Raw genomic sequence first — 113281 nt, 5'->3', positions numbered from 1 at the left:
GCCCCGGCGCCGTGACCCGGGCCCCGCACCGCCTCGCCGGCGGGTCCCGATAGGGTCGACGACCGTGGCGAACAAGAACATTCCCGACCCCGGCTTCTCCGACGACGACGGCTCCGCCGACCCCCGGCTGAGCGCGGCGCTCGCCGCCTGGGCCGAGGACCGCACCGCCGTGGGCCCGGTGCTGGCGGCCCTCAAGGGCGCCCGGCTCCTCGTCCCCGTCGTGGCCGTGCTGGGCGAGGTCGAGGAGGACGAGAACGGGCTGCGCCGCGAGAAGACCAGCGACATGGCGGTCCCCACCCTCAAGGCGGGCCCGCGCACCGCGCTGCCCGCCTTCACCTCCACCGACTCCCTCGCCCGCTGGGATCCCGAGGCCCGCCCGGTCGCCGTCCCGCTGCACCAGGCGCTCCAGGCGGCCGCGCACGAGAAGGCCGACACCGTCGTCCTCGACCTGGCCGGGCCGGTGGCCTTCGAACTGACCGGGCCCGCCCTGCTGGCGCTCGCCGAGGGCCGCACCTCCGCCGATCCGCTCGCCGACCCCGCGGTCGTCGCGGCGGTCCGGGCCGCCGTGGCCGCCGAACCGGAGGTCCTCAGCGCCCACCTCGGACCCGGCGAGGCCGACGGCACCCTCGCCCTCGTCCTCGACCCCGCGGTCGTCCCCGCCGAGACGGCACGAGCCGTGGCCCGTCGCCTCGCGGCCGACGAAACGCTGAGGGCCCGCCTGGTGGGCGGCCTCGACCTGGCAGTGCTGCCGGCCGGGACGACGCCCCCGGGCGAGCCCCTGTACGTGAAGAGCGACGACGCGAAGCGCGACGGCGCGAACAGCTGACGTGTCTCGGAGAGCCGAACAGCGGAGAGCCGAACCGCGGAGAGTCGATCCGCGGGGAACGACTCAGCCGTAGACCGGGCCCGTGTACTTCTCGCCCGGGCCCTGGCCCGGCTCGTCCGGGACGACCGACGCCTCGCGGAACGCCAGCTGGAGCGACTTCAGGCCGTCGCGCAGCGGGGCCGCGTGGAAGGAGCTGATCTCGGTCGCGGACGCGTCGAGCAGCCCGGCGAGGGCCGTGACCAGCTTGCGGGCCTCGTCCAGGTCCTTGTACGCGTCGCCCTCCTCGGTGAGCCCGAGCTTCACGGCCGCGGCGCTCATCAGGTTGACGGCGACCGTGACGATCACCTCGACGGCGGGGACCTCGGCGATGTCGCGGGTCATCTCGTCGAAGTCGGGGGCGGCGGGCGTCCCGGCGGAGCCGGAGGGGGAGGTGTCACTCATGCAGGACACGATAGGCGCAGGCCGCGCCGGGTCCGGTGGCGAGGCTCGATTGGCCGTTCGCGGCGGGGGCTGGTAATCTCGGTGAACGACCGGTCGGACACGCGTGCCCCTCAGCAGGCGGGCCCGGCCCACAAGTGGAGACTCCGAGCTCCCACCCGACCGCCCCTTGGGACGGCGGGTCACCCCGGTCAGGCGGCCCCCATCGTTCCGTACGGACGATGGAGTCGCCCGGTAGCGCGCCCCGCGATCCTTGCGGCGGTGCTCCGGTAGTGCTTGGAGCCCCGCAATGTGATTGTCGGGGCATTTTTTGTGCTTCGACGTGGTTATAAAACTATCGAACACAGACGTTACGCGGCCGTCCGCCAGACTGCCGTGTGGTGCTACCGAGGAGGATCCATCAGCACCGAGCCCCGCATCAACGACCGGATTCGCGTTCCCGAAGTGCGACTTGTCGGTCCCAGTGGCGAGCAGGTCGGCATCGTGCCGCTGGCCAAGGCCCTGGAGCTTGCGCAGGAGTACGACCTCGACCTGGTCGAGGTGGCGGCGAGCGCACGCCCGCCGGTCTGCAAGCTCATGGACTACGGGAAGTTCAAGTACGAGTCGGCCATGAAGGCCCGTGAGGCGCGCAAGAACCAGGCGCACACGGTCATCAAGGAAATGAAGCTCCGGCCGAAGATCGACCCGCACGACTACGACACCAAAAAGGGTCACGTCGTCCGGTTCCTCAAGGCGGGCGACAAGGTCAAGATCACGATCATGTTCCGTGGTCGCGAGCAGTCCCGGCCGGAGCTCGGCTTCCGACTTCTGCAGCGTCTCGCGTCGGACGTGGAGGACCTCGGCTTCATCGAGTCGAACCCGAAGCAGGACGGCCGGAACATGATCATGGTTCTCGGTCCGCACAAGAAGAAGACCGAGGCCATGGCCGAGGCCCGGCAGGCGCAGGAGGCCCGCAAGGCCGAGGCGAAGGCCAACCCCGGCCGCTCGCAGAACGCCGCGGACGCCGACGCCGTGAACGCCGACGGCGACGTCGAGGCCGCGGCGGCTGACGCCGAGGCCCCTGCCGAGGCTTCCGCCGAGGCGTGATCCGAGGGACGCGAGTCCCGCGGACATAACCGATACCAGCGACGTTCCACCGTGCCCGGTTTCACGACCGGGCACCGGAACGCCACCGACGAGGAGAGAACGGCGCTATGCCGAAGAACAAGTCGCACAGCGGTGCCAGCAAGCGCTTCAAGATCACCGGCTCCGGCAAGGTGCTCCGCGAGCGCGCCGGCAAGCGCCACCTGCTCGAGCACAAGTCGTCCCGCGTGACGCGCCGCCTCACCGGCAACGCCGAGATGGCCCCGGGCGACGCCGCGAAGATCAAGAAGCTTCTCGGCAAGTGACGTCGGGCGCGAACTTCGCGCCCGACCTCTGAGACCGGGACCCAATCGTTTCCGGGCCGTGTGAGTCCCACCACGGCCCCGCTACAAGGAGTTAACAAGTGGCACGCGTCAAGCGGGCAGTCAACGCCCACAAGAAGCGCCGGGCGATCCTCGAGGCGGCCTCCGGCTACCGCGGTCAGCGTTCGCGCCTGTACCGCAAGGCCAAGGAGCAGGTCACCCACTCGCTGGTCTACAACTACAACGACCGCAAGAAGCGCAAGGGCGACTTCCGTCAGCTGTGGATCCAGCGCATCAACGCTGCGGCCCGCCAGAACGGCATGACGTACAACCGCCTCATCCAGGGTCTGAAGGCCGCGAACATCGAGGTCGACCGCAAGATCCTCGCCGAGCTGGCCGTGAACGACGCCACCGCGTTCGCCGCGCTGGTCGAGGTCGCGCAGAAGGCCCTCCCCGCGGACGTGAACGCGCCCAAGGCCGCGTGACGCCCCGCCGGCTCTAGGCCGACGTGAGCGAAGGACCCGCAGGTTTCGGCCTGCGGGTCCTTTTGCTGCCGAGGCCCGCCGCCTCCGCCTCCCCGGGGTCGCGCAGCCGCCCCCGACGCCCAGCCGGCCGCCCTGACACCGAAGGTGAACCACATGCCCTCCGCCACCCCCGAGCTGATCTCCCCCCGCTCCCCCCGCGTCCTGGCCGCGCGGCGGCTGGCCCGGCGGAACTTCCGGGGCAAGGAGCGGCTGTTCCTCGCCGAGGGGCCGCAGGCCGTCCGGGAGGCCGCGGCGCACCGCGCCGGCGGACAGGCCACCCTCGTCGAGCTGTTCGCCACCGTGGAGGCCGCCGAACGCTACGCCGACGTCCTCGCCGGCGCCCGCTCCGCCGGCGCCCGGATCCACCTCGCCGCCGAGCAGGTCATCGAGGACGTCTCCACCACCGTCACGCCCCAGGGACTCGTCGGGATCTGCCGGTTCATCGACGTGCCCTTCGAGCGCGTCCTCGCCGCCCGGCCCCGGCTCGTCGCCGTCCTCGCCCACGTCCGCGACCCCGGCAACGCCGGCACCGTCCTGCGGTGCGCCGACGCCGCCGGCGCCGACGCCGTGGTGCTGACCGACGCCTCCGTCGACCTCTACAACCCCAAGGCCGTCCGCGCCTCCGTCGGCTCCCACTTCCATCTGCCCGTCGCCGTCGGCGTCCCCGTCGAACAGGCCGTCGCCGGGCTCCGCGACGCCGGCGTGCGCGTCCTCGCCGCGGACGGCGCGGGGGACGACGACCTCGACGCCGAACTCGACGCCGGCGCCATGGGCGGCCCCACCGCCTGGGTCTTCGGCAACGAGGCCTGGGGACTTCCCGAGGAGACCCGCGCGCTCGCCGACGCCGTCGTGCGCGTCCCGATCCACGGAAAGGCCGAGAGCCTGAACCTCGCGACCGCCGCCGCCGTATGTCTCTACGCGTCGGCCCGTGCACAGCGCGCCTCCGGAGGGTGCCGCTCCGTGACCGACAGCTAGTAGGGTGACGAGTTCGCGGGCCTCTTCCGGGAGGACGGGAGGTGGGGTACGGGGATGAGTGTCGGCACGACCAGGGCACCGGGAGCGGCCGGGCCGGCCGGTGACCTCGCGGGGCTCGGCATCGACCCCGACGACCTGCCCGACGGGCTCGTCGTCGCCGACGAGAACGGCCGCGTGATCTGCTTCAACGCCGCCGCCCGGCGCATCACCGCCGTCGCCGCCGAGGACGCCCTCGGACAGCGCCTCGACAAGGCCCTGCCGCTGGAGGACCTGGAAGGCCGCCGCTGGTGGCAGCTGACCGACCCCTACGGCGGCCTCGCCATCCGCGTCGGCCAGCCCGAACGCAACCTCCTCCTGCCCGGCGGCCGCGAAGTCCTCGTCTCCGCCCGCTACGTCCGCGACGAGCCCACCGGCCCCGTCCGCCGGGTCGTCGTCTCGGTCCGCGACACCGAGGCCCGCCGCCGCACCGAACGCAGCCACGCCGAGCTGATCGCCACCGTCGCCCACGAACTGCGCTCCCCGCTCACCTCCGTCAAGGGCTTCACCGCCACTCTGCTCGCCAAGTGGTCGCGGTTCACCGACGACCAGAAACGGCTCATGCTGGAGACCGTCGACGCCGACGCGGACCGCGTCACCCGCCTCATCGCCGAACTGCTCGACATCTCGCGCATCGACTCCGGACGGCTGGAGGTGCGCCGTCAGCCTGTGGACATGGGCGCGGCCGTGGGACGGCACATCCAGGCCTACGTCGCCGCCGGACAGCCCGCCGACCGGTTCCTGCTGCGCATCGAGCAGCCGCTGCCCGCCCTGTGGGCCGACCCCGACAAGGTGGACCAGGTCCTCAGCAACCTCCTCGAAAACGCGGTGCGCCACGGCGAGGGAACCGTCACCATTGACGTCACGCCCGCCGCGTCCCCCCGGGAAGGGGAGGACACCGGCACATCGGTCACCGTGAGCGACGAGGGCGCAGGCATCCCGGAGGAGTCCATGAACCGCGTCTTCACCCGCTTCTGGCGGGGCAGCAAGCGCGGCGGCACCGGCCTCGGGCTGTACATCGTCAAGGGCATCGTCGAAGCCCACGGCGGCGCCATCACGGTCGGCCGCGCCCCCGGAGGCGGCGCGGAGTTCCGATTTACCCTGCCCGTGGCGACCCCGGCCTACCTCACCTGAGAGCCGGCCGGGCAGCCGCGGGCGCAGCGGTACACCCTCACCCCGTTAGACTCGGCCTTTGGCACCCTTGTGTCCCATGGACGGCCCTCTGACCTCTGCGTGAGTCGATGACGGGGACCTTCAGCCAGACAATCGGAAGCACGGGAAGAGATGTCGGCACCGAATAAGTCGTACGACCCGGTAGAGGTCGAGGCCTTGAAACCGAAAGAGATCGAGCGCATGCGGGACGAGGCGCTCGCCGCCTTCGCCGCCGCGGACTCGCTCGACGCGCTCCAGGAGGCCAAGGTCGCCCACACCGGCGGCACCTCCCCGCTCGCCCTCGCCAACCGCGAGATCGGCGCCCTGCCCCCGCACGCCAAGGCCGCCGCCGGCAAACTCGTCGGCCAGGCCCGCGGCGCCGTGAACAAGGGCCTCGCCGCCCGCCAGGAGGAGCTGGAGGCCGAGCGCGACGCACGGGTGCTGGTCGAGGAGGCGGTGGACGTCACGCTGCCCCACGACCGGATCCCGGCCGGCGCCCGCCACCCGCTCACCACGCTCTCCGAGCGCATCGAGGACGTCTTCGTGGCCATGGGCTACGAGGTCGCCGAGGGCCCGCAGGTCGAGGCCGAGTGGTTCAACTTCGACGCCCTCAACATCGGCCCGGACCACCCGGCCCGCGGCGAGGCCGACACGTTCTTCGTGCAGGGCCCGCAGGGCGGCACCGAGTCCGGCGTCGTGCTGCGCACCCACACCTCGCCGGTCCAGATCCGCTCGCTGCTCGACCGCGAGCTGCCGGTGTACGTGATCTGCCCCGGTCGCGTGTACCGCACCGACGAGCTGGACGCCACGCACACCCCGGTCTTCCACCAGGTCGAGCTGCTCGCCGTGGACGAGGGCCTGACCATGGCCGACCTCAAGGGCACGATGGACCACATGGTCCAGTCGCTGTTCGGCGAGGGCATGAAGACCCGGCTGCGGCCGAACTTCTTCCCGTTCACCGAGCCGTCCGCCGAGATGGACATGGTGTGCTACGTCTGCCGCGGCGAGTCCGTCGGCAACCCCGACCGCCCCTGCCGCACCTGCTCCAGCGAGGGCTGGATCGAGCTGGGCGGCTGCGGCATGGTCAACCCCAAGGTGCTGGCCGCCTGCGGCGTCGACCCCGAGAAGTACAGCGGGTTCGCCTTCGGGTTCGGCATCGAGCGGATGCTGATGTTCCGCCACAACGTCGAAGACATGCGAGACATGGTCGAGGGTGACGTCCGGTTCACCCGGCCGTTCGGGATGGAGATCTGATGCGGGTCCCGCTTTCCTGGCTGCGGGAGTACGTCGACCTGCCGGCCACCGAGACCGGCCGCGACGTGCAGGCCAAGCTGGTGTCGGCCGGCCTCGAGGTCGAGACCGTCGAGCACCTCGGAGCCGACCTCAAGGGTCCGCTCGTCGTCGGTCAGGTACTGACCATCGAGGAGCTCGAGGGCTTCAAGAAGCCGATCCGCTTCTGCACCGTCGACGTCGGCACGGCCAACGGCACCGGTGAGCCCCAGGAGATCGTCTGCGGCGCCCGCAACTTCGCCGTCGGCGACAAGGTCGTCGTGGTCCTCCCGGGCGCGGTCCTGCCCGGCGGCTTCGCCATCGCCGCGCGCAAGACGTACGGCAAGACCTCCCACGGCATGATCTGCTCCAGCGACGAGCTGGGCATGGGCGACGACGGCACCAAGGGCATCATCGTGCTGCCGCCGGAGACCGAGGTCGGCAAGGACGCCATCGAGCTCCTCGAACTGGTCGACGAGGTCCTGGACATCGCCGTCACCGCCAACCGCGGCGACTGCCTGTCCATCCGCGGCGTCGCCCGCGAGACCGCCATCGCCTACGGTCTGGCGCTGCGCGACCCGGCACTGCTCGACGTTCCCGCGCCGAACGCCTTCGGCTACCCGGTGCAGATCTCCGAGCCGATGGGCTGCGACCGCTTCACCGCCCGCACCGTCACCGGCCTGAGCCCCGAGGCGCGCTCCCCGATCTGGCTGAAGCGCCGGCTTCAGAAGGTCGGCATGCGTCCCATCTCGCTCGCCGTCGACGTCACCAACTACGTGATGACGGAGCTGGGCCAGCCGCTGCACGCCTACGACCGCAACCTGGTCCAGGGCGCCATCGGGGTGCGCCGGGCCGCCGAGGGCGAGCAGATCGTCACCCTCGACGGCGTCACCCGCAAGCTGCACGCCGAGGACCTCGTCATCACCGACGACCGCGGTCCCATCGGCCTCGCCGGCGTCATGGGCGGCGCCAACACCGAGATCGCCGACCACGACGACCTCGAGAGCCCGACGACCGACGTGGTCATCGAGGCCGCGCACTTCAACGCGGTGTCGATCGCGCGCACGGCCCGTCGCCACAAGCTGTCCTCCGAGGCGTCCCGGCGCTTCGAGCGCGGCGTCGACCCGCAGGCCGCCGCAGCGGCGGCGCAGCGCACGGTGGACCTGCTGGTGCTCCTCGCGGGCGGCACCGCCGACGCCGGCGTCACGGAGATCGTCGCCCCCTCCGCGCCGCACACGATCAGCGTCCCGGCCGACCACCCGGACAAGGTCGCCGGCGTGGTCTACGGCCGCGAGACGGTGGTGCGCCGCCTCCAGGAGATCGGCTGCGACGTGTACGGGCAGGACGAGCTGATCGTCACCGTGCCGTCCTGGCGGCCCGACCTCACCGAGGTCAACGACCTGGCGGAGGAGGTCATCCGGCTGGAGGGCTACGAGAACCTGCCCTCCACGCTGCCCAAGCCGCCCTCGGGCCGCGGGCTCACCCACCGCCAGCGGCTGCACCGCCGCGTCGGGCGCGCGCTGGCCGGGGCGGGCTACGTCGAGGCGCCGAACTACCCGTTCGTCAGCGAGCAGGTCTTCGACCAGCTGGGCCTGGACGCCGACGACCCGGCCCGCCGCGTCGTGAAGCTCACCAACCCGCTCAACGACGAGGAGCCCGCGTTGCGCACGTCGCTGCTGCCGGGCCTGCTGGGCGCGCTGCGGCGCAACGACGGCCGCGGCTCGCACGACCTGGCGCTCTTCGAGACCGGCCTGGTCTTCCTCCCGCGCGAGGAGCAGGGCGTCGCCGGGCACCTGCCCGTCGACCGCCGTCCCACCGACGAGGAGCTGGCGTCGCTGAACGCCGTGCTGCCCGAGCAGCCGCGCCATGTCGCCGTCGTCCTCGCGGGCGCCCGCGAGCAGGCCGGCTGGTGGGGCAAGGGCCGTCCCGCGACCTGGGCCGACGCGATCGAGGCCGGGCGCACGGTCGCCCGCGAGGCCGGCGTCGAACCGGTCGTCCGCAACGGCCGCTACGGTCCGTGGCACCCCGGGCGCTGTGCCGAGTTCGTCGTGACCGCCGACGGCGCCGAGCGGGTCGTCGGCCACGCGGGCGAGCTGCACCCCCGCGTGCTGAAGGCCCTCGGTCTGCCCGCGCGCACCTGCGCCATGGAGCTGGACCTGGACGTCCTGGAGCAGGTCGGCGACGACACGCCCCAGGCGCCGAGCATCTCCACGTTCCCCGTGGCCACGCAGGACGTCGCCCTCGTCGTCGACCGGCTCGTGCCGCACGCCGACGTCGAGGCCGCGCTGCGCGAGGGGGCGGGCGAACTGCTGGAGGACATCCGGCTGTTCGACGTCTACGAGAACGCGGAGCAGCTCGGCGAGGCGAAGAAGTCGCTGGCGTACGCGCTGCGCTTTCGCGCGGGGGACCGGACGCTGACCGTCGACGAGGCGTCGGCCGCACGTGATGCGGCGGTCGCCCTGGCGGGGGAGCGGACCGGAGCGGCCCTGCGGGGCTGAGCCCGGGTTTCTGCGCAGTTCCCCGCGCCCCTGAGGGGGTGCGGGGCTGCGCCCCTGCACCCCGGTGGGTGTTGTGTTGTGGCTGCCGGCCGGTGGGGGCTGGTCGCGCAGTTCCCCGCGCCCCTGAGAGGGCTGCTGGGGCTGCGCCCCTGCGCCCTCCCCACCCGGCCTTCGGTCGTGTTCTGTGTGCCGGCCGGTGGGGGTTGTTCGCGCAGTTCCCCGCGCCCCTGAGGGGGTGCGGTTCTGCGGTCGGCTTGGGGTTTGTTGTCGGAGGGGTCAGGTGCGACCCCCTAGGGGCGCGGGGAACTGCGCGACCGGCCACAGCGGACCCCGCACATGTCCACGCACCCGACACCTCAGGGCACAGGTTCACGTACCCGGGACCTGACTCTTCGCCGGATGCGCGGAGCGCGCAGCGCGCCGCCGGGCCGTCGCTTTTCGAGGGGGAGCCGACGGCCCGGCGAACCTCTTGCGAGGCGCTCCAGTCAACCGGGCGCGGGTGCGTCGTGGCAGCGTGCACGGCCCGTGGACGTGGGCTTTGCATTCACACCCCGTGTGAAGTCGGACCCACTAGTCTGACGGCACGAGGCACGGCACCGGGGGGCACCCATGCAGCCCAACACTCTGCTCGACGCGATCCTCGACGAGGCGGGCGTCTCGCACGCGGGCCTCGCCGCCCACGTCAACCAGGCCGGACGGGCCCGCGGCCTCGCCCTGCGGTACGAGCACACGGCGGTGGCCCGCTGGCTGAAGGGCCAGCGCCCGCGCGGCCAGGTGCCCGACCTCATCTGCGAGGTGCTCGCGGTGCGGCTGCACCGGCCGGTCACCCTCGACGACATCGGCCTCGGCGTGCCGGGCGAGCCGTCCACCCCGCACGGCGCCTCGCTCTCCGGCTTCGTCGAGCGGGCCACCGCCCTGTGGCGCTCGGACGAGCAGCAGCGCCCGCACCTCCTGGGCGCGCCCGCCGTCACCGGCACGCCGGCCGTGATGCCGGTGTGGGAGTGGGAGAACCCGCCGGAGGACGTGGACGTCTCGCGCGGCGGCCGGCACCGGGTGACCTCGGCGGACATCGAGATGCTGCGCGCCGCGCGCGCCCACTACGAGCAGATGTACCGCAAGGCGGGCGGCATCGCGACCCGCAGCCGTGTCGTCGGTTTCCTGAACGCCGAGACCGCGCCCCTGCTGCGGGGCAGCTACACGGACGAGACGGGACGTCAACTGCACCGCGCGACCGGCGGGTTGGTGGCGGTCGCGGGGATCTGCGCCTACGACTCCGACGCGCACGGCCTCGCCCAGCGCTACTTCCACCAGGCGCTCAGGCTGGCGAAGGCCAGCGGTGACCGAGGGCTGGGCGCGTACGTCATCGCCCTGCTGGTGAACCAGTCGCTGTTCATGCGGGAGTACCGGCAGGCCGTGGCGTTCGCGGAGGCGGCGCTGCGGGCGGCGGGCAAGCACATCACGCCCGCTCTCGCCTCGGACCTGTACGCGATGCAGGCGAAGGCGTACGCGCACCTCGGAGACGGCACGAGCGCCCTGTCGTGCATCCGGCGGGCCGAGACCGCCGCCGACCGTATCCGGCGTGGGCACGAGCCCGACGAGACCGGCTATGTCCAGCCCGGTCTGGTCAACGTCCAGGTGGCGGAGGCGCTGCTCAGCCTCGGCGATCTCACCGCGGCCGCCGAGCACGCGACGGCCGCCGTGGGCACCCCGGCGCACGACCGCGGCCGGGTGCACCGGCTGGCCATGCTCAGCACGATCGAGCTGCGCCAGGGCAACGCGGACAAGGCGGTGGTGACCGCGGTGCGGATGGCCGAGCAGGCGCGCGGGATGGAGTCCCAGCGGCTGCGCGACCGGCTCCGGGCGGTGCGCGAGCACCTCGTGCGCAGCGACTGCGCGGGCACGGCCGAGGCGGCCGAACTCATCGACGGGGCGCTGCGCGTCCCGCTGTAGGCGGGGCGTCGCGGGACGCCCGCATCTCCCGGCGGCCGAAGAGGCGCAGGCCCGGCGTCCGCGCCGACGCCGCACGGTTCCTGCTGCGATATTGCCACTTACTCGACGGAAGGTGGCAGAACCGTGCAGTGGACAAAACAGAACGAACAAACTGTGTATGAAAACCGCTGGTTCAGCGTCAACCTGGCAGATGTGGAGCTGCCCGACGGCCGGCACCTGGACCACTTCCTCATACGGCTGCGGCCCGTCGCCGTGGCGACCGTCGTCAACGACGCCAACGAGGTCCTCCTGCTGTGGCGGCACCGCTTCATCACCGACAGCTGGGGCTGGGAGCTGGCCGCGGGCGTGGTGGAGGACGGCGAGGACGTCGCCCGGGCGGCCGCCCGGGAACTGGAGGAGGAGACCGGCTGGCGGCCGGGGCCCCTGCGTCACCTGATGAGCGTGGAGCCGTCCAACGGGCTCACCGACGCCGTCCACCACATCTACTGGTCGGACGAGGCGCGGTACACGGGGCACCCCGTGGACGACTTCGAGTCGGACCGCAGGGAATGGGTCTCCCTCAAGCTCGTCCCCGATCTGGTCGCCCGGGGGGAGGTCCCGGCCGCCAACATGGCGGCCGCGTTGATGCTGCTGCGTCACATGAGGCTCGGCTGAACCCGCCGGGCAGGAGGCGCGGACGGCGCACCGGCCCTCGTGGACGCTAGCGTCCGAACGCCTGCCAGACCGTCACGGCCAGCGCGCCGACGGCGGTGAGCGCGGCCACGGCCGGCAGCGGCCAGCGTGCGTGCTCCAACGCCCCGACGCGGGTGCTCAGTTCGTCGAGCTCCTTGGCGGTCTCCTCGGTGCGGTGCGTCAGCAGGGCCAGACCGCCCTCGACGCGGGCGTACGCCACGTCGAGGCGGCGCCGTAACTCCGCGAGTTCTCCATGGACGACGGGATGCCCGGAATCGGTGGTCACGTGTCCGCTCCTTTCCGTGGTCGTCTCACATCCCTTGCATGCGCATGATGAGTCAACCCGCCCGGCGGGCACCGGGGGAGAGTGTGCGTGCGGCATATGCGGACCCGGTGCGCACACGGCGTGTGAAGGGAACGGGCCCGGCGCTCCGCGGAGCGCCGGGCCCGTGACCGGCCGGCGAGGTGACCTGCGTGACGCCGGTCAGTACGTGTAGAAGCCCGAGCCGGTCTTGCGGCCCAGCCGGCCGGCGTCGACCATGCGCTGGAGCAGCGGGGGAGCGGCGTAGAGCGGTTCCTTGTACTCCTCGTACATCGAGAACGCGACCGAGGCGACCGTGTCCAGACCGATCAGGTCGGACAGCTTCAGCGGGCCCATCGGGTGGGCGCAGCCCATCTCCATGCCGTTGTCGATGTCCTCGCGGCTGGCGATGCCCGTCTCGAACATCCGGATCGCGGACAGGAGATAGGGGATCAGCAGCGCGTTGACCACGAAGCCGGAGCGGTCCTGGGCGCGGATCGCGTGCTTGCCGAGCACCTTCTCGGCGAACAGCTGCGCCCGGCCGAGCGTGCCCTCCGAGGTGGTCAGCGCCGGGATCAGCTCGACGAGCTGCTGCACGGGCGCCGGGTTGAAGAAGTGGATGCCGACGACCTGGTCGGGCCGCGAGGTGGCGACCGCCAGCTTCACCAGCGGGATGGAGGAGGTGTTGGAGGCGAGGATCGCGTCCGGGCGGGTCACCACCTGGTCGAGGACCTGGAAGATCTCGGTCTTGACCTGCTCGTTCTCGACGACGGCCTCGACGACCAGATCACGGTCGGCGAACTCCCCGAGGTCGGTGGTGAAGCTCAGGCGCGCCAGCGCGGCGTCCCGCTCCTCCTCGGAGATCTTGCCGCGCTCGGCGGCCTTGGCCAGGGAGTTGAGCAGCCGGGTCCGGCCGATCTCCAGGGCCTCGCCGTTGGTCTCGGCGACCTTGACGTCGAGGCCGGCGCGCGCGCAGACCTCGGCGATGCCCGCCCCCATCTGGCCGCAGCCCACCACTCCGACCCGCTCGATGTCGGTCACATCGCACCTTTCGCCGCGCTGACTCTGTTGGCTGTGGCAGGTCTGCCGGGTCCCGGACGGCCTGCTCCGATCGTGCACGTTACTAGCAAGTATCGATGATCGATCGTCGGGGTGGGGGCATGCTGGGCCCCGGAAACGATCCGTGACCGAACGGATCCGCAGAGTATGTGGGGAGGTGTGCGATGGGGCGACTGACCCGGCGGGCGTTCGCGCTGGCAGCGCTGTCGGCGTTCACCACGACGGGCGCGGCGGCCGCTCCCGGGCGGGAGCGGCGGGCGACGGGCGAGATGCGGGGCATGTGGCTGGCGACCGTCTCCAACCGGGACTGGCCGTCGCGGACCGGACTGACCGCCGCCGCCCAGCGCGCCGAGCTGATCGCCCTGCTGGACGTGGCGGTGCGCAGACGGCTGAACACGGTCATCCTCCAGGTGCGGCCCACGGCCGACGCGTTGTGGCCGTCGCCGTTCGAGCCGTGGTCCGAGGTGCTCACCGGCGTCCAGGGCAGGGCGCCGGGCTGGGACCCGCTCGGCACGGCCGTCTCGGAGGCCCACGCCCGCGGCCTCCAGCTGCACGCCTGGTTCAACCCCTACCGGATCGCGACGCACGACGACCCCTCCCGGCTGGTCGCCGCGCACCCCGCGCGCCGGCACCCGGACTGGGTGGTGCGGTTCGGCGGCCGGCTCTACTACAACCCCGGCCTGCCGGAGGTCCGCGCCTTCGTGCAGGACGCGATTCTCGACGCGGTCGCCAAGTACCCCGTGGACGCCGTGCACTTCGACGACTACTTCTATCCGTACCCGGTCGCCGGGCAGACCTTCGACGACCAGGACGCCTACGACGCCCACGGCGGGGCCTTCGCGACCCGGGCCGCCTGGCGGCGCGACAACGTCGACCGGCTGGTGCTGGAGACGGCCGCCCGCATCCGGGCCACCCGGCCCGGCACCCAGTTCGGGATCAGCCCGTTCGGCGTGTGGCGCAACGCCGCCACCGACCCGCGCGGCTCCGACACCCGGGCCCTTCAGTCGTACGACGACATCCACGCCGACACGCGCAAGTGGGTCAAGGAGGGCTGGATCGACTACGTCGTCCCCCAGCTGTACTGGAACATCGGGCTGCCGGTCGCCGACTACGCCGAGCTGGTGCCCTGGTGGGCGGAGGTGGCCAGGGGCAGCCGCACCCGGCTGTACATCGGCGAGGCCCTGTACCGGGCGGGCGACCCGGCCCAGCCGGCCGCCTGGCAGGACCCGGCCGAACTGTCGGCCCACCTCGACCTGGCCGCCGCCCACCCCGAGGTGCGCGGGCATGTGTTCTTCGCCGCCGGGGACGTGAGGAAGGACCGGATCGGAGCGATGGCCCGGGTGGTCGCCGATCACTACGGGCAGCCGGCCGTGCCCCCGGGCTGAGCGGAGCGAGCCGGAGGAGAGCCCAGGAGAGGCCTTACGGGCGGGGCGCTAGGGGCGCCGTTCCCCGGCGGTGCGGTGGCGGATCTCGGTGTCGGGGCCGGGCGAGCACACGCCCACGTGCCCGTCCTCGAAGCGGACGCGGAACGGCGGGTCGCCGCCCTGGCCCAGCACCTCGACGATCTCGCCGACCTTGTCGTGTTGCCCGACCACCCTGCCGTGCTGGACAAGCTGGTCACCCGTGGTTGCGCGCATCTGGGCCTCCTCACAAGAGCCGGGCGGGGATCCGTGCCGTCGGGTCGGCGCCTCGCGTCCCGCACGGGCCGTCGCCGGCGGGGCGGCTCGTGGTCAGCCGCGCGCCCGCTGGGTGACGGCGATGCAGACGACGACGGCCGCGGCCGTCAGCGGCGCGGCGGGCGTGAGGTGTTCGCCCAGCAGCAGCACCGACCACACCAGTGTGAGCAGCGGCTGGGCCAACTGCAACTGGCTGGCCCGGGGGACTCCGATGGCCGCCATGCCCCGGTACCAGACGACCAGGCCGAGGAACTGCGAGCCGGCGGCGACCCACAGCAGCCCGGCCACGCTGTGCGCGGTGAGGCGGACGGGCTCCACGGCGAGGGCGAGCGCGGCGGCGGGCAGGGTGAGGGGCAGGCAGAGCACCAGCGCCCAGCCGATCACCTGCCAGCCCGGCATGACCCGGGCCAGCCGGCCGCCCTCGGTGTAGCCGGCCGCGCACACCAGCAGCGCCCCGAACAGGTAGAGGTCGGCGGTGGTCAGGGCCCCGCCGCTCTGCTGCACGGTGAACACGGCCACCGCGGCGGCGCCGGCCAGGGCCGCCGCCCAGAAGGCCCGCGACGGGCGGGCGCCCGTGCGCAGGGCGGACAGCAGCGCGGTCGTCAGCGGCAGCAGACCCACCACGACGGCCGCGTGCGCGGTCGTGGACGTCCGCAGCGCGAGTGTGGTCAGCAGCGGGAACCCGACGACGACCCCGCCGGCGACGACGGCGAGCCCCGCCCAGTGCCGCCGAGGGGGCGGCGCGATCCTCAGGGAGAGCAGGCACACCCCGGCGATCAGCGCGGCCAGGACGCTGCGCACCGCCACGAGCGCCCAGGGACCGAACCCCTCCAGGCCCCAGGCGGTGGCCGGGAACGTCAGCGAGAAGGCGACGACGCCGAGGGCGGCCTGGAGGGTGCCGGGGCCGCTCCGCGCTCCGGCGGGGTCCGGGACGCCGACCGCTATCGGCGGTGCTGCGATAGCGCTACTCTGTGTCTTCATGCAAGAGCGTAGCAGTGTGGGTGAACTGGTGGAACGCCTGCGTGCGGAGTTCGACCGCTACTCGCCGGGTGGGAAGCTCCCGTCCAGCCGGGCACTCGTCGAGAGATACCGGGTGAGCCCGGTGACCGTCTCGCGGGCGCTGGCGCACCTCGCCGCCGAGGGGCTCGTGGTCACCCGCCCCGGCGCGGGCGCCTTCCGGGCCCGTCCGCCGCACACCGCCGCTCCCGTCGGCGACACCTCCTGGCAGGAGGTGTCGCTGAGCGCGGACGGGGCGGGCGATCTCGTCCCGCGCTCGGTGGACGCCTCGGGCGTCACCGTCTCGCTGTCCGCCCCGCCGCCCGGAGTGATCGAGTTCAACGGCGGCTACCTCCACCCCTCGCTTCAGCCGGAGCGGGCCATGGCCGCGGCCCTGGCCCGTGCGGGCCGCCGGCCCGGCGCCTGGGGGCGGCCGCCGATGGAGGGGCTGCCGGAGCTGCGCGAATGGTTCGCGCGCACCGTCGGCGGCCCGGTCACCGCGGCCGAGGTCCTGGTCAGCGGCGGCGGCCAGGCCTCGCTGACCACCGCGCTGCGCGCCCTGGCCCCGCCCGGCGCGCCGGTGCTGGTGGAGTCCCCGACCTACCCCGGCATGCTGGCGATCGCCCGCTCCTCGGGGCTGCGGCCGGTCCCGGTCCCGGTCGACCCGGACGGCGTCAGGCCGGACCTGCTCGCCGACGCGTTCCGGGCGAGCGGCGCCCGCGTCTTCGTCTGCCAGCCGCTGTTCCAGAACCCCACCGGTGCCGTCCTCGCCGCCGGCCGGCGGGCCGAGGTGCTGCGCATCGCCCGGGAGGCGGGCGCGTTCGTCGTGGAGGACGACTTCGTGCGCCGTCTCGCGCACGAGGACGCCGGCCCGCTGCCGCGCCCGCTCGCCGCCGAGGACCCCGACGGCGTCGTCGTCCACGTGGGCTCGCTGACCAAGGCGACCTCGCCGAGCTTCCGGGTCAGCGCCCTGGTGGCCCGCGGCCCGGTGCTGGAGCGGCTGCGCGCCATCCAGGTCGTCGACAGCTTCTTCGTGCCCCGCCCGTTGCAGGAGGCGGCCCTCGAACTCATCGGCTCGCCGGCCTGGCCGCGCCACCTGCGCTCCGTCGCGACCGAGCTGAGGGCCCGGCGGGACGCGATGGCCGCGGCGCTGCGGCTGCGGCTGCCCCGCCTCGCCCTGCCGCACATCCCGTCCGGCGGCTACCACCTGTGGCTGCGGCTGCCCGACGGCACGGACGAGGCGGCCTTCACCGCCGCCGCGCTGCGCGCCGGGGTCGCCCTCACCCCGGGCCGGCCCTACTTCAGCGCCGAACCCCCGGCCGCCCACGTCCGGCTGAGCTTCGCCGCCGTCGCGGGGACGCAGGAGATCGCGGAGGGCGTACGGCGGCTGGAGGCCGCGTGCCGGGAGGCGCTGCCCGCAAACCGTTCGACATGACGTCCCGCGCGCTGTGAGGATCGCGCCATGAGCGACGCACCCGGCCTCCCCGACGGCTACGAGATGTCCACCGATCCCGACCGCATCGACGTCGCACGCGTGCACCACTGGCTCTCGTCCGACGCGTACTGGGCGATCGGACGGACCCTGGACAAGCAGGAGAGGGCGACGGCGGGCTCGCTCAACTTCGGGGTGTACGACACGACGTCCGGCGAGCAGGTCGCCTACGCCCGCGTGGTGACCGACCTGGCCACCTTCGCCTGGCTGTGCGACGTGTACGTCGACCCGGCGGCGCGCGGCAAGGGGCTCGGCACGGCGCTGGCCGAGGCCGTGCGCGACCACCTCACGCCGTACGGGCTGCGCCGCATCCTGCTCGCCACGCACGACGCGCACGGCGTGTACGAGAAGGCCGGTTTCCGGCCGCTCGTGGCGCCCGACCGGTGGATGGCGCTCGTTTTCGAGTGACTTGCCCTGTCGTGTCCAGACCTTCGGCCAAGGTTTGGCCCACTCGTGACAACTAGCGGATAACGCCTCTTGACCTGCGTACTTCCGCGGCTCACCATCGCCGCATGTCACTTCGGGTCACGTTCGTCGCCGCCGCTCGCAGCTCCTCGCTGCTCGCGGAGCGCTTCGAGGACGACCGCCCGCTGGACCAGCCGGGCTGGGACGAGGTGCAGCGGGCGGTGCCCGACCTCCTGCCGCTGGCCGCCGCCGGCCTGCGGTACTGCTCGCCCACCCCGCGCAGCCGCGCGACCGGCGACGCCCTCGGGTACGCGCCCCTGGTGCAGCTCGCGCTGCGCGACTGCGACATGGGCCGCTGGCGCGGTCTCACGCTCGGCGAGGCGATGGCCCGGGAACCGCAGGCGGTGGACGCCTGGCTGGCCGACCCGCTGGCGACCCCGCACGGCGGGGAGTCCCTGCTGGACTTCGTCACGCGGGTGGGCGACTGGCTCGACACCCGGCCCGTCGGCGACGGCGACAAGATCGTCGCGGTGGCCGAGCCCAGCGTGATCCGCGCCGCCGTGGTCTACGTGCTCAAGGCGCCGCCCGCGACGTACTGGAACATCGACGTACGCCCCCTGTCGGCGACCACCGTGACCGGCCGGGGCGGGCGCTGGAACCTGCGCTTCGAAGGGGCGCCGGTTCAGCCGACGCGCGTGTGATCGGTGGTCAGCAGCAGGTCCTTGGCCGGACCGCCCACCCGCCACACCGTCCGCCAGCGGTCCGCGTCCGCGACGGTGTACTCGACCCGGTAGAGGTCGGCAGCGCAGGGGTGCTCGGCCGTGTGCCGTCCGGTCGTCAGATCGAGGTCGTGGAAGGGACGGCCGTCGGCGAACCGGACGTCCGCCGCGCCGGGTACCGGCCCCGGCAGGAAGCGCAGGGTGCGCTCGGCTGGCCGGGCGGCGCCCCGCCAGGTGAACGTGCCGCTCTCCCGTTGCAGCAGCCCGCCGCCGTCGAGCGGCGCGAAGACGGTCGTGCCCGTGAACGCGCCCGTGTCCCCGCTGGCGAGGTCCCGCACGGACCGCTCCGTCCGCCAGCTCCCGGCCAGATGGGCCAGCACGTCGGTCACTGGCCAGAACTCGCCCATCACCGTTCACTCCCGAAACTTCCGCTGCCGCGCGACCCATTGACGCTCTCCGGCCCCCTCCCTATCTTGCCGTTCGAAGTGCTGATCAGTGTCCGGTATATCGAACATTCGTGCACACAGAGCCTCGGAGCATCCATGTCACGCAGCACCGTCCGACTGGGACTCGGTCTCGGGGCGAGCGCCCTCCTGCTGGCCGCGGGAGTGGTCCCGGCCCCCGCGCAGGCCGCCGACGCCACCGACTACACCCTCACCGTCGACCCCGCCGCCAAGGGCGCGAAGATCGGCGACACGATGTACGGCGTCTTCTTCGAGGACATCAACCGGGCCGCCGACGGCGGTCTGTACGCCGAACTCGTGCAGAACAGGTCCTTCGAGTACGCCCCCGTCGACAACGGGTCGTACACCCCGCTGACCTCCTGGACGGTCGGCGGCTCCGCCCGGGTCCTCGACGACGCCGGGCGCCTGAACGACCGCAACCGCGCCTACCTGTCCCTGGACGCCGGATCGTCCGTCACCAACTCCGGCTACAACACCGGCATCCGGGTCGAGCAGGGCAAGAAGTACGACTTCTCGGTCTGGGCCCGCGCCGGGCACGGCAGCACCCTCACCGTGAGCCTCCAGGACGCCGGCGGCACGCTCGCCCCCGTCCGCCGGGTGGCCGTGCGCGCCGGCGGCTGGGTCCGGTACCGGACGTCCTTCACCGCGGCCCGCACCAGCAGCGACGGCCGGCTGACGGTCGGCTCCTCGGCCGCGGCCGCCCTCGACATGGTCTCCCTGTTCCCCCGCGACACCTACAGGCACGAGCCCAACGGCCTGCGCAAGGACCTCGCCGAGAAGGTCGCCGCCCTGCACCCGGGCTTCGTGCGCTTCCCGGGCGGCTGCCTCGTGAACACCGGTTCCATGCAGGACTACAGCGAGGCGTCCGGCTGGCAGCGCGCCCGGTCCTACCAGTGGAAGGACACCGTCGGCCCCGTCGAGGAGCGCGCGGTCAACTCCAACTTCTGGGGCTACAACCAGAGTTACGGACTCGGCTACTACGAGTACTTCCGCTTCGCCGAGGACGTCGGCGCGATGCCGCTGCCCGTGGTCCCCGCCCTGGTCACCGGCTGCGGCCAGAACAGGGCGGTGGCCGACGAGGCGCTGCTGAAGCGGCACGTCCAGGACACCCTCGACCTCATCGAGTTCGCCAACGGCCCGGTCACCTCCACCTGGGGCCGCAAGCGCGCGCGGATGGGCCACCCCAGGCCCTTCCATCTGACCCACATCGAGGTCGGCAACGAGGAGAACCTCCCGGCCGAGTTCTTCGCCCGCTTCAAGGAGTTCCGCGCCGCCATCGCGGCCAGGTACCCGGACGTCACCGTCGTCTCCAACTCCGGCCCGGACGACTCCGGACCGACCTTCGACACGGCCTGGCAGCTCAACCGGGACGGCAAGGTCGACATGGTCGACGAGCACTACTACAACAGCCCGCAGTGGTTCCTTCAGAACAACGACCGCTACGACTCCTACGACCGCGGCGGCCCCAAGGTCTTCCTCGGCGAGTACGCCTCTCAGGGCAACGCCTTCAAGAACGGCCTGGCCGAAGCCGCGTTCATGACCGGCCTGGAACGCAACGCCGACGTCGTCCAGCTCGCCTCCTACGCTCCGCTGTTCGCCAACGAGGACTACGTCCAATGGCGTCCGGACCTGGTGTGGTTCAACAACCACGCCTCCTGGAACTCGGCCAACTACGAGGTGCAGAAGCTCTTCATGACCAACGTGGGCGACCGCGTGGTCCCGTCCACGGCCAGCGGCACGCCGTCCCTCCAGGGCCCGGTCACGGGCGCCGTCGGCCTCTCCACCTGGGCGACCGCCGCCGCCTACGACGACGTGCGGGTGACCGGCGCGGACGGCGCCACGCTGCTGAGCGACGACTTCTCCGGCGACGCCTCGCGCTGGACGCACACCGGAGGCGGCAGCTGGTCGCTCCAGGACGGGCAGTACGCGCAGACCGACACCGCCGCCGAGAACACCATGGTCTCGGCCGGCGACCCCGACTGGCACGACTACGACCTCCAGGTGAAGGCCACCAAGAAGTCCGGCAAGGAAGGCTTCCTCGTCGCGTTCGGCGTCAAGGACACCGGCAACTACTACTGGTGGAACCTGGGCGGCTGGAACAACACCCAGTCCGCCGTCGAGCAGGCCGTGGACGGCGGCAAGTCGACGCTGATCTCCAGGGCCGGCTCCGTGGAGACCGGCCGCGCCTACGACGTCCACGTCAAGGTGCGGGGCCGCCAGGTCACCCTGTACCTCGACGGCCAGGAGTGGGGCGCCTTCACCGACGACAAGCCCGCCGAGCCGTTCCGCCAGGTCGTCACCGAGGACAGGAAGACCGGCGACCTGATCGTCAAGGTCGTCAACGCCCAGTCCGCCGACGCGCGCACGGCGATCGACCTGGGCCGGGCGAAGGTCGCGTCCAGGGCCCGGGTGACCACGCTCGCGGCGGCGCCGGACGCGGTCAACTCGGAGACGGCGACCGCGGTCGCCCCGGTGACCTCCACGTTCACCGGTGTCGCCCGGAAGTTCACGTACACCTTCCCGGCGAACTCGGTCACCTTCCTGCGGATCGGGCGGCGCTAGCCGGACCCGGCGGACGGGCGTGGACGGCCGCCGTCCACGCCCGTCAGGCGCCCTTGCGCCGGAACCAGCCCCTCTTGGCCGGCGGGGGCGGCGCCTGGGGCGACGGCGGCGCGTCCCGCGGGGCCGCGGCCCCGCCGAACGGGGGCAGCGACCTGAACCCGTCGTCGAACGTCACCGTCGGCGCGATCCGCCGCAGGGCCGCACGGACGAGGGTGAGCGGGTGGTCGGGGAAGCGCCCGTCCCACCGCTCGTCGTCGCCCGCGTGGGACGGCAGCCCGCCGATCTGCCCCGTCACGTACGGGTGCGGCCGGAAGTAGGCGGCCGGGCCCACCTCGGCCATCACCATCGCCTCCCGCATCCCGGTCGTGGCGCCCTCGGCCGCCTGGACCTTCACCACCGCGCTGCACGCCTCCCGGGGAACGGTGAGGCTGCCGATGAAGCCCTGCCCGGGCCGGCCGCCCAGAGGCGCCTTCACGAGTTGGCGGACGGCCGGCAGGCCGTCCACCGTGCCGGGGGCGGCCTCGATCAGGCCGCCGCCGGCCTCCGCCGTGAACCGCGCCAGCCCCTCCCGCAGCCGGGCGAACTCGTGCAGGGGAGCCGGCAGATCCGGCACCAGGGGGAAGAAGTGGACCGACAGCAGCACTCCCGCGGCGTCGGACCACACCCCCGGCTCGTGCTCGGTGAACCCGCTGAGGTCCAGGCCGGTCAGCGGTGTCTCGGCGATCACGGTGACGGACTCTCCTCATCGTCGTCCCAGCAGGCGAAGTGTGCGTACTCCACCGGGTCGTCCTCCTCGTCGAAGGAGCACAGCCCCGGCGTGGCGAACCTGCCGCGCTGCCAGGCCAGCAGCGTGTCGACCAGCCCCCGCTCCAGCGGCGGGCCCTGGTCCGCGTGCCGCGGCCAGAAGATCAGCGGCCAGGCGTCCGGATCGTCGCCCTCGGTGAGCCAGCCCAGGTAGTCGCCGTCGATGGAGTCGGCGAACGGCAGGAAGCCGCCCGGTGCGGGGAAGACCGCCAGCGGATACCACTCGGCGTGGCCCTCCCGCAGCGACTCGTACGCCTCCAGGACCTCCTCGACGAACGCGGTGAAGCGCGGCGCGTGCGTGCGCAGCGGGTCCCGGAAGCGCAGCCAGCCGCTCCAGCATCCGGCTCCGTACAGCTCCATGACCCGCCGGTACTCGCCCGGCAGCCCGACGCCGAGCTGCTCGGCGAGCCGTTCCCAGCCGCCGTCGCCGAGCCGCGGCCGGGTGGGCGGCGGGGTCAGCAGGCGCAGGGCGTCGAGTCCCGTGCCGCTCTCCAGCGCGATCGTGCGCTCGGCGGGGGAGAGCCGGGGCTCTATAGGGGCGGGCGGGGTCCAGGGGCGGGCCGTGCCCAGGAAGGCGGTGCGGGCGACCGTGCCCGGCAGCGGGCCGATCAGGGGGCCGGGCGGGGAGGGCGCTTCCCAGCCTTCGCGGACGGTGTGCCGCAGATACCCGGTGAGCGTGAGGTCGTAGCGGTGCCAGGGAAGCAGGCCGTTGCCGGGGACGCCGTCGGTGTGCCGCACGACGACCGTCCACGCGTCGGGGTCGTCGGACGCCGAGGTGTCCCAGAAGAGGTCGTCGCCGGCCCGGCTGGTGCCCCAGGCGAGCAGCCCGCCGGGCTCCGGATGGACCGCGGGCCGCTCGTCCCGGGGCAGCGCGCGCCGTGCGATGCGGGCCTCGCGGTGGGTCGCGCGCAGCCAGTCGCCGTAGTCGAAGCGCGTGTCGGCGCACGGCACGTGGATCCACAGGAAGTCCCCGAAGTCGACCGGCCCGTACCGTTCGGCGAGCAGCCGGTAGTCCTCCGGCAGCCGGGTGCCGAGCCACTCCTGCACGGCCGCCCAGTCGACGGCCACCGGCGCCGGCGGGCGCACGGGGTGCGGTGCGACGAAACCCGGGAGGCCTGCGGGGCCGCAGGGGCTTGACGGGTCGGGGTGGGCCGGGGGGTGCAGGGCCACGGGCGTCCTCCGGCCTTCCGGGATCAAGATCGACAGGGGGCGATTCTGCCACCCGGGGCGTGGGCTGCGCATGGATTGCATAAACGTGCAGCGAAACGTATAGTCATGCCATCCAGGAGGAGGAGTCATGGTGGTACGTGCGGCGGTGGCCGGAGCGAGCGGGTACGCGGGCGGAGAGCTGCTGCGCCTGCTCCTCGCGCACCCCGAGATCGAGATCGGCGCCCTGACCGGCCGTTCCAACGCCGGTCAGACGCTCGGCGGGCTCCAGCCGCACCTGCTGCCGCTGGCCGACCGCGTGCTCCAGGAGACCGCCCCCGAGGTGCTCGCCGGACACGACGTCGTCTTCCTCGCGCTCCCGCACGGCCAGTCCGCCGCCGTGGCCGAACAGCTCGGCCCGGACGTCCTCGTCGTCGACATGGGCGCCGACTTCCGGCTGAGGGACGCGGCCGACTGGGAGCGGTTCTACGGCAGCGCGCACGCCGGGACGTGGCCGTACGGCCTCCCCGAACTGCCGGGCGGCCGCGCCGCGCTGGAGGGGTCCAAGCGCATCGCGGTCCCCGGCTGCTACCCCACGGCCGTCTCGCTGGCCCTGTTCCCCGCGTACGCCGCCGCCCTGGTCGAGAACGAGGCCGTGATCGTGGCCGCCTCGGGCACCTCCGGCGCGGGCAAGGCCGCCCGGACGCACCTGCTTGGCTCCGAGGTCATGGGCTCCATGTCGCCCTACGGCGTGGGCGGCGTCCACCGGCACACCCCCGAGATGATCCAGAACCTCAGCGCGGCGGCGGGCGAGCCGGTGACGGTGTCCTTCACACCGACCCTCGCGCCCATGTCCCGCGGCATCCTCGCCACGTGCAGCGCCAAGGCCCGGCCCGGCGTCGGCGCGGAAGCCGTCCGCGCCGCCTACGCCAAGGCCTACGCCGACGAACCGTTCGTCCACCTCCTCCCCGAGGGGCAGTGGCCCGCCACGGCGTCCGTCTACGGTTCCAACGCCGTCCAGGTGCAGGTCGTCCACGACGAGGCCGCGGGCCGCGTCATCGCCGTCAGCGCCATCGACAATCTGACCAAGGGCACCGCGGGCGGCGCCCTTCAGAGCATGAACATCGCCCTGGGACTCGACGAGAGCACCGGGCTTTCCACGACCGGAGTCGCCCCGTGAGCGGCGCACCCGCGGCCACCGGGCCGCGGACGACGACGATCGCCGCCGCGCCGCGCCGCGCGGCCGCAGAAGCGAACGAGGAGATGCAGTGAGCGTCACGGCAGCCAAGGGATTCACGGCGGCGGGCATCGCCGCCGGGATCAAGGAGAACGGCAACCCGGACCTGGCCCTCGTGGTCAACACCGGGCCGCGCCGAGCGGCCGCCGGCGTCTTCACCTCCAACCGCGTCAAGGCCGCGCCCGTCCTGTGGTCCGAGCAGGTCCTCAAGGGCGGCCAGGTGAGCGCGGTGGTCCTCAACTCAGGCGGCGCCAACGCCTGTACGGGCCCGAAGGGCTTCCAGGACACCCACGCGACCGCCGAGCAGGCCGCCGAGGTGCTCGGGCACAACGCGGCCGAGGTCGCCGTGGCCTCGACCGGCCTCATCGGCGTCCTGCTGCCCATGGACAAGCTGCTGCCGGGCGTCCGGGCCGCCGCCGCACAGCTGTCCGAGCACGGCGGCGAGAAGGCCGCCATCGCCATCAAGACCACCGACACCGTCCACAAGACGTCCGTGGCCCAGGGCGACGGCTGGACCGTCGGCGGCATGGCCAAGGGCGCGGGCATGCTCGCCCCCGGCCTCGCCACCATGCTGGTCGTCCTCACCACCGACGCCGACGTCGACGGCGACACCCTGGACAAGGCGCTGCGCGACGCCACCCGGGTCACCTTCGACCGGGTCGACTCCGACGGCTGCATGTCCACCAACGACACCGTGCTGCTGCTCGCCTCGGGCGCCGCCGAGGTCACCCCCGGATACGAGGAGTTCGCCGCCGCCGTGCGCGCCGTCTGCGACGACCTCGGCCAGCAGCTCATCCGCGACGCCGAGGGCGCCAGCAAGGACATCAGGGTCGAGGTGGTGGGGGCGGCCAGCGAGGACGACGCCGTCGAGGTGGGCCGCTCCATCGCCCGCAACAACCTCCTCAAGTGCGCCATCCACGGCGAGGACCCCAACTGGGGCCGCGTGCTCTCCGCGATCGGCACGACGAAGGCCGCCTTCGAGCCCGACCGGCTGAACGTCGCCATCAACGGCGTCTGGGTGTGCAAGAACGGCGGCGTCGGCGAGGACCGCGACAAGGTCGACATGCGCTACCGCGAGGTGCACATCGTCGCCGACCTCGCCGCCGGGTCCGAGACGGCCACGATCTGGACCAACGACCTGACCGCCGACTACGTCCACGAGAACAGCGTCTACTCCTCATGAGCAACGTGACCCGCAAACACACCGCGCTTCCCAAGGCGCAGATCCTCATCGAGGCGCTGCCCTGGCTGGTCCGCCACAACGGCAGGACCGTCGTCATCAAATTCGGCGGCAACGCCATGATCGACGACGACCTCAAGGCCGCCTTCGCGCAGGACGTCGTCTTCCTGCACCACGCCGGCCTCAAGCCGGTCGTCGTGCACGGCGGCGGCCCGCAGATCAGCGCCGCCCTCGACAAGCACGGCATCGTCAGCGAGTTCAAGGCCGGCCTGCGCGTCACCACCGAGGACGCCATGGACGTCGTACGGATGGTGCTCGCCGGGCACGTGCAGCGCGAGCTGGTCGGCCTGCTCAACGAGCACGGTCCGCTCGCCGTCGGACTGACCGGCGAGGACGCCCACACCATCACCGCCACCAGGCACCGGCCCGAGATCGACGGCGAGCCGGTCGACATCGGACGGGTCGGCGAGATCACCGCGATCGACACCGGAGCCATCGAGGCCCTGCTCGCCGACGGCCGCATTCCGGTCGTCTCCTCGATCGCCCGCTCACAGGACGACGGACATGTCTACAACGTCAATGCTGATACGGCGGCTGCGGCACTCGCTGCTGCTCTGGGCGCCGAGACCCTCATGGTCCTCACGGACGTCGAGGGACTCTACGAGGACTGGCCGAACAGCGACGAGGTGATCAGCCGCCTCACGGCCGCGCAGCTGGAGAAGCTGCTGCCGGACCTCAGCTCCGGCATGGTCCCGAAGATGGAGGGCTGTCTGCACGCCGTCCGCAACGGCGTGAATACCGCCCGGGTCATCGACGGACGGGTCCAGCACTCGATCCTGCTGGAGATCTTCACCGACGAAGGAATCGGCACGATGGTCGTGCCCGACGGACAGGGGGAGCCGTGAGCGACGCTAACCAGGAGCTGACCGCGCGCTGGCAGGACGCGTTCATGCACAACTACGGCACCCCGCTGCTGCCCCTGGTGCGCGGCGCGGGCAGCCGGGTCTGGGACGCCGACGGCAAGGAGTACCTCGACTTCGTCGGCGGCATCGCCGTCAACGCGCTCGGCCACGCCCACCCGGCCGTCGTGGACGCGGTGAGCCGGCAGATCGCGTCCCTCGGCCACATCTCCAACTTCTTCATGGCCGAGCCGACGGTCGCCCTCGCCGAACGGCTGCTCCAGCACTTCGGACGGGACGGCAGGGTCTTCTTCTGCAACTCCGGCGCCGAGGCCAACGAGGCCGCCTTCAAGATCGGCCGGCTGACCGGGCGCACGCACGTCGTCGCCACCGAGGGCGCCTTCCACGGCCGGACCATGGGAGCCCTCGCGCTCACCGGACAGCAGGGCAAGCGCGAGCCGTTCCTGCCGCTGCCGGGCGACGTCACCCACGTGCCGTTCGGTGACGCGCAGGCCCTTGCCGCCGCCGTCACCGAGGAGACCGCTCTCGTCGTCCTGGAGCCCGTCCAGGGCGAGCTGGGCGTCGTCGTCCCGCCCCCGGGCTACCTCAAGGCGGCCCGCGCCATCACCGCCGCGACCGGCGCGCTGCTCGTCCTGGACGAGGTGCAGACCGGTATCGGCCGGACCGGCAACTGGTTCGAGTACCAGGCCCACGAGGGCGTCCTGCCGGACGTCGTGACCCTGGCGAAGGGCCTCGGCGGCGGACTCCCGCTGGGCGCGACCGTCGCCTTCGGCCGGGCGGCGGAACTTCTCCAGCCCGGCCAGCACGGCACGACGTTCGGCGGCAACCCTGTCGCCTGCGCCGCCGGGCTCGCCGTGCTCGACACCATCGAGAACGAGGGGCTGCTGGAGAACGTCAAGCGGCAGAGCGAGTCGCTGCGGGACGGGATCACGGGTACCGGCCACCCGTTGATCGATTATGTCCGGGGCGCGGGTCTCCTCCTGGGTATCGTGCTCACCGAGCCCCTCGCGCCCCAGGTGCGGCAGGCGGCTCAGGAGGCCGGGTTCCTGGTGAACGCGCCCGCCCCCGACGTCGTCCGGCTGATGCCGCCGCTGAACCTGCGCGACGACGAGGCGGAGGCGTTCCTGCGGGCACTTCCCGGCATCCTCGACGCAGCGAACGGGGACGGATCCGGGGAATGAGACGACGATGAGCCAGGCGCAGGACCATGACCAGGCCGGGGCGGGTGGCACCGCCGCCGTGCCGCAGACCCGCACCGCGCGTCACCGCCGGATCGTGGACATCCTCAACCGGCAGCCGGTGCGCTCGCAGAGCCAGCTGGCGAAGCTGCTGGCCGACGACGGGCTGAGCGTCACGCAGGCGACGCTGTCGCGGGATCTGGACGAGCTGAACGCCGTCAAGATCCGCAACAACGACGGCGACCTCATCTACGCCGTGCCCAGCGAGGGGGGTTTCCGGACGCCGCGGGCGCCGCTCGGGGAGTCGGCGAAGGAGGAGCGCATGCGGCGGCTGTCGCAGGAGCTGCTCATCTCCGCGGAGGCGTCCGCCAACCTCGTGGTCCTGCGGACCCCTCCGGGGGCCGCCCAGTTCCTCGCCTCGGCCATCGACCAGGCGGAGCTGCACGACATCCTCGGCACCATCGCGGGCGACGACACGCTGCTGCTCATCAGCCGGGAGCCGGCGGGCGGGCAGGCGCTGGCGGACCATCTGCTGCGGTTGGCGCAGAACGGTCACTGAGGGTGCCGTTGCGGCGCTGTGGCGGTGGGTGACGCCGGTCTTGGTGTCGGGTGCGGGTGGGTGGGGTTTTGCGCAGTTCCCCGCGCCCCTGAGGGGGTGGTGCCGGGTGTCGTTCGCCGGTGTGGGTGGGTGGGGGCTGGTCGCGCAGTTCCCCGCGCCCCCGGGTGGGTGACGCCGGTCTTGGTGTCGGGTGCGGGTGGGTGGGGGCTGGGGGGCGTGGCTTCCCGCGCCTTCCCTTTTTTGGTGCCTGGTGGGCCGCCGGGGGAGGGGGCCGGCGGCGTTTCCGTGGGGGTCAGCCCAGGCGGCGGGCCAGGCCTCCTGTGCAGCGGACCTCGTCGCCCGCCGTGATCAGCAGCGCCTCGACGTCCGGGAGCGACTCCAGCCACGCCAGCGCCTCCCGCGACCCCATCGCGAACGCCGCCGTCGCCCAGCAGTCCGCCCAGGTCAGCCGGGGCGCCACCACGGTCACGGCCACCAGGTCCGTCACCGCGGAGCGGCCCGTGCGGGGGTCGACGATATGGGCGCCGCGTTCCGTCGTGCCCGAGGTGGCGACCGCCAGTTCGTCCGCGCCCGCCGCCGACACCACGGCCGCCAGGCCGCCCGGCCGCAAGGGGTCGGACACCCCGACCCGCCACGGCCGCTCCGGGCCGGGGACGCCCAGCAGCTGCACGTCCCCGCCGCCGTTGACGCTGACCCCGCTCGCGCCGGCCGCCGAGATCAGCCGGGCCGCGCGCTCGGCGGCCCAGCCCTTGACGACGCCGGTCGGGTCCAGCCGGCCCTGGTAGCGCATGCTGAACCAGCCCTCGCTGACCCGCTCCGCCTCCTCGCCCAGCGCCAGCACCTCGGCGACCTCGGGATCGCACTCCCCGACGGTCAGTTCACCGCGCGCCAGCCGGGACACCTGGCTGTGCTCGCGGTAGGTGCTGAACACCTCGTTCACCCGGTGCAGGGAGGCGATCGCCTCCTCCAGCGCCGTCCGCACCGGCTCGGGCTCGCCGCCGCGGACGTCGAAGGAGAAGACGGTCCCCATGACCTCTTCGGCATGCCGCACCACGGCGGGGGCGGGCGCGGGCTCCGTCACGGTGTCAGCCACCGGCCTGGTCCAGCGCCGACTGCAGCGACTTCTTGTAGCCCTCGCTGGTGTAGGTGGCGCCGGAGACGGAGTCGATGTCGGCGCTGCCCTTGGCGACGGCCTCCTGGTTGAGCTTGGGGACGGAGAGTTCCGTCTTCTGGTCGCTGGTGCCGCCCTTGGGGGCCTGGACCGCCTCGGCCTTGGTGATCTTGCCGCCGGCCACCGTGATCCGGACCTGGACCGGTCCGTACTGCGTCTGCTGGACGGCGCCCGTGACGGTCTTGGCCTGTGCGGACCCGGAGGAGGCTCCCGCGCTCCCGGAGCCCGACGCGGAGCCCGACCCCGAGCCGCCCTTCGCCTTCGCCTGGTCCAGCGCCGACTGCAGCGACTTCTTGTAGCCCTCGCTGGTGTAGGTGGCGCCGGAGACGGAGTCGATGTCGGCGCTGCCCTTGGCGACGGCCTCCTGGTTGAGCTTGGGGACGGAGAGTTCCGTCTTCTGGTCGCTGGTGCCGCCCTTGGGGGCCTGGACCGCCTCGGCCTTGGTGATCTTGCCGCCGGCCACCGTGATCCGGACCTGCACGGTTCCGTACTGCGTCTGGACCGCCGCGCCGGTGAAGGCGCCCGAGGCCTGCGCGCTGCCCGGCCCCTGGGAGGCCCCGGACCCCGGCCGGGCGCTCGCGTTCGCCTTGTCGATCGCCGACTGCAGCGACTTCTTGTAGCCCTCGCTGGTGTAGGTCGCCCCCGAGACGGTGTCGATGTCGGGGCTCTGCTCGGCGACGACGGCGGCGTTCAGTCGGGGCACCGCGAGCGCGGTCTTCTGGTCGCTGGTGCCGCCCTTGGGGGCCTGGACCGCCTCCGCCTTGGTGATCTTGTTGGCGACCACGGTGATCCGGACCTGCACGGCCCCGTACTGCGTCTGGACGGCGTCGCCGGTCATCGTGCCGGTCACGGGCGCGCCGGCTCCGCCCTGCGCCGCCTCCTGCGCCGCCGCCGCGCCCGCCCCCGAGCCCGCGGCCTGCGCGGAAGCGGGGTCGGACGACGGCTTCAGCGACAGCAGCAGCACGATCCCTGACACGGTGGCGGCGGTGGCCAGCACGACCCGCCGAAGAGGGTGGCTCTTCCTCATCGCTTACTGAGCTCCTGGTTCCGGTTGGTGGCGAGGTTCCCGTGCGTACGGGTCGCTCACATCTCGAACGACTCGTGGTGGATGCGGCGGGCGGGAACCCCGGCGCCGCGCAGTGCCTCGAACACACCCTGGGCGAACCCGTTCGGCCCGCACATGAAGACGTCGTGGTTCTCGATGTCGGGGATCTTGCGCTGGAGGGACTCCGCCGAGATGTCGGGGCGCTCCCCGTCGGGGCTGTTGACCGCGTACATCAGCCGCGCCCCGCGCTCGTCGGCGATCTTCGCCAGCTCGTCCCACAGGGCCAGGTCCTGGGTGCTGTTGGCCCGGTAGAGGAGGGTGATGTCACCGGCTCCGCCCGGCAGTGTCTCGAACAGCGCCCGCATCGGCGTGATCCCGACCCCGCCGGCCACCAGCAGCACCTTGCCGCGGCTGCGCCGGGACGCCGTCATCGCGCCGTACGGGCCCTCGGCCCACACCTTGGTGCCGGGCGTCAGCTCGCGCAGCGCCGCGCTGTGGTCGCCGATCGCCTTGACGGTGATCCGCAGCAGCTCCGGGCGGGGCGCCGCCGACAGCGAGTACGGGTGGGAGCTGAGGCGCATCCCCGGCGCCATGAACCGCCAGCGGAAGAACTGTCCGGCCTCCGCGCCCATCCGGTGCAGCTTGCGGCCGCCGATGAGCACGGACACGATGCCCGGCGTCTCCTCGATGACGGCCTCGACGTACATGCGGTGACGCAGGTTCAGCCGGAGCGGGGTGACGACGCGGTACCAGACCACGAGCGCGGTGACCGATCCGTACAGCGCGTACCAGGCGGTCTTCGCCGTCGGCTCGACGGCGAAGTCGTTGCCGGTGGTGATCTGGTGCCAGAAGGTCAGGAACACGGCCCCGTACGTCAGCAGGTGGATGTGGTACCAGGTGTCGTACGGCATCCGCCGGCGCACCGGCGCGATCGAGACCAGCCCGATCAGCAGGAAGAGCCCGGTGCCGATGGCCGCCTTGCCCATGTCGGGCAGCTGCTCGACGGAGTCGACCGTCTGCTGGACGATGTCCCCCAGCGTCTTGCCGGCCTGTAGTGCGTAGCCCCACATGATGAGGAAGACGTGCGCGAAGACCAGGCAGAGCGTGTAGCGGCCGCTCATCGCGTGCCAGCGGGCGACGCGGTCCGAGCCCACCCGCCGCTCCAGCGCGGGCACCCGCGCCATCTGGAGCACGACGAGCGCCATCAGGTACCCGGCGAGCAGCCCGGTGATCCGTCCCGCGTTGAGGATCTTGCTGTTGTCGTCCGCGATGTTCGGCGTGTTGCTCCACCACAGCCACAGCACGCCCGCCGCGCCCGCCCACACGGCGAGCAGCAGCGGAACGGCCGGTGAGCGGCGCGGACGGATGCGGCGCATCGTCTGGCGGCGGGCGGCACGGCCGCCGGCGATCGTCGTGGTCACTGTTCCTCCGTGGGTACTGACCCTTGGCCCTCAGATACGGGCCGCGGGCGCGGAGCGTTCAGCGGCGCGCCGAGACGTCGGGAGCGTTCCGGGAGCGGGGCGACCGCCGGTAACCCGTGCTCGGGCGCTGTGTGCGGGCCCGCACCGCGCCGGGAGCGCGGCGGCTCAGTACCGGGTGATCGCCGTCGGCCCCGCGGACGTGCCGATCGCGATGTGCGGACGCCCGTCCGGCCGCGCCCAGGCGAGGATCCGGCGCAGCGCGTCCGCGGGAGCCGACACACAACCCGCCGTCGCTCCCCGCCCGTCGACGTGCAGGAAGATCCCCGCCCCGCGACCGCGCACGGGCCTGTCGTAGTTGAACCCGATGACGAACGCGTGGGCGTACTGCGTCCGGTAGGTCACCAGATGCTCGGACTCGGCGGCACGGCAGTCCGCGGGCCGCGGTCGGACCCACCGGTTGTAGGAGCTGGACGCGTTGTCCTGACACCACCAGGAGTCCTGCCGCACGGGACGGTACGGGTACGTCGTCCCGCGCGGCGCGGACCGCAGCCCGAAGGCGAACGGGAGGCCGTACAGGCCCGTCGGCGTGGTGTTCGTGCCCTGGCGGCGGGCAGCCCCCTCGACCAGCCCGTTCGCGCCGAACCGGGCCGGGGCGGATCCGGCGCGCACCCAGCGGCCGCCCCGCAGGTCCCACCAGGCGAGCGTGCCCGAGGCCCCGTCCGCCTTCGGGGCCACGGCGGTGATCAGCTGGGTGCCCCCGCCGGTGGCCGCCATCCGCGCGGGCAGCGGCGCGCCGGCGCCGGGAGGCGGGGCGGCCGGGCCGGAGTGCGCGGCGGCGGCGCCGGGCGGGAGCAGCGACGGCCACAGGAGGACGGCGGCGATGACGGCGATGACGGCGGGGGAGCGCATGATCAGAAGCTAGGCGCGGGCTCCGGCGTCGGCAGGCGGGGTGGGCCGACCGTGGACCCCGGCGTCCGGGCGGGGGGAGGTCAGATCGGGCTCAGGGGCAGCGGCAGGCCGGGCAGGCCGTCCAGGCTCGTGGCGATGTGGTCCTTCTTCGCGAAGTAGGCGCTGAGCGAGTCGTCGTCCTCCCGCGCGAACCGCCTGCCGTGCAGCTCGCGGTCCTCGTCGTACGTCATGAACGGCACCGCGTATCCGCAGCTGTCCCGGACGAGTTCGGCGTGCACGACGATGATCGCGCGCAGCCCGTGCCGGGTCGGATCGATGTCGGGGAAGCGGGCGAGCAGCTCCCGGAAGCGGGGGTCGTCGCGGAAGACCGGCTCCCCCCGCCCGTGCACCCGCACGATGTTCGGCGGGCCCTGGAAGGCGCACCACATCAGCGTGATCCGGCCGTTCTCGCGCAGGTGCGCGACGGTCTCCGAGGTGGATCCGGCGAAGTCGAGGTAGGCCACGGTGTGCTCGTCGAGCACCGCGAACGAACCCTTGAGTCCCTTGGGGGAGAGGTTGACCGTGCCCTCGCCCGCCAGCGGCGCGGTCGCGGTGAAGAAGAGGGGCTGCTCCTCGATGAACGTCCGGAGCCTGCCGTCTATGCGCTCGTAAGTCTTTCCCATGTCTAATGATTATCCGGGAAAGCCCTTCGGGTGTCTAAGGAGATACGGGATCCGTCCTTCTGGCTCCGCGCGGCCCGGAGTGTGCGACGGGGAGGGTGCGACCGGGAGGGTGCGGACGGGCAGGCGGCCGCCCCGGCCCGGGTCCCTCCGGGCGGGGCGGCCACCGGGCCTGTCACGTCACTTGTTCAGCGTGCAGGCGGCGAGGACGTTCAGCCCCTGCGGCTTGGTCCCCTTGCGGCCGATCGAGATGGCGATGCGGTCGATGGTGGACTCGCGCTTGCCCTTCAGCGGGCCGAGGATCGCGTTCTGCACGAAGTTGGGGCCGCCCTGGCCGACCGTGTTCTTCAGCCGGGTGTTGGCCTCGTTGATCTGCGTCTGGAGCAGGGCGAGGTTGCGGTCGACCTCGGCCTTGGCGGTGGCGGGCACGGCCGGCAGCTGCGAGGCGACGTCCGGGCACGTGATCGTGCCGACCGCACCGGCGTTGCCCGCGTTCCCGGCGTTGTTGTTGCCCTTGTTGCCCTGGTTCCCGGCATTGCCGTTGTTGCCGTTGTTCCCCGCGTTGCCGTTGTTCCCGGCGTTGCCGTTGTTGCCCGTCGCGGGAGCGGCCGCGCCGCCGCCGTCGAGGGCGCACGGAGCCAGCGCGTCGAGGCCGGCCGGCTTGGCGGCGGTGCGGCCGATCGCCGTGGCGATGCGGTTGACGGTCGAGACGCGCTTGTCCTTCAGCGGGCCGAGGATCGCGTTCTGCACGAAGTTGGGGCCGCCCTGGCCCACGGTGTTCTGCAAGCGCGTGTTGGCCTCGCTGATCTGCGTCTGAAGGAGGGCGAGGTTGCGGTCGACCTCGGCCTTCGCGGAGGCGGGGACGGCCGGCAGCTTCGAGGCCACGTCCGGGCACGTGATGGTGCCGGGACCGGCGGCGAGCGTCTGGGCGTTGGTCGCGCCGCCGCCCTCGGACTCCCCGGCCAGGGCGGTGTTCACCACGACCGCACCGGTCAGAGCCACGGCGACGGCGCCGCCGATGATCGCCACGCGACGCTTGTTGTACTTGGGAAGAGCCCTGGACATGCGGTTGCCTCACTTGGGTCAGGAGTGGGTGTGTTCAACGCGGCGCCGGCGTTCAGGGGTGAGTACGGGTAAGCGGTTGCCATTGTTCAAGGCGTCTTCGAAAAGTCTTCGGGAGAGGGTGGGAGTCTCTGGGGGGCGGGGTCGGATTGACGAATCATGCATAGGTCTGCATACTCATGCATAACGTTGAGGTGCAGCGGTGAGGAGCAGCGCAAGTGAGCAGCAACAGCGGTGACGTAAGGCTCTGGGGCGGCCGTTTCGCCGACGGTCCGGCCGAGGCCCTGGCCAAGCTGTCCGCGTCCGTCCACTTCGACTGGCGGCTCGCGCCCTACGACATCGCCGGGTCCCGCGCCCACGCGCGGGTCCTGCACAAGGCGGGTCTGCTCACCGACGACGAGCTGACCCGGATGCTCGACGGACTCGACCGGCTGGAGTCGGACGTCGCCGACGGCTCCTTCGTGGGCACGATCGCCGACGAGGACGTCCACACCGCCCTGGAGCGGGGCCTTCTGGAGCGCCTCGGCCCCGACCTCGGCGGCAAGCTGCGTGCGGGCCGTTCCCGCAACGACCAGGTCGCCACCCTGTTCCGGATGTACCTGCGCGACCACGCACGGATCATCGGCGGCCTGCTCGCCGAGCTCCAGGACGCCTTCGTCGGCCTGGCGGAGGCCCACCCGGACGTCGCGATGCCCGGCCGCACCCACCTCCAGCACGCCCAGCCGGTCCTCTTCGCCCACCACGTCCTCGCCCATGTGCAGGCGCTGTCCCGGGACGCCGAGCGGCTGCGCCAGTGGGACGAGCGCACGGCCGTCTCGCCGTACGGCTCCGGCGCGCTCGCCGGCTCCTCCCTCGGCCTGGACCCGGAGGCGGTCGCCGAGGACCTCGGCTTCGAGCACGGCAGCGTCGGCAACTCCATCGACGGCACGGCCTCACGCGACTTCGTCGCCGAGTTCGCCTTCATCACCGCGATGATCGGCGTGAACCTCTCCCGGATCGCCGAGGAGGTCATCATCTGGAACACGAAGGAGTTCTCCTTCGTCACCCTGCACGACGCGTTCTCCACGGGCTCGTCGATCATGCCGCAGAAGAAGAACCCCGACATCGCGGAGCTGGCCCGGGGCAAGAGCGGCCGCCTCATCGGCAACCTCACCGGACTGATGGCCACCCTCAAGGCCCTGCCGCTGGCCTACAACCGCGACCTCCAGGAGGACAAGGAGCCGGTCTTCGACTCCTGCGACCAGCTGGAAGTCCTGCTGCCCGCCTTCACCGGCATGATCGCCACCCTCACCGTGCACCGCGAGCGCATGGAAGAACTGGCCCCGGCCGGGTTCTCCCTGGCCACCGACATCGCCGAGTGGCTGGTCAAGCAGGGTGAGCCGTTCCGCGTCGCGCACGAGGTGGCCGGCGAGTGCGTCAAGGTCGCCGAGGCCGACGGCAAGGAACTCGACGAGCTGACGGACGAGCAGTTCGCGAAGATCTCCGCCCGGCTCACCCCCGAGGTGCGCTCGGTCCTCAACGTCCCCGGCGCCCTCGCCTCCCGCGACGGCCGCGGCGGCACCGCGCCCAGCGCGGTCGCCGTCCAGCTCGCCGAGGTCAAGCGGAACGTGGCGGCCCAGCACGAGTGGGCCACGGCCAAGGCGAAGCGGTAGCCGGCGGTCCGCGCCGCCCTCCGGCCCGTCGTCCGAGGCCCATGGCCGAGGGTCGGGGGGCCGTCCAGGGCTGAGGCCGAGGCCCGGGGTCCGGGCCCGGGGTCCGGGGCCGCGGGATACGTTGGTCGGGAGCCGTACCGGAGCCGACCCCCACGGAGCCCGCGATGCCCTTCGCCCGCCTGGCCGCCGCAACGACCCCCACCTGCCACATCGGCTTCGGCCTCGCCGCCGTCGGCCGTCCCGGCTACATCACCCTCGGCCGGGACGAGGACCTCGGGGCGGACCGCAGCGCCGAGGCGTTGCGCGCCCGCACCCATGAACTCCTCGACGCGGCCTACGCCCAGGGCGTGCGCTACTTCGACGCGGCCCGCTCCTACGGCCGTTCCGAGGAGTTCCTGGCCGACTGGCTGAAGGCCCGGCCCGACGTCGCCGACGTCGTCGTCGGCAGCAAGTGGGGCTACACCTACACCGCCGGCTGGACCACGGACGCGGAGCGGCACGAGGTCAAGGACCACGGGCTCGCCACCTACGAACGGCAGCGCGCCGAGACGGCCGCACTGCTCGGCGACCGGCTCGACCTCTACCAGATCCACTCGGTGACCCCGGACAGTCCGGCCCTCACCGACAAGGAACTCCACGCGAAGCTGGCCGAGGCCGCCGCCGGGGGACTCACCGTCGGCTTCTCGACCAGCGGGCCCGAGCAGGCCGCCGCCGTCCGCGCCGCGCTGGCCGTCACGGTCGACGGCGAACCCCTCTTCCGCACCGTCCAGTCGACGTACAACGCGCTGGAGACCTCGGCCGGCCCCGCCCTCGCAGAGGCGCACGAGGCCGGCCTCACGGTGATCGTGAAGGAGGGCATGGCCAACGGCCGTCTCGCCGGTCCCCAGGCGCCGGACGTCCTGCGACAGGTCGCCGCCGAGACCTCCCTCGGGTGCGACGCCGTGGCCCTCGCCCTGGTCCTGCGCAGGCCCTGGGCCGGCGTCGTCCTCTCCGGCGCCGCGACCGCCGCCCAGCTCGCCTCCAACCTGCACGCGGCCGTCGTCGACCTGGACGACGACCAGCTGGAGCGGCTCGACGCCCTCGCCGAGGAGCCGCGCGCGTACTGGGAGCAGCGCGGCCGCCTGCCCTGGCACTGACGGAGTGGCCGCCCGCGGCGCACACCGGAACGCACTCACCCGGTATGAGGCGGATGTGCCCATGGTGAGACAAGAATGTCTCACATGGTTTATGGTTGTCTCATGGCCGTCGACCGAGACCACGTACTGCGCAGCGCAGCCGCCCTGCTGACCCGTAGATCCACCGCGACGATGGACGAGGTGGCCAAGGCGGCGGGCATCAGCCGCGCCACACTGCACCGGCACTTCGCCGGACGCGACGCGCTCGTCCGCGCCCTGGAGGCGCTCGGGATCGCCGAGTGCGAGTCCGCCCTGGACGCGGCCCGCCTCGACGACGGCCCGGCGAGCGACGCGGTGCGCAGGCTGATCGCCGGGATCGAGTCCGCCGCCGGGCTGCTCGCCTTCCTCTACACCGAGAACCAGCTGTTCGAGGGCGAGGAGCAGAACGAGGGCTGGACCCGGATCGACGACCGGATCTCCGCCCTCTTCCGGCGCGGTCAGCTCGGCGGGGAGTTCCGCATCGACCTGACGCCGGCCTGGCTCACCGAGGCCCTGTTCGGCCTGCTGGCCTCGGGCGTCTGGATGGTGCAGAGCGGCAAGGGCGCGCCGAGGGACTTCCCGGGCATGGTCGTCGAACTGCTGCTCGGCGGAGCACTCCGGCACCCCGCGCTCCCACACGACCCGACGCCCCACGAGCCGGCCCCGCACGACGACGCTCCCCGCGATCCCGCATGACGAAGAGAGGAACCATGACCAGCACCCTGCGGCCGACGGCCACGACGGAGGCGGTGAGGCGCCCGGACCGCTGGCTCGCGCTCTCCGTCCTCGTGCTCGCCGTGCTGCTGGTGGCCGTCGACGCGACCGTCCTCGGTCTCGCGACCCCCTACATCAGCGCAGATCTGGCGCCCTCCGGCACCCAGTTGCTGTGGATCGGGGACGTCTACTCGTTCGTCATCGCCGGTCTGCTCGTCTCCATGGGCAGCCTCGGCGACCGCATCGGCCGCAAGCGGATCCTGCTCGCCGGGGCCACCGCGTTCGGGCTGATATCGGTCCTCAACGCCTACGCGACGTCCCCGGAGACGATGATCGCCGCCCGGGCGCTGCTCGGCGTGGCCGGCGCGACCCTGATGCCCGCCACCCTCGCCCTGATCCGCAACCTCTTCCACGACCCGCGCGAACGCAGCCTGGCGATCGGCATCTGGGGCGCGGCCGCCTCCGCCGGCACCGCGGTCGGGCCCGTCCTGGGCGGCTTCCTGCTGGAGCACTTCTGGTGGGGCTCGGTCTTCCTCATCAACGTGCCGGTGATGGTCGTCCTCGTCCTCGTGGGCGTCCGGACGCTCCCCGAGTCCCGCACCCCGCATCCGGGCCCCTGGGACCTGCCGAGCGTCCTGCTGTCGCTGTTCGGCATGATCGGCGTCGTGTACGCCGTGAAGGAGGCCGCCACCCACGGCTTCACCTGGGCCTCGACGGGCACGGGCCTGCTGGGCGCGGCGGCGCTGTTCGGCTTCGTCCGCCGCCAGCTGACCCTTCCGACGCCGCTGCTGGACATGCGGCTGTTCCGCAACCGCGGCTTCAGCGGCGCGGTGCTGGCCGACCTGCTGACCATCCTGGGCCTGTCCGGCCTGGTGTTCTTCCTCTCCCAGTACCTGCAACTGGTCCAGGGACGCGCTCCGTTCGAGGCGGGTCTGGCCGAACTGCCCGCGGCGGTCGGCGCGGTGGCGGCCGGGCTGGCGGCGGGCCGGGTCGCGCGCCGCTTCTCGGTGCGGGGCGCGGTCAGCGGCGGCCTCGCGGCGATCGGTCTCGCCCTCGCGGCCCTGACGACGGTCGGACCCTCCACCGGCTACCCGGTGCTGGGGGCCGTCCTGCTGGTGGTCGGCGTGGGCGCCGGAATCTCCTTCACGGTGACGGCCGACGTCATCCTGGGCTCGGTGCCGAAGGACCAGGCGGGAGCGGCGTCCGCGGTGTCGGAGACGGCGTACGAACTCGGCGCGGCCCTCGGCATCGCCGTGCTCGGCTCCATCGTGACGGGCGTCTACCGCGGCTTCCCGGCCCCGGCGGGCACTCCGCAAGGGGCGCACGAGTCGCTCGGGGGCGCGGTGGAGGCGGCCGGGCACATGCCGGCGGCCGCGGCGGGCGAGATGCTCGCATCGGCCCGCGGGGCGTTCGTGGACGGCCTGAGCACGGCGTCGGGGGTGGGCGCGGCGGTCCTGCTGGCCACGGCGGCGGCGGCCTGGTTCATGCTCCGCAACGAACACCTGGCCGACCACCCCTGAAACCCGCCCCGGCCCACGCCCACCAGGGGCGCGGGAAACGGCGCGCCCGGCCACGACGCCCCTGACGGCGCGGGTGGGGCTCCCGGCGGCCCCTTAGGGGCGCGGGGAACGGCGCGCCCAGCCACGAGGCACCCGCACCCGAAGACCGCCCCTGGCGCACCCGGCGGCCCTTTAGGGGCGCGGGGAACGGCGCGACAAACCACGACGCACCCGCACCCGAAGACCCGCCCCAGCGCACCCTTAGGGGCGCGGGGAACTGCGCGACAAGCCACGAGGCACCCGCACCCGAAAACCGCCCCCGGCGCACCGGCGCCCTCACCCGAGGCACCCGCACCAAGGACAACTCCCCGAGGACGAACCCCGCCCAACCGCCGGAGGCTTACGCCGCCTTCGCCTTCGTGGCGTACATGTCCACGTACTCCTGCCCGGACAGCAGCATGACCTCGGTCATCACGGAGTCCGTCACGGCCCGCAGCACGTAGCGGTCCCGGTCCATCCCGTCGTAGCGGGAGAACTCCATCGCCTCGCCGAAGCGCACGGTGACCCGCCCCGGCCGGGGCATTCCCGCGCCGCCCGGCTGGAGCTTGTCCGTGCCGATCATCGCGAACGGGACGACCGGCGCGCCGGTCATCAGCGTCAGCCGGGCGATCCCGGTGCGGCCACGGTAGAGCCGGCCGTCGGGGGACCGGGTCCCCTCGGGGTAGATGCCGAAGACCTTCCCCTCCTCCAGCACCCGGCGGCCGGTCATCAGCGCGGCCACGCCCCCGCGGCCGCCGTCGCGGTCCACCGGGATCATGCCCACCCCGGTGAAGAACCAGGCCATGAGACGGCCCTTCAGGGTCTTGCCGGTGACGTACTCGTCCTTGCCGATGAAGTACACCTGCCGGTCGCACACGAGCGGCAGGATCATCGAGTCGATGAAGGTCAGGTGATTGCCCGCCAGGATCACGGGGCCGTCGCCGGGAATGTGCTCCGCGCCCTCGACCTGTGGGCGGAACATCAGGCGCATGACCGGTCCGAGCACTGCCTTGATGAGCGCGAAGCGGGACAACGAGCCCTCCGATGTCAAGGGAAACGGTATGAGTATGTGCAGGTGAGGACTAGGACGATACTCGCGGCCGCGGACCCGGCGCACATCGGGTCACCCAGGTCTTACGCACTGTTGACGCACGAGCACCTGGACGGCCGAGCCGCCGCCCGTCCGTCACCCGCCCGGAACGTGCGCGAGACCGCCACGCAACCGCCACGAAACCGCCGGGCGGCCGCCGGGAGAACCGGGGGGCCGGGGCCGTCCGCGCGCCTCGTCCGCCCGGGACGGACCGACCGTCGTGGTCGGCCGGCCGCCGGTCCCGCGACCGTCGCCCCCGCGCCGCTGCCGCCGTCGGCCGCCGAGATGGCCGCCGTCGCCGTCACCGGACCGCGTTCCCCGGCGTGCCGCGGCGAATCCGTCCGGCCGGGCGGAGCCGACGATCCGTCACATCGCGGTACGCCCCGCCGCGCCTCCGTCGTACGTTCGTCGTACCTCCGTCGTACTTCTGCCGTAGGGGACACCCCGCCCCGATGTACGGCACACGCCATGCGCCGTCACCCGCGTGTTGGGGGCGCGGTCTCCCGGTGGTCATGTTCACGCCCCTACGATCGGCCCGCACGGACGAGCCGACGGCAGGAGGCCTCATGGGCACGCAGGGCACGCAGGGCACGCAGGGATCGAACCGGCAGGCGGGCGGGAGCGGCACCGGACGGCGGGCGCTTCTCGGCGCGGCCGTGCTCGGCGCCGCCGGAGGCGTCCTCGGCCTGTCGGGCGCCGCCGGAGCCGCCGAAGCCGCCCCGTCGCGGTCCGGGTCCGGCCGCGGCGGCGGGCTGCGGAGCCTGCCCGTGCCGACGATCATCGGCCACCGCGGCGCCAGCGGCTACCGCCCCGAGCACACCTTCGGCTCCTACGAACTGGCGCTCGACCTGGGCGCGGACATCGTCGAGGCCGGCGACCTGGTCCCGACCAGGGACGGCCACCTCGTCTGCCGCCACGAGCCGGAGATCGGCGGCACGACGGACGTCGCCGGCCACCCCGAGTTCGCCGCCCGCAGGACGACGAAGGTGCTCGACGGCGTCCCCACCACCGGCTGGTTCACCGAGGACTTCACCCTCGCCGAGCTGAAGACTTTGCGGGCCGTCGAGCGCATCCCGGCGAACCGCCCGCACAACACGCTCTACAACGGGCGCTGGGAGATCCCCACCTTCGAGGAAGTCCTGAAGTGGCAGGACGAGCAGACCCGCAAGCGCGGCAAGCAGGTGTGGATCTACCCCGAGACCAAGCACCCCACCTACTTCCGCAAGCTCGGCCTGGGCCTGGAGGAGCGGGTCGCCAAGCTGCTGCACAAGCACGGCAAGGACAGGAGGAACTCGCCGGTCGTCCTCCAGTCCTTCGAGCCCACCAGCATCCAGCGCCTCGACAAGCTGGTGGACAACCCCCTCGCCGTGCTCCTGTCCACCGCGGACTCCCGCCCCTGGGACTTCGTCGAGACCGGCGACCCGCGCACCGTCGCCGACCTGATCACCCGGGCCGGCCTGCGCGAGATCGCGGGCTACGCCCAGGGCATCGGCCCCACCCTCGACCTGGTCATCCCGAAGGACGCGGCCGGCAACCTCACCGAGCCGACCACCCTGGTGAAGGACGCCCACGCGGTCGGCCTGGTCCTGCACCCCTACACGATGCGCAACGAGAACCCCTTCCTGCCCGCCGACTTCCGCAAGGGCACGGACGCGGACGGATACGGCGACCCCTTCGGTGCCTTCCGCACCTACTTCGCCACCGGCATCGACGGCGTCTTCACGGACAACCCGGACACCGGAGTGCTCGCCCGCGCCGACTTCGTCAACGGCTGATTCCTCGTTGGAGTGACAGTCGACCGCCCGGGCAACCGCCGGCCCGGGCGGTCGCATCGTGGCGCATATGACGCACGACCTGCTCACCGCCCTGCGCCCGCTGCTCAACGCGGAGGCCTCAGCCGAGGCCCACGCCGCCGGCGCCGAACCCGCCGACCTCGAACAGGCGGTGTGGCTGCGCCTCCTGGAGCACCTCGCCACCGACGGCCCGCCGCGCGACCCGCAGAACTGGCTGCGCCGTGCCGTGCGCGCCGAGGCCCGTCGCACGCGCCGCACCGTCCGCCGTGAACAGCCCTACGCCGCCGACCCGGCCGAGGACGCCGAACGCGGTCCCGAGCAGCTCGCCCTGACCGCCGCCCGGCACCGCGCACTGCGGGAGGCCGTGCACCGCCTGCCCGGCCGCTGCTCCCGTCTGCTCCAGGCCCTGCTGTCGCCGGACGACCTCACCTACCGCGAGATCGCGGGGAAGTTGGGTATCTCACAGGGCAGTCTCGGACCGGAACGTTCCCGATGTCTGGGATGTCTGCGGCGTTTGCTTCCGCCGGAGGTTGCGGCCCGCGAAGCGCGGGGATAGGAGTGGGGGACCACAGGCGATCAGGTGAGCGGGAGGCGTGCGCACATGGGCATGAGCGTGACCATCTCGGTGGCGGGCGAGCAGGACACCGAGCAGATCTTCAGGCTGCAGTACCTGTGCTTCCAGAGCGAAGCCGCGCTGTACGGCAACTACCGCATCGCCCCCCTCGTCCAGACCCTCGCGTCCGTGCGCGAGGAACTCGCCACCGACTGCGTCTTCGTGGCCCGGCTGGGCGACGAGGTGGTCGGCTGCGTACGCGGCAACCTCACCGAGGACGGCGCCGCCGCCATCGGAAAGCTCTGCGTCCACCCGCGTCTGCAGGGGCACGGCATCGGCGCCAGACTGCTGCGCGCCGCCGAGTCGGCCCTCGCCGAGGAGCGCGGGGCCAAGAAGTTCCGTCTCTTCACCGGCCACCGCAGCGAGGGCAACCTCCGTCTGTACCGCCGCGTCGGCTACGAGACCGTCGGCACCTCCCAGGGCGCGGACGGCGTGCCCATGATCGTCCTGGAGAAGCAGGCGGGGGAGTACGCGGCCACCGCGTAGCGCGCGGCTATCGCGCCTCGGCGTTGCGGGAGCGCCGCAGCCAGTACAGAGCCGACAGCGGCAGCAGGACCGGGATGAACACGTACTCCATCCCGTACTGCGACCACACGGTCGAGTCGGGGAACGCCGACGGCTCGGCCAGCGTCCAGGTGCCCACGATCAGCACGCCCGCGAGTTCGGCGGCGCAGCAGACCTGCGCCGCCCTGCGGGCCGTCTCCCCGCCCCGCACCAGGGTGTACGTGATGAACCCGTACACCACGCCGGCGACGGCCGACAGCACGTACGACAGCGGGGCCCGGTCGAACTCGGTCGCGATCTGGTAAGCCGACCGCGACACCGCCCCGACCACCATCACGCCGTAGAACCACACCAGCAGCAGCCCGGGGCCGCCGATCAGCCGGGCCGGCTTCTCCCGCGTCGCCGTCATCTCAGCCTCCCCAGATGTCGAAGAGCCGCACCTCGAGCACGGCGAGCACCACACCGGCCGCGGCGACCGTCACCGAACCCCAGCGGGTGCGCTCCCCCAGCGACATGAGACCGGCAGCGGGCACGCACGCGAACGCCCCCAGCAGGTACGCCATGAAGATCGTCGTGCCCTGCTCCGGCTTCTCGCCCCGCGCCAGCTGCACGATCCCGATCACCAGCTGGACCACCGCCAGGAGCGAGACCACGGCCATCCCGATGAAGTGCCAGTCCTTCGTCGGCTGGTCGCGGTAGGCGGCCCAGCCGCACCAGGCGGCGAGGAGCAACGCGGCGACGCCGGTCGCCAGCGTCAGGGCATCAAACATGCAGCGACCTTATTACGCCGTATTCCGCCTCCCGCCGTCGGCCCCGCGCCCCCGGACACGCGCCGGGAAGCCGTGCCGCGCCGGACGCCCCGCACGGCGAGCCCCGCCCCCGGCGCACGCGCTCCGGGGACGGTCCGCCCCCGGCCCGACGCCCGACGCCGCTTCCGTCCCGCGGCGGGCGGGCCGCCGGTCCGGCCAGCGTGGCGTTGGCCACAGCGGGCCTCGGGCCGCGCGCCTGCGCCGCTCCCCGCGACCCCGGGGGTGTAGCCCCCGCCCGCCCTGTCGCCGCCGGTCAAACGGCGGGGCCGCAGGGCGCCCCGCCCTCGGCTGACGTGCGCCGAAGCGGTGTCCACGGTTGTCCAGCATCCGGACACCACGGTCCCGGTCAGGACCGTACGTCTGCTTTACTGATGCTCATGACCACGACGAGCAGCCGCATCCGCGCGACCGAGGCGACCATGACGCCCGGTGCTCGTTGTCTGTGTCGAATGCGCGCCTTCTAGAGGGCCCCCGCACCACCTTCACGCTCGCGCCCCGAAGCGAGCAGCCGTGGCAGGTCCGTACGCCGCATCCCAGCCGTACGAGACCGCAGCCGCGCCCCGCGCACGCGTTCCCCCCGGATCCTCCGCCGGAGCGAGAGCCGTGCCGCGCCCAGACAGCCTGCACCCGTGCGCCCGGGCACCCCCGTGCCCGCGCACTCGACAGTGACGGAAACCCCCACGTGATCACCACCACGGGCCTGAGCAAGGTCTACCGCTCGCGCGGTCGTGCGGTCACCGCCCTCGACGGCGTCGACCTGCACGTACGCGAAGGCGAGGTGTACGGCGTCATCGGCCAGTCCGGCGCCGGCAAGTCCTCGCTCATCCGCTGCATCAACCTCCTGGAGCGCCCGACCTCCGGCACGGTCACCGTCGCCGGACAGGACCTCACCGCGCTCGCCGGACGCGGTCCGCGGGCCGGCAAGGAGCTGCGGCAGGCGCGCAGCCGGATCGGCATGGTCTTCCAGCACTTCAACCTGCTGTCCTCGCGGACCGTGCGGGACAACGTCGAGCTGCCCCTGGAGATCCTCGGCATCTCCGGGAAGGAACGTTCCCGCAAGGCGCTGGACCTGCTCGATCTGGTCGGCCTGGCCGACAAGGCGCAGTCCTACCCGGCCCAGCTCTCCGGCGGCCAGAAGCAGCGCGTCGGCATCGCCCGCGCCCTGGCCGGCGACCCGAAGGTGCTGCTGTCCGACGAGGCCACCAGCGCCCTGGACCCGGAGACCACCCGCTCCATCCTCCAGCTGCTGCGCGACCTCAACCGGCAGCTCGGCCTGACGGTCCTGCTCATCACCCACGAGATGGACGTGGTGAAGTCGGTCTGCGACTCCGCCGCGCTCATGGACAGCGGCCGCGTCGTCGAGTCCGGCACGGTCAGTGAGCTGCTCGCCACCCCCGGCTCCGAACTGGCCGCCGCCCTCTTCCCCGTCGGCGGCGAGGCCACCGGCGACGACCGCACCGTCGTCGACGTCACCTTCCACGGCGAGGCCGCAACCCAGCCCGTCGTGTCCCAGCTGTCGCGCACCTACAACATCGACATCTCGATCCTCGGCGCCGCCATCGACACCGTCGGCGGCCTCCAGATCGGCCGCATGCGCATCGAACTGCCCGGCCGCTACGAGGACAACGTCGTGCCCATCGGCTTCCTGCGCGAACGGGGCCTGCAGATCGACGTCGTGGACCGGGCCGCCTCCGGGCCCGCGCTGCTGAAGGAGGCCGCCAAGTGAGCGCAACCCAGTGGTCCGAGATACAGCCCCTGCTGTCACAGGCCTGTTGGGACACCCTCTACATGGTCGGCTGGTCCACCCTCGTCGCGGTCGTCGGCGGTCTGCCGCTCGGCGTCCTGCTCGTGCTGACCGACCGCGGCGGCCTGTTGCAGAACACCGTCGCCAACAAGGTGATCGGGCAGGTCGTGAACATCGCCCGCTCGATGCCCTTCATCATCCTCATGGTCGCGCTGATGAACTTCACCCGCACGGTCACCGGGACGACCATCGGCCGCGAGGCCGCGATCGTGCCGCTCGCCATCGGCGCCATCCCGTTCTTCGCGCGCCTGGTCGAGACAGCCGTCCGGGAAGTGGACGGCGGACTCGTCGAGGCCGTGCAGGCGATGGGCGGCAACACCTGGACCATCGTGCGCAAGGTCCTCGTCCCCGAGTCCCTGCCCTCCCTCATCGCCGGCACGACCACCACGATCGTCGCCCTCATCGGCTACTCCGCGATGGCCGGCACGGTCGGCGCCGGCGGCCTCGGTGACATCGCCATCCGCTACGGCTACCAGCGCTTCGAGACCGAGCTGATGTGGATCACGGTCGCCATCCTGGCCGTCGTCATCGCGCTCATCCAGTTCGCCGGGGACTACGCGGCCCGCTCCCTGCACCGCCGCGGCGGCCGCTCCGGCCCCGCGCCGAAGCTGCGCCTGCTCCGGGCGAAGGAGCCCGCGGCCCCCGACGTCGGCAAGGCCGTCTGACCCGGCGCCCCCACGGCCACCCCACCTCGGCCCGCCTCTCCCCGCCGGGCCGCTCCCCAGAACTCCCCGCACCACCCGACGCGGGGCGCACCACCCATCAGGAAAGGCACTTTTCGTGCGTAACACCGTCAAGATCACCACCGCCGTCCTCGCCGCCGGAGCCCTCACCCTCGGACTCAGCGCCTGCGGCTCGGACAAGGACTCCGGCAGCGCCGACGCGAACGCCACGCTCACCGTCGCCGCCACCCCCACCCCGCAGGGCGAGATCCTCACCTACGTCAAGGACCACCTCGCGGCGAAGGCCGGCCTCAAGCTGGAGGTCAAGGAGTTCACGGACTACGTGACGCCCAACACCGCCGTCCAGCAGGGCGAGGTCGACGCCAACTACTTCCAGCACCAGCCTTACCTGGACGACTTCAACAAGAAGAACGGCACCGACATCGTCGCCGTGCCCGGCGCCGCGGTGCACCTGGAGCCGCTCGGCCTGTACGCGAAGAGCGCCAAGAAGCTTGCGGACCTCAAGGCGGGCGCCACCGTCGCCCTGCCGAACGACACCACCAACGAGGCCCGCGCGCTCAAGCTGCTGGAGGCCAACGGCCTGCTCCGGCTCAAGTCCGGCGCCGGCTACGACGCGACCCCCAAGGACGTCGCGTCCAACCCCCGGAACCTGAAGTTCAAGGAGCTGGAGGCCGCCCAGCTGCCCCGCTCCCTCGGCGACGTCGACGCGGCCGTCATCAACGGCAACTACGCGCTGGAGGCCAAGCTCAGCCCGGCCAAGGACGCCCTGGCCGCGGAGTCCGCCAAGGACAACCCGTACGCCAACTTCCTCGCCGTGAAGAAGGGCGACGAGAACGACCCGCGCGTGGTGAAGCTCGCCAAGCTGCTCACCTCGCCCGAGGTCAGGAAGTTCATCGCCGACAAGTACGACGGCGCCGTCGTCGCCGCCTTCTGACCTCGGCCGACGACCTCCCGCACCCGGGGTCCGCGCCCGTGGACGGCGCGGACCCCGTGGTGTGGTTCGGTGCCGCATGCTGCATGCTGGGCAGTTCAGCGGGCCCTGACGGGTCGGCAGGTCCACGAGGTCCCGAAGGTTACGGAGCGGCGCATGACGAGCACCTTCCCCACCATCTCCATCAGCACGGAGCGGTTGGGCCTGCGTCCGCTCGACGAGGACGACGTGCCCGCCCTGGCCGACATGATGAACGACGAACAGGTCGCGGCCTGGACCTCCGTCCCGCAGCCCTTCGACGAGGCGGCAGCCCGCCGCTGGATCACCGAGTACGCCCCCGCCGAACACGCCGCGGGCCGCGGCCTCGACCTCGCCGTCACCGAGTTCCTCACCCAGCGCCTGGTCGGCGTCGTCCAGCTCGCCAAGACCAACTGGCACGTCCGCTCCACCGAGCTGTCGTACATCGTCGCCCCCTGGGCGCGCGGCGAGGGCTACGCCTCCGAAGCGGCCATGGCCACCGCCAGGTGGCTGCTGACCGACCAGAAGTTCGAGCGCATCGAGCTGCGCACGGCCGCCGACAACACCGCCTCCCAGCAGGTCGCCCAGAAGATCGGATGCATCAGCGAGGGCGTGCTGCGCGGCGCCTGCATAGCGCGCGTGCGCGGCGAGGACGGCGGGTGGAACGAGGTGCGCACCGACTACATCGTGTGGAGCCTCCTCCCCGAGGACCTGGACACCGGCGGCGAGCACTTCGCGGAGAGCGGCGGTTTCACCTCGTACAACGACTGGAACTGACCGGGCCGCGCCCCTTCCCGCACGCCCCGACCAGGTACCCTCACGAAGCCCGCTGCCTGCGTGAACCCGGGGGAGACTGACGATCATGGCCGACCGCGTCACGGTGATCGGCTGGGACGGCTCGCCGCTGAGCGCCGCGGCCCGCTCCGCTCTCGGCGCGGCCACCCTGGTGGCCGGGGCCGCCCACCATCTGGCGCTGCCCGAGGTGCCGCCCACCGCGGAACGCGTCCGGCTCGGCAGCGTCGCCCTCGCCGCCCGCCGCATCGCCGGCCACCGCGGCACCGCGGTCGTCGTCGCCGACGGTGACCCGGGCTTCTTCGGCGTCGTTCGCGCCCTGCGCGCCCCCGAGTTCGGCCTGGAGGTCGAGGTCGTCCCCGCCGTCTCCGCCGTGGCCGCCGCCTTCGCCCGGGCCGGAATGCCGTGGGACGACGCCCAGGTGGTCGTCGCCCACCGGCGCACCCTGCGCCGCGCGGTCAACGTGTGCCGGGCCCACACCAAGGTCGCCGTCCTCACCTCCCCGGGCGCCGGACCCGCCGAGCTGGGCCTGCTGCTGGAGGGCGTGCACCGCACCTTCGTGGTCTGCGAGGAACTCGGCACCGACCGCGAACAGGTCAGCGTCGTCACCTCCGACAAGGCGGCCGACCACGTGTGGCGCGACCCCAACGTCGTCATCGTCATCGGCGGCCCCACCGGCCCGGTCGTCGCCGGGGAGAGCGGCTGGATCGCGGGCCGCGACCCCGGCGCCGGCCCGCGCGGCTGGGCACTGCCCGGCGAGGCGTACGGCGGCGGGCTCGGCGAAGGGGAGACGCCGCTGCTGCGCGCCGCCCAACTCGCCCGGCTGGGCCCGCGCGTGGGCGACCTCGTCTGGGACGTCGGCTGCGGCAGCGGAGCCTTCGCGACCGAGGCCGCCCGCGCGGGCGCCGCCGTCATCGCCGTCGACCGGGACCTGGAGGCCTGCGCCCGCACCGACGCGGCCGCACGCCGCCACGGGGTCCAGCTCCAGATCGTGCACGGCGGCGCCCCGCACGTCCTGGAGAACCTGCCCGAACCGGACGTCGTCCGCGTCGGCGGCGGAGGAGCGCCGGTGGTCTCCGCGGTCGTCGACCGCCGTCCGCAGCGCATCGTCACCCACGCGGCGACCCGCGACGCGGCCGAACGCGTGGGCCGCGACCTCTCGGAGCACGGGTACGGCGTCGAGTGCGCCCTCGTCCAGTCCGTCGAACTCGACACGCGGGCCTGGACGGAGACGGAGCGGAGCGTCGCGTTCCTGCTCACCGGGGTTCTCGCCGACCGCCGGCCGTGACCGGGTCGGCCCTCCCCGTGATCCTGTTGTCGTACCGCGCGCGGTAGGCTGGCCGATCGTCGTACCGCTTCCGGTCGCCCGACGCTTCGTCGGCCAATGTCCGGAAAACACATCCCTTTTGGGCTGCGTGTGGTACGGCAGAACCGGAGGGCGCGCAACGTGGCGCAGTCCACAGCGGAGCCTCGCCGATCAAGCTGTCGCGAGGCGACGACGGCCGGGACAATGCCACTGAATGGCTTTGTCGCTATTTCGGGCGGGTCGTTCGTGCCGCTGGGCACGGACGCTCGTTCTTCACTACGGGGCGGTCGGTGCGCCGCTCCGGGTGAGCCGGCCGCAGAAGCACTAACCGATGGGCGAGGGGTACGCATGACCGACACCGGCCAGGTCCCGGGCGAGGGGCTGCCGGAGAGCGCAGGCATGGTGGAGCAGCCGGGCGTCCCCGCGCACGGTGCGTACACCTACCTCTCCGAGACCCCCGCCGAGGACGAAGACCTGTTGCTGCTGCCGGGTGCCCAGAGCGCGTGGGGCAACGAGGTGGCGCCGCCCGCGCCGGAACCGGTGGTCGAGGCGGTCCACGAGCCGGGGCCGCACGAGACGGCAGGCCGCGACAGCGGCTCGGTCGACCTCACCGGCGTCCGCCTGCCCGGCCCGTCGGCCCCGCAGGCCACCCCGCGCCGCCCCCTTCACCTCGGCCCCCCTATCCCCGACGCCTCCGCCAGTCCGGTCCGCTCGCTCGCCGACCGCGGCCCCGCGGGCCCGCCGGTGCGGCAGCCCGGCGCGGCGGTCCCCGGCCCCGAGTACCTCGACGTGCCGCACCTGCGGGACATGCCCCCGCAGGGCGCGTCCCCCTGGGGCGCCGCCCAGCCCGCGGCGCAGGCCACGGTCCAGGACGCCGCCCAGGTCCCCGCCCCGGCCGTTTCCGCCGTTCCCGGGGGAACTGCCGGGGAGAGCGCCGCCCCCGCCGCGGTCGCCCGGAGCCGGCAGGCCGAGCCCGCGGGCGCGGCCCAGGCCGTGGTCGCCCGCGTGGCGACCGAGGCGATCGCCGCGACCGCCCCGCCGGAGGCCGACGAGATCGAGGCCGCGCGGGAACCCCGCGTCGCCCAGGGGTACGGAATCGTCGACACCGGCGAACTGCTCGGCGCCGCGATGATGGCGGAGGCCCAGCAGCAGCCCCTCGACGAGCCGTCCGCCGAGGACGCTCCGGTGACCGCCGTCGAGCAGCCGGCGGAGACGACGGCCACGCCGGAGACGACGCCGGACGCCGAGGCCGCGCCCGCCGAACAGCCTCCCGCCGCTCCGGAGCCGGTTGCCCCGGAAGCAGCCGCCCAGCCCGAGCCGCCCGCCCAGCCCGAGCCGTCCGCCGAGCCCGGCGGGCAGGCCGCCGCCGAGCCGGTGGAGACGGCCGACGCAGCGGTGTCGGAGACCGCCGACCCCGCCCCGGTGCCGACCGTCGTGGCCGACCCGGCCGAGGCGGCAACCGCCGCGGCCGACACCGCCGTCGCGGACGCCGGTGAGGCGGCGGCGAGCCCCGCCGACGCCGACGCGCCCGAAGAAGCGCCCGCGCCGCAGGAGCCGGAAGCAGCCGAGCAGCCGCAGCCGCAGCCGCAGGAGCCCGTCACGGCGTCCGACGACGCCTCGACGCAGGAACCGCAGGTTCCGCACGAGCCGCAGGCCTCCGAGGCGCCCCAGGCGCCCGAGACCGACGCGCCCGCGGCCGCTGCCGTCCCCGCGCCCGGCAGCGTGACCGGCGCTTCCTCGGAACCGGTGCCCCCCGTGGCGGCCGCCCCCGAGCCCGTACTCGCCCCCGAGCCCGTACTCGCCCCCGAGGCCGCACCGGCCGCGGAGGAACCTCAGGCCGTGATTCCCGAAGCGCCGGAGCAGGAGGCGTCCGCGGAGGAGACGCCCGCCGTCCTGACCTTCGAGACCCCCGCGTCCGGCACCGCCCCGGAGCCCGCGCTCCCCGCCCCCACGGCGACGGTCGTCGAGCCGGACGCCGGGGCGCAGGCGGAGCCCGTCGCCGCACCCGCCGAACAGGTTGCCGAGCAGACCGCCGAGCAGGCCGAGGAACCGGCGCCGCCGGCGGAGGCGCCCGAAGCGTCGGACGGGGCCGCGGTCGCCGCCCAGCCCGTCCACGCGGCGGACAGCGCCTCGCCCACCCCGGAGGCGGACCCCGAAGCTCCGGCCGTCGCCGTCCCGGACGCGTCCCCCGCGCCGGAGTCCGCGACCCCACCCGTCCAGCCCTCGGCCGAGACCACGGAGTCGGCCGAGACGGCCGAGACGCCGGAGAGGGAAGAGACGGCCGAGGCCGCCGGGGCGGTTGAGACACTGCCGGCGTCCGAGCCCGTCGGCCCCTCCGATGAAGCGGCCCCCGAGCCCGCCGTCCCCGCTGTCGCCGAGCCCGCCGTTCCCTTCGCGGCCGAGGCGTCGCCCGTCGAGCCCGCCGCGGCCGTTGCCGCGCAGCCCGCCGAGGAGACCGACGCCGAACTCCCGGACGCGGCCGCCCCCGTGGCGCAGCAGGAGCCCGAGCCGGTCCACCCCGGGCCGGAGCTGCCGTCGGCCCCGACCGCGCCCGCCGGAGCCCCGGAGCACCCCGCCGAGCACCTCGCCCCGGCACCGCCGCACGCCGTCGCGACCCCCGAGTCGCAGCAGCCTGCGCCCGCGCCGCCGACGGACGGACCGCAGGCCGAGGCGGATGCCGGGACGGCCGCCGTCCTCTCCGCCGTCCCCGCCGCTCAGGTCCCCGCCCCGCGCGAGGCCGGCCCCGTCGTCGCCGAGGCCCCGGCGGCCGCCGTCGACGCGCAGCCTGCGACCGAGACCGAGACCGAGACCGAGACCGAGACCGACGCCGACCCCGACGTCGCACAGAGCCCGGAGGACCTGCAGACCAGGGCCGCCGACCAGGAAGAGAGCCCGGCCGTCCCCGTGGAAGAAGCGCGAGAGTCCGCCGGCCCGGCAGCGCCCGCCTACGACGACGCCGAGCGCGCGGCCGTCCTGAAGGTGATGCGCGAACGCCGGGACATCCGCAACGGCTTCCGCAGCGACCCGATCCCGCACGAGGTGCTGCTGCGCGTCCTGGAGGCCGCGCACACCGCGCCCTCCGTGGGGCACTCGCAGCCCTGGGACTTCGTCGTCATCCGCTCGGCCGACACCCGGCGGGCTATGCACGAGCTGGCGACCCGCCAGCGGGACGCCTACGCGAAGTCCCTGCCCAAGGGCCGGGCCAAGCAGTTCAAGGAACTGAAGATCGAGGCCATCCTCGACACGCCGGTGAACATCGTGGTCACCGCCGATCCCACGCGCGGAGGCCGGCACACCCTGGGCCGGCACACCCAGCCGCAGATGGCGCCGTACTCCTCCGCCCTCGCCGTGGAGAACCTCTGGCTCGCCGCGCGCGCCGAGGGCCTCGGCGTCGGCTGGGTCAGCTTCTTCGACGAGCGTGAGATGGTCCGCGCGCTGGGTCTGCCCGAGCACCTCGAAGTGGTCGCCTACCTGTGCGTCGGCTACGTCGACGAGTTCCCGGACGAGCCCGAGCTGATGCAGGCGGGCTGGGCCAAGCGCCGCCCGCTGTCCTGGGTCGTCCACGAGGAGACGTACGGCCGTCGCGCGCTGCCCGGCGAGGACCCGCACGACCTGCTCGCCGAGACCGTCGCCAGCGTCCGCCCGCTCGACGCCAAGGCGCTCGGCGAGGCCTGGGAGCGGCAGAAGCGGATGACGAAGCCGGCCGGCGCGCTCGGCATGCTGGAGATCATCTCCGCCCAGCTGTCAGGGCTGTCCCGGCAGTGCCCGCCGCCCATCCCGGAGCCCGCGGCCGTCGCGATCTTCGCCGGCGACCACGGCGTGCACGCCCAGGGCGTCACCCCGTGGCCGCAGGAGGTGACGGCGCAGATGGTCGCCAACTTCCTCGGCGGGGGAGCGGTCTGCAACGCCTTCGCGGCCCAGGTCGGCGCGGAGGTCTGCGTGGTGGACGTCGGCGTGGCCGCCGACCTGCCCGGCACCCCCGGTCTGCTGCCCCGCAAGATCCGCGCAGGCACGTCCGACATGACCACCGGCCCCGCGATGACCCGCGAGGAGGCCCGGCAGGCCATCGAGGTCGGCATCGAGACGGCCCGCGATCTGGTGGCGGCCGGCAACAAGGCGTTGCTCACGGGTGAGATGGGCATCGCGAACACCACGGCGTCCGCCGCCCTCATCTCGGTCTTCACCGGCGCCGACCCGGCCGAGGTCACCGGCCGCGGCACCGGGATCAACGACGAGACCCTCGCCCGCAAGACCGAGGTCGTCCGCCGCGCGCTGGACTTCCACCAGCCCGACCCGGCCGATCCGATCGGCGTCCTCGCCGCGATCGGCGGCTTCGAGCACGCGGCCATGGTCGGCCTGCTGCTCGGCGGCGCCTCCCTGCGCACGCCCGTGATCCTGGACGGCGTCAGCGCCGGCGCGGCCGCCCTGGTCGCCCGGGCGATCGCCCCCGAGGTGCTCGCGGCGTGCATCGCCGGCCACCGCAGCGCCGAGCCCGGCCATGTGGCGGCCCTCAACAAGCTGGGCCTGCGCCCGCTGGTCGACCTGGACCTGCGCCTCGGCGAGGGCACGGGCGCTCTGCTGGCCCTGCCGCTGGTGCAGAGCACGGCCCGCGCCATGCACGAGGTCGCGACGTTCGACTCGGCGGGCGTGACCGAGAAGTAGGACCCGCTGCGGGGCCGGGCGGCACGCGCTTGTGCCGCCCCCGGCCCCGCCGCATGCTGAAGCACCTCTAAAATGCGCACGTCAGGGCCGCTCCAGAGCCGCAGCGCCCGCCCACTGCTCTCTGCCCGTACGAGGAGCCGCACCCTCATGGCCGAACACCCCGCCTACCCCGTGGGCCTCCGTCTCGCCGGCCGCAGGGTCGTCGTCCTCGGCGGCGGCCAGGTCGCCCAGCGCCGCCTGCCCGCCCTGATCGCGGCGGGCGCCGACGTGCACCTGGTCTCCCCCGAGGCCACTCCGTCCGTCGAGGCGATGGCGGACGCGGGTGAGCTGCGCTGGTCCAGGCGCCCCTACGCCGAGGGAGACCTCGCCGACGCCTGGTACGCGTTGATCGCCACCAGCGACCCGGCCGCCAACCGGCAGGCCTCGGCCGAGGCGGAGGCCTGCCGCGTGTGGTGCGTGCGCTCCGACGACGCCGACGCCGCGACCGCCTGGACCCCGGCCACCGGCCACAGCGAGGGCGTCACGGTCGCCGTCCTGACCACGACGGCCCGCGGGCGCGACCCGCGCCACACGGCCGCCGTGCGCGACGCCGTCGTCGAGGGCCTGCGCGACGGCACCCTGGTGGCCCCCCACCACCGCACCCGGACCCCGGGCGTCGCCCTCGTCGGCGGCGGCCCCGGCGACCCGGACCTGATCACGGTCCGCGGCCGCCGGCTGCTCGCCGAGGCGGACGTCGTCATCGCCGACCGGCTCGGCCCGCGCGACCTCCTCGCCGAACTCCCGCCGCACGTCGAGGTGATCGACGCGGCCAAGATCCCCTACGGCAGGTACATGGCCCAGGAGGCCATCAACGACGCGCTCATCGAGCACGCCAGGCAGGGCAAGTCGGTGGTCCGGCTCAAGGGGGGCGACCCCTACGTCTTCGGCCGCGGCATGGAGGAGCTCCAGGCGCTCGCCGAGGCCGGGATCGCCTGTACGGTCGTCCCGGGCATCTCCAGCTCGATCTCGGTCCCCGGCGCGGCCGGCATCCCGGTCACCCACCGCGGGGTCGCCCATGAGTTCACCGTGGTCAGCGGGCACGTGGCCCCGGACGACGAGCGCTCCCTGGTCGACTGGCCGTCCCTCGCGAAGCTCACCGGCACCCTGGTGGTCCTGATGGGCGTCGACAAGATCGGGAAGATCGCCGAGACGCTCGTCGCGCACGGCAAGCCGCCCGGCACCCCGGTCGCCCTCGTCCAGGAGGGCACGACGGCCGCCCAGCGGCGCGTGGACGCGACCCTCGCCACGGTCGCCGAGGCGGTCCGCACCGAGGAGGTCAGGCCCCCGGCGGTGATCGTCATCGGCGCGGTCGTCGCCGTCGGCCCCCCGACCTCAGAGTAACCGCCGGTAACACAACCGTTCCGAGCCGTTGGCACCACACCCAGGACAAGGCAGTATCACCCTGTGGCCGATCTCATCACCGTTGACGACCCCGACGACCCGCGCCTGCGCGACTACACCGGCCTGACCGACGTCGAGCTGCGCCGCAAGCGCGAGCCCGCCGAGGGCCTGTTCATCGCCGAGGGCGAGAAGGTCATCCGCCGGGCCAAGGACGCCGGGTACGAGATGCGTTCGATGCTGCTCTCCGCCAAGTGGGTCGACGTCATGCGCGACGTCATCGACGAGCTGCCGGCGCCGGTCTACGCCGTCAGCCCGGAGCTGGCCGAGCGGGTCACCGGCTACCACGTCCACCGCGGCGCGCTGGCCTCCATGCAGCGCAAGCCGCTGCCCGCGGCCGCCGAACTCCTGCACAGCGCCCGCCGGGTCGTCGTCATGGAGTCCGTCAACGACCACACCAACATCGGTGCGATCTTCCGGTCGGCCGCCGCCCTCGGCATGGACGCCGTGCTGCTCTCCCCGGACTGCGCGGACCCCCTGTACCGCCGCAGCGTGAAGGTGTCGATGGGCGCCGTCTTCTCCGTGCCGTACGCCCGCCTCGACAGCTGGCCCAAGAGCCTGGACTCGGTCCGGGAGGCCGGCTTCGCCCTCCTCGCCCTCACCCCGGACGAGAAGGCCCGCAGTCTCGACGAGGCGGCGCCGCACCGGATGGACAGGGTGGCGCTCATGCTCGGCGCGGAGGGCGACGGCCTCTCCACCCAGGCGCTCGTCGCCGCCGATGAATGGGTCCGCATCCCCATGTCCCACGGCGTCGACTCGCTCAACGTGGGCGCGGCGGCCGCGGTCGCCTTCTACGCCGTGGCGACGGGCCGCCCGCAGCAGTAGGGCAGCGCGCCGCGGACCCCGGCGGGCGCCCGCGCGCGTCAGCCGCCGAGCGGACGCGTCCCGGCCGGGCCGGCCCCGTCGGCCGGCGCGTGCGGCGTTCGTTCCTGGTGGTCGCGGACGACGCCGTCCTCCACGCCCAGTCCGCGCGCGGGGCCCTCACAGCCTTGGACGACGGCGATGCCGAGCGCCACGAACAACGTCACCACGACGAACACGAAGATCCGCTGACGCAGCAGCCGGGGGTTGGCGGGCCGCCGCCAGGTTCCGGCGCCGCGCGGCCGCGGACGGCCCGCCCCGCCACGCGGCACGGGTCTGGCGCCGTTGCCCGGACGGGTGTTGCGCGAGCCCGGAGCGGGCCGCGCCCCGGACCGCGGTCCCGGTGCACCGCCGCCCCGGGAGGGGCTCCCGCCGCGGACCGGCGTCCCGCCGCGCGAGGGGACCGGGCCGCGCGAGGACGGCGTCCCGCCCCGCGGCGGGGGAGTGCCGGGCCCGCTCCGGTGGCGCAGCGTCCGCTCCGAGCGGCCGGTGTCCGGGAGGCGTCCGGTGGGACGGTCCGCCTCGGCGGCCCGCGGCGCCGGCGGCCGCGCCTCCGCGAGACCCTGCGCCTCACGGGTGGCGATCTCCTTCAGGCGCAGGGAGAGGTCCAGGGTGCTGGGCCGCTCCTCGGGGTCCTTCGCCAGACAGGCCCGCACCAGCGGCGCCAGCGCGTCCGGCACCCCGTGCAGCTGCGGCTCCTCGTGCACCACGCGGTAGAGCATGACCTCGGAACTGCCGTGCCCGAAGGGCGAGTCGGCCGTCGAGGCGTACGCGAGCGTGGCGCCGAGCGAGAACACGTCGGTGGCCGGCGTGACCAGCGCGCCCCGCACCTGCTCCGGCGCCAGGAACCCGGGCGAGCCGACCGCCGTGCCCACGTGCGTCAGCGTCGAGGCCCCCGTGGCCCAGGCGATGCCGAAGTCGATGATCCGAGGACCCTTGGGGGAGAGCAGGATGTTGGACGGCTTCAGATCCCGGTGCACGACCCCGGCCTCGTGGACCGCGACGAGCCCCTCGGACAGCGCGGCCCCGATGGAGGCCAGCTCGGCGGCGCCGAGCGGCCCCTCGTCGTTGACCTTGTCGTGCAGAGACGGGCCGGGCACGTACTGAGTGGCGAACCAGGGCCGTTCGGCGTCCAGATCCGCCGCGACCAGCCGCGCCGTGCACCCGCCCCGGATGCGCCGGGCGGCCGACACCTCGCGCGCGAACCGCGAACGGAACTCCTGGTCCTCGGCCAGATCAGGCCGGATCACCTTCAGCGCGACCCGCTGGCCCTTCTTGTCGGACCCCAGGTAGACGACGCCCATGCCGCCCGCGCCGAGCCGTCGGTGAAGCCTGAACGAGCCGACGACACGGGGGTCCTCGCGCCTCAGGCGCATCATCGCCATGTTCATCCCCGCTGCCCGGTCCGTTTGACGTGGCACAGCTTACGTTTCCGCGGCCGTTCGCGCGCAGAGGCCGCGCCCTCCGGCCCCGATCGATTGTCAGTGCCCGGTGAGAGAATTGAGAGGTGGTCAGGGGGCTTGGGAACAGCAGCGCATTGGTGGCTCCGTGATCTCAACCCACCTGTTTCAGAAGGGGGATTGAACCCGTGAAGGGTGACCGTGTGGAGATAGTCGTCGACGCCGGCGACACGACCCGGACCTACGAGGTGACGGCGAGCAGGGCGGGCCGCCGTGTGGAGACGGCGGTACGACGAGGGGTGGTGGAAGTGAGCGAAGTCACGCGAAACGGGACCCCGGTGCGTACGGCCCGTTTCATGGCGAACAGGGTGCTCGCCCTGGTCGAGCATCCGATCCCCCGGGAGGACGGCTCGGACATACCGGCCCGCAGCGGGCACCCCTTCCGGGAAGACCCCGAGACCTAGGTCCCGGTCTCCACCCAGGGGAGTAGTCCGCAGGTCACGGCTCATCCTCCGGGAGGCCCGGCAATCGGTACGAGGGCATGACGTGCGGCGGGGGCCGTCCGCCTAGATTTGAGGTCAAGCGGCGGGTGCAGCACTCGTCCCCCGAGGTCAGACACCCGCCGCTGCCGACCACAACCGATCAGGTCAGGAGAGGGACCATGGCCCTTACGGCGCCGCGGACGATGATCCGCACAGCGGGACGCAGCACGCGTCCTCGTCGCACGGGCCGCCGCCACCCCCTGGTGGCGACGCTGATGGCCCTTCCCCTGGCGGTCCTGCTCCTCGTCGTCTTCGACGGCTGGGAGACAGTGGCCACACAGGCGTCGTCCGTGGGAGTGATGCTGGGGCGCTGAGCGGCGACCCCAGGCCCGGATGAGCGGTCCGGGCGGGGACATCCACCCATGAAACCCCGTGGGGACGGGGGTGCGGCGGACGGCAAGAGATGCAGGCGCAGCTGGGGAGCTGCGCCTGCATTGCTTTTCCCCCGCGGCCGGCCGGCGCCGCGGGTGCGTACGCTCACGGCAGTGCCTCCCCGGCGGACCGGGCCGCACGGCGGCGACGGCGTCCCACCGGGCATGGTCCGTACCGCACGACCGGGGCGGACGTCCGGCGACCGCCCCCGCGGGGTGACCCGCCGGGCCGGCCCTCGACCCGCACGCCGCACCTCGGGAGTTCCGTGACCGCCCGTCCCCTGCTCGCCCAGCTCGCCCTGCGGGCCGCGTCCCGCGCCCACACCGCGGGCACGGACTGCTCCTGCGAGGCGGCGGCCACCCTGGCCGACCGCTCGGACGCCACCGTCGTCCGGCACGCCGGCACCGTCGCGAAGGCGCACGCCCCCGGCACCGGCCGGGCAAACCTGACCGCGCGCCTGGCCGTCGCCGCCGCTCTCCCCGACGTCCTGCTCCCGCCGCTCGCGGCGTCGCCGGCCGGGCTGCACGGCCGCCTCGTGACCTTCTGGCCGTACGGCGCCCCGGTGGACCCGGTCGACCCGGACGCCGCTCCCTGGGAGGCCGCGGGCGCGCTGCTCGCCCGTCTGCACCGCACGCCCGTCCCGGCCGGCCTGCCGCCGATGCGCGGCCCGGCCAAGGCCGCCCTGGCGGTGGCCCGGCTGACCGCCGCCGCGGGGCCGCATCCGGCGAGCGCGGCCGTCCTGGGCGCGTGGCGGGCGCTACCCGCGTGGGCGCGCGCCGAGACCGCGGCGTCCGGGCCCGAAGCCGCCCTCTGCCACGGCGACCTCCACCTCGGCCAGCTCGTCCGTCATCCCGCGCCGGACGGCCCGTGGCGGCTCATCGACGTCGACGATCTCGGCGTCGGCGTCCCGGCCTGGGACCTCGCCCGCCCGGCCGCCTGGTTCGCCTGCGGCCTGCTCCCGCCGCAGGAGTGGACCCGTTTCCTCGACGCCTACCGCGCCGGCGGCGGCCCCGCGGTTCCCGCGGCGGACGACCCCTGGCCCGCCCTCGACGTGCCGGCTCGCGCACTCACCGTGCAGACGGCGGCACGCGCCGTGACCGAATCGGTCGCCGAGGGCAGGCCGTTGGACGAGGTCGAGGAGTGTCTGGTCGACGCCTGCGCCCGGATGGGATCCGTCCCGCCGCGGTCGGCGGCGGACTCGCCGAAGTAGGGTGCAACCGACCGCGGCCGGACAGTGTCTGTGCTGGCGGCAGGCGAAAGAGCACCGACCGGCGAGGAGTTGAGCCGAACATGCAGTGCCCGAAGTGTCACGCTCAGATGCACACGTACAACCGCAACGGCGTCCAGATCGAACAGTGCAGCAACTGCCGGGGGATCTTCCTCGACTACGGCGAGCTGGAGGCGCTCACCCGGGTCGAGTCGCAGTGGTCCCAGCCCGCCCCGCCGCCCCCGGCAGCCCCGCAGGCGTACCCCGCCGCCCCCGCCTGGGGCGCTCCGGCTGCGCACGGCGGCGGTCACCACGGCGGTGGTCACTACGGCGGCCACCACCGCCACAAGAGCTTCGGCCACATGCTGTTCTCCAGCTGAACCGGCGCACGCGGAAGCCCCCGGCCGCAGAGGCGGCCGGGGGCTTCCGGTGCGTGGACGATACTGGGATTGAACCAGTGACCTCTTCCGTGTCAGGGAAGCGCTCTCCCGCTGAGCTAATCGTCCTCGGGAACACGATCCGGGGATCATGTGCACTGCGTGCGCGATACTGGGATTGAACCAGTGACCTCTTCCGTGTCAGGGAAGCGCTCTCCCGCTGAGCTAATCGCGCGGGTTCGGATCCTCGAGCGGATCCAGTGGACGATACTGGGATTGAACCAGTGACCTCTTCCGTGTCAGGGAAGCGCTCTCCCGCTGAGCTAATCGTCCTTGGAGGTGGAGACGGGATTTGAACCCGTGTAGACGGCTTTGCAGGCCGTTGCCTCGCCTCTCGGCCACTCCACCAGGAGTGTAGGGGACCGGGAAGACCCCTGTTTCCTTCGAGCGGACGACGAGGCTCGAACTCGCGACCTCAACCTTGGCAAGGTTGCGCTCTACCAACTGAGCTACGTCCGCTTGTCGTTTCGTTCCGCTCTCACGGCCCGGCGACGAGTTGAACTCTAGCGGATTCCCGGGCCAGTACAAAAACGCGTTTGTGCAGCGTGCTGCGCTGTGCCCGGACGCGGACCTGGTCAGGGCCGCCGGCCGGGACATCCGGGACATGCGCGGGTTGCCCGCGCACGGCCCGCCCTAGACTCGACAACGTGCTCGACCTCCCTCCTCTCGCCCGTTTCGGCGGCCGCGTCGCCACCGGTCTCCTCGACGTGACCGACGATCCCGCGGCCCTCGACTCCACCGGCTTCTGGGCCGTGTGCGCCGACTTCGAGGGCCGCACGGTCTGCGCGCGCTTCGCCGACGTGCGGGAGGAGCCCGTCCCCGCCCCCGTGCCGGGAGCCTGGCGCGGGCCCGCCGCCTGCGACTGGACGTCGTCCCTCGACCGTGCCGCGTACACGGCGGGCGTGCGGCGCATCCGCGAGCACATCGCGGCCGGCGAGGTGTACCAGGCCAACCTGTGCCGCGTCCTGAGCGCGCCGGTGGCCCCCGGCGCCGATGTGGACGCGCTGACCGCGCTGCTGGCCCGGGGCAATCCGGCACCGTACGCAGGAACGATTCGCCTCCCCGCGCACGGCGTCGAGACGGCCACCGCCTCCCCCGAGCTGTTCCTGCGCCGCGACGGCCGGACCGTCGAGTCCGGACCCATCAAGGGGACCGGGCGCACCGAGGCGGACCTCCTCCCCAAGGACTACGCCGAGAACGTGATGATCGTCGACCTCGTCCGCAACGACGTCGGCCGGGTCTGCGCCACCGGCAGCGTGACCGTCCCCGACCTGTGCGCCGTCGAGAAGCACCCGGGCCTCGTCCACCTCGTCTCCACGGTCCGCGGCGAACTGCGCGCGGACGTCGGCTGGGCGGGCCTGTTCGACGCCGCCTTCCCGCCCGGCTCGGTCACCGGCGCCCCCAAGTCCAGCGCGCTGCGCGTCATCGAGGCGCTGGAGACGGCCCCGCGCGGCCCGTACTGCGGAGGCATCGGCTGGGTCGACGCCGACCGGGGCACGGGCGAGCTGGCCGTCGGCATCCGCACCTTCTGGATCGAGCGGTCCGCCGCGGGCGGCGCCGTGCTGCGCTTCGGCACCGGCGCGGGGATCACGTGGGGCTCCGACCCCGACGCCGAGTGGGAGGAGACCGAGCTGAAGGCATCGCGACTGCTCGCGGTAGCGTCGGGTGCGTACGAGGTGAGTGAAGGGACGCATACGTGAAGATCTGGCTCGACGGCGCGCTGCTGGACGGCGCCACCGCCCGCGTCTCCGTCTTCGACCACGGCCTGACCGTGGGCGACGGCATCTTCGAGACGGTGAAGGCGGTGGACGGTGCGACCTTCGCGCTCACCCGCCACCTCGACCGGCTGACCCGTTCCGCCCGCGGCCTCGGCCTGCCCGACCCCGACCACGACGAGATCCGCCGCGCCTGCGCCGCCGTCCTCGAAGCCAACCCGATGCGGCTCGGCCGGCTGCGCATCACCTACACGGGCGGCCATGCCCCCCTCGGCTCCGAACGCGGCGGACACGGTCCCACCCTCGTCGTCGCCCTCGGCGAGGCCGCGCGACGCGCCGACTCCACGGCCGCGGTCACCGTCCCCTGGACCCGCAACGAACGCGGCGCGCTCAGCGGACTCAAGACCACCTCGTACGGCGAGAACGTCGTCGCCCTGGCCCGCGCCCACCGACAGGGCGCCAGCGAGGCGCTGTTCGGCAACACGCTCGGCCGGCTCTGCGAGGGCACCGGGTCCAACGTCTTCGTCGTCCTGGACGGTGAGATCCACACGCCCCCGCTCGCCTCGGGCTGCCTGGCGGGCATCACGCGCGAGCTGACCGCCGAGTGGACGGGCGCCCAGGAGACCGACCTGCCGCTGGACGTGCTGGAACAGGCGGACGAGATCTTCCTCACCTCCACCCTGCGCGACGTCCAGGCCGTCCACCGCGTCGACGGCCGCGAACTGCCCGACGCACCGGGGCCGGTGACCGCCAAGGCGATGCGGATCTTCGCCGAGCGCAGCGGGAACGACCTCGACCCGTGAGGGCCGGGGAAAACAGGCTGCCGATACGGTCCGCAGCGGGGTAGAACACCCCTGATGACCACGACTCTGCGGCCGACCGAGCCGCTGCAACGGGCAGCCGACGGGGCGCTGTCGCGCCACTTCCAGGTGTGCGTCAACAGCCGTCCCGTCGGAGAGGTCCGCCTCTCGACGTCCCCCGTGTTCGGACCCGGCGTCGCCCTGATCGCCGACCTGCGCGTCGAGGAGCGGGACCGGGGGCGGGGCAGGGCCACGGTGGCGGCGCTGGCCGCCGAGGAGGTGGCCCGCGGCTGGGGCTGCACCCGCATCGAGTGCCGGGTGCCCGCCGACTCGGGGGCCGCGCTGCGGCTGGCGACCGCGCTCGGCTACGTCCACCGCAACCGCGGCATGGAGAAGACCCTCCCGGCCGGCCCGCCCGCCCTGCCCGACGGCAGCGTCGGCAGGCCCATGTCGGACGCCGAGTTCGGACCCTGGAGGGAGCGCGCGCTCGTCGCGTACGCCCAGGACTGGGCCGAGCGCGGCGTGCCCGAGGACGAGGCGCTGGCCAAGTCGCGGCGGGACCACGAGCGGCTGCTGCCGCAGGGCCTGGCGACGCCGGACACGCTGATCAGCGTCCTGGAGCACGACGGCGAACCGGTCGGCCTGCTCTGGTTGTCGTTCACCGGCGACAGGGCGTTCGTGTTCGACGTCGAGACCGACGAGGCCCACCGGGGACGCGGCCACGGCCGCTCCCTGATGCTGCTGGCCGAGGCGCAGGCGATCGGGAACGGCAAGAAGGTCCTCGGCCTCAACGTCTTCGCCGGCAACACCCCGGCCGAGCGGCTGTACGACTCGCTCGGATACGTGCCGGTGGGCTACTCGATGTACAAGAACCTGCTCTGAGACGCCGGCCGGGCGCGGAGCCCCCGAGCGGCCGGGAGGCCGGGGCCGTCGAGGGGGCGAGGAACTCGCGGACGTCGGAGGGGCGTTGCGCCGCGGCGCGGACGGCCGGACAGGGGAAAGGGCGGGCGGCCGGAGGGCCGGACAGCTGGAAGCGCGGGCGGCCGGACGGTGGGAGCATCCGCGCCGCGCCGTGCCGCCCAGGCGGCCCGGCGCGGCACGGCCTCTCCCTCCCGGGTCTCAGTCCCGCTCGGCCAGCAGCCGGTCGGCGATCTCCTCGATCCGTCCGCGCAGCCCTTCCTGGCTCTTGCCGCCGTCCAGTCGCTCGCCGCCGATGACGTACGTCGGGGTCCCGGTCACACCGATCGCCTTGCCCTCGGCCTGGTCGGCGTCCACGATCAGGATGTGCCGGCCGTCGATCAGAGCGGTGTCGAACTCCTCGGCGTCCAGTCCCAGTTCACCGGCGACCTCGACCAGGAAGGGTTCACCCCTACGGTCCAGCTCCTCGACCCGTGCCAGCACGGCCTCGACGTAGGGCCAGCCCCGTCCCTGCTCCAGCGCCTCCTCGGCCGCCTGCGCGGCGGCGAAGGCGTGCTTGTGCTTCTCCAGCGGGAAGTGGCGCAGGCGCAGCTCCAGCCGGTCGCCGTAGCGCTCGCGCAGGGCGCGCAGATCGTCGAGCGCGCCCCGGCAGTCGGGGCACTGAAGCTCGCACCAGACGTCGAGGACGACGGCGCGGCCGGGCCCCGAGGGGGAGGCGGGGGACGAGGGGGAGGCGGAGGAGGCCGGGGACGAGTCGCTCATGGGGCCAGTCTCCCAGCCCCCGCCCGGTCGCCCCAATCCGGACCGGGGATTGCGGGACCGCCGGGAACGCGCACGACCCGGAGGAACGATCAGGGGGCGGGCCGGTACGGCACCTGCGGAGGAGCCGACCCGGAGATGTCCCTGATGTCCGGCCCGAGCATGGCCTGCGAGGCCCGCGCAGGTGCACGATGGAAGGGACGAAGAAGCGACGCGTCGGCGAACCGGCGCACCGATGCATCGGTGCACCGGCCCGTGGGCGGTGCCGCCGAGTCGATCAGATCTTGATCTCACCCTGACCAGCCAGCCGTCGCCTGGAGGACCGGATGATTGCCGAGACCGTCTGTTCCGCCGTCGCCGTGGCCGGCCTGGGCATCGCGGCGGTCACCGCCTACCGCAAACGCTTCCTGAGCGCAGCCCGCATCGCGGCCTACGCACTCGTTCCGCTCGGTCTGGTGATGACCGGCGCCGTCGGATGGGTCGTCGACACCGCCTTCAGCCCCGCCGCCTGGGCGGGCTTCGTCGTGCTCGCCGGGGCCTGGGCCCTGTTCGCCACCACCCGGGCCGTGGAGCGCCGCCGCGGCGGCACCCGCAAGGAGAGAAGGGCCGCGGCCCGCGCCGCCCGGACGGACGCGGTGGCCCCCGCCGCCTCCGCCCCCTCCCTTGGACAGGCGTCCCGTCCGGCGCCCGGGTCCGCGTCCAGGCCCGCAGGCTCCCCGCGAGGGGCCGCAGGCTCCGGCGGTTCCGGCGCGTCCGACGACTTCAGCGACATCGAGGCCATCCTCAAGAAGCACGGCATATGAACCGGCCGCCCCCGCCGGTTGCCGAGCGGGAAGCGTGAGCCGCGCGGCGTGAAGCGTGCCTGGTGGGGCCCGGCGACGAAACGACACAGTCGACCGGCGCATGCGCGAAAACGATCACGGCCTGAAACCGACGTCACGGATTCCGGCGACCACCCGCTCATTCCGTGCGTGTTGATCGCGCCGGGGGCGCCGCCTGCGCCATCATCGCCCGCGAGATGCTGGACACGACACAGAGCGACGCCGCGCCACCTCAGGACGAGCCGCGCGGGTGCCTCTTCGCCCTTTCCCAGCCACCGCTGATGATCTTCCTGGCGGTGATCGGGTGTCTGCTGCTCATGGCTTCGCTGCATGATCTGCTGCTGCTGTGAGCCGTACCCGCGGTCCCCGGCGTCATCCGCCGGGGCCCGTCGGCATCGAGTGACCGAGCGGTCCTCCGGCGGCCCCGCGCGGAGCGGCGGAGCGGGTGCTCAGCCCGCGGCCTCCTTGCGGCGTGCCCGGTAGGCGGCCACATGCAGCCGGTTCCCGCAGGTGCGGCTGTCGCAGTACCTGCGGGACCTGTTGCGCGAGAGGTCGACGAAGGCGCGCCGGCAGTCCGGGGCCTCGCACCGCCGCAGCCGCTCCTGCTCCCCGGCGACCACGAAGAACGCCAGCGCCATCCCGCAGTCGGCCGCCAGGTGGTCGGCGATCGACGCGCCGGGCGCGAAGTAGTGCACATGCCAGTCATAGCCGTCGTGGTCGGTGAGACGCGGCGTGGTGCCCGCGGCGGCCACCAGGTCGTTGATCAGCCCGGCGGCGACGTGCGGGTCGGTCGCGGCGAAGATCCCCGCGAACCGTCCGCGGATCCTGCGCACCGCGGACAGGTCGAACTCGGAGAGCACGCCGACGTCACTTATGGCGTGCCTTCGCACGAAGTCCTCGAGGGCGGCGACGTCCGGCAGCGCGTCCGGGGTCGTGCCGTCCTCCGGGGCGGTGTTCACCAGATCCACCACGGCGTCGAGAGCACACCGGGTGTCGTGGGTGATCAGCACGTTTCGCTCCCTGGCCTGGAGGTCGGGCGGGTGCCCGCCGATGCTGGCCGATGGTAGCCGCACCGGGCCGCCGAACCACGGCCGATCCGGGACCGGGTTTCCCCGGCCGGTGCCGAGCGGCGGCCGGGGGAGCGACGCCGGGGCGGCTCCGGACACGCCGACGCCGCCCCACGGCAGCCCGTGGCGCGGCGTCGGCGCATGCCCTATGCGGTTGTATCAGCCCGAACCGTCTCCCCGAGTGGACGGCGCCGGGCGGCTCGGTGTGAGCCTCGCCCTAGCTTTCCGCCAGGATGTGCGAGAGCTCTTGGTCGAGATCGAAGTGCCGGTGTTCCGTGCCGGGAGGCACGGCGGCGTCCGTCCGCTTGAGGAAGGACTCCAGGGCCCGCGCCGGGGCCTCGAGCAGGGCTTCGCCCTCAGGAGAGCTCAGGGCGATGCAGACGACGCCCTGACCGTGGCTGCGCGACGGCCAGACACGGACGTCGCCCGTGCCGGTGGGCCGGTGCAGCCCTTCGGCGAGGAGGTCGCGGGCGAACACCCACTCGACGGTTTCCTCGGCTCCGGTGTGGAAGGTGGCGTGCACGGCGTAGGGGTCGGCCGTGTCGTACCGCAGGCCTGCGGGGACAGGCAGGGAGGACTCGCTCGACACAACGAGGCGCAGGTGCAGCTCGCAGCTGACCGTGGTGTTCATAAGCGCCAGGGCCTTTCGCTCAGTGTGCGCTCGGGGATTCGCACGTCGGCGAAATCGACATGCCACCTACGGTGCCGTTGTAAACCCCTCTGCGTGTTTTGCGTGCCTTTACGTAACTCTTCCGGCCGACACCTCGTTCGCGAAGTGCCACCATTCCGGTGACCGGAATCTCTCGGGTAGGGTCTGGCTGTATGAATACGGGGAGTGACGAGTCCGCCGACGCGATCACGGCGGCGGACGCGGTGGGACGGGACGGAGCGGTGCAGGACCGGCATGGACAGGGGCTCGGATCCCGGGCCCCCGAATTCGTCAAGGCGCGCCGTGTGCTGCACCTGAGCTGGCAGGTCGGCGTGTTCGTGCTCGGACTCGCCGTCGTGGGCGCCGGCATCGTGATGCTGCCGCTGCCGGGTCCCGGCTGGGTCGTGATCTTCGGAGGCATGGCGATCTGGGCGACCGAGTTCGTCTGGGCCCAGCTGGTGCTCCGCTGGACCAAGCGCAAGGTCACCGAGGCGGCCCAGCGCGCGCTGGACCCGAAGGTGCGGCGCCGCAACATCATTCTGACCTCGATCGGCGTGCTCGTCATCGGGGCGGTGCTGGGGGTCTACCTGTGGAAGTTCGGCCTGGAGATGCCCTGGAACATCAAGGACCAGTGACGCGCGGCGGGCGGCGGGCGGGAAGCTCCGTCCGCCTCCGTACATGGTCACAGCCACCCCCTGACATGGGGTAATGTTCTTCCTGCGTCCGGGCGATTAGCTCAGTGGGAGAGCGCTTCGTTCACACCGAAGAGGTCACTGGTTCGAACCCAGTATCGCCCACCCGGAACGTCGGCCCGACTGCGAAATCGCAGTCGGGCCGACGCCGTTCCGGCCACGCCGCGGGGCCCGCCGTCGGTAGCGCGCTCCCGTCCTGGCGTCCGGCCTCCGTCCCGTCGCCTCGCCTCCGTCCTGGCGTCCCGCCGCCTCGCGGCCTTCGCCGACCCACCGGCTTCTGGCCCCGGCTACCTCCCTGCACGTCTCGGCCTGCGGTGGATCACGGCCCGGTGCGGCTGTCGGCCACTGCGGGGCTCCGGCGGGGTCGAGTGGGTCGCTGCGGCCGGTGAGACCCGTGTGGCCTGTGAGGTGCGGTTCGTGGGGCCGTGGGGCCCGTGGGGTGCGTGGGGCGTGTGTGGCCCGTGGGGGCGTGACCTGGGGCCCGGGCATTTGCAGCGGCGCTCGCGTTTCCGTGGCCCGGTGAAGCGGCCGCTGTGATCTCCGCAGGTCCGCGCCCCGAGCGGCCGAGGGACCCGGACCGCCGGGCTCCGCCACGCCCGCGACGACACCGGTGGCCCGCCGTTCCGTCGGCGATGCATGCACGCGCCCGGACTCTGCCCTTCCCGGAGGCGCTCCGAGGCCCGGTGCGGGCTGGCCCGTGCCGGGTGGTCGGGCCGAGGCAGTGGTCTCGGGCCCCGGGTCGAGTTCTGGTGGCGGTGCTGGTGGCCCGTCCCGCCTGGAGCGGTGGTGCTGGGGCCGGTCGTCGGGTGGGCTTGCTGGTCGCCCGCCCTCGGGTCGAGAAGCGGCCTCGAGGCCCCTCGGCAGTGCCGCCGGCCCTGCCTGCCACCTGGTCGACTCCCAGGGCTGTTGTCACTGCTCAGCGGCTGCGGCCAAGGCCAGGCCGTGGACGGATGCTGCCCTGCACCGCCCACGGCTCCCGATGAGCCTGTTGCCACCCCGCGGCCTCAGAGACATGCCCACCCCGCCTCCCCGAGCCGGACCTGCGTCAACGGCCCGGGACCGGCCGGCCCTCTGCTCGGCCCGATCCGGCCAGAGGCCCCGCCTCGCCGAGCCGGACCTGCGTCAACGGCCCGGGACCGGCTGGCCCTCTGCTCGGCCCGATCCGGCCAGAACACCGGCGTACGCCCCCACCACAGCCCCCGCGAGGCCGCCTCCTGCCGCCGACCCGCCCCCGATGGCGGCCCCTACGGCAGCCGGCCACCCCCACGCCGACCCGCCCAGCCTGGCCGACGGCGCCCCGGGCCCCCTGCTACCCGGGCTCCTGCCGCCCGGCCCCCGGGCCTCCCGGCGTCACTGTCCGTCACTCCAGGGGCCGGCGCCCCAGCCCCCACCTCCGGCACTCACCCGCCGGAACCGCATCGCCCCGAACCCCGCCCCCGCCCCCACCCGCCCACATACGCCTCCGTCTCCCAGCGCTCACCCCGCTACCCGCACCGCACCAAGTTCCGGCGCACGCCCCCCGCCCAGCCCATGCCGCTCCACGCCCACGGCACCCCACACCTCCTGCGCCCCTCACACCCCATCAATTCGGCCCGCACCACCGTCATCCGCCCTACCTCCAGCCCCGCCCCACCCTCAACCCCCAACCACATGCGGGAGTTCAGCGTTCAGCCCCTCGCCGACATGACCTGACCCCCCGTTCGATGCGCCCAACACAACCCCCACCCCCACCTCCACCCCAAGCCTGACCCCCAACGCACCCCTCTGGCCAGCAACTTCGCCCTTCGGTCGACGTCGGGCCGTCCGGGAGTGGTCGCCTTGCCACCTCGTCGCCGGACAAGAAAATCCTGTCCGAATCATTGACGGTCCCTCAACCCCCTCGTACCTTGTGCCAGCAAGCGCTTTCTTGAAACGATTCATGCAAGCGGCAATGACGCTGCGGGGAGGGCCCGACTGTGGGAACCAGCAGGAATGTTGAGAGGCGAACGATCCTCAAGGCCGCGGGGGCGACGGCGGCCACGCTGGGCCTGGCCGCGACCACCGGGTGCGGGGGAGACAGCGGGACCTCCGCCGACGGGACGGTGACGATCCGTTACGCGTGGTGGGGCGGCGAGCCGCGCACCATCGCCATCAAGAAATCGATCGCGCTCTTCGAGAAGAAGTACCCGAAGATCAAGATCAAGCCCGAATTCACCGACTACGAGGCCTTCTGGGAGAAGTTCCAGACCCAGGCCTCCGGCGGAAATCCGCCGGACGTTTTCCAGAATGCGGTCGGCTTCCTGCGCAAGTACGACAAGCGCGGGGTTCTGATGGACCTCAAGGCGCAGGCCGACGCGGGGAACCTGAGGCTGGACAACTTCCGCAACGGGGTGCTGGCGAACGGTCAGGTCGACGGGAAGCAGATCGGCATTCCGGTCGGCGCCAACACCATGGCCCTCGTGATCGACCAGAAGGCTTTCAAGAAGGCAGGCGTCCAGGCGAAGTTCGGCTGGACGTGGACCGAGTACTTCGCCGCGTTGCAGACGATCCAGGACAAGCTGAAGATCGCCGGCGACACCGGCTACTTCGGCATCATGTATCTCTACGACCTGTATCTGCGTCAGAACGGCAAGGCGTTCTTCACGGAGACCGGCCTCGGGTTCACCGAGGACGACGTGACGCAGTGGTGGGAGGACGGCTACAAGCGGGTGAAGTCCGGGCTCGTCGCCGACCCCAAGAAGATCGAGCAGGTGAAGCCGAAGTCGGGTCTGTCCGCCGGTCTCGCCGCTTCCGAGTTCACCTGGGACAACTTCTCCATCCGTTACGAGGGTGAGGGCGATTCCGACTACGGGCTCGCCCCGATCCCCACCACGGACGGCAAGAACACCGGCCAGTACCTCGGCTCGCTGATGCTGAGCGCGTTCTCCGGGACCAAGCACCCGAAGGAAGTGGCCCAGTTCATCGACTTCATGGTCCACGACCCCGAGGTCGGCAAGATCATGGGCTACGACCGCGGCATCCTCGCCACGACCGAGCAGTACGACGCCTTCAAGCCGGCGGACGCACAGAACAAGGGTGTCGCGGCCTACGAGGACGAGGTCGCCAAGGCCGGCGTCCTCGGCAAGATCACCCCGCACCCGTCCGGCGCGGACGTCATCGAGGCGGCCTTCCTGCGGATCGGCGCGGAGGTCGCCCAGGGCAAGACCAAGCCGGCCGACGCCGCGAAGGCGCTGTTCAGCGAGGCCAAGGCCGCGTTCGCGGGCTGAGGGGACGTACCACCATGACGCTCGTCAAGGAAGCGCCCGTCCGTCCGGCGAAGAAGCGGTCCGCCGCTCCGGCCGCCGGGCGGCGCGGGCGGCTGCGCGAGAATCTCGCCGGCTATCTCTTCATGTCGCCGTGGATCGCGGGATTCCTGCTGCTCACCGCGGGGCCGATGATCGCGTCGCTCTACTACGCGTTCACCAGCTACAACCTGTTCACGCCGCCGAAGTGGGTGGGTCTGGACAACTTCACGACGATGTTCCAGGACCCGCGCTGGCAGAAGTCGGTCGAGGTCACGCTCAAGTACGTCGTCGTGGCGACACCGCTGAAACTGCTCCTCGCGCTCGGCGTGGCGCTGCTCCTCGCACAGAAACGGCGCGGACAGGCCCTGTACCGGGCCGCGTTCTACATGCCGTCGCTCATCGGGGCCAGTGTGTCCGTGGGCTTCGTGTGGCGGGCGCTGTTCTCCGACGACGCCGTGGTCGACCGCACCCAGAAGATCTTCGGGGTCGACGTCGGCGGCTGGATCGGCAACCCGGACTACGTCCTGTACGCGCTGGTCGCCCTGAGCGTCTGGCAGTTCGGCGCGCCGATGGTCATCTTCCTGGCGGGGCTCAAGCAGGTGCCGCAGGAGCTGTACGAGGCCGCCGAGATGGACGGGGCGGGGCCGCTGCGCCGGTTCTGGAACATCACGCTGCCGATGATCTCCCCCGTCCTCTTCTTCAACGTGCTGCTGGAGTCGATCCACGCGTTCCAGGTGTTCGGCTCGGCGTACGTCGTCTCCGACACCCGGTGCGGACCGGCCGACGCCACGCTGGTCTACACCTGTTACCTGTATCAGAAAGGCTTCAAGGAGGCGCAGATGGGCTTCGCCTCGGCGATGGCCTGGACGCTGGTGGTGGCGGTCGCGCTGGTCACGGCGGTGCTGTTCTGGTCGCAGAAGAAGTGGGTGCACTACGAGGAGGCCGCCAAGTGAGCACTGCCACCACGCGCGTCGCGCGGTCCGCGAACGAGCGGCGGCGCACCGGGTCCCTCGCCTGGCACGTGGGCGCGCTGCTCGTGCTCGCGGTCGTCCTCTACCCGGTGGTCTGGGTGGTCGGGGCCTCGTTCAAGCCGAGCAAGGACATCATCGCCAGCCTCGACCTGCTGCCCGCCGAGCCGGTCTGGGCGAACTTCTCCGGGCTCGCCGACGGCATCTCCGGGATCTCCGTCACCAGCTTCTTCACCAACTCACTGATGTACGCCGTCCTGGCCGTGGCCGGCGTGGTGCTCTCCAGTTCGCTGACCGCGTACGCCTTCGCCAAGATCCGGTTCGCGGGGCGGAACCTGCTGTTCACGCTGATGATCGGCACCCTGCTGCTGCCGTACCACGTGCTGCTCATCCCGCAGTACGTGCTGTTCCGCAACCTCGGTTACATCGACACCCTGGTCCCGCTCGTGGCCGGGAAGTTCCTGGCGGCGGAGGCGTTCTTCGTCTTCCTGATGGTGCAGTTCATGCGCGGGCTGCCGCGCGAGCTGGACGAGGCCGCCAAGCTGGACGGCTGCGGGCACCTGCGGACCTACTGGTCCGTGGTGCTGCCGCTGAGCCGTCCCGCGATCATCACCAGCGCGATTTTCGCCTTCATCAACGCGTGGAACGACTTCATGGGCCCGTTGATCTACCTCAACACCCCCTCCAAGTACACGGTCTCGCTCGGGCTGATGATGTTCCGCGACCAGGAGGGCATCTCCAACTACGGCAGCATGATCGCGATGTCCCTGGTGGCGCTCGTCCCGGTCATCGCCTTCTTCATGGCCTTCCAGCGCCATCTCATCGACGGCATGGCGACCTCCGGACTGAAGGGCTGAGGCGGTCACCATGGCGCAAGCACGGGTGAAGGCCCGCTCCGCACGCGGGGAGTCGGTGTTCGGCGAGCGGTTCGCGGTCTTCGCCGAGTGCCTGCTCACCGGGGTGTGGACGGCGGTGGCCTGCCTCGGCGTCGTCACCTGTCCCGCGGCCCTCGCGGCCGGGGCCCGGCATCTGCGGCGCCGCACGAGCCACGGGGGCGGCGGCCTGCGGGAATTCGCCGCCGATTTCCGGTCGGCCGTGCGCGGCGGGTGGGCCGTGGGGCTCGCCGGCTGGGCGGCGGCCGCCGCGGTCGCGGTGGACGTCCTGGCGTCGCGGGCAGGGCTTCCCGGCGGGCCGTTCGTCGGGGCGGTGGGCGTCTTCGCGCTGATCGGGCTCGTCGTGACGCTGCTGCGGGCGGCCGCCGTCTGGACGCCCGGCGCCCGCTGGCGGTCGCTGCTCGCGGACGCCGGACGGCGCACCGTGCGCGATCCCGCCGGGTCCTTCCTGATCGTCTGCGGGCCGGCCGTCGTCGCCGTGTCCGCCTGGTTCCTCCCGCCGCTGGCGGTCCCCGCGCTCGGGGCCGCCGTCGCGGCGGCCGTCGCCGTCGAAGTGCGCCGCCCGCACCCCTGACGGCGGCGACCCGGTTCAGGTACGGCGCTCCGGGCGCCGCACCTCTGTCTGTCATGCCCCTGACCATCCCGTTTGCGTACGCCGCACGGAAAGGAAGGCTGCATCCCATGTCTCCCATCCCCCGCAGGTCCCTGCTCAAGGCGGCGGCCGTCGCCGGCGCCGCCGCACAGTTCAGCTGGGCCCTAGGGGCCAAGGACGCCGAGGCCGCGCCGAGAGCCGCGGCGGCGGACACCGACCCCGTCACCCTCGACTGGCTGGAGGACGGCGGCCTCGGCGCGGCCCCCGGCTCCACGCTCGGCGTGCCCTGGCCCATGGGCGCCTACCGCGAGGACCAGACGTTCGCGCTGACCGACGCCGACGGCAAGGACGTGCCCGTCCAGTCCTGGCCGATCGCCTACTGGCCCGACGGATCCCTCAAGTGGACCGCCCACGCCGTGAGTTCGGGGACGGGCAAGCTCACCCTCGCCGCGGGCGCCCCGGCCGCCCCCGCCAGGAAGGTCACCGTCGCCGAGCGCGGCGGCACCATCGACGTGTCGACGGGCGTCATCACCGCGAAGATCGGCACGTCCGGGGCGGTACTCGTCAAGTCCGTCACCCGCGGCTCCACCGAGATCGCCAAGAACGGCCGGCTGGTGCTGATCCGCCAGCCCGAGATCGAGGACGAGGACCAGGGCGCCGTCAGGACCGAGCGTTTCGAGGGCGCCATCGACGGGGTGAGCGTCGAGCAGTCGGGCCCGGTCCGCGCGGTCGTCCGTATCGACGGCAAGCACCGCAAGGGCAAACGCAGTTGGCTGCCGTTCTCCATCCGCCTCTACTTCTACGCGGGCGCCGACTCCTTCCGCATGGTGCACACCGTCACCTACGACGGGAAGCAGGAGCCCGGCAAGGCGAGCGGCGACTTCATCCGGGGCCTCGGCGTCCGCTTCACCGTCCCGATGCGCGACGAGTCCTACGACCGCCACATCCGCATCGGCGGCGAGGGCACCGGCCTGCTGCGCGAGGCCGTCAAGGGCATCACCGGACTGCGGCGCGACCCCGGAGCGGCGGTGCAGGCCGCCCAGTACGCGGGCCGGAAGCTGCCCGACCCCGCCACCTGGGACCAGCGGGTCACCACCCGCCTCCAGTACATCCCCGAATGGGGCGACTACACCCTCTCCCAGCTCTCCGCCGACGGCTTCACCCTGCGCAAACGGACCAAGAAGGGCCACGGCTGGGTCGGCGCCGGCGGCGGCAGCCGGGCCTCCGGCTTCGGCTACGTCGGCGGCGCGAGCGGCGGGTTCTCCTTCGGCCTGCGGGACTTCTGGGAGAAGCACCCGGCCCAGCTCGACGTCCGCGACGCGCACACCGACGCCGCCGAGGTCACCCTCTGGCTCTGGTCGCCCGAGGCACAGCCCATGGACCTGCGCTTCTACCACGACGGCATGGGCCAGGACACCTTCCCCGAACAGCTCGAAGGCCTCAACATCACCTACGAGGACTACGAGCCCGGCTTCGGCACCCCCTACGGCATCGCCCGTACCTCCGAACTCCTCTTCTGGGCGAACGAGTCGACGCCGACGCCCGAGACGCTCGCCGAGCAGGTCGAGGCCGTGCGGGTGCTGCCGCAGCTCGCGGCGCCGCCCAAGCAGCTCATCAAGGCCAAGGTCTTCGGGCCCGGCCTGTACTCCGAGCCGGACCGCTCCACCCCCGCCAAGGCGAAGATCGAAGACCACCTCGACTTCCTCTTCACCTACTACAAGGGGCAGGTGGAGCAGCGCCGCTGGTACGGCTTCTGGGACTACGGCGACATCATGCACACCTACGACGCCGTGCGGCACCAGTGGCGGTACGACATCGGCGGCTACGCCTGGGACAACTCCGAGCTGTCGCCGGACATCTGGCTCTGGATGGCCTACCTGCGGTCCGGCCGCGCGGACATCTTCCGCTTCGCCGAGTCGATGACCCGGCACACCGGGGAGGTCGACGTCTACCACCTCGGCCAGTGGGCGGGCCTGGGCACCCGGCACGGCGTCCAGCACTACGCCGACAGCGCCAAGCAGCAGCGCATCGCCAACACCACCTACCGCCGCTACTACTACTTCCTCACCGCCGACGAACGCGTCGGCGACCTCATGCACGCCAACGTCGACTCCGACGAGACGTTCCTCGCCCTGGACCCGCTGCGCAAGATCCGCACCGAGCCCTACACCCCCGACCGGCACGCCCTGTCGATCGGCTTCGGCACCGACTGGAGCGGCCTCGTGTCCGCCTGGCTGACCGAGTGGGAACGCAAGGGCCCCAAGTGGGAGAAGGCCAGGGCGCGCGTGCTGTCGACCATGGAGACGATCGCCGCCCAGCCCAACGGCTTCGTCCAGGGCAGCGGCCTCTACGACCTGGACACCGGCCGGTTCGCCGTCGCCGCCCAGCCCAAGGTCGAGGTCTCGCACCTGTCGGCCGTCTTCGGCCTCAACGAGCTGTGCGCCGAGCTGATCCACCTGGTCGACATGCCGAAGTTCAACGAGGCCTACTTCGACTACTGCCGCTACTTCAACGCCACCAAGGCGGAGCAGACGGCACGCTACGGCTCCAACTTCGGCACCCTGCTGCTCTTCCAGGGCCACTCGCGCCTCGACGCCTACGCCGCCGTCCAGACCGGGGACGCGGCGCTCGCCAAGCGGGCATGGGCGAAGTTCTACGGCTCCGACGGCTACACCGAGTCCTCGCCGTGGAAGACGGAGCCGCTCAGCGGCCCCGCCACCCTGGTCCCGGGCAGCGAGGCCGCCTGGGTCGCCACCAACGACACCGCCCTCTACGGCCTCGCCGCCATCGAGAACCTGGCGCTGCTCGGCGACAAGATGCCCTAGAGGCCGCCCGAGGCCCGTCGTTCGGACACCCCGCGCGGACGCGGGGGCCGGCGGATACCGCCGACGCCCCGCGTGCCGCCCGGACGACAGGCCTTAACGCATCCGCCCCAGCACCTCCCGCACCCGCCGGACATCCCGCAGCCGCCGCTCGTACGTCGCCCCGAGGGCGAGCAGCAGCAGGCCGGCGAGTGCGGGCGGCGCCCAGCGCGGCAGCGCGTCGCTCACCTGGACCAGATAGGGGGCGAGTTCGTGCAGCGCGTCCAGGGTGAGGACCGAGCCGCCCAGCACCAGCGGGGCCTGGAGGCGGTGGCGGGCACCCAGCAGGGTCAGCAGCAGAGCGGACGCGCCCAGCAGCAGGGGGCGGATCCAGCCCGGGTCGCTCCAGGCCGCGGCCAGGCTCGGCACCAGCGTCGCCGCGAGACCGGGGCCGTACGCGGTCCAGGAGGAGGCCTGCGGGTCCCGGCGCCGGCGCGTCATCCCGACGAACAGCGCCGGGACCGTCGCCACCAGGGTGTACGCCTCCGTGACGCCCACCTGCCAGGACGCCAGCCGCACCCATGACGCCAGCACGGACAGGACGACGGCCGCGTAGCCGACGCGACGCCGGTCCGGGCGCACGGCCGTGGCCGCGGCGACGACCGCGCACAGGGCCAGCACCAGGGCCAGCAGCGGCGGGTCGGACGCGGCGAGCCCGACGGCCGCCGCGGCGGCACCCGCGCCGGTGACCTCCACCACGACGGTCGTCACCGGGTCGGCGGTGCGCCACGCGACCAGCGCCGCCACCGCGGGGACCACGAGCACCAGCAGGGCGATGTGCTCCGGCCGCCAGCCGGAGGCGGCGCCCGCCGCCACGGCCAGGGCCGTCGCCCAGCCCAGGGACGCGCCGGCGGACACGGCCGCCGCACGGCCGCGCCACGCGGCCCCCGCGAACAGCGCGGTCAACGCCGCGAGCACGGTCAGCGTCGCCGCCTGCGCGGCCAGGGAGAGAACGGCGAGTGCGAGCGAGACGAGCAGGGCGGAGGCGACGATCGCCTCCGCACGGACCGTCGTCCGCGTAGCCGACGCCAGCAGCGCGGCGACAGTGACGCCCAGCAGGAGCAGGCCCACGGTGTAGGGGAGTTCCAGCGCCGTGGGGACGACCATCAGCGCCGCGAGGAGCAGCCCGAGCGAGGCGGTCCGGGCCTGGGCGCGCCACTCGCCGTCCCGGACCGCCGTCGCCAGGACCACCGCGACGGCGGCGAGGAGCAGGGGAGCGGTGACCGCGTAAGGCGGCCAGGACGCGTCCATGGTCACCGCGGCACGGGCGTCGGCCGGGGCGCCGGACCAGACACGCCCCAGCCAGGCCGCGGGGCCCAGCAGGGTGACGCCGACGGCCGGCGTGGCCCACAGCACCGCCCCCGCCTGGACCAGCCCCGAGGCCCAGGCGACACCCCGGCGCACCTCCTCCGGGCCCCGGACGGCGGCCAACAGGGCGATCCCGCACGCCAGATACCCGGGCACGGTCCAGTCGCCCGGCGTCCACGCCCGCAGGACGCCGCCCGCGGCGGCGACCGCGCACAGCGCGCCGGCCAGCGTCGGGCCCGTCGCGAACGCCGGGCCGGGGGCGAACCGGGCCGCGCCCAGGGAGATCGCCGCGGCGAGGACGAGGAGCGCCGCCGCGCGGGCCGCCGCACCGGGGCCGTCCGCCGCGAGCGACAGGCCGGCCGCCGCCAGGGCGCCCGCGCCGCCGGCGGCGCACGCGCACACCGCCGCGACCGTGCGCACCGGCCGCCACGTGACCCGCAGCGCGACCGCCGCGTCGAACGCGGCCGTCAGCAGCACCGCCGCCGTGACCGCGTGCGACCCGCCCCCGGCCGCGACCGCCCAGAGCGGCAGCACGAGCTGGGCCACCGTCAGGGCGGCCGGGCGGGGCAGCCGCGGGCCGGCCTTGCCCGGCAGCGCGGCGAGGGCCGTGCCGTACGCCGTCCAGACCGCCGCCAGCGCCGCCGACGCGGCCGCCGCGTACGCCGTGCCGTCCGCCGCGCCGAACGCGACCTCGTACAGGGCGTACGCGTCGAGCACCGTCAGCGCGAGACCGAGGCCCGCGACCGACTCGGCGGTCGAGCGCAGCCCCCGCCGCAGCAGCGCCACGGGCGCGCCGAGCACCGCGAGGGTGACCGCGCCGAGGACCGCGCTGCGCCCGGCGATCCCGAGGTGGCCCCAGCTGACCAGTGTGAACACCATCGCCGCGACGGTGAGCAGGACCCCGCCGAGCAGGAGGAGAACGTTCTGCACACCGGGTGCGGTGGCCTCCGGGCGGCGGGCCGGGACCGCGGGCGCGGACCGGCTCGGCCAACCCGGCGCGACCGGCGCCGCCGCCTGCTGAGCCGTCGCCTGCTGAAGGGCGGCGACCAGCCAGGCGCGGCGGGCCAGCAACTGCGCCCGGCGGACGTCCAGTCGGCGCAGCTCGGTGTCGAGGAGCCGCAGCTCCTCGGCCGGGGGCGGAAAATGCGTCATGCCTGGGAGTGTGGTTCGCGTCACGGCCCCGGGCATGAGCGCGCGTACTCAGAACGTACTCATCCGCACTGGCCGGGCCGTGCGCGGGCACACTCAGCCCATGGACTGGACCCGTTACCGCTTCCACAGCCGATGGGCCCTGCCCGCGCCGCCCGACCGCGTGTACGAGGCGCTGGGCCGGGCCGAGGACTACCCGCGCTGGTGGCCGCAGGTGCGCGAGGTGAGCCGGGTCGACGACACGACCGGCGTCGTCCGGGTCCGCTCCGCCCTCCCGTACGACCTGACCTTCACCGTGCGCGCGGTGCGCAGCGATCCGGCCGCCCGCGTCCTGGAGATCGCGCTGTCGGGCGAACTCGACGGCTGGGCGCGCTGGACGGTCACCGCCGACGGCCCCGGCGCCGTCGCCCGCTACGAGCAGGCCGTCCGTGTGGACAAACCGCTGCTGAGGCGGTTCGCCGTGCCGGGGCGGCCGCTGTTCCGCCTGAACCACCGGCTGATGATGCGCGCCGGGCGGCGCGGTCTCACCGCGCACCTGGAAGCGGTTTGAAGGAAGCGCACGGAGCCCTGTATGGTTCAGTGCGTTCCCGGGCGATTAGCTCAGTGGGAGAGCGCTTCGTTCACACCGAAGAGGTCACTGGTTCGAACCCAGTATCGCCCACCGGGAGAGGCCGGTCCGCGTCGGCGGACCGGCTTTTTCGTGTCCGCCGGCAGCCGCCCGGACGTCCTGTGGCGCGTCCGGGACGTCCTCGACGTCCCGGCTTCCTAGGCCGCCGCCGGCATCTCCGGCCGCAAGGGCCACGACGTGTCCACCGTCTCCGGGGTGCCGCTGCGGGCGAACCACGCCTGAAGCCCTCGCGCCTGCGCCGCGTGCCAGGTCGTCTGGAGGGTGTGCAGCTCGGCCGGGGACAGCCGCTCCAGCCGCGTCGCGAACCGGCGGCCCAGCGCCCGGACGACCTCCAGCGCGGCCAGCGCGTCCGCCGCCGCGTCGTGCGCCTCCGCCAGCGTCACCTCGTAGTGCGCGCACAGGTCGGTGAGCGTGCGCCGGCCCTTGCGGTAGCGGTCCAGATGCTTGTCCAGCACCCTGGGGTCCAGTACCCGCAGCGGCGTCGCGTCCAGCCAGTCGCCCAGCGACGAGGCGCGGTGCCTGCGCAGCTCGCGGTCGAGCAGCGTCAGGTCGAACGGCGCGTTCATGACCACCAACGGCCGTCCGGCCGCCGCCTGTTCGGCGAGCAGCTCGGCTATCTCGAACATCACCGGCGACGGCCAGCGCCCGTTGCGCTGCAGGTGGTCGTCGGTCAGCCCGTGCACCTCCGTCGCCCCGGCGGGCACCGGGACGCCCGGGTTCACCAGCCACCGGCTCACCCGCGGCCTCGCCCCCGGCGCGTCCTGGACGACGAGGGCGGCCGACACGATGCGGTCGGTCTCCACGTCGACGCCCGTCGTCTCCGTGTCAAATGCGGCCAGAGGCCCCTCGTACCAGTACGCCATCCCACTCAACCCCTCGTTCAGCCATGGCAGCTGACGCACCGTCTTCTGCCGCTTTGGTGATACCCGGGCTGTTTGCGCCGTACGCCGGAAGGACACAACACGAGTACGGGTCTTTGCAGTTCAGCGGCCCGTCCCGAAGACCGGCTCCGGTGGGAAGGCTGTTGGCCATGGCGATTGCGCAGCCCGAGCGGGGCGGGCTGCTGCCTGAACGCGCGGACGTTCACCGCGGCACGCTCGCCACCACCGCCTGCATGGAGACGCTCCAGGTGGGCTATCTGCACGCCGTCGCGGCCGCCGCCGGCTGCTCGCTGTCCCAGCCCTTCCCGGACAACGGCATCGACTGGCACGTCAGCCACAGCGCGCCCGGCCACACGGTCGACGACGAGGTCACCATCAAGGTGCAGCTCAAGGCCACCTACCAGGTGCGCCCCGACCCGCCGGGCCGTTTCTTCTCGTTCACCCTCGACAACGACCATCTGCGCAAGCTCGCCCGCACCCCCGTCTCGGTGCACAAGATCCTCGTCGTGATGATCGTCCCCCGGTCGCGGGAACAGTGGCTGCGGGCCGGTCACGACCGCCTCGACCTGCGGCACTGCTGCTACTGGGTCAATCTCGCCGGCCACCCGGTCACCGGCCGGACCCGGACCACCGTGCGCATACCGACCGCACGCATCTTCGACGACCGGGCGCTGTGCGAGATCATGACGCGGGTCGGGACGGGAGGCAGACCGTGACCCACCGCCCCCTCGACGAGCGGCTCCGGCCCGTGCGGCCGCACCCCGCGGCCCCCTGGAACCAGCCCCCCGAGCCCGCCGAGGTCGACCCCGCCGTCCTCGGCGTCCTGCTGCGCCGGCACGGCTGGCAGCGGCGCGGGGGAGCGGCAGGCCGCTACGGCCGCTGGACCCCGCCCGGACCCGGCGGCGCCGGCACCAGCCTCCTCGTGCCCGAGAGCCGCGCCTTCCCCGACAGCGACGACCTGCTCGGCGAGGCGCTCGCCGCACTCGCCCGCAGCGGGACCCCGGCCGCGCGCGAGGTGCTCGTCGCCCTGGCCGTGCCGAGCGACGAGATCCGCTGGTGGCGGGACTCGCCGACCGGGCCCGCCGGGGCCGCCTCCTGGGCCGTGGAGGAGCAGCTGCGCGCCGCCGCCCGCGGGATGCTGCTGGCCGGCGCGCTCGCCACCCGCGCGCGTGCGGGCTACCACGGCGCCCGGCACCGGCGCGCCGCCCTGGCCGCGCTGGACGGCGTCCTGGTCGGGTCCGCCACCGGGGGGCGCCGGCTGACCGCCTTCGTGCCGGTCGCCGGCGCCCGCTCCCTGGCGGTCCGTCTCCACCAGGCCCTCTACGCCGTCCGCGAGGCCGTCGACTACCAGCGGGCCACCGGCCGCACGGACGCCTTCGACGGCGCCGTGGAGGCCGGCGCCAGCCGCGAGCTGACCGAGGCGCTGATCGCCCTCGTACGCGGCGCCGAGGGCGCGCGGATCGCCGTCGAATGGTCGCCCGCGGCCGGCGTCCCCGCGCACTGCGCCGCGGGCGGGGAACCGGTGGAGTTCTCGCCCGGCGACCTGTCCGTGCTGCGCGAGGCGGGAGCCCGCTATCTGCGCGAGGAGCCCTCCGTGAGCGTGCGGATCACCGGCACGGTCGTCCGGCTGCGCAGGGCCGGACCGCGCGGCGACGGCAGCGTACGGCTGCGGGTGCTGGCCGGCGCGGAGATCCCGCATCTGCGGCTCACCCTCGGCGAGGAGGACTACCGCGTCGCCGGGCAGGCCCATCTCGTCGGACTGCCGGTGCGGGTGCAGGGCCTGCTGGAGAGCCGGGGCGGGTTCCGCAGACTCACCGGCGCCCGCGGGGTCGCCCCCGTGCAGGTGGACGAGGCCGAACGGGACCGGCTGATGAAGTCGATGCGGGGCAGCGCGCAGGGCGCCGACGTCTTCGGGGAGGCGTGCGCCGAGGACGCCCGCGAAGGGGAACGGCCGGGGGACTGATTTCGCGGTCGGCGGGTGCGGGTCGGTACGATCGCCTCTTGCGCGCGCTCACGGTATGGCGCCGCACCCCCTTCAGTCAGGAGAGACCGGTGTCAGACGTCCGTGTGATCATCCAACGCGATTCCGAGCGGGAAGAGCGCACGGTGACGACGGGCACCACGGCCGCCGAGCTGTTCGCCGGCCTGCGCTCGATCGTCGCCGCCCGGGTGGCCGGCGAGCTCAGGGACCTGTCGTACGAGGTCCACGAGGGCGACGAGATCGAGGGCGTCGAGATCTCCTCCGAGGACGGCCTGAACATCCTGCGCCACTCCACCGCGCACGTCATGGCCCAGGCCGTGCAGGAGCTGTTCCCCGAGGCCAAGCTGGGCATCGGCCCGCCGGTCAAGGACGGCTTCTACTACGACTTCGACGTGGAGAAGCCCTTCACGCCCGAGGACCTCAAGGCCGTCGAGAAGAAGATGCAGGAGATCCAGAAGCGGGGGCAGCGGTTCGCCCGGCGCGTCGTCACCGACGAGGCCGCCCGCGAGGAGCTCGCCGACGAGCCCTACAAGCTGGAGCTGATCGGCCTCAAGGGCTCGGCCTCCAGCGACGACGGCGCGGACGTCGAGGTCGGCGGCGGCGAGCTGACGATCTACGACAACCTCGACGCCAAGACCGGCGAGCTGTGCTGGAAGGACCTGTGCCGCGGTCCCCACCTGCCCACCACCCGCAACATCCCGGCCTTCAAGCTGATGCGCAACGCAGCCGCCTACTGGCGCGGCAGCGAGAAGAACCCCATGCTCCAGCGCATCTACGGCACCGCCTGGCCCTCGAAGGAGGAGCTGAAGGCCCACCTCGACTTCCTCGCCGAGGCCGAGAAGCGCGACCACCGCAAGCTGGGCAGCGAGCTGGACCTGTTCTCCATCCCGGAGCAGATCGGCTCCGGCCTCGCCGTCTTCCACCCCAAGGGCGGCATCGTCCGCCGGGTCATGGAGGACTACTCGCGCCGCCGGCACGAGGAGGAGGGCTACGAGTTCGTCTACACCCCGCACGCTACGAAGGGGAAGCTCTTCGAGACCTCGGGCCACCTGGACTGGTACGCCGACGGCATGTACCCGCCCATGCAGCTCGACGAGGGCGTGGACTACTACCTCAAGCCCATGAACTGCCCGATGCACAACCTGATCTTCGACGCGCGCGGCCGCTCCTACCGCGAACTGCCGCTGCGCCTCTTCGAGTTCGGGACCGTGTACCGGTACGAGAAGTCGGGCGTCGTGCACGGTCTCACCCGCGCCCGCGGCTTCACGCAGGACGACGCGCACATCTACTGCACCCGTGAGCAGATGTCGGAGGAGCTCGACAAGACGCTCACCTTCGTCCTGGGCCTGCTGCGCGACTACGGCCTGACCGACTTCTACCTGGAGCTGTCCACCAAGGACCCGGAGAAGTTCGTCGGCTCGGACGAGGCCTGGGAGGAGGCCACGGAGACCCTGCGCCAGGTGGCCGAGAAGCAGGGCCTCCCGCTCGTGCCCGACCCGGGCGGCGCCGCCTTCTACGGCCCCAAGATCTCCGTCCAGACGAAGGACGCCATCGGCCGCACCTGGCAGATGTCGACGATCCAGCTCGACTTCAACCTGCCCGAGCGCTTCGACCTGGAGTACACCGGCCCGGACGGCGCCAAGCAGCGCCCGGTCATGATCCACCGCGCGCTGTTCGGCTCCATCGAGCGGTTCTTCGCGGTCCTCCTGGAGCACTACGCGGGCGCGTTCCCGGCGTGGCTGGCCCCGGTCCAGGCGCTCGGCATCCCGATCGGCGACGGGCACGTGGAGTACCTGGAGAAGTTCGCCGCGGCCGCGAAGAAGAAGGGGCTGCGCGTCGAGGTGGACTCCTCCTCCGACCGCATGCAGAAGAAGATCCGCAACGCCCAGAAGCAGAAGGTGCCCTTCATGGTCATCGCGGGCGACGAGGACATGGCCGGCGGCTCGGTGTCCTTCCGCTACCGCGACGGCTCCCAGGAGAACGGCATCCCGTTCGACGAGGCCATCGCGAAGATCGCGAAGGTCGTCGAGGAGCGCACGCAGGTCTGACGCGGTGCGGCGCGGGCCCCGGGGGAGTCATTTCCCCCGGGGCCCGTCGTCCTTCCCCGGGGCGCCGCCCGCGACCTCGCCCTCCCGTGCGAACACCTGGATCAGCCACGACGAGAACGAGCCGGTGACCGCGCCCAGCAGCGCCAGCCCGCAGGCCATCAGCCCGACCGCGAGCAGCCGGCCCCCGGTCGTCACGGGAACGACGTCGCCGTACCCCACCGTGGTGAGCGTCGCCGCCGCCCACCACAGCGCATCCCCGAACGTGTGGATGTCGGCGCCCGGGGCGTCGCGTTCCCGGTCGTAGACGGCCAGCGCGCACGCGAAGCCGAGGAGCAGCGTCGTGATCCCCGAGTAGGTGATCACGCGCGCGTACAGCGCCAGCCGGGGTTCCCCGCGCCGGCGCTGCACGGCCTCGTACACCCGGACCACGCGCAGCGGGCGCAGCAGGGGCAGCAGCACGACCACCGTGTCCAGCTTGTGCCTGCGGACGAAGCCCAGCCGCCGTCCGCTGAGCCGCCAGCGCACGACGTAGTCGACGCCGAACAGCAGCCACGTGGCGGCCAGCATCCCGGTGCAGGCGTCCCGCCACCCCGCCCCCAGATCCTGGGCCAGGACCAGCACGGCGTACATGGCGAGGAACACCAGCGAGGCGACCGCGAGGGGGATCTCGGTGCGCTGCTCCCAGCGGACCCGAGGGCTGACTTCGTCCATCGGGCCAGCTTCGCCCGGCCGCCGTTCACGCGAACCCCGGCGACACGCCGCGAACGGGCGAAGCCATATGCTGACTGGCATGACGAGTGAGCCGGAGCAGCAGATCGGAGTGGGGACGCAGGACTCGTTCCAGCGCCTGTGGACGCCCCACCGGATGGCCTACATCCAGGGTGAGAACAAGCCGACCGGCCCCGGGGCCGACGACGGCTGCCCGTTCTGCTCGATCCCGGCGAAGTCGGACGAGGACGGCCTGGTCGTCCGGCGCGGTGAGCACGTGTACGCGGTGCTCAACCTGTACCCGTACAACGGCGGCCACCTGATGACCGTGCCCTACCGGCACGTGGCCGACTACACCGACCTGACCGTCCCGGAGACCGCCGAGCTCGCCGAGCTGACCAAGCAGGCGATGACCGCGCTGCGCACCGCGTCCGGCGCGCACGGCTTCAACATCGGCATGAACCAGGGCGGCGTGGCGGGGGCCGGCATCGCCGCCCACCTGCACCAGCACATCGTGCCCCGCTGGGGCGGCGACACGAACTTCATGCCGGTGGTGGGACACACGCGCGTGCTGCCCCAACTCCTCGCCGACACCCGCAAGATGCTCGCGGACGCCTGGCCGGGGACCACCAGCCCGTCCGGCGCTTGAGGACGAGGCCGTTCAGGCCGAAGCGGGGGCCTGGGGGCGGCAGCCCCCGGCACCGGTCACGACGACCGACGGCACCACACCACACCGCACCCCCGGGGTGAGCCCCCCGACCCACCGCCGGAGGCTCACGCGTCGTAGGTGTCCGCCTTGCGGGGCGAGACCTCCTGCACCGCGCCGCTCAGGGCCGACGAGCGGGAGCTGAACTTCTCGATGTCCACGTCGTGCTCCCTGAGCACCTTGAGCGCCGCGGAGTGCACCACGCGCAGTACGGGGGTGGCCGCCCGCAGCGCGTCGTCGGCCATGAAGCGGTGGCGCCAGGGCTGGTCGGCCCAGGCGTGCCGCAGACCGAACGGCTCGGGCAGGGTGATGCCGCCGCCGAGCCACTTCAGCAGCGGCGGATACCAGCTGATCGTGGCGCGCGCGGCCAGCCGGACCACCTCGTCGGCGGTGACCAGCGGCAGCTTGACCGTCCGCGTCTCCCAGAACCGCACGCTCTTGGCGACCTCCTTGACGGGGGCCTCGGGCTTGGTGGTGAACAAACCGTTGACGGGCCCCAGGGCGTGCCCGGTCACCTCGATGCGCAGCGTCTCGTGCAGCACCGTCACCGTGATCAGCATGGTGAGGATCAACTGGCCGTCCCACAGCGGCCACTGGACGCCCAGGTAGTGCCGGTCGCCGCCGCCGAACTGCTGGTTGTTGCAGATGTCCTCTATGGCCTTCGGCTTGACCTGGTACGCCTCGACGTCCGTGCCCTCGGGCCGGGCGACCGCCTTGGCGTTCTCGCCCACCGGCGTCACGATCCAGTGCCGGACCGAGGGCGGCGGGAAGCCGCCGGTCTTCAGGCTCTGCCGGTTGAGCACGCTGAGCTGGTCGTGGATGGCCCGTATCACCGTCCAGCTGCGGAACTCGTGGACGCCCTTGTTCGGGTCGGTGGGCACCAGTTCCTCGGCGAGGTGCCAGGCGCCCCAGCGGGTGCCCATGCCGAGTATGCCCTTGGGGCCGGCGTAGAAGACCGAGTTGGACTGCTGCTCGGCGCTCAGCCGGGCCAGTGACTGGCGCAGCTGCTCGGCGGCGGTCTGGTTCGGGCTGGTCGGCACCGCCTCGGGGACCTTGGCGCCGACGCTGCCGCCCGACAGCAGGCTGCCCCAGCGCTCGCGCAGATCCACGGCCGTCCGCTCGCAGATCCGCTTGGCGAGGAACCACCCGGCCACCGGCGCCACGACGCAACCGCGCGCGTACCAGCCGACGACGCCCGCGAACGGCATTTTGACCAGGAAGAGGACGGCGAGCGCGCCCACGGCGACGAGCAGCCCGGTGCCGACGCCGGAGATCCGCTTGTCGTCCAGCCTGCCCATGGTCGCCCGGAGCTGGAAGACCAGCAGCCACACCAGCAGCCCGGGCAGGAAGAGCACGCCGCACAGCAGCATGACGCCGGTGAGCTTCTTGTCGCGTTCGCGGCGGATGCGGGTGGCCGCCAGGCAGTGCTCGACGACCGCCTGGGGCTCGCTGCCGAAGGACTGGATGAGCGGTTTGCGGCCGACGCCGAGCATGCGGTCGATCACCGCCTGCGAGAACGCCTCCCCGAGGTTGGGCCGGAAGATCCTGGCCCACTTGCGGCCCGTGCCGACCGCCGTCTGGTGCCATTCGTTGTCGGCCTTCTTGATCTCCTCCACCGGGCTGTCCCGGTAGGCGGCCGAGGCCAGCCCGAGCGTCGGCGTCTGCCCGCCGTCGCCCATCTGCGGCACCTGTGGTCCGAAGATGTCCGCGTAACCGCTGCCAACGGTCATTCCCGCCCCCGATCGCCGCCGCACTCGCCCTTGCGGCCTTCCCGACTTGCCTACTCCGCACACCTGTTGATCAGGTCATCAGCGTATCCGCAGGCGCCGACATCCGTCGGCGGACGGCCGAAGCCGCCCGCCGGACCGGAAGCAACCGTTCCATCGCGGTGCCGCACCGGTCACTTGAGGGCGGTCCCTCATCAAAAGCGGTCCGTTCTAGGCCTGTTGCCGCACTTTCTCGGCAACCTGCGGGGGCATCGGCTCGTGACGGGCGTACGCCCGGTGGAAGCGCGCCGTGCCGTGCGACAGCGAGCGCAGGTCGACCGCGTACCGGCCGACCTCGATCTCGGGCACCTCGGCCCGCACCAGGGTGCGGCTGCCGCTGGTCTGCTCGGTGCCCAGCACCCGTCCGCGCCGTCCGGACAGATCGCTCATCACGGCGCCCACGTAGTCGTCGCCGACCAGGACCGACACCTCGGCCACCGGCTCCAGCAGGTGGATCCTGGCGTCTGCCGCGGCCTCCCGCAGCGCCAGCGCGCCGGCCGTCTGGAACGCGGCGTCGGAGGAGTCCACCGAGTGCGCCTTGCCGTCCAGCAGCGTGATCCGGACGTCCACCAGCGGGTGCCCGGCCACCACGCCCTTCGCCGCCTGCGCGCGGACGCCCTTCTCGACCGACGGGATGAACTGGCGCGGCACCGCGCCGCCCACGACCTTGTCCACGAACTCGATGCCCGAGCCGCCCGGCAGGGGCTCCACCTCGATCTCGCAGACCGCGTACTGGCCGTGCCCGCCGGACTGCTTCACGTGCCGTCCCCGTCCCGTGGACGGTGCCGCGAACGTCTCCCGCAGGGACACCTTGTGCGGGACGACGTCGACCTGGACGCCGTACCGGGAGCGCAGCCGCTCCAGGGCGACGTCCGAGTGGGCCTCGCCCAGGCACCACAGGACCACCTGGTGGGTGTGCTGGTTCTGTTCGAGACGCATCGTCGGATCCTCGGCGACCAGGCGGGCGAGGCCCTGTGAGAGCTTGTCCTCGTCGGCCTTGCTGTGCGCCTGGATGGCCAGCGGCAGCAGCGGGTCGGGCATCTGCCAGGGCTCCATGAGCAGCGGGTCGTCCTTGGCGGAGAGGGTGTCGCCGGTCTCCGCTCGGCCCAGTTTCGCCACGCACGCGAGATCGCCCGCGATGCAGTGCGTCAGCGTCCGCTGCTGCTTGCCGAACGGCGCGGACAGGGCGCCCACGCGTTCGTCGACGTCATGGTCCTCGTGGCCGCGGTCGGCCAGGCCGTGCCCGGAGACGTGGACGGTCGTGTCGGGGCGCAGCGTGCCGGAGAAGACGCGCACGAGCGAGACCCGGCCGACGTACGGGTCGGAGGAGGTCTTCACGACCTCCGCGACGAGGGGGCCGTCCGGATCGCAGCGCTTCAGCTCGCGCGGCTCGCCGCCGACGGTCGTCACGCGGGGCGCCTCCCGCTCCAGGGGCGTCGGGAAGCCCCTGGTCACCAGTTCCAGCAGTTCGACCGTGCCGAGGCCCTGGCGGGCGCCCTCGGCGGCGGGGGCGGCGGCCAGGACGGGGAAGAACGTGCCGCGCGCGACGGCCCGCTCCAGGTCCTCGACGAGCGTGCCCACGTCGATCTGCTCGCCGCCGAGATAGCGGTCCATGAGGGTTTCGTCCTCGCTCTCGGCGATGATCCCCTCGATCAGCCGGTTGCGGGCCTCCTCGAGGTCCGGCAGCTGGTCCGCGCCGGGTTCCGACTCCTTGCGTTCGCCCGTCGAGTAGTCGAACAGCTTCCGCGACAGCAGCCCGGTCAGTCCGGTCACCGGCGCATGGCCGTCGGGTCCCGCGGGGCCGCGCAGCGGCAGGTACAGGGGCAGCACGGCGTCCGGGTCGTCGCCGCCGAAGGCCTCCGCGCAGATCCGGGTCATCTCCTCGAAGTCCGCGCGGGCGGCCTCCAGATGCGTGACGACGATCGCGCGGGGCATGCCGACGGCCGCGCACTCCTCCCACACCATGCGGGTCGAGCCGTCCACGCCGTCCGCCGCCGAGACCACGAAGAGGGCCGCGTCCGCGGCGCGCAGACCGGCCCTGAGCTCCCCGACGAAGTCGGCGTATCCGGGGGTGTCGAGGAGGTTGATCTTGATGCCGTCCCATTCGACGGGCACCAGGGAGAGCTGTACCGAGCGCTGCTGCCGGTGCTCGATGTCGTCGTAGTCGGAGACGGTGCCGCCGTCCTCCACGCGGCCCGCCCGGTTCACCGCTCCCGTCGTGAGCGCGAGAGCCTCCACCAACGTCGTCTTGCCCGATCCGCAGTGGCCGACCAGCACCACGTTCCGCACGGACGCGGGACGGTCGGCCGCTGTGGCCCTGCCGGCGGCTCCGGGGTGTGCGTTCGCCTTGTCGCCCATTTCCTTGCCTCCCGTACACGGTGAGGTCACTGGGGGCGCGGGCACCACGGCCCCGCGTGCGGTGGCGGCTGCGGCGACGCCCGCGGTCCTTCGAGCTTTCCACTCCCGTCACCGCGCGTCCATACGACGGACATGACCCGCCCGTGCGGCGGACCGTGCCGACACGACGGACACACGGGGGGCCGGGTGCCCGACCGTCGCACACACGCGCGCGTGGCTACGATGGGCCAGCCGGTGGCCAGCAGGGGCCGCGCGGCCACACCGAACCCTCGGGAAGGCCATGCTGAACAAGTACGCGCGTGCATTCTTCACGCGTGTCCTCACACCGTTCGCCGCGTTTCTCATCCGCAGGGGCGTGAGCCCCGACACGGTCACGCTCCTCGGCACCGCCGGCGTGATCGCGGGCGCGCTGGTCTTCTATCCCAGAGGGGAGTTCTTCTGGGGCACGATCGTGATCACGCTCTTCGTGTTCTCCGACCTCGTCGACGGCAACATGGCGCGCCAGCTGGGCCGCACCAGCCGCTGGGGCGCCTTCCTGGACTCCACGCTCGACCGGGTCGCCGACGGCGCGATCTTCGGCGGCTTCGCGCTCTGGTACGCGGGCAACGGCGACGACAACGTCCTGTGCGCCGTCTCGATCTTCTGCCTGGCCAGCGGTCAGGTGGTGTCGTACACCAAGGCGCGCGGCGAGTCGATCGGCCTGCCGGTCGCGGTGAACGGGCTCGTGGAGCGGGCGGAGCGCCTGGTCATCTCCCTGGTCGCGGCCGGCCTCGCCGGCCTGCACGGCTTCGGCGTGCCGGGCATCCAGGTGCTGCTGCCGATCGCCCTGTGGATCGTCGCCGTCGGCAGCATGGTCACGCTGATCCAGCGCGTCGTCACGGTCCGCCGCGAGTCCGCGGAGGCGGAGGCCGAGGCAGAGGCCGAGGCGGCCGCGGCCGAGGCCCGGGAGGCGGGGGGCCACCAGGCCCGGGGGAGCGAGGCCGCGAAGTGAGCGCCCGGGAGCGCCTGGCCGACGCGATGTACGGCGTCGGCTGGAGCACCGTCAAGAAGCTTCCCGAGCCCGTCGCCGTACGGCTCGGCCGCACCGTCGCCGACCTCGCGTGGAAGCGGCGCGGCAAGGGCGTGCGGCGGCTGGAGAGCAACTACGCGCGCGTGGTGCCGGACGCGAGCCCCGAGCGCCTGGCCGAGCTCTCGCGCGCCGGGATGCGCTCCTACCTGCGGTACTGGATGGAGTCCTTCCGGCTGCCGGCCTGGAGCTCCGCGCGCGTGCGAAGCGGCTTCGCCCCCAAGGGCCTGCACCATCTGACGGACGGCATCGCCTCCGGCCGGGGCGTCATACTCGCCCTGCCGCACATGGCGAACTGGGACCTGGCCGGCGCCTGGGTCACCACCGAGCTGAAGACGCCGTTCACCACGGTCGCCGAGCGCCTGAAGCCCGAGACGCTGTACGACCGGTTCGTGGCCTACCGGGAGGGCCTGGGCATGGAGGTGCTGCCGCACACCGGCGGCGCCGCTTTCGGCACCCTGGCCCGGCGGCTGCGGGAGGGCGGCCTGGTCTGCCTGGTCGCCGAGCGCGACCTGTCGGCCTCGGGCGTCGAGGTCGACTTCTTCGGGGAACGGACGCGGATGCCGGCGGGCCCCGCGCTGCTCGCCCAGCAGACCGGCGCGCTCCTGCTCCCCGTCACCCTCTGGTACGACGACTCGCCCGTCATGCAGGGCCGCGTGCACCCCCCGATCGAGACGCCCGGGTCAGGCACCCGGGCCGAGAAGACGTCCCTCATGACACAGGCGCTGGCGGACGCCTTCGCCACCGGCATCGCCGACCACCCGGAGGACTGGCACATGCTCCAGCGCTTGTGGCTCGCGGACCTGGAACCCCGCCCCTCGGACGGGGACCCGGCGTGAGGATCGGCATCGTCTGCCCCTACTCGTGGGACGTGCCCGGCGGCGTCCAGTTCCACATCCGCGACCTCGCGGAGTACTTCATCCGGCTCGGCCACGAGGTGTCCGTCCTGGCCCCCGCCGACGACGACACCCCGCTGCCCCCGTACGTGGTCTCGGCCGGCCGCGCCGTGCCGGTGCCCTACAACGGCTCGGTGGCCCGCCTCAACTTCGGCTTCCTGTCCGCCGCGCGCGTGCGGCGCTGGCTGCACGACGGCGCGTTCGACGTCGTCCACATCCACGAGCCGACCTCACCGTCCCTGGGCCTGCTCACCTGCTGGGCCGCGTCGGGCCCGATCGTGGCCACCTTCCACACGTCCAACCCGCGCTCGCGCGCCATGATCGCCGCCTACTCGATCCTCCAGGCGGCCCTGGAGAAGATCAGTGCGCGGATCGCCGTCAGCGAGTACGCCCGGCGCACACTGGTGGAGCACCTCGGCGGGGACGCGGTCGTCATCCCCAACGGCGTCGACGTCGACTTCTTCGCCAGGGCCGAGCCCAATCCCGCCTGGCAGGGCGAGACCCTCGGCTTCGTCGGCCGCATCGACGAGCCCCGCAAGGGCCTGCCCGTGCTGATGAAGGCGCTGCCGCGGATCTTCGCCGAACGGCCGGACGCCCGGCTGCTGGTCGCCGGCCGCGGCGACGAGAAGGAGGCGGTGGCCGGCCTGCCCCGCGAGCTTCGCGCGCGCGTGGAGTTCCTCGGCATGGTCAGCGACGAGGACAAGGCGCGATTCCTGCGCAGCGTCGACGTCTACGTCGCGCCCAACACCGGCGGCGAGAGCTTCGGCATCATCCTCGTCGAGGCCATGTCGGCGGGCGCCCCGGTGCTCGCCTCCGACCTCGACGCCTTCGCCCAGGTGCTCGACCAGGGCGCGGCGGGCGAGCTGTTCGCCAACGAGGACGCGGACGCCCTGGCCGGGGCGGCGGTGCGCCTGCTGGGCGACCCCGCCCGCCGGGCCGAACTGCGCGAGCGGGGCAGCGCGCACGTACGGCGTTTCGACTGGTCGACCGTCGGCGCCGACATCCTCTCGGTGTACGAGACCGTCACGGGCGGCGCGGCGGCGGTCGCGGCCGAGGACGACCGCGGGCCGACGGGCCTGCGCTCCCGCCTCGGCCTGGCACGGGACTGACGACCCGGCGCCGAGCGTGAGGGCCCCGGTTCCCGTCCCCCGCGAGGCGTACATGAGCCGGGCACGCGCGCGGGGGGCGCACGGGTAGCCTTGCCGCCCGTGACCGCAACCCTGATCTGGATCCTGGTCGTCCTCCTGGCGATCGGCCTCTACCTGAGCTGGACCGCGGGACGGCTGGACCGGCTGCACGCGCGCATCGACGCGGCCCGCGCGGCCCTGGACGCGCAACTGCTGCGCCGTGCCTCGGTGGCGCAGGAGCTGGCCACCTCCCAGGTGCTCGACCCCGCGGCTTCGATCGTCCTGTACGAGGCCGCGCACGCCGCCCGGCAGGCCGAGGAGGAGCAGCGGGAGGTCGCCGAGAGCGAGCTGAGCCAGGCCCTGCGGGCCGTCTTCGCGGACGCCCAGCAGCTGGAGGGCGTCCGCGTGGCGCCCGGGGGAGAGGCCGCGGCCCGCGAGCTCGCCGAGGCGGTCCGCCGGGTGCCCATGGCCCGCCGCTTCCACAACGACGCCGTGGGCGCCGCCCGCAGGCTGCGCGAACACCGCAAGGTCCGCTGGTTCCGGCTGGCCGGCCACGCCCCGTTCCCGCTGGCCTTCGAGATGGACGACGAGGCGCCGGCCGCCCTGCTGGACCGGGCGACCTGACGAAAAGGATCCACCGGCTGTTCATTGGCCCTTGCTGTGGCCTGGCCCGTTCGCGTTTCCTCAGTGCTGCACAAATCCTCTTTTAAACGAGTGAGGTCCCCCCGTGTCCAGCACGATCTCCGAAAACCAGACCCCCGAGACCGGCACCGCGCGCGTGAAGCGCGGCATGGCCGAGCAGCTCAAGGGCGGCGTGATCATGGACGTCGTCACGCCGGAGCAGGCGAAGATCGCCGAGGACGCGGGCGCCGTCGCCGTCATGGCCCTGGAGCGGGTCCCGGCCGACATCCGCAAGGACGGCGGCGTGGCCCGGATGTCCGACCCCGACATGATCGAGGGCATCATCGAGGCCGTCTCGATCCCGGTCATGGCCAAGTCCCGCATCGGCCACTTCGTCGAGGCCCAGGTGCTCCAGTCGCTCGGCGTCGACTACATCGACGAGTCCGAGGTCCTCACCCCGGCCGACGAGGTCAACCACAGCGACAAGTTCGCGTTCACGACGCCGTTCGTCTGCGGCGCCACCAACCTGGGCGAGGCCCTGCGCCGCATCGCCGAGGGCGCCGCCATGATCCGCTCCAAGGGCGAGGCCGGCACCGGCAACGTCGTCGAGGCCGTCCGCCACCTGCGTCAGATCAAGAACGAGATCGCCCGGCTGCGCGGCTTCGACAACAACGAGCTGTACGCCGCCGCCAAGGACCTGCGCGCCCCCTACGAGCTGGTCAAGGAGGTCGCCGAGCTGGGCAAGCTCCCCGTCGTGCTGTTCTCCGCGGGCGGTGTCGCCACCCCGGCCGACGCCGCGCTCATGCGCCAGCTCGGCGCCGAGGGCGTCTTCGTCGGCTCCGGCATCTTCAAGTCCGGCGACCCGGCCAAGCGCGCCGCCGCCATCGTGAAGGCCACCACCTTCTACGACGACCCGAAGATCATCGCGGACGCGTCCCGCAACCTCGGCGAGGCCATGGTCGGCATCAACTGCGACACCCTCCCCGAGGCCGAGCGCTACGCCAACCGCGGCTGGTAACGAGCCCATGAGCAGCGAAACCCCCGTCGTGGGCGTCCTGGCCCTCCAGGGCGACGTCCGGGAGCACCTCGTCGCCCTGGCCGCGGCCGACGCCGTGGCCAGGCCGGTGCGGCGCCCCGAGGAACTGGCGGAGGTCGACGGCCTCGTCCTGCCCGGCGGCGAGTCCACGACCATCTCCAAACTGGCCGTCCTGTTCGGCGTGATGGACCCGCTGCGCGCGCGTGTGCGCGACGGGATGCCGGTCTACGGCACCTGCGCGGGCCTGATCCTGCTCGCCGACAAGATCCTCGACCCGCGCTCGGGCCAGGAGACGGTCGGCGGCATCGACATGATCGTGCGCCGCAACGCCTTCGGACGGCAGAACGAGTCCTTCGAGGCGGCGGTGGACGTCAAGGGCGTCGCCGGCGCCCCCGTCGACGGCGTGTTCATCCGCGCCCCCTGGGTGGAGTCCGTCGGCGCCGCGGCCGAGGTGCTCGCCGAGCACGACGGCCACATCGTCGCGGTCCGTCAGGGGAACGCGCTCGCCACGTCGTTCCACCCGGAACTGACGGGCGACCACCGCGTGCACGCCCTGTTCGTCGACATGGTGCGCGCGAAGCGGGCGGCCGACTCCTTGTAGGATTCGGGGGTCCCCCAGGCTCTCGACGTCAGGGGGGTTCGGACGAGACGGGTTACGCGAAGGAGACAGGCAGATGTCCGGCCACTCTAAATGGGCTACGACGAAGCACAAGAAGGCCGTGATCGACGCCAAGCGCGGCAAGCTCTTCGCGAAGCTGATCAAGAACATCGAGGTCGCGGCGCGCATGGGCGGCGTGGACCTGGACGGCAACCCCACGCTGTACGACGCCGTGCAGAAGGCCAAGAAGTCGTCGGTTCCGAACAAGAACATCGACTCCGCGATCAAGCGCGGCGGCGGCCTCGAAGCCGGTGGCGCCGACTACGAGACGATCATGTACGAGGGCTACGGCCCCAACGGCGTGGCCGTCCTCATCGAGTGCCTCACGGACAACCGCAACCGCGCCGCCTCCGACGTGCGCGTCGCCATGACCCGCAACGGGGGCTCCATGGCCGACCCGGGCTCCGTCTCCTACCTCTTCAACCGCAAGGGCGTCGTCATCGTCCCCAAGGGCGAGCTGAGCGAGGACGACGTGCTGGGCGCGGTGCTCGACGCGGGCGCCGAGGAGGTCAACGACCTCGGCGACTCGTTCGAGGTGCTCAGCGAGGCCACCGACCTGGTCGCCGTCCGCACGGCCCTCCAGGACGCCGGCATCGACTACGACTCCGCCGACGCCAACTTCGTCCCGACCATGCAGGTCGAGCTGGACGAGGACGGCGCGCGGAAGATCTTCAAGCTCATCGACGCGCTGGAGGACAGCGACGACGTGCAGAACGTCTTCGCCAACTTCGACGTGAGTGACGAGGTCATGGAGAAGGTCGACGCGTAAGGCCGCGAACCGAGCGGATCCGTCGGGCCGGTGGGACACGTCCCACCGGCCCGACGTCGTTGTCGGTGGCGGCGGATAGCCTGACGACGTCGAAGACCGGCCGGGCGATCAGACGCCGGCGGGTGACGTTGCGAAGGCCGGTCGGCGGCCACGAGGAGGGGTGCGTGCGGGTACTGGGTGTGGACCCCGGACTGACCCGGTGCGGCGTCGGCGTCGTCGAGGGCGTCGCGGGCCGGCCGCTCACCATGATCGGCGTGGGCGTCGTCCGCACGCCCGCCGACGCCGAGTTGGGGCAGCGGCTGGTCGCCGTGGAGCAGGGCATCGAGCGCTGGCTCGACGAGCACCGGCCCGAATACGTCGCCGTGGAGCGGGTGTTCAGCCAGCACAACGTGCGCACCGTCATGGGCACCGCCCAGGCCAGCGCCGTCGCGATGCTGTGCGCCGCCCGCCGCGGCATCCCCGTCGCCCTGCACACCCCCAGTGAGGTCAAGGCCGCCGTCACCGGCAGCGGCCGCGCCGACAAGGCCCAGGTCGGCGTGATGGTCACCCGCCTGCTCCGGCTCGACGCGCCCCCCAAGCCGGCCGACGCCGCCGACGCCCTCGCACTCGCCATCTGCCACATCTGGCGCGCCCCCGCGCAGAACCGACTCCAGCAGGCCGCCGCCCTGCACGCGGCCAGGTCCCCGATCACATCGAAAGGCCGTACGGCATGATCGCCTTCGTCAGCGGCACCGTCGCCGCGCTCGCCCCCGACTCCGCGGTGGTCGAGGTGGGCGGCGTGGGCATGGCTCTTCAGTGCACCCCGAACACGCTGTCCACGCTCCGCCTCGGCCGCCCGGCCAAGCTCGCCACCTCCCTCGTCGTACGGGAGGACTCGCTGACCCTGTACGGCTTCGTGGACGACGACGAACGCCAGGTCTTCGAGCTGCTCCAGACCGCGAGCGGCGTCGGCCCCCGGCTCGCCCAGGCCATGCTGGCCGTGCACGCCCCCGACGCGCTGCGCCGGGCCGTGGCCACCGGCGACGAGAAGGCGCTGATCGCGGTCCCCGGCATCGGCAAGAAGGGCGCCCAGAAGCTGCTGCTCGAACTCAAGGACAGGCTGGGCGAACCGGTCGGCGCCCCCGTGGTCGGCGCACCCGTCACCAGCGGCTGGCGCGACCAGCTGCACGCCGCCCTGATCGGCCTCGGCTACGCGACCCGCGAGGCCGACGAGGCCGTCGTCGCCGTGACCCCGCAGGCCGAGGCCGCCGACGGCGCGCCCCAGGTGGGCGCGCTGCTCAAGGCCGCACTGCAGACCCTGAACCGCGCCCGCTAGGAGAACGTCAGTGAACTGGGACGACACGAGCGACGAGACCGCCCCCGAGCGGCTCGCCGGCCCCGCCGCGGACCGACTGGTGGGCTCTGTCGCCGACGGGGAGGACCAGGCGGTCGAGGCCGCCCTGCGCCCCAAGGACCTGGGCGAGTTCATCGGCCAGGAGAAGGTCCGCGAACAGCTCGACCTCGTGCTGCGGGCCGCACGCGCGCGCGGAGCGACCGCCGACCACGTGCTGCTCTCCGGCGCGCCCGGCCTGGGCAAGACCACCCTCTCGATGATCATCGCCGCCGAGATGGGCGCCCCGATCCGCATCACCAGCGGTCCCGCCATCCAGCACGCGGGCGACCTCGCGGCGATCCTGTCCTCCCTCCAGGAGGGCGAGGTCCTCTTCCTCGACGAGATCCACCGCATGTCCCGGCCCGCCGAGGAGATGCTCTACATGGCGATGGAGGACTTCCGCGTCGACGTCATCGTCGGCAAGGGGCCCGGCGCCACCGCCATCCCCCTCGAACTGCCCCCCTTCACGCTGGTCGGCGCCACCACGCGCGCGGGCCTGCTGCCGCCCCCGCTGCGCGACCGGTTCGGCTTCACCGCCCACATGGAGTTCTACGAGCCCGGCGAACTCCAGCGCGTGATCCACCGCTCGGCCGACCTGCTCGACGTGGAGATCGATCCGGCCGGCGCCGCCGAGATCGCCGGCCGCTCCCGCGGCACCCCGCGGATCGCCAACCGTCTGCTGCGCCGTGTGCGCGACTACGCGCAGGTCAAGGCCGACGGAAAGGTCACCCGTGAGATCGCCGCGGCGGCCCTCAAGGTCTACGAGGTCGACGAGCGCGGCCTCGACCGCCTGGACCGCGCTGTCCTGGAGGCCCTGCTGAAGCTGTTCGCCGGCGGCCCGGTCGGCCTGTCCACCCTGGCCGTGGCGGTGGGGGAGGAGCGCGAGACCGTCGAGGAGGTCGCCGAGCCGTTCCTCGTCAGGGAGGGTCTCCTCGCCCGCACCCCGCGCGGAAGGGTCGCCACCCCGGCGGCCTGGACGCATCTCGGCCTCACGCCGACGCGGCCCCAGGCCCTGGGCGGCGGACAACCGGACCTCTTCGGCGCCTGACGGAAGGGGGTCGCGGCCGGGGCTTTGGCCGGGGAAGGAACCCAGGTGCCATGCTGAGCGTTGTTCCCTGCGCGCGGACTCGCTTAGACTCCGCCGATGCCGCCCCTGTCGGCAGCACACAACCCCCATCCATCAGGCCGCTCAAGCGTCGCGGTCGTTTGAAGGAAGTTCCGACCCGTGAGTCCTGTGACCCTCCTCCCGTTCATCGTGCTCATCGGGGCCATGTTCCTGATGACCCGGTCGGCCAAGAAGAAGCAGCAGCAAGCGGCCGCCATGCGCAACGACCTGCAGCCCGGCAGTGGTGTCCGCACCATCGGGGGCATGTACGCGACGGTCAAGGAGGTCAATGACGACACCATCCTCCTCGATGCGGGGCCGGGCGTGGAGCTGCTCTTCGCGAAGAACGCGATCGGCGCCGTCCTGACCGACGACGAGTACAACCGCATCGTCCACGGCGTCGAGCACGACCTGAAGTCCGACACCGACATCGTCCCCGACGACGCCTCCTCCCTCACCGAGTCCGCCGACACCGACGACTCCGCCGACGAAGCTGCCGCCGCCTCCGACGAGAAGGTTGTCGACCTCGGCAAGAAGGACGGACCCGACGACGTCCGGGAGAAGGCCGCCGAAGCCGACCAGGCCGATGCGGGCGAACAGCCGAAGAAGACCGACGGCGACTCCGACGCGCAGAAGTAGCCACGTTCCCGGTGGGCACGGGTCACACCCGTGCGCGCCGGGCGCGCGCATCTCGCCAGGGGATCCCGACACCATGTCATGGCCGCCGCCGCGCTGACCCGGCGCGAGGCGGCCCGAGAGGGAGTACGAGAAGGTGGCAGCACCTAAGAAGGGCCGGAGCGCGAGTGCCCAGAGCAAACCATGGCGCTCGCTGGCCCTGATCCTGATCGCCATCGTGGGGCTCACCGGAGGCATGTTCGCCTCCGGTCACACCACTCCGCGTCTCGGCATCGACCTTGCCGGCGGTACCAGCATCACGCTGGAGGCGAAGGCCGATCAGGGATCCGCGATCAACAAGGCCAACATGGACACCGCGGTCGACATCATGAACCGCCGTGTCAACGGGCTGGGCGTCTCCGAGGCGGAGGTGCAGACCCAGGGAAACCGCAACATCATCGTCAACATCCCCAAGGGCACCAACTCCGAGGAAGCCCAGCAGCAGGTGGGCACCACCGCCAAGCTGTACTTCCGCCCGGTCCTGGCCCAGCAGGCCACGGGTCCCGCCGCCACCCCCTCGCCGAGCACCTCCGCGAGCGGCGGCGCGAGCGCCTCGCCGAGCACGTCCGCGAGCCCTTCGGCGAGCGCCTCCGCCACCGGTGAGAAGGCGACCTCCTCGACGTCCCCGTCGGCCTCGGCCACCTCGCAGGGCCGTGCCGTCACCGACGGCCTGAAGGCCGACGGCACCCCCTCGGCCTCCGCGAGCGCCAAGGCCGGCTCCTCCCCGAGCCCGTCCGCCAAGCCGTCCGGCGGCGCCTCCACCGGCGCGGACGCCGCGCTCCAGGCCAAGTTCGCGGCCCTGGACTGCTCCGACAAGGCCGCGCGCACCAAGGCCGGCGAGGGCGTCAAGCCCGACGTCCCGACCGTGGCCTGCGGTGAGGTCGACAAGGTCTGGTACAAGTACCTCCTCGGCCCGGCGGCCGTCGACGGCACCGACGTCAAGAAGGCCCAGGCCGTCTTCGACACCCAGGGTGCGGCCGGCTGGCAGGTCAACATGAACTTCACCGGCAAGGGCTCCAAGAAGTTCGCCACGATCACGGGTCAGCTCGCGCAGAACCAGCAGCCGCAGAACGAGTTCGCCATCGTGCTCGACGGCGACGTCGTCTCCAGCCCGTACGTACAGAACGCGATCACCGGCGGCCAGGCCCAGATCTCCGGCAGCTTCAAGCAGGAGGAGGCCCAGAGCCTCGCCAACATGCTGTCGTACGGCGCGCTCCCGCTGTCCTTCCAGACGCAGAGCGTCACCACCGTGACCGCGGCCCTCGGCGGCGACCAGCTGCACGCCGGTCTCCTCGCGGGCGCCATCGGCCTCGCCCTGGTCGTCCTGTACCTGGTGGTCTACTACCGGGGTCTGTCGCTCATCGCGATGGCCTCGCTGCTGGTCTCCGCCGCCCTCACCTACGTGCTCATGGCGCTGCTCGGCCCGGCCATCGGCTTCGCGCTGAACCTGCCGGCGGTCTGCGGCGCCATCGTCGCCATCGGCATCACGGCGGACTCGTTCATCGTGTACTTCGAACGGGTCCGGGACGAGATCCGCGAGGGCCGCACCCTGCGCCCGGCCGTCGAACGCGCCTGGCCGCGCGCCCGGCGCACCATCCTGGTCTCCGACTTCGTGTCGTTCCTCGCCGCCGCCGTGCTGTTCGTCGTCACCGTCGGCAAGGTCCAGGGCTTCGCGTTCACGCTGGGTCTGACCACCGTCCTCGACGTGGTCGTGGTCTTCTTCTTCACCAAGCCGCTGATGACGCTCATCGCCCGGCGGAAGTTCTTCGCGAGCGGACACAAGTGGTCCGGCCTCGACCCGAAGGGGCTGGGCGCCAAACCGCCGATCCGCCGCACCCGCCGTCCCTCCGGTCCCGGCGCCGGCCCCGTCGAGACGAAGGAGGCCTGAGCGATGTCGAAACTCGGCAATCTCGGCGCCCGACTGCACCGTGGCGAGGTCAGCTATGACTTCATCGGCCACCGCAAGCTCTGGTACGGCATCTCCATCCTGATCACCATCACGGCCATCCTCGGCCTGGCGGTGCGCGGCCTGAACATGGGCATCGACTTCCAGGGCGGCGCCGTCTTCACCACGGAGAAGACCAGCGTCTCCGTCTCCCAGGCCGAGGAGTTCGCCAAGGACGCCTCCGGCCACGACGCGGTCGTGCAGAAGCTGGGCAACGGCACGCTGCGCATCCAGATCGCCGGCATGGACATCCAGCAGTCCAACCAGATCAAGTCCGACCTGGCCAAGGACCTCCAGGTCGACCGGGACACGATCACCGCCGAGCTGGTCGGTCCCAGCTGGGGCGACCAGATCGCCAACAAGGCCTGGCAGGGCCTGGCGATCTTCATGGTGCTGGTCGTGATCTACCTGGCGATCGCCTTCGAGTGGCGCATGGCCATCGCGGCGCTCGTCGCCCTGATCCACGACATCACCATCACCGTCGGCATCTACGCCCTCGTGGGCTTCGAGGTCACGCCCGGCACGGTGATCGGTCTGCTGACCATCCTCGGTTACTCGCTCTACGACACCGTCGTCGTCTTCGACTCCCTCAAGGAGCAGACGAAGGACCTCACCAAGCAGACCCGCTTCACCTACAGCGAGGTCGCCAACCGGTCGATCAACGGCACCCTGGTCCGCTCCATCAACACCACGGTCGTCGCGCTGCTGCCGGTGGCGGGCCTGCTGTTCATCGGCGGCGGCTTCCTCGGCGCGGGCACGCTCAACGACATCTCGCTGTCGCTGTTCGTCGGCCTCGCCGCCGGCGCCTACTCCTCGATCTTCATCGCCACGCCGCTCGTCGCCGACCTCAAGGAACGCGAGCCGCAGCTCAAGGCGCTGAGGAAGCGGGTGCTGGCCAAGCGCGCCCAGGCCGGCAACGAGCCGCAGCGGGCCGAGGCCCCCGGCGCCGCCGACTACGACGACGAGCCGGAGGACGCCGCGCCCGCGGTCGTCGGGCCGCGCAACCAGACCTCGCCCCGCGGCCGCGGCCGCGGCCGTCCGTCGGGGAAGCGCCGGTGACCGAGACCACCGACCTCACGACGCTGCTGCTCAGCCGCATCCGCGATGTGGCCGACCACCCGGAGCCGGGCGTGATGTTCAAGGACATCACCCCGCTCCTGGCGGACCCGGCGGCGTTCACCGCGCTCACCGGCGCCTTCGCGGAGATCGCCGTCCGCACCGGCGCCACCAAGATCGTCGGCCTGGAGGCCCGGGGCTTCATCCTGGGCGCCCCGGTCGCCGTCCGCGCGGGCCTCGGCTTCATCCCGGTGCGCAAGGCGGGCAAGCTCCCCGGAGCGACCCTCGCGCAGGCCTACGACCTGGAGTACGGCTCGGCGGAGATCGAGGTGCACGCGGAGGACCTGAGCACCGGCGACCGCGTCCTCATCGTCGACGACGTCCTGGCCACCGGCGGCACCGCCGAGGCGTCGATCCAGCTCATCCAGCGGGCGGGCGCCGACGTCGCGGGCGTCGCCGTCCTGATGGAACTGGGCTTCCTCGCGGGCCGGCCCCGGCTGGAGGCGGCCCTCGGCGGAGCGCCCCTGGAGTCCCTGCTGACCATCTGACCAGGGCCGTACGCGAGCGGGCGGGCGCCGGAGGAATTCCGGCGCCCGCCTCTTGCGTTTCCCGGGCGGACAGGCCTCTCATCGGCCTGGAGGCGATCCCGCGGCCCGGGATCGCTACGATGGGTGCTCCGGAGCCTGACCGGGGACCCGGATCGCGCACGAGGAGTCCTCTTGCCAGACGAGGCCCAGCACCTGACCGCCGCCAAGCCCGAGTCCGCCTCGGGCCCCGCGGCCGCGCCCGCGCCGCACCCGTCGCACGCGCAGGACGACGGCCGGGGGCCGGTCGAGCACGACCGCACGGCGCCCGTCGACAAGCCGGACGAGCAGCCGCGCCCCAAGCCGGCCCCGCCCGAGCCCGCCTCGGCCGCACCGGCCCCCCGCCCGGCGGCCGCCGCGCAGCCGTCCGCCCGCTCCGGCTCCTCCAACCGCGTCCGCGCCCGGCTCGCCCGGCTCGGCGTCCAGCGCCAGAACCCGTACAACCCGGTCCTGGAGCCCCTGCTGCGGATAGTGCGCAGCAACGACCCCAAGATCGAGACGGCGACGCTGCGCCAGATCGAGAAGTCCTACCAGGTCGCCGAGCGCTGGCACCGCGGCCAGAAGCGCAAGAGCGGCGACCCGTACATCACGCACCCGCTCGCGGTGACGACGATCCTCGCCGAGCTGGGCATGGACCCGGCGACGCTCATGGCGGGCCTGCTGCACGACACCGTCGAGGACACCGAGTACGGCCTGGAGGACCTGCGCCGCGACTTCGGCGATCAGGTGGCCCTGCTGGTCGACGGCGTCACCAAGCTCGACAAGGTCAAGTTCGGCGAGGCCGCGCAGGCCGAGACCGTGCGCAAGATGGTCGTCGCCATGGCCAAGGATCCGCGCGTCCTGGTCATCAAGCTCGCCGACCGCCTGCACAACATGCGCACCATGCGCTACCTCAAGCGCGAGAAGCAGGAGAAGAAGGCGCGCGAGACGCTGGAGATCTACGCGCCGCTCGCCCACCGCCTCGGCATGAACACCATCAAGTGGGAGCTGGAGGACCTCGCCTTCGCGATCCTCTACCCCAAGATGTACGACGAGATCGTACGGCTGGTGGCCGAGAGAGCGCCCAAGCGCGACGAGTACCTGGCCATAGTGACCGACGAGGTGCAGGCCGACCTGCGCGCCGCCCGCATCAAGGCGACCGTCACCGGCCGCCCGAAGCACTACTACAGCGTCTACCAGAAGATGATCGTCCGCGGCCGTGACTTCGCGGAGATCTACGACCTGGTGGGCATCCGCGTCCTCGTGGACACCGTCCGCGACTGCTACGCGGCCCTCGGCACCGTGCACGCGCGATGGAACCCGGTCCCCGGCCGGTTCAAGGACTACATCGCGATGCCCAAGTTCAACATGTACCAGTCGCTGCACACGACGGTCATCGGCCCCAACGGCAAGCCCGTCGAACTCCAGATCCGCACGTTCGACATGCACCGCCGCGCCGAGTACGGCATCGCCGCCCACTGGAAGTACAAGCAGGAGGCCGTCGCCGGCGCCTCCAAGGTGCGCTCCGACCAGCCCCGGGCCACCGGCAAGGACGACCACCTCAACGACATGGCGTGGCTGCGCCAGCTCCTGGACTGGCAGAAGGAGACCGAGGACCCCGGCGAGTTCCTGGAGTCCCTGCGCTTCGACCTGTCGCGCAACGAGGTCTTCGTCTTCACCCCCAAGGGCGACGTCATCGCGCTGCCGGCCGGCGCCACACCGGTGGACTTCTCCTACGCCGTCCACACCGAGGTCGGCCACCGCACGATAGGAGCCCGGGTCAACGGGCGCCTGGTGCCGCTGGAGTCGACCCTGGACAACGGCGACCTGGTGGAGGTCTTCACCTCCAAGGCCGCCGGAGCCGGGCCGTCCCGGGACTGGCTGAACTTCGTCAAGTCGCCGCGCGCCCGCAACAAGATCCGGGCCTGGTTCTCCAAGGAGCGCCGCGACGAGGCGATCGAGCAGGGCAAGGACGCCATCGCGCGCGCCATGCGCAAGCAGAACCTGCCGATCCAGCGCATCCTGACCGGCGACTCCCTCGTCACCCTCGCCCACGAGATGCGCTACCCGGACATCTCCTCGCTGTACGCGGCGATCGGCGAGGGCCATGTGGCCGCGCAGAACGTCGTGCAGAAGCTCGTGCAGGCGCTCGGCGGCGAGGAGGCGGCCTCCGAGGAGATGGACGAGGCGGTCCCGCCGTCCCGCGCCCGCGGCCGCAAGCGGCGCAGCAACCAGGACCCGGGCGTCGTCGTCAAGGGCGTCGACGACGTGTGGGTCAAGCTGGCCCGCTGCTGCACCCCCGTCCCCGGCGATCCGATCATCGGCTTCGTCACGCGCGGCAGCGGCGTCTCGGTCCACCGCAGCGACTGCGTCAACGTGGAGTCGCTGTCCCGGGAGCCGGAGCGCATCCTCGACGTCGAGTGGGCGCCGACGCAGTCCTCGGTCTTCCTCGTCGCCATACAGGTCGAGGCCCTGGACCGCTCCCGGCTGCTGTCCGACGTGACCCGGGTGCTCTCCGACCAGCACGTCAACATCCTGTCCGCGGCCGTCCAGACGTCCCGTGACCGGGTCGCCACCTCCCGCTTCACCTTCGAGATGGGCGACCCCAAGCACCTGGGGCACGTCCTGAAGGCCGTACGCGGCGTCGAGGGCGTCTACGACGTGTACCGGGTGACATCGGCCCGCCGACCGTAGCCGAGCACGCGAGAGGCCCCCGTACTCGACGTACGGGGGCCTCTTCGTCAGCCGGCGGGCCGGGCGGTCAGCCGCCGAACTCCTGGAGCCCCTTCAGCGCCTGGTCCAGCAGCGCCTGACGGCCCTCGAGCTCGCGCTCCAGCTTGTCGGCCCGCGCGGAGTTGCCCTGCGCGCGCGCCTGCTCGATCTGGCCCTTCAGCTTGTCCACGGCGCCCTGGAGCTGACCGGTCAGACCCGCGGCACGCGCGCGTGCCTCCGGGTTCGTCCGGCGCCACTCGGCCTCCTCGGACTCCTGGATCGCCCGCTCCACGGCGTGCATCCGGCCCTCGACCTTCGGCCGCGCGTCCCGCGGGACGTGTCCGATGGCCTCCCAGCGCTCGTTGATCGAACGGAACGCGGCCCGCGCCGCCTTCAGGTCGCCGATCGGGAGCAGCTTCTCGGCCTCCTCGGCCAGCTCCTCCTTGAGCTTCAGGTTCTCCGTCTGCTCCGCGTCGCGCTCGGCGAACACCGAGCTGCGGGCGGCGAAGAAGACGTCCTGGGCGCCGCGGAAGCGGTTCCACAGATCGTCCTCGTGCTCGCGCTGGGCGCGGCCGGCCGCCTTCCACTCCGCCATCAGCTCGCGGTAGCGCGCGGCCGTCGGGCCCCAGTCCGTCGAACCGGACAGCGCCTCGGCCTCGGAGACCAGCCGCTCCTTGACGCGCCGGGCGTCCTCGCGCTGCGCGTCCAGCTGCGCGAAGTGCGCCTTGCGGCGCTTGGAGAACGCCGAGCGCGCGTGCGAGAACCGGTGCCACAGCTCGTCGTCCGACTTGCGGTCGAGCCGGGGCAGGCCCTTCCAGATGTCCACCAGCGCCCGCAGGCGTTCACCCGCGGCCCGCCACTGGTCGGACTGCGCCAGCTGCTCCGCCTCGGTGACCAGGTCCTCCTTGGCCTTGCGGGCCTCGTCGGACTGCTTGGCCCGCTGCTGCTTGCGCTCCTCGCGCCGCGACTCGACGGTCGCCACCAGCTTGTCGAGCCGCTCCCGCAGCGCCTGAAGATCGCCCACCGCGTGATGCGCGTCGACCTGCTCGCGGATGTGGTCGATCGCGACCTGGGCGTCCTTGGCCGACAGATCGGTGGTCTGCACTCGCTTCTCGAGGAGGCCGATCTCGACAACCAGGCCCTCGTACTTGCGCTCGAAGTAGGCCAGGGCTTCCTCGGGGGAGCCCGCCTGCCAGGAACCGACCACCTGCTCGCCGTCGGCCGTACGCACGTACACGGTGCCCGTCTCGTCGACGCGGCCCCACGGGTCGCTGCTCACAGCGCCTCCTCCACATGATGCCGCCGAGGGGCTTCGGCGCCCCCGGGCATCGTCCACAGTTTCGTCACGGCCAACATAGGCGACCGGCGGGCCGCCTGTCCGCATCCAGCGCGACCGAAATTGCGCAGTTGACCGCCCCTTGTCGCCGACTTGTCATCGGCTGTCGTCAGGACTTCGTGACCGTCGCCTTGTTGATCACGACGGTCGCGTTGGGGGCGCCGTCACCCGCGCCGGTGTTCTCGCCCGCGGCGGCGATCTTCTTCAGAACCTTCATGCCGTCGGCCGACAGCGTCCCGAACGGCGTGTAGCTCGGCGGCAGCGGGCTGTCCTGGTAGACGAGGAAGAACTGGCTCCCGCCGGAGTGCGCCTGACCGGTGTTGGCCATCGCGACCGTGCCCGCCGGGTAGACGTTCGCCTTGAGGCCGGCGTCCTTCAGGTTCTCGTCAGGAATGGTGTAGCCGGGGCCGCCGCTGCCGCTGCCCGTCGGGTCGCCGCACTGCAGCACGTAGATCTGGTTGGTGGTCAGACGGTGGCACTTGGTGTGGTCGAAGAAGCCCTTGCCGGCGAGGAAGTCGAAGGAGTTCACCGTGTGCGGCGCGGCCTTCGCCTTGAGCGCTATGCCGATGTCGCCGCAGGTCGTCGACAGCGTCATCGTGTACTTCGCCGACTTGTCGACCGTGAGCGCCGGCTCCTTCTTCCACGACTGCGTCTTGACCGACCCGGCGGCCGGCTTCTCGCACGGGTCCTTCGGCGCGCTCGGGGCGGCCGACGGCGTCGTCTGCGAACTCGCGTCCGCCTTCTTGTCGTCGTCGTTCTTGAGGACACCCGTCGTGTACAGCGCCACACTGCCGATGACGACCACGCCGAGCACCGACGCGATCACCGTGTTGCGCATGCGCGCCTTGCGTCGCGCGCTCGTGCGCCGCTGCTGCTGCCGCAAGAACTTCTCCCGGGCGAGCTGACGCTTCCGCTGTTCCTGGGTGACCACCGGGTTCTCTCCTCATGCGTCTCGTACGTCGACTGGGACGCGTGCGTCTTGTGAGCCGACCGCCTGCGTGTGCCCCGTACCGTATATGGGTTCGCTGAGGAATCGGCAGCGCCGGTAGGCTCTGACCACTGGCGCAGCCGCCAGAAGCCCACGCGTATCGACACAAACGAAGGACGATCGTGCTCATTGCCGGGTTCCCCGCCGGGGCCTGGGGGACGAACTGTTACCTCGTCGCCCCCGCCTCCGGTGAGGAGTGCGTGATCATCGACCCGGGCCACCAGGCCGCCGCCGGAGTCGAGGAAGCGGTGCGCAAGCACCGGCTCAAGCCCGTCGCCGTCGTCCTCACCCACGGCCACATCGACCATGTGGCCTCGGTCGTCCCGGTCTGCGGCGCGCACGACGTGCCCGCCTGGATCCACCCCGAGGACCGGTACATGATGAGCGACCCGGAGAAGGCCCTGGGCCGGTCCATCGGGATGCCGCTCATGGGCGAGCTGACGGTGGGGGAGCCGGACGACGTCCGCGAGCTGACCGACGGCACGGGGCTGGCCCTGGCCGGCCTGGAGTTCTCCGTCGCCCACGCCCCGGGCCATACCAAGGGGTCGGTGACCTTCAGGATGCCCGAGACGGCCGACGTCCCGTCGGTCTTCTTCTCCGGGGACCTGCTGTTCGCCGGCTCCGTCGGACGCACCGACCTGCCCGGCGGTGACATGGCCGAGATGCTCGACTCGCTGGCCCGCGTGTGCCTGCCGCTCGACGACTCGACCGTGGTGCTGTCCGGCCACGGCCCCCAGACGACCATCGGCCAGGAGCGCGCCGCCAACACGTATCTGCGGCAGGTGGCGGCCGACGGCCAGGGAGCGGGTTCGCACACCCCTCCCCGACGAGGAATGTGACGAGAGACCTTCCGTGAGCACCTTCCAGGCCCCCAAGGGCACGTACGACCTGATCCCGCCGGACAGCGCCAAGTACCTCGCCGTCCGCGAGGCCATCGCCGCCCCGTTGCGCAACTCCGGCTACGGCTACATCGAGACGCCCGGCTTCGAGAACGTCGAGCTCTTCGCGCGCGGCGTCGGCGAGTCGACCGACATCGTGACGAAGGAGATGTACGCCTTCGAGACCAAGGGCGGCGACCGCCTCGCCCTGCGCCCCGAGGGCACCGCGTCCGTGCTGCGCGCCGCGCTGGAGGCCAACCTGCACAAGGCGGGCAACCTGCCGGTCAAGCTCTGGTACTCCGGCTCGTACTACCGCTACGAGCGCCCCCAGAAGGGCCGTTACCGCCACTTCTCCCAGGTCGGCGCCGAGGCCATCGGAGCCGAGGACCCGGCGCTGGACGCCGAGCTGATCATCCTGGCGGACCAGGCCTACCGCTCGCTGGGCCTCAGGAACTTCCGCATCCTGCTCAACAGCCTCGGCGACAAGGAGTGCCGCCCGGTGTACCGGGAGGCGCTGCAGAACTTCCTGCGCAGCCTCGACCTCGACGAGGACACGCTGCGCCGCGCGGAGATCAACCCGCTGCGGGTCCTGGACGACAAGCGCGAGTCCGTCCAGAAGCAGCTCGGGGACGCGCCCCTGCTGCGCGACTACCTCTGCGACGCCTGCAAGGCGTACCACGAGGAGGTCCGCGAGCTGATCACCGCGGCCGGCGTGGGCTTCGAGGACGACCCGAAACTGGTCCGCGGCCTCGACTACTACACCCGGACGACCTTCGAGTTCGTCCACGACGGGCTGGGCTCGCAGTCCGCGGTGGGCGGCGGCGGCCGCTACGACGGGCTCTCCGAGATGATCGGCGGCCCCGCGCTGCCGTCGGTGGGCTGGGCGCTCGGCGTCGACCGCACGGTGCTGGCGCTGGAGGCGGAGGGCGTGGCGCTGGAACTGCCCGCCACCACCTCCGTGTTCGCCGTGCCGCTGGGCGAGGAGGCCCGCCGGGTGCTCTTCGCCAAGGTCACCGAGCTGCGCAAGCTCGGCGTCGCGGCCGACTTCTCCTACGGCGCCAAGGGGCTCAAGGGCGCCATGAAGAGCGCCAACCGCAGCGGCGCCCGCTACACGGTCGTCGCCGGCGAACGCGACCTCGCCGAGGGCGTCGTCCAGCTCAAGGACATGGAGTCCGGCGAGCAGCGGGCCGTCGGCGTCAACGAGATCGTGGCCGAGCTGGAGTCGAGGCTGGGCTAGTCGCCCGTCCGGGTGTCGGGGGAGTGCCGGGCCGGGTGGCCCGGCACCCTTCGTTCGTGTGTGCCGGTCCGCTTCGCCCATCGGCCGAAACCGAACGCCCGGGGCCCGCCGTGCGTACTTCCTTATGTCCGCCGAACGGTGGAGACACGGTCCGGTGCGGCACAATGTCCCCTGCCCGAAGATGGTCCCTCTCAAGTGACGGAATCGGCGTGATGAGCAAGACGACAGTCAAAGACGTCTCCACGGAATCCGAGCCCGGACGCGTCGCCGCGCCGCAAGCACGGACCGTGGGCGGCAGCCGTGCGTTCGCGATCCTGCTGCTGATCACCGGCGCGGCCGGTGTGCTCGCCGCCTGGGTCATCACGCTCGACAAGTTCAAGATCCTCGAGGCCAAGGTCGAGGGCAAGAGCTTCACGCCGAGTTGCAGCATCAGCCCGATCATCAGCTGCGGCAGCGTCATGGAGAGCAAGCAGGCCGCCGTCTTCGGGTTCCCGAACCCGATGCTCGGCCTGGTCACGTACGGCATCGTCGTCTGCGTGGCCATGAGCCTGCTGGCCGGCGCCCGCTTCCCCCGCTGGTACTGGCTCACCTTCAACGCCGGCACGCTGTTCGGCGTGGGCTTCGTCACGTGGCTCCAGTACCAGTCGCTGTACAACATCAACGCCCTGTGCCTGTGGTGCTCGCTGGCCTGGGTCGCGACGATCACCATGTTCTGGTACGTCACCTCGTCCAACGTGCGCAACGGCTTCCTGCCCGCACCGGACGGGCTCAAGCGGTTCTTCGGCGAGTTCACCTGGGTTCTGCCGGCCACCCACGTCGGCATCATCGCCATGCTGGTCCTCACCCGCTGGGGCGCCGACCTCTGGGCCTGAGCCCGTCACCGTACCCGGCGGGAGTGTCGTACCCCTGACGTAGGCTCCGACGTGTGGAGCCCGACCTGTTCACCGCCGCAGCGGAAGACCGCCAGGAGAAGGACCCCGCCGGGAGCCCCCTGGCGGTCCGGATGCGTCCGCGCACCCTCGACGAGGTGGTGGGCCAGCAGCACCTGCTGAAACCCGGCTCACCGCTGCGCCGCCTGGTCGGCGACGGCGCCAAGGGCCCGGCCGGGCCCTCCTCCGTGATCCTCTGGGGGCCGCCGGGCACGGGGAAGACCACCCTGGCGTACGTCGTCTCCAAGGCCACCGACAAGCGGTTCGTGGAACTGTCGGCGATCACCGCCGGCGTCAAGGAGGTCCGCGCGGTCATCGACGGCGCGCGCCGTGCCATCGGCGGCTTCGGCAAGGAGACCGTCCTCTTCCTCGACGAGATCCACCGCTTCAGCAAGGCCCAGCAGGACTCCCTCCTCCCGGCCGTGGAGAACCGCTGGGTGACGCTGATCGCGGCGACCACCGAGAACCCCTACTTCTCGGTCATCTCCCCGCTGCTGTCCCGCTCCCTCCTGCTGACCCTCGAACCCCTCACGGACGACGACCTGCGCGGCCTCGTCCGGCGCGCCCTGGCCGACGACCGCGGCCTCAAGGGCGCCGTCACCCTCCCCGAGGAGACCGAGGCGCACCTCCTGCGCATCGCCGGCGGCGACGCCCGGCGCGCCCTGACCGCCCTGGAGGCCGCCGCCGGCGCCGCCCTCGACCAGGACGAGGCGCGGATCAGCCTCCAGACGCTGGAGCAGACCGTCGACCGGGCCGCGGTGAAGTACGACCGCGACGGCGACCAGCACTACGACGTCGCCAGCGCCCTGATCAAGTCCATCCGGGGCTCCGACGTCGACGCCGCCCTGCACTACCTGGCCCGCATGATCGAGGCCGGCGAGGACCCGCGCTTCATCGCCCGCCGCCTGATGATCTCCGCCAGCGAGGACATCGGCCTCGCCGATCCCAACGCCCTGCCGATCGCGGTCGCCGCCGCCCAGGCGGTCGCGATGATCGGTTTCCCGGAGGCCGCCCTCACGCTCAGCCACGCCACCATCGCGCTCGCCCTGGCCCCCAAGTCCAACGCCGCCACCACGGCGGTCGGCGCCGCCCTGGAGGACGTCCGCAAGGGCCTGGCCGGCCCCGTCCCGCCGCACCTGCGCGACGGGCACTACAAGGGCGCCGCCAAGCTCGGCCACGCCCAGGGGTACGTGTACCCGCACGACCTGCCGGAGGGCATCGCCGCCCAGCAGTACGCGCCGGACGCGGTCCACGGCCGGGAGTACTACACGCCCACCCGGCACGGAGCCGAGGCCCGCTACGCGGACGCCGTCGAATGGACCCGGCAGCGCCTCGGTCGCAAGGGGTCCTGAGCACCCTGTAGAATCGCCCGAAGCGCTGCGTCCCGTGCAGTCAGAACGGGACAGTCAGCCGGAGCACCGGTCTTCGGACCGGCTCCAAGGAGCGTCGCGCACCGTCGAAGGTGTCGCGGGCAGCCCACCACCACCCGGATTCCCGGAACGGTCGGTGGGCCACTCGCGTGCTGCACGTATGTGCCCAGATCAGGGGAGCGGCTGCCCGACAGGTCCCATGTGGACCCGACGGGTTTCCCCGGCTGCGGATTGCGACCTCCCTCCACCCTGACAAGCCGAAACCAGGAAATGAGAGACAGTGGCGAACCAGTCCCGCCCCAAGGTCAAGAAGTCGCGTGCCCTCGGCATCGCGCTCACCCCGAAGGCCGTCAAGTACTTCGAGGCCCGTCCCTACCCGCCGGGCGAGCACGGCCGTGGCCG

General features: G+C 72.6%; 102 protein-coding genes, 7 tRNA genes and 1 pseudogene (1 of these 110 running past the window's edge). 77 read left to right on the top strand and 33 right to left on the bottom strand.

Translation table 11 applies throughout. The features are described from left to right. The first annotated feature begins 64 nt into the window (after positions 1-64). The gene (locus tag ACGFSH_RS22455; RefSeq protein WP_393351278.1) at positions 65-826 is read left to right on the top strand and encodes an SseB family protein; all 762 of its coding nucleotides are present in this window, start codon (positions 65-67) and stop codon (positions 824-826) included. A 63-nt stretch (positions 827-889) separates the two neighbouring features. Here ACGFSH_RS22455 and ACGFSH_RS22450 read toward each other — a convergent pair whose 3' ends face one another. Continuing rightward, positions 890-1267, bottom strand: coding sequence for a DUF1844 domain-containing protein (locus ACGFSH_RS22450; RefSeq protein WP_393351276.1), 378 nt, complete (start codon positions 1265-1267; stop codon positions 890-892). Positions 1268-1639: 372 nt separating this feature from the next. Here ACGFSH_RS22450 and infC point away from each other — a divergent pair, with 372 nt between their 5' ends. From infC to ACGFSH_RS22405, 9 genes are all read left to right on the top strand, one after another. Then, on the top strand, positions 1640-2350 hold the full coding sequence (gene infC / locus ACGFSH_RS22445; RefSeq protein ID WP_393351639.1) for a translation initiation factor IF-3: 711 nt from the start codon (positions 1640-1642) through the stop codon (positions 2348-2350). A 107-nt stretch (positions 2351-2457) separates the two neighbouring features. Further along, a complete protein-coding gene (rpmI, locus tag ACGFSH_RS22440) occupies positions 2458-2652 on the top strand; it encodes a 50S ribosomal protein L35 (protein ID WP_003977225.1) in 195 nt (64 codons plus the stop codon). Positions 2653-2750: 98 nt separating this feature from the next. Next, positions 2751-3134, top strand: coding sequence for a 50S ribosomal protein L20 (gene rplT / locus ACGFSH_RS22435; RefSeq protein WP_057580434.1), 384 nt, complete (start codon positions 2751-2753; stop codon positions 3132-3134). Positions 3135-3287: 153 nt separating this feature from the next. Further along, entirely contained in the window at positions 3288-4148 is an 861-nt protein-coding gene (locus ACGFSH_RS22430) for a TrmH family RNA methyltransferase (RefSeq protein WP_393351274.1), read from the top strand. 54 nt (positions 4149-4202) lie between these two features. Further along, positions 4203-5318, top strand: a complete 1116-nt coding sequence (locus ACGFSH_RS22425; protein ID WP_393351273.1) for an ATP-binding protein — start codon at positions 4203-4205, stop codon at positions 5316-5318. A gap of 150 nt (positions 5319-5468) precedes the next feature. Then, positions 5469-6590 carry a phenylalanine--tRNA ligase subunit alpha gene (gene pheS, locus ACGFSH_RS22420; protein WP_393351271.1) on the top strand — a complete coding sequence of 374 codons (1122 nt, stop codon included), beginning with the start codon at positions 5469-5471 and terminating at the stop codon, positions 6588-6590. Beyond that, a complete protein-coding gene (pheT, locus tag ACGFSH_RS22415; RefSeq protein WP_393351269.1) occupies positions 6590-9103 on the top strand; it encodes a phenylalanine--tRNA ligase subunit beta in 2514 nt (837 codons plus the stop codon). Before pheS ends, pheT begins: the two co-directional genes overlap by 1 nt. 609 nt (positions 9104-9712) lie before the next feature. Beyond that, complete coding sequence (locus ACGFSH_RS22410; protein WP_393351266.1) at positions 9713-11053, top strand: transcriptional regulator; 1341 nt, start codon at positions 9713-9715, stop codon at positions 11051-11053. 123 nt (positions 11054-11176) lie between these two features. Then, a complete protein-coding gene (locus ACGFSH_RS22405; RefSeq protein WP_393351264.1) occupies positions 11177-11707 on the top strand; it encodes an NUDIX hydrolase in 531 nt (176 codons plus the stop codon). A 46-nt stretch (positions 11708-11753) separates the two neighbouring features. On the opposite strand, the gene ACGFSH_RS22400 is transcribed toward ACGFSH_RS22405, so the two are convergent. Both ACGFSH_RS22400 and ACGFSH_RS22395 read right to left on the bottom strand, forming a co-directional pair. Further along, complete coding sequence (locus ACGFSH_RS22400; protein WP_393351261.1) at positions 11754-12011, bottom strand: hypothetical protein; 258 nt, start codon at positions 12009-12011, stop codon at positions 11754-11756. 198 nt (positions 12012-12209) lie between these two features. Then, positions 12210-13067, bottom strand: a complete 858-nt coding sequence (locus ACGFSH_RS22395; RefSeq protein WP_256917725.1) for a 3-hydroxybutyryl-CoA dehydrogenase — start codon at positions 13065-13067, stop codon at positions 12210-12212. Between the two features lie 182 nt (positions 13068-13249). Here ACGFSH_RS22395 and ACGFSH_RS22390 point away from each other — a divergent pair, with 182 nt between their 5' ends. Next, positions 13250-14470, top strand: a complete 1221-nt coding sequence (locus ACGFSH_RS22390) for a glycoside hydrolase family 10 protein (RefSeq protein ID WP_393351258.1) — start codon at positions 13250-13252, stop codon at positions 14468-14470. A gap of 48 nt (positions 14471-14518) precedes the next feature. On the opposite strand, the gene ACGFSH_RS22385 is transcribed toward ACGFSH_RS22390, so the two are convergent. Beyond that, a complete protein-coding gene (locus tag ACGFSH_RS22385; protein ID WP_393351257.1) occupies positions 14519-14722 on the bottom strand; it encodes a DUF1918 domain-containing protein in 204 nt (67 codons plus the stop codon). Between the two features lie 93 nt (positions 14723-14815). After that, a complete protein-coding gene (locus ACGFSH_RS22380; protein WP_393351254.1) occupies positions 14816-15742 on the bottom strand; it encodes a DMT family transporter in 927 nt (308 codons plus the stop codon). Here ACGFSH_RS22380 and ACGFSH_RS22375 point away from each other — a divergent pair. From ACGFSH_RS22375 to ACGFSH_RS22365, 3 genes are all read left to right on the top strand, one after another. Then, positions 15741-17192 (top strand): PLP-dependent aminotransferase family protein, encoded by a 1452-nt coding sequence (locus ACGFSH_RS22375; RefSeq protein WP_393351252.1) that lies wholly within the window; start codon positions 15741-15743, stop codon positions 17190-17192. The genes ACGFSH_RS22380 and ACGFSH_RS22375 overlap by 2 nt on opposite strands. A 27-nt stretch (positions 17193-17219) precedes the next feature. Next, positions 17220-17657, top strand: a complete 438-nt coding sequence (locus ACGFSH_RS22370; RefSeq protein WP_393351249.1) for a GNAT family N-acetyltransferase — start codon at positions 17220-17222, stop codon at positions 17655-17657. A 104-nt stretch (positions 17658-17761) separates the two neighbouring features. Next, positions 17762-18355 (top strand): histidine phosphatase family protein, encoded by a 594-nt coding sequence (locus ACGFSH_RS22365; protein ID WP_393351246.1) that lies wholly within the window; start codon positions 17762-17764, stop codon positions 18353-18355. Here ACGFSH_RS22365 and ACGFSH_RS22360 read toward each other — a convergent pair. After that, entirely contained in the window at positions 18337-18780 is a 444-nt protein-coding gene (locus ACGFSH_RS22360; RefSeq protein WP_393351244.1) for a DUF6314 family protein, read from the bottom strand. The genes ACGFSH_RS22365 and ACGFSH_RS22360 overlap by 19 nt on opposite strands. 135 nt (positions 18781-18915) lie before the next feature. Here ACGFSH_RS22360 and ACGFSH_RS22355 point away from each other — a divergent pair, with 135 nt between their 5' ends. Beyond that, positions 18916-21399: an alpha-L-arabinofuranosidase C-terminal domain-containing protein gene (locus ACGFSH_RS22355; protein WP_393351241.1), complete on the top strand. Its 2484-nt coding sequence runs from the start codon at positions 18916-18918 to the stop codon at positions 21397-21399. A 43-nt stretch (positions 21400-21442) separates the two neighbouring features. Here ACGFSH_RS22355 and ACGFSH_RS22350 read toward each other — a convergent pair whose 3' ends face one another. Together ACGFSH_RS22350 and ACGFSH_RS22345 are read right to left on the bottom strand one after the other, a co-directional pair. After that, the gene (locus ACGFSH_RS22350) at positions 21443-22126 is read right to left on the bottom strand and encodes a hypothetical protein (protein ID WP_393351238.1); all 684 of its coding nucleotides are present in this window, start codon (positions 22124-22126) and stop codon (positions 21443-21445) included. Continuing rightward, on the bottom strand, positions 22123-23373 hold the full coding sequence (locus ACGFSH_RS22345; RefSeq protein ID WP_393351236.1) for a hypothetical protein: 1251 nt from the start codon (positions 23371-23373) through the stop codon (positions 22123-22125). Before ACGFSH_RS22345 ends, ACGFSH_RS22350 begins: the two co-directional genes overlap by 4 nt. Positions 23374-23500: 127 nt before the next feature. Between ACGFSH_RS22345 and argC the strand changes: the two genes are divergently transcribed. The 5 genes from argC to ACGFSH_RS22320 all read left to right on the top strand — a co-directional run bounded on the left by argC (position 23501) and on the right by ACGFSH_RS22320 (position 28423). Next, entirely contained in the window at positions 23501-24529 is a 1029-nt protein-coding gene (argC, locus tag ACGFSH_RS22340; protein WP_393351233.1) for an N-acetyl-gamma-glutamyl-phosphate reductase, read from the top strand. An 88-nt stretch (positions 24530-24617) separates the two neighbouring features. After that, entirely contained in the window at positions 24618-25769 is a 1152-nt protein-coding gene (gene argJ, locus ACGFSH_RS22335) for a bifunctional glutamate N-acetyltransferase/amino-acid acetyltransferase ArgJ (protein ID WP_393351230.1), read from the top strand. Then, complete coding sequence (gene argB / locus ACGFSH_RS22330) at positions 25766-26671, top strand: acetylglutamate kinase (protein WP_393351228.1); 906 nt, start codon at positions 25766-25768, stop codon at positions 26669-26671. Before argJ ends, argB begins: the two co-directional genes overlap by 4 nt. Then, positions 26668-27867 carry an acetylornithine transaminase gene (locus tag ACGFSH_RS22325; RefSeq protein ID WP_393351225.1) on the top strand — a complete coding sequence of 400 codons (1200 nt, stop codon included), beginning with the start codon at positions 26668-26670 and terminating at the stop codon, positions 27865-27867. Before argB ends, ACGFSH_RS22325 begins: the two co-directional genes overlap by 4 nt. A gap of 7 nt (positions 27868-27874) precedes the next feature. Beyond that, positions 27875-28423, top strand: coding sequence for an arginine repressor (locus ACGFSH_RS22320; RefSeq protein WP_393351222.1), 549 nt, complete (start codon positions 27875-27877; stop codon positions 28421-28423). Positions 28424-28715: 292 nt separating this feature from the next. Here ACGFSH_RS22320 and ACGFSH_RS22315 read toward each other — a convergent pair whose 3' ends face one another. From ACGFSH_RS22315 to ACGFSH_RS22290, 6 genes are all read right to left on the bottom strand, one after another. After that, complete coding sequence (locus tag ACGFSH_RS22315; protein WP_393351637.1) at positions 28716-29453, bottom strand: FAD:protein FMN transferase; 738 nt, start codon at positions 29451-29453, stop codon at positions 28716-28718. 55 nt (positions 29454-29508) lie between these two features. Further along, positions 29509-30621, bottom strand: coding sequence for an FMN-binding protein (locus ACGFSH_RS22310; protein ID WP_393351219.1), 1113 nt, complete (start codon positions 30619-30621; stop codon positions 29509-29511). A 56-nt stretch (positions 30622-30677) separates the two neighbouring features. Beyond that, positions 30678-32060 (bottom strand): ferric reductase-like transmembrane domain-containing protein, encoded by a 1383-nt coding sequence (locus ACGFSH_RS22305; RefSeq protein WP_393351217.1) that lies wholly within the window; start codon positions 32058-32060, stop codon positions 30678-30680. A 165-nt stretch (positions 32061-32225) separates the two neighbouring features. Next, positions 32226-32969: a L,D-transpeptidase gene (locus ACGFSH_RS22300; RefSeq protein ID WP_393351214.1), complete on the bottom strand. Its 744-nt coding sequence runs from the start codon at positions 32967-32969 to the stop codon at positions 32226-32228. Positions 32970-33049: 80 nt separating this feature from the next. Next, positions 33050-33631 carry a pyridoxamine 5'-phosphate oxidase family protein gene (locus tag ACGFSH_RS22295; protein WP_393351211.1) on the bottom strand — a complete coding sequence of 194 codons (582 nt, stop codon included), beginning with the start codon at positions 33629-33631 and terminating at the stop codon, positions 33050-33052. 177 nt (positions 33632-33808) lie between these two features. Further along, entirely contained in the window at positions 33809-34693 is an 885-nt protein-coding gene (locus tag ACGFSH_RS22290; protein WP_393351209.1) for a hypothetical protein, read from the bottom strand. Positions 34694-34908: 215 nt separating this feature from the next. Here ACGFSH_RS22290 and argH point away from each other — a divergent pair, with 215 nt between their 5' ends. The 4 genes from argH to ACGFSH_RS22270 all read left to right on the top strand — a co-directional run bounded on the left by argH (position 34909) and on the right by ACGFSH_RS22270 (position 39730). Beyond that, positions 34909-36342 (top strand): argininosuccinate lyase, encoded by a 1434-nt coding sequence (gene argH, locus ACGFSH_RS22285; protein WP_393351206.1) that lies wholly within the window; start codon positions 34909-34911, stop codon positions 36340-36342. 164 nt (positions 36343-36506) lie between these two features. Further along, on the top strand, positions 36507-37478 hold the full coding sequence (locus tag ACGFSH_RS22280; RefSeq protein WP_393351203.1) for an aldo/keto reductase: 972 nt from the start codon (positions 36507-36509) through the stop codon (positions 37476-37478). A 102-nt stretch (positions 37479-37580) separates the two neighbouring features. Continuing rightward, a complete protein-coding gene (locus ACGFSH_RS22275; RefSeq protein ID WP_393351200.1) occupies positions 37581-38192 on the top strand; it encodes a TetR/AcrR family transcriptional regulator in 612 nt (203 codons plus the stop codon). Between the two features lie 14 nt (positions 38193-38206). Then, the gene (locus ACGFSH_RS22270) at positions 38207-39730 is read left to right on the top strand and encodes an MFS transporter (protein WP_393351197.1); all 1524 of its coding nucleotides are present in this window, start codon (positions 38207-38209) and stop codon (positions 39728-39730) included. A gap of 379 nt (positions 39731-40109) precedes the next feature. On the opposite strand, the gene ACGFSH_RS22265 is transcribed toward ACGFSH_RS22270, so the two are convergent. Then, positions 40110-40781, bottom strand: coding sequence for a lysophospholipid acyltransferase family protein (locus ACGFSH_RS22265; RefSeq protein WP_393351635.1), 672 nt, complete (start codon positions 40779-40781; stop codon positions 40110-40112). 623 nt (positions 40782-41404) lie between these two features. Here ACGFSH_RS22265 and ACGFSH_RS22260 point away from each other — a divergent pair. The 3 genes from ACGFSH_RS22260 to ACGFSH_RS22250 all read left to right on the top strand — a co-directional run bounded on the left by ACGFSH_RS22260 (position 41405) and on the right by ACGFSH_RS22250 (position 43730). Next, entirely contained in the window at positions 41405-42613 is a 1209-nt protein-coding gene (locus tag ACGFSH_RS22260; RefSeq protein ID WP_393351195.1) for a glycerophosphodiester phosphodiesterase, read from the top strand. Positions 42614-42680: 67 nt separating this feature from the next. Beyond that, positions 42681-43187, top strand: coding sequence for an RNA polymerase sigma factor (locus tag ACGFSH_RS22255; protein WP_393351192.1), 507 nt, complete (start codon positions 42681-42683; stop codon positions 43185-43187). Between the two features lie 45 nt (positions 43188-43232). Further along, complete coding sequence (locus ACGFSH_RS22250) at positions 43233-43730, top strand: GNAT family N-acetyltransferase (RefSeq protein WP_393351188.1); 498 nt, start codon at positions 43233-43235, stop codon at positions 43728-43730. A 7-nt stretch (positions 43731-43737) separates the two neighbouring features. Here ACGFSH_RS22250 and ACGFSH_RS22245 read toward each other — a convergent pair whose 3' ends face one another. Together ACGFSH_RS22245 and ACGFSH_RS22240 are read right to left on the bottom strand one after the other, a co-directional pair. Next, the gene (locus ACGFSH_RS22245; protein ID WP_393351185.1) at positions 43738-44157 is read right to left on the bottom strand and encodes a hypothetical protein; all 420 of its coding nucleotides are present in this window, start codon (positions 44155-44157) and stop codon (positions 43738-43740) included. 1 nt (position 44158) lies between these two features. Beyond that, positions 44159-44518: a hypothetical protein gene (locus tag ACGFSH_RS22240; RefSeq protein ID WP_393351182.1), complete on the bottom strand. Its 360-nt coding sequence runs from the start codon at positions 44516-44518 to the stop codon at positions 44159-44161. A 721-nt stretch (positions 44519-45239) separates the two neighbouring features. Between ACGFSH_RS22240 and ACGFSH_RS22235 the strand changes: the two genes are divergently transcribed. The 8 genes from ACGFSH_RS22235 (at position 45240) to ACGFSH_RS22200 (ending at position 57015) form a co-directional block, all read left to right on the top strand. Beyond that, entirely contained in the window at positions 45240-46283 is a 1044-nt protein-coding gene (locus ACGFSH_RS22235; RefSeq protein WP_393351179.1) for a methionine ABC transporter ATP-binding protein, read from the top strand. Continuing rightward, the gene (locus ACGFSH_RS22230; RefSeq protein WP_393351176.1) at positions 46280-47026 is read left to right on the top strand and encodes a methionine ABC transporter permease; all 747 of its coding nucleotides are present in this window, start codon (positions 46280-46282) and stop codon (positions 47024-47026) included. Before ACGFSH_RS22235 ends, ACGFSH_RS22230 begins: the two co-directional genes overlap by 4 nt. Before the next feature lie 115 nt (positions 47027-47141). Then, positions 47142-47978, top strand: coding sequence for a MetQ/NlpA family ABC transporter substrate-binding protein (locus tag ACGFSH_RS22225; RefSeq protein ID WP_393351173.1), 837 nt, complete (start codon positions 47142-47144; stop codon positions 47976-47978). A gap of 153 nt (positions 47979-48131) precedes the next feature. Then, positions 48132-48770 (top strand): GNAT family N-acetyltransferase, encoded by a 639-nt coding sequence (locus ACGFSH_RS22220; RefSeq protein ID WP_393351170.1) that lies wholly within the window; start codon positions 48132-48134, stop codon positions 48768-48770. Between the two features lie 85 nt (positions 48771-48855). Continuing rightward, a complete protein-coding gene (gene cbiE, locus ACGFSH_RS22215; protein ID WP_393351167.1) occupies positions 48856-50073 on the top strand; it encodes a precorrin-6y C5,15-methyltransferase (decarboxylating) subunit CbiE in 1218 nt (405 codons plus the stop codon). A 366-nt stretch (positions 50074-50439) separates the two neighbouring features. After that, positions 50440-54753 (top strand): nicotinate-nucleotide--dimethylbenzimidazole phosphoribosyltransferase, encoded by a 4314-nt coding sequence (gene cobT, locus ACGFSH_RS22210; protein ID WP_393351165.1) that lies wholly within the window; start codon positions 50440-50442, stop codon positions 54751-54753. A 147-nt stretch (positions 54754-54900) separates the two neighbouring features. Further along, the gene (cobA, locus tag ACGFSH_RS22205; RefSeq protein WP_393351163.1) at positions 54901-56133 is read left to right on the top strand and encodes a uroporphyrinogen-III C-methyltransferase; all 1233 of its coding nucleotides are present in this window, start codon (positions 54901-54903) and stop codon (positions 56131-56133) included. A gap of 63 nt (positions 56134-56196) precedes the next feature. Continuing rightward, positions 56197-57015 carry a TrmH family RNA methyltransferase gene (locus tag ACGFSH_RS22200; RefSeq protein ID WP_393351161.1) on the top strand — a complete coding sequence of 273 codons (819 nt, stop codon included), beginning with the start codon at positions 56197-56199 and terminating at the stop codon, positions 57013-57015. A gap of 38 nt (positions 57016-57053) precedes the next feature. Here the strand turns inward: ACGFSH_RS22200 and ACGFSH_RS22195 are convergent, their stop codons facing one another. After that, a complete protein-coding gene (locus tag ACGFSH_RS22195) occupies positions 57054-58442 on the bottom strand; it encodes a serine/threonine-protein kinase (RefSeq protein WP_393351159.1) in 1389 nt (462 codons plus the stop codon). 197 nt (positions 58443-58639) lie between these two features. Here ACGFSH_RS22195 and ACGFSH_RS22190 point away from each other — a divergent pair, with 197 nt between their 5' ends. From ACGFSH_RS22190 to ACGFSH_RS22175, 4 genes are all read left to right on the top strand, one after another. Further along, positions 58640-58915: a hypothetical protein gene (locus ACGFSH_RS22190; RefSeq protein WP_393351156.1), complete on the top strand. Its 276-nt coding sequence runs from the start codon at positions 58640-58642 to the stop codon at positions 58913-58915. Positions 58916-59112: 197 nt separating this feature from the next. Beyond that, positions 59113-59307 (top strand): hypothetical protein, encoded by a 195-nt coding sequence (locus ACGFSH_RS22185; protein WP_393351154.1) that lies wholly within the window; start codon positions 59113-59115, stop codon positions 59305-59307. A 323-nt stretch (positions 59308-59630) separates the two neighbouring features. Beyond that, positions 59631-60575, top strand: coding sequence for a phosphotransferase family protein (locus tag ACGFSH_RS22180; protein ID WP_393351152.1), 945 nt, complete (start codon positions 59631-59633; stop codon positions 60573-60575). Positions 60576-60655: 80 nt separating this feature from the next. After that, entirely contained in the window at positions 60656-60952 is a 297-nt protein-coding gene (locus ACGFSH_RS22175) for a zf-TFIIB domain-containing protein (protein ID WP_393351150.1), read from the top strand. Positions 60953-61006: 54 nt separating this feature from the next. Here the strand turns inward: ACGFSH_RS22175 and ACGFSH_RS22170 are convergent. From ACGFSH_RS22170 to ACGFSH_RS22150, 5 genes are all read right to left on the bottom strand, one after another. Then, positions 61007-61078, bottom strand: a tRNA-Val gene (locus ACGFSH_RS22170). 34 nt (positions 61079-61112) lie between these two features. Then, positions 61113-61184, bottom strand: a tRNA-Val gene (locus ACGFSH_RS22165). Between the two features lie 26 nt (positions 61185-61210). Then, positions 61211-61282: transfer RNA gene (locus ACGFSH_RS22160), tRNA-Val, on the bottom strand. A 1-nt stretch (position 61283) separates the two neighbouring features. Next, positions 61284-61357: transfer RNA gene (locus ACGFSH_RS22155), tRNA-Cys, on the bottom strand. A gap of 38 nt (positions 61358-61395) precedes the next feature. Further along, positions 61396-61468 (bottom strand) — tRNA-Gly (locus tag ACGFSH_RS22150). Between the two features lie 188 nt (positions 61469-61656). Here ACGFSH_RS22150 and ACGFSH_RS22145 point away from each other — a divergent pair. From ACGFSH_RS22145 to ACGFSH_RS22135, 3 genes are read left to right on the top strand one after another with little or no spacing between them, the layout of a single operon-like run. Next, a complete protein-coding gene (locus tag ACGFSH_RS22145) occupies positions 61657-62709 on the top strand; it encodes a chorismate-binding protein (protein WP_393351148.1) in 1053 nt (350 codons plus the stop codon). Then, a complete protein-coding gene (locus ACGFSH_RS22140; protein ID WP_393351146.1) occupies positions 62706-63527 on the top strand; it encodes an aminotransferase class IV in 822 nt (273 codons plus the stop codon). The genes ACGFSH_RS22145 and ACGFSH_RS22140 overlap by 4 nt, the downstream gene beginning before the upstream one ends. A gap of 54 nt (positions 63528-63581) precedes the next feature. Then, complete coding sequence (locus tag ACGFSH_RS22135; protein ID WP_393351143.1) at positions 63582-64406, top strand: GNAT family N-acetyltransferase; 825 nt, start codon at positions 63582-63584, stop codon at positions 64404-64406. A gap of 237 nt (positions 64407-64643) precedes the next feature. Here ACGFSH_RS22135 and ACGFSH_RS22130 read toward each other — a convergent pair whose 3' ends face one another. Continuing rightward, positions 64644-65204: a DsbA family protein gene (locus tag ACGFSH_RS22130; RefSeq protein ID WP_393351141.1), complete on the bottom strand. Its 561-nt coding sequence runs from the start codon at positions 65202-65204 to the stop codon at positions 64644-64646. A 323-nt stretch (positions 65205-65527) separates the two neighbouring features. Between ACGFSH_RS22130 and ACGFSH_RS22125 the strand changes: the two genes are divergently transcribed. Both ACGFSH_RS22125 and ACGFSH_RS22120 read left to right on the top strand, forming a co-directional pair. After that, on the top strand, positions 65528-66004 hold the full coding sequence (locus ACGFSH_RS22125; RefSeq protein WP_393351139.1) for a hypothetical protein: 477 nt from the start codon (positions 65528-65530) through the stop codon (positions 66002-66004). Between the two features lie 164 nt (positions 66005-66168). Then, a complete protein-coding gene (locus tag ACGFSH_RS22120; RefSeq protein WP_329417643.1) occupies positions 66169-66372 on the top strand; it encodes a hypothetical protein in 204 nt (67 codons plus the stop codon). Positions 66373-66471: 99 nt separating this feature from the next. Here the strand turns inward: ACGFSH_RS22120 and ACGFSH_RS22115 are convergent, their stop codons facing one another. Together ACGFSH_RS22115 and ACGFSH_RS22110 are read right to left on the bottom strand one after the other, a co-directional pair. Next, positions 66472-67032, bottom strand: coding sequence for a CGNR zinc finger domain-containing protein (locus ACGFSH_RS22115; protein WP_393351136.1), 561 nt, complete (start codon positions 67030-67032; stop codon positions 66472-66474). A 274-nt stretch (positions 67033-67306) separates the two neighbouring features. Further along, complete coding sequence (locus ACGFSH_RS22110; protein ID WP_004002642.1) at positions 67307-67720, bottom strand: SsgA family sporulation/cell division regulator; 414 nt, start codon at positions 67718-67720, stop codon at positions 67307-67309. Positions 67721-67911: 191 nt separating this feature from the next. On the opposite strand from ACGFSH_RS22110, the gene ACGFSH_RS22105 reads away from it, so the two are divergent. From ACGFSH_RS22105 to ACGFSH_RS22075, 7 genes are all read left to right on the top strand, one after another. Continuing rightward, a complete protein-coding gene (locus ACGFSH_RS22105) occupies positions 67912-68373 on the top strand; it encodes a TIGR02611 family protein (protein WP_393351134.1) in 462 nt (153 codons plus the stop codon). A 90-nt stretch (positions 68374-68463) separates the two neighbouring features. Beyond that, positions 68464-68535 (top strand) — tRNA-Val (locus tag ACGFSH_RS22100). A gap of 1850 nt (positions 68536-70385) precedes the next feature. Beyond that, positions 70386-71675 carry an ABC transporter substrate-binding protein gene (locus ACGFSH_RS22095; protein ID WP_393351132.1) on the top strand — a complete coding sequence of 430 codons (1290 nt, stop codon included), beginning with the start codon at positions 70386-70388 and terminating at the stop codon, positions 71673-71675. A 14-nt stretch (positions 71676-71689) separates the two neighbouring features. Beyond that, positions 71690-72646 carry a carbohydrate ABC transporter permease gene (locus ACGFSH_RS22090; RefSeq protein ID WP_393351130.1) on the top strand — a complete coding sequence of 319 codons (957 nt, stop codon included), beginning with the start codon at positions 71690-71692 and terminating at the stop codon, positions 72644-72646. After that, positions 72643-73518, top strand: coding sequence for a carbohydrate ABC transporter permease (locus ACGFSH_RS22085; protein ID WP_393351128.1), 876 nt, complete (start codon positions 72643-72645; stop codon positions 73516-73518). Before ACGFSH_RS22090 ends, ACGFSH_RS22085 begins: the two co-directional genes overlap by 4 nt. A gap of 10 nt (positions 73519-73528) precedes the next feature. Continuing rightward, a complete protein-coding gene (locus tag ACGFSH_RS22080; RefSeq protein WP_393351125.1) occupies positions 73529-74128 on the top strand; it encodes a hypothetical protein in 600 nt (199 codons plus the stop codon). Between the two features lie 107 nt (positions 74129-74235). Next, positions 74236-76971, top strand: a complete 2736-nt coding sequence (locus ACGFSH_RS22075) for a Tat pathway signal sequence domain protein (RefSeq protein ID WP_393351123.1) — start codon at positions 74236-74238, stop codon at positions 76969-76971. A gap of 93 nt (positions 76972-77064) precedes the next feature. On the opposite strand, the gene ACGFSH_RS22070 is transcribed toward ACGFSH_RS22075, so the two are convergent. Next, positions 77065-79467: an SCO7613 C-terminal domain-containing membrane protein gene (locus tag ACGFSH_RS22070; RefSeq protein ID WP_393351120.1), complete on the bottom strand. Its 2403-nt coding sequence runs from the start codon at positions 79465-79467 to the stop codon at positions 77065-77067. A gap of 100 nt (positions 79468-79567) precedes the next feature. On the opposite strand from ACGFSH_RS22070, the gene ACGFSH_RS22065 reads away from it, so the two are divergent. Together ACGFSH_RS22065 and ACGFSH_RS22060 are read left to right on the top strand one after the other, a co-directional pair. After that, positions 79568-80014 (top strand): SRPBCC family protein, encoded by a 447-nt coding sequence (locus ACGFSH_RS22065; protein ID WP_393351118.1) that lies wholly within the window; start codon positions 79568-79570, stop codon positions 80012-80014. 39 nt (positions 80015-80053) lie between these two features. Then, a tRNA-Val gene (locus ACGFSH_RS22060) sits at positions 80054-80125 on the top strand. A gap of 104 nt (positions 80126-80229) precedes the next feature. Here the strand turns inward: ACGFSH_RS22060 and ACGFSH_RS22055 are convergent. Continuing rightward, positions 80230-80955 carry a 3'-5' exonuclease gene (locus ACGFSH_RS22055; protein ID WP_256917214.1) on the bottom strand — a complete coding sequence of 242 codons (726 nt, stop codon included), beginning with the start codon at positions 80953-80955 and terminating at the stop codon, positions 80230-80232. Positions 80956-81122: 167 nt separating this feature from the next. Here ACGFSH_RS22055 and ACGFSH_RS22050 point away from each other — a divergent pair, with 167 nt between their 5' ends. From ACGFSH_RS22050 to thrS, 3 genes are all read left to right on the top strand, one after another. Continuing rightward, positions 81123-81689: a DUF4365 domain-containing protein gene (locus tag ACGFSH_RS22050; RefSeq protein WP_393351115.1), complete on the top strand. Its 567-nt coding sequence runs from the start codon at positions 81123-81125 to the stop codon at positions 81687-81689. Beyond that, complete coding sequence (locus ACGFSH_RS22045; RefSeq protein WP_393351113.1) at positions 81686-82936, top strand: hypothetical protein; 1251 nt, start codon at positions 81686-81688, stop codon at positions 82934-82936. The genes ACGFSH_RS22050 and ACGFSH_RS22045 overlap by 4 nt, the downstream gene beginning before the upstream one ends. An 89-nt stretch (positions 82937-83025) precedes the next feature. Next, entirely contained in the window at positions 83026-85002 is a 1977-nt protein-coding gene (thrS, locus tag ACGFSH_RS22040) for a threonine--tRNA ligase (RefSeq protein WP_393351112.1), read from the top strand. Positions 85003-85029: 27 nt separating this feature from the next. Here the strand turns inward: thrS and ACGFSH_RS22035 are convergent, their stop codons facing one another. Then, positions 85030-85713, bottom strand: a complete 684-nt coding sequence (locus tag ACGFSH_RS22035) for a potassium channel family protein (protein ID WP_393351110.1) — start codon at positions 85711-85713, stop codon at positions 85030-85032. Positions 85714-85780: 67 nt separating this feature from the next. Between ACGFSH_RS22035 and ACGFSH_RS22030 the strand changes: the two genes are divergently transcribed. Then, complete coding sequence (locus ACGFSH_RS22030) at positions 85781-86359, top strand: HIT family protein (RefSeq protein ID WP_393351107.1); 579 nt, start codon at positions 85781-85783, stop codon at positions 86357-86359. Between the two features lie 125 nt (positions 86360-86484). Here ACGFSH_RS22030 and ACGFSH_RS22025 read toward each other — a convergent pair whose 3' ends face one another. Next, positions 86485-88146, bottom strand: a complete 1662-nt coding sequence (locus tag ACGFSH_RS22025) for a hypothetical protein (protein WP_393351105.1) — start codon at positions 88144-88146, stop codon at positions 86485-86487. Between the two features lie 207 nt (positions 88147-88353). Next, on the bottom strand, positions 88354-90540 hold the full coding sequence (locus ACGFSH_RS22020) for an elongation factor G-like protein EF-G2 (protein ID WP_393351103.1): 2187 nt from the start codon (positions 90538-90540) through the stop codon (positions 88354-88356). A gap of 222 nt (positions 90541-90762) precedes the next feature. Between ACGFSH_RS22020 and pgsA the strand changes: the two are divergent. The 15 genes and pseudogenes from pgsA to ACGFSH_RS21945 all read left to right on the top strand — a co-directional run bounded on the left by pgsA (position 90763) and on the right by ACGFSH_RS21945 (position 106123). After that, a pseudogene (gene pgsA / locus ACGFSH_RS22015) lies at positions 90763-91531 on the top strand (phosphatidylinositol phosphate synthase). Continuing rightward, positions 91528-92445, top strand: coding sequence for a phosphatidylinositol mannoside acyltransferase (locus tag ACGFSH_RS22010; RefSeq protein WP_393351102.1), 918 nt, complete (start codon positions 91528-91530; stop codon positions 92443-92445). Before pgsA ends, ACGFSH_RS22010 begins: the two are co-directional and overlap by 4 nt. Then, complete coding sequence (locus tag ACGFSH_RS22005; protein ID WP_393351100.1) at positions 92442-93611, top strand: glycosyltransferase family 4 protein; 1170 nt, start codon at positions 92442-92444, stop codon at positions 93609-93611. Before ACGFSH_RS22010 ends, ACGFSH_RS22005 begins: the two co-directional genes overlap by 4 nt. 99 nt (positions 93612-93710) lie before the next feature. Next, a complete protein-coding gene (locus tag ACGFSH_RS22000; RefSeq protein WP_393351098.1) occupies positions 93711-94253 on the top strand; it encodes a hypothetical protein in 543 nt (180 codons plus the stop codon). Between the two features lie 103 nt (positions 94254-94356). Continuing rightward, on the top strand, positions 94357-95268 hold the full coding sequence (gene pdxS / locus ACGFSH_RS21995; protein WP_069771884.1) for a pyridoxal 5'-phosphate synthase lyase subunit PdxS: 912 nt from the start codon (positions 94357-94359) through the stop codon (positions 95266-95268). Between the two features lie 7 nt (positions 95269-95275). Next, complete coding sequence (gene pdxT / locus ACGFSH_RS21990; protein ID WP_329407949.1) at positions 95276-95887, top strand: pyridoxal 5'-phosphate synthase glutaminase subunit PdxT; 612 nt, start codon at positions 95276-95278, stop codon at positions 95885-95887. A 73-nt stretch (positions 95888-95960) separates the two neighbouring features. Then, positions 95961-96713 carry a YebC/PmpR family DNA-binding transcriptional regulator gene (locus ACGFSH_RS21985; protein ID WP_393351096.1) on the top strand — a complete coding sequence of 251 codons (753 nt, stop codon included), beginning with the start codon at positions 95961-95963 and terminating at the stop codon, positions 96711-96713. A gap of 164 nt (positions 96714-96877) precedes the next feature. Continuing rightward, a complete protein-coding gene (gene ruvC, locus ACGFSH_RS21980; RefSeq protein ID WP_393351094.1) occupies positions 96878-97426 on the top strand; it encodes a crossover junction endodeoxyribonuclease RuvC in 549 nt (182 codons plus the stop codon). Then, positions 97423-98028, top strand: coding sequence for a Holliday junction branch migration protein RuvA (gene ruvA / locus ACGFSH_RS21975; protein ID WP_393351092.1), 606 nt, complete (start codon positions 97423-97425; stop codon positions 98026-98028). The genes ruvC and ruvA overlap by 4 nt, the downstream gene beginning before the upstream one ends. Before the next feature lie 10 nt (positions 98029-98038). Further along, a complete protein-coding gene (gene ruvB / locus ACGFSH_RS21970) occupies positions 98039-99133 on the top strand; it encodes a Holliday junction branch migration DNA helicase RuvB (protein WP_393351090.1) in 1095 nt (364 codons plus the stop codon). A gap of 177 nt (positions 99134-99310) precedes the next feature. Beyond that, positions 99311-99829, top strand: coding sequence for a preprotein translocase subunit YajC (gene yajC / locus ACGFSH_RS21965; protein WP_393351088.1), 519 nt, complete (start codon positions 99311-99313; stop codon positions 99827-99829). A 133-nt stretch (positions 99830-99962) separates the two neighbouring features. Continuing rightward, positions 99963-101753 carry a protein translocase subunit SecD gene (gene secD, locus ACGFSH_RS21960; RefSeq protein ID WP_393351086.1) on the top strand — a complete coding sequence of 597 codons (1791 nt, stop codon included), beginning with the start codon at positions 99963-99965 and terminating at the stop codon, positions 101751-101753. A gap of 3 nt (positions 101754-101756) precedes the next feature. Then, positions 101757-102869 carry a protein translocase subunit SecF gene (secF, locus tag ACGFSH_RS21955; RefSeq protein ID WP_393351084.1) on the top strand — a complete coding sequence of 371 codons (1113 nt, stop codon included), beginning with the start codon at positions 101757-101759 and terminating at the stop codon, positions 102867-102869. Beyond that, the gene (locus ACGFSH_RS21950; protein WP_393351082.1) at positions 102866-103414 is read left to right on the top strand and encodes an adenine phosphoribosyltransferase; all 549 of its coding nucleotides are present in this window, start codon (positions 102866-102868) and stop codon (positions 103412-103414) included. Before secF ends, ACGFSH_RS21950 begins: the two co-directional genes overlap by 4 nt. A 171-nt stretch (positions 103415-103585) precedes the next feature. Then, entirely contained in the window at positions 103586-106123 is a 2538-nt protein-coding gene (locus tag ACGFSH_RS21945; protein ID WP_393351080.1) for a RelA/SpoT family protein, read from the top strand. 67 nt (positions 106124-106190) lie between these two features. Here the strand turns inward: ACGFSH_RS21945 and ACGFSH_RS21940 are convergent, their stop codons facing one another. Beyond that, the gene (locus ACGFSH_RS21940) at positions 106191-107420 is read right to left on the bottom strand and encodes a DUF349 domain-containing protein (protein WP_393351078.1); all 1230 of its coding nucleotides are present in this window, start codon (positions 107418-107420) and stop codon (positions 106191-106193) included. Positions 107421-107586: 166 nt separating this feature from the next. Beyond that, complete coding sequence (locus ACGFSH_RS21935; RefSeq protein WP_393351076.1) at positions 107587-108408, bottom strand: peptidylprolyl isomerase; 822 nt, start codon at positions 108406-108408, stop codon at positions 107587-107589. A 179-nt stretch (positions 108409-108587) separates the two neighbouring features. On the opposite strand from ACGFSH_RS21935, the gene ACGFSH_RS21930 reads away from it, so the two are divergent. The 5 genes from ACGFSH_RS21930 to rpsD all read left to right on the top strand — a co-directional run. Next, a complete protein-coding gene (locus tag ACGFSH_RS21930; protein ID WP_393351074.1) occupies positions 108588-109304 on the top strand; it encodes an MBL fold metallo-hydrolase in 717 nt (238 codons plus the stop codon). Positions 109305-109317: 13 nt separating this feature from the next. Beyond that, entirely contained in the window at positions 109318-110580 is a 1263-nt protein-coding gene (gene hisS / locus ACGFSH_RS21925) for a histidine--tRNA ligase (RefSeq protein WP_393351072.1), read from the top strand. A gap of 212 nt (positions 110581-110792) precedes the next feature. Continuing rightward, on the top strand, positions 110793-111452 hold the full coding sequence (locus ACGFSH_RS21920) for a vitamin K epoxide reductase family protein (RefSeq protein ID WP_393351070.1): 660 nt from the start codon (positions 110793-110795) through the stop codon (positions 111450-111452). Between the two features lie 53 nt (positions 111453-111505). Next, positions 111506-112861 carry a replication-associated recombination protein A gene (locus tag ACGFSH_RS21915; protein WP_393351068.1) on the top strand — a complete coding sequence of 452 codons (1356 nt, stop codon included), beginning with the start codon at positions 111506-111508 and terminating at the stop codon, positions 112859-112861. Positions 112862-113159: 298 nt separating this feature from the next. Beyond that, on the top strand, positions 113160-113281 hold the start of the coding sequence (gene rpsD / locus ACGFSH_RS21910) for a 30S ribosomal protein S4 (RefSeq protein ID WP_069771900.1). Its footprint extends 493 nt past the window's final position; the window shows 122 of its 615 coding nt (coding positions 1-122); it begins with the start codon at positions 113160-113162; its stop codon lies off the right edge, out of view.

Origin of the sequence: Streptomyces sp. NPDC048481 (genome assembly GCF_043200075.1) — a bacterium.
Taxonomy (GTDB): domain Bacteria; phylum Actinomycetota; class Actinomycetes; order Streptomycetales; family Streptomycetaceae; genus Streptomyces.
Note: the sequence above shows the minus strand (reverse complement) of the source record. Positions and strands in the feature narration are given on the sequence as shown.

What these genes read in the sequence shown, in the direction of transcription:
- ACGFSH_RS22450 (WP_393351276.1), bottom strand. Translation starts at nt 1,267, where the DNA reads ATGAGTGACACCTCCCCCTCCGGCTCCGCCGGGACGCCCGCCGCCCCC.
- rpmI (WP_003977225.1), top strand. Translation starts at nt 2,458, where the DNA reads ATGCCGAAGAACAAGTCGCACAGCGGTGCCAGCAAGCGCTTCAAGATC.
- ACGFSH_RS22430 (WP_393351274.1), top strand. Translation starts at nt 3,288, where the DNA reads ATGCCCTCCGCCACCCCCGAGCTGATCTCCCCCCGCTCCCCCCGCGTC.
- ACGFSH_RS22425 (WP_393351273.1), top strand. Translation starts at nt 4,203, where the DNA reads ATGAGTGTCGGCACGACCAGGGCACCGGGAGCGGCCGGGCCGGCCGGT.
- pheS (WP_393351271.1), top strand. Translation starts at nt 5,469, where the DNA reads ATGTCGGCACCGAATAAGTCGTACGACCCGGTAGAGGTCGAGGCCTTG.
- pheT (WP_393351269.1), top strand. Translation starts at nt 6,590, where the DNA reads ATGCGGGTCCCGCTTTCCTGGCTGCGGGAGTACGTCGACCTGCCGGCC.
- ACGFSH_RS22410 (WP_393351266.1), top strand. Translation starts at nt 9,713, where the DNA reads ATGCAGCCCAACACTCTGCTCGACGCGATCCTCGACGAGGCGGGCGTC.
- ACGFSH_RS22390 (WP_393351258.1), top strand. Translation starts at nt 13,250, where the DNA reads ATGGGGCGACTGACCCGGCGGGCGTTCGCGCTGGCAGCGCTGTCGGCG.
- ACGFSH_RS22385 (WP_393351257.1), bottom strand. Translation starts at nt 14,722, where the DNA reads ATGCGCGCAACCACGGGTGACCAGCTTGTCCAGCACGGCAGGGTGGTC.
- ACGFSH_RS22375 (WP_393351252.1), top strand. Translation starts at nt 15,741, where the DNA reads ATGCAAGAGCGTAGCAGTGTGGGTGAACTGGTGGAACGCCTGCGTGCG.
- ACGFSH_RS22380 (WP_393351254.1), bottom strand. Translation starts at nt 15,742, where the DNA reads ATGAAGACACAGAGTAGCGCTATCGCAGCACCGCCGATAGCGGTCGGC.
- ACGFSH_RS22370 (WP_393351249.1), top strand. Translation starts at nt 17,220, where the DNA reads ATGAGCGACGCACCCGGCCTCCCCGACGGCTACGAGATGTCCACCGAT.
- ACGFSH_RS22365 (WP_393351246.1), top strand. Translation starts at nt 17,762, where the DNA reads ATGTCACTTCGGGTCACGTTCGTCGCCGCCGCTCGCAGCTCCTCGCTG.
- ACGFSH_RS22360 (WP_393351244.1), bottom strand. Translation starts at nt 18,780, where the DNA reads ATGGGCGAGTTCTGGCCAGTGACCGACGTGCTGGCCCATCTGGCCGGG.
- ACGFSH_RS22355 (WP_393351241.1), top strand. Translation starts at nt 18,916, where the DNA reads ATGTCACGCAGCACCGTCCGACTGGGACTCGGTCTCGGGGCGAGCGCC.
- argC (WP_393351233.1), top strand. Translation starts at nt 23,501, where the DNA reads ATGGTGGTACGTGCGGCGGTGGCCGGAGCGAGCGGGTACGCGGGCGGA.
- argB (WP_393351228.1), top strand. Translation starts at nt 25,766, where the DNA reads ATGAGCAACGTGACCCGCAAACACACCGCGCTTCCCAAGGCGCAGATC.
- ACGFSH_RS22320 (WP_393351222.1), top strand. Translation starts at nt 27,875, where the DNA reads ATGAGCCAGGCGCAGGACCATGACCAGGCCGGGGCGGGTGGCACCGCC.
- ACGFSH_RS22315 (WP_393351637.1), bottom strand. Translation starts at nt 29,453, where the DNA reads ATGGGGACCGTCTTCTCCTTCGACGTCCGCGGCGGCGAGCCCGAGCCG.
- ACGFSH_RS22310 (WP_393351219.1), bottom strand. Translation starts at nt 30,621, where the DNA reads ATGAGGAAGAGCCACCCTCTTCGGCGGGTCGTGCTGGCCACCGCCGCC.
- ACGFSH_RS22300 (WP_393351214.1), bottom strand. Translation starts at nt 32,969, where the DNA reads ATGCGCTCCCCCGCCGTCATCGCCGTCATCGCCGCCGTCCTCCTGTGG.
- ACGFSH_RS22295 (WP_393351211.1), bottom strand. Translation starts at nt 33,631, where the DNA reads ATGGGAAAGACTTACGAGCGCATAGACGGCAGGCTCCGGACGTTCATC.
- ACGFSH_RS22290 (WP_393351209.1), bottom strand. Translation starts at nt 34,693, where the DNA reads ATGTCCAGGGCTCTTCCCAAGTACAACAAGCGTCGCGTGGCGATCATC.
- ACGFSH_RS22280 (WP_393351203.1), top strand. Translation starts at nt 36,507, where the DNA reads ATGCCCTTCGCCCGCCTGGCCGCCGCAACGACCCCCACCTGCCACATC.
- ACGFSH_RS22275 (WP_393351200.1), top strand. Translation starts at nt 37,581, where the DNA reads ATGGCCGTCGACCGAGACCACGTACTGCGCAGCGCAGCCGCCCTGCTG.
- ACGFSH_RS22270 (WP_393351197.1), top strand. Translation starts at nt 38,207, where the DNA reads ATGACCAGCACCCTGCGGCCGACGGCCACGACGGAGGCGGTGAGGCGC.
- ACGFSH_RS22260 (WP_393351195.1), top strand. Translation starts at nt 41,405, where the DNA reads ATGGGCACGCAGGGCACGCAGGGCACGCAGGGATCGAACCGGCAGGCG.
- ACGFSH_RS22255 (WP_393351192.1), top strand. Translation starts at nt 42,681, where the DNA reads ATGACGCACGACCTGCTCACCGCCCTGCGCCCGCTGCTCAACGCGGAG.
- ACGFSH_RS22250 (WP_393351188.1), top strand. Translation starts at nt 43,233, where the DNA reads ATGGGCATGAGCGTGACCATCTCGGTGGCGGGCGAGCAGGACACCGAG.
- ACGFSH_RS22245 (WP_393351185.1), bottom strand. Translation starts at nt 44,157, where the DNA reads ATGACGGCGACGCGGGAGAAGCCGGCCCGGCTGATCGGCGGCCCCGGG.
- ACGFSH_RS22240 (WP_393351182.1), bottom strand. Translation starts at nt 44,518, where the DNA reads ATGTTTGATGCCCTGACGCTGGCGACCGGCGTCGCCGCGTTGCTCCTC.
- ACGFSH_RS22220 (WP_393351170.1), top strand. Translation starts at nt 48,132, where the DNA reads ATGACGAGCACCTTCCCCACCATCTCCATCAGCACGGAGCGGTTGGGC.
- cbiE (WP_393351167.1), top strand. Translation starts at nt 48,856, where the DNA reads ATGGCCGACCGCGTCACGGTGATCGGCTGGGACGGCTCGCCGCTGAGC.
- cobT (WP_393351165.1), top strand. Translation starts at nt 50,440, where the DNA reads ATGACCGACACCGGCCAGGTCCCGGGCGAGGGGCTGCCGGAGAGCGCA.
- cobA (WP_393351163.1), top strand. Translation starts at nt 54,901, where the DNA reads ATGGCCGAACACCCCGCCTACCCCGTGGGCCTCCGTCTCGCCGGCCGC.
- ACGFSH_RS22195 (WP_393351159.1), bottom strand. Translation starts at nt 58,442, where the DNA reads ATGAACATGGCGATGATGCGCCTGAGGCGCGAGGACCCCCGTGTCGTC.
- ACGFSH_RS22185 (WP_393351154.1), top strand. Translation starts at nt 59,113, where the DNA reads ATGGCCCTTACGGCGCCGCGGACGATGATCCGCACAGCGGGACGCAGC.
- ACGFSH_RS22175 (WP_393351150.1), top strand. Translation starts at nt 60,656, where the DNA reads ATGCAGTGCCCGAAGTGTCACGCTCAGATGCACACGTACAACCGCAAC.
- ACGFSH_RS22135 (WP_393351143.1), top strand. Translation starts at nt 63,582, where the DNA reads ATGACCACGACTCTGCGGCCGACCGAGCCGCTGCAACGGGCAGCCGAC.
- ACGFSH_RS22130 (WP_393351141.1), bottom strand. Translation starts at nt 65,204, where the DNA reads ATGAGCGACTCGTCCCCGGCCTCCTCCGCCTCCCCCTCGTCCCCCGCC.
- ACGFSH_RS22125 (WP_393351139.1), top strand. Translation starts at nt 65,528, where the DNA reads ATGATTGCCGAGACCGTCTGTTCCGCCGTCGCCGTGGCCGGCCTGGGC.
- ACGFSH_RS22110 (WP_004002642.1), bottom strand. Translation starts at nt 67,720, where the DNA reads ATGAACACCACGGTCAGCTGCGAGCTGCACCTGCGCCTCGTTGTGTCG.
- ACGFSH_RS22105 (WP_393351134.1), top strand. Translation starts at nt 67,912, where the DNA reads ATGAATACGGGGAGTGACGAGTCCGCCGACGCGATCACGGCGGCGGAC.
- ACGFSH_RS22090 (WP_393351130.1), top strand. Translation starts at nt 71,690, where the DNA reads ATGACGCTCGTCAAGGAAGCGCCCGTCCGTCCGGCGAAGAAGCGGTCC.
- ACGFSH_RS22080 (WP_393351125.1), top strand. Translation starts at nt 73,529, where the DNA reads ATGGCGCAAGCACGGGTGAAGGCCCGCTCCGCACGCGGGGAGTCGGTG.
- ACGFSH_RS22075 (WP_393351123.1), top strand. Translation starts at nt 74,236, where the DNA reads ATGTCTCCCATCCCCCGCAGGTCCCTGCTCAAGGCGGCGGCCGTCGCC.
- ACGFSH_RS22070 (WP_393351120.1), bottom strand. Translation starts at nt 79,467, where the DNA reads ATGACGCATTTTCCGCCCCCGGCCGAGGAGCTGCGGCTCCTCGACACC.
- ACGFSH_RS22065 (WP_393351118.1), top strand. Translation starts at nt 79,568, where the DNA reads ATGGACTGGACCCGTTACCGCTTCCACAGCCGATGGGCCCTGCCCGCG.
- ACGFSH_RS22055 (WP_256917214.1), bottom strand. Translation starts at nt 80,955, where the DNA reads ATGGCGTACTGGTACGAGGGGCCTCTGGCCGCATTTGACACGGAGACG.
- ACGFSH_RS22050 (WP_393351115.1), top strand. Translation starts at nt 81,123, where the DNA reads ATGGCGATTGCGCAGCCCGAGCGGGGCGGGCTGCTGCCTGAACGCGCG.
- ACGFSH_RS22035 (WP_393351110.1), bottom strand. Translation starts at nt 85,713, where the DNA reads ATGGACGAAGTCAGCCCTCGGGTCCGCTGGGAGCAGCGCACCGAGATC.
- ACGFSH_RS22030 (WP_393351107.1), top strand. Translation starts at nt 85,781, where the DNA reads ATGCTGACTGGCATGACGAGTGAGCCGGAGCAGCAGATCGGAGTGGGG.
- ACGFSH_RS22025 (WP_393351105.1), bottom strand. Translation starts at nt 88,146, where the DNA reads ATGACCGTTGGCAGCGGTTACGCGGACATCTTCGGACCACAGGTGCCG.
- ACGFSH_RS22020 (WP_393351103.1), bottom strand. Translation starts at nt 90,540, where the DNA reads ATGGGCGACAAGGCGAACGCACACCCCGGAGCCGCCGGCAGGGCCACA.
- pdxT (WP_329407949.1), top strand. Translation starts at nt 95,276, where the DNA reads ATGAGCAGCGAAACCCCCGTCGTGGGCGTCCTGGCCCTCCAGGGCGAC.
- ACGFSH_RS21985 (WP_393351096.1), top strand. Translation starts at nt 95,961, where the DNA reads ATGTCCGGCCACTCTAAATGGGCTACGACGAAGCACAAGAAGGCCGTG.
- ruvA (WP_393351092.1), top strand. Translation starts at nt 97,423, where the DNA reads ATGATCGCCTTCGTCAGCGGCACCGTCGCCGCGCTCGCCCCCGACTCC.
- secF (WP_393351084.1), top strand. Translation starts at nt 101,757, where the DNA reads ATGTCGAAACTCGGCAATCTCGGCGCCCGACTGCACCGTGGCGAGGTC.
- ACGFSH_RS21920 (WP_393351070.1), top strand. Translation starts at nt 110,793, where the DNA reads ATGAGCAAGACGACAGTCAAAGACGTCTCCACGGAATCCGAGCCCGGA.